Source organism: Rhodococcus sp. FW305-130, assembly GCF_058788335.1.
The window spans coordinates 272546-387601 of the sequence record NZ_JBYTAP010000005.1; the positions used below are offsets into that span (position 1 = coordinate 272546).

A 115056-nucleotide genomic window follows, 5' to 3' on the forward strand; every position below is an offset into this window, starting at 1 on the left:
TCGGTCCGGTTGGTCAACGACACGTCACATCTTCGCTGAAAATGCCCCGACTGCTGATCAGCCGTTGATCAGATCACCAACCACAGGGCACTCACGGCGGCGAGCAGCGTCAGGGGCGTCGTGATGACCCCGAGCAGAGTGAACGTCGCAAGCGTGGGCGGTGCGCCCGCGCTGGTGGCAACTCGTCGCCAGAGCATTGTCGCGAGAGAGCCCACGTAGGTGAGGTTGGGCCCGAGGTTGACGCCGATCAACATCGCGAGCACCAGGCCTGGAGGTGCTCCCGTCCCGAGCGCCGCGATCATCAGCAAGGTTGCCGGCAGGTTATTGACGAGGTTGGACGCGAGCGCAGCGACCACGGCGACGAATAGCAGTGATCCGTAGCTGGTGTCGCCTGGCAGGATCTGCGCAATCCATTCTCCCACCGGCCCGTTCGCGACTCCGGCGACGATGATCCCGAGAACCAGGACGAACGCGCAGAACCAGAGGTCGGCAGCGTAGAGCATCTTGGCGGCGGTCGTACGGTGCCGAGCCAGAGCGATCGCTCCCAGAACACTCGCACCCACCACAGCGATCCAGGCGGGCTCGATCCCGAAGAAACCCGAAACCGCGAAACCGACAAGCGTCAGTCCGATCACCGCCAGCGGCAGACTCGGCGCTGGCGAGGAAGTTTTACTTGCCGGTGGCTCTGTGTTTTCCGAGCGGACGAGTTCGGAACGGAAGAACAGTCGGAAGATCAGATATTCGACAGCGATCGTCACGACCCACGGCAACGCCATCAACGCGGTGAAGTGCAAGAACGTCAAACCTGTTGCAGCAAAAGCGATGAGATTGGTCAGGTTCGACACCGGCAGGAGTGTCGACGCCGAGTTCGACAGGTGCGCACTGGCATACGAATGGGGCCGCGGACTTGCTCCGATGGATCGTGCGGCCGCGATCACTGCGGGTGTCAGAAGTACGACGGTGGCGTCGAGGCTCAGGACCGCCGTGGTCAGGGCAGCCGCGCCGAATACGTAAATCAGCAACCGGTGCGGATCGGCGAGGGATTTTTGCTGCAGGATCTGGCTGACCCAGCGAAAGACGCCGAGAGCGTCCGCGGCATGAGCGAGAACCAGCACGGCAACCAGGAAGACGACGGTGGGTGCCATGCTCGTCAGTTCTTCGCGGGCTTCGTCGAGAGTGACGACACCGGCCAGGAGAACGACGACAGCTGCCGGCCCGGCGATGACGATCTCGGGAAGCCCACGTGGACGCACTATCGCGAAGACGAGGACGACGGCGACGAGCAGGATCGGTAGAAGAGTCACGCGTTGGTGCTCCGTGTCGGGGCGAGCGTCATTTGAGCAGTTTGTAGAGCGTGTTCAGGTTTCGGGTTGTGGTGAACGCCTTGAACTTCGGTTTTCCGGTGTTCCTGCCGAACGCGCTCTTGACGGTGTGCCCCTTCTCGACCTCCCAGTACAGGACTCCGTCGCCGGCCACCACGCGTTCGACCGAGGCATCGAGTTGCGCTGCCGCAGCACTCAATTCCTCGAGGATTTCCGGCTCGGAGGCAACCATCGCGTAAGCATGCCAACCCTCGCGTTCTCGGTCGAACGGGTAGTTGTCCACGATCGCTTGCAGTGTCGGAATGTCGAGGACGAATACCCAAGCCTCGTAGCCGAACTCGCGGGCGAGGGCAGATTCGATCTGTTTCTTCAGCGACGGGATGTCGGTGCTCGGACTGTCGAACAGAACGTTGCCCGAGGCCAGGACGGTTTTCACGCCTTGGAATCCGAGGTCGCCGAAGACTCTCGCGAGGTCCGCCATCTTGATGTTGATGCCGCCCACGTTGATACCGCGTAGCAGGGCCACGTACCGAGTCATAAGGTGACCATAGTGCCGGCCACCGACAGGCGCCCGGTAGCATACGGGGGCGGACGAGTTGGCCGGGCGGCCGCGGCTTCTGGAACCAGCGTGTACCACGCACAGGCCTGGGGCCGAGGAAAGTCCGGACTCCACAGAGCAGGGCGGTTGTTAACGGCAACCCGAGGCAACTCGCGGGACAGTGCCACAGAAAACAGACCGCCTGCCTTTCGAGGCAGGTAAGGGTGAAACGGTGCGGTAAGAGCGCACCAGCACCTCGGGTGACCGGGGTGGCTAGGTAAACCCCGCCCGGAGCAAGGTTGAAGGTCGCATCGCTCGCGGTGCGGCTGCGCAGGTGTTCGAGGGCTGCTCGCCCGAGCCTGCGGGTGAACCGCTCGAGGCACCCGGCGACGGTGTGCCCAGATGGATGGTCGCCACTCGGCACTTCGGTGCCGCAGGACAGGATCCGGCTTACACGCCGACTCGTCCGCCCGCGATCTGCACAGTGAGAAAAGAAGACCCCCACCGGATCGGTGGGGGTCTTCTTTTGTTCGAAAAGCTGTCAGACAGGCTTGATGACCAGCAGCGTAGCCCAGTACGTTGCCGCGTCATGGCCCATGAGCGGGAGGAGGTAATCGTAAAGAATTGCGGACATGCGCACTCCATTTTCTGTTCGTAGCTTGTGTTGGGCATTCAAGCAGAACTCACCGTTCGAATGTCCGGTTCTCACCTGCCAGGCCAAGTAGAAAGAATATCAGTCTCACAGCGATCTACAAGCTTCTATCTCACTCTGATGTCACACTGTGGATATGACTGATGAAGATCGACTCTGGTACTTCGACGTGTCCGACGGTTCCGTCACGCAGGGAAAGGGCGCGTCCTCGTTGACGAGGATGGGGCCGTACCCTGATCGGGACTCTGCCGAGCATGCATTGAAGATCGCTGCCGAACGCAACAAAGCCGCCGATCGGGCAGACGAAGACTGGAACAACTGAGACTTGAAATAACTGAGCCTTGAAACAACTGGGACTCGAACAACTGGGACCGGTACAGCTGCTACACCGGCCCGAACCGATCATGGAGGATGCGTGCCCGCAAGTCGAATGATGGTGCAGGGAATCGACTTCGGAGTGGTTCGGGCGGAGTTCGACTTGCCGGGAGCATTCTCGGCCGCGGCGCAGGCCGAGGCCGAGAATGCCGTGGATCGTTTCGGTGCCGGGCGCGTCGACGAAACGGGTATCGCCTTCGTGACCATCGACCCTCCCGGATCGATGGACCTCGACCAGGCAGTGCACATCGAGAAGACCTCGACCGGGTACGTCGTGCACTACGCGATCGCCGACGTCGCGGCGGTGGTGGCGCCGGGCGGTGCGCTCGACGTCGAAACCCGCAAGCGTGGCCAAACCTTCTATCTCCCGGACGGTTCCGTTCCGCTGCATCCTCGGGCGTTGTCGGAGGGATCGGCGAGTCTGCTGCCGGACGTGGTTCGCCCCGCCGCACTGTGGCGTATCGAGTTGGACGCCGAGGCCGAGCCCACGTCATGGCAGGTGAGACGCGCTCTGGTGAAATCGGTGGCGCGTCTGGATTATTCGACCGTGCAACGTGACGCCGACGCGGGCACCTTGCATCCGTCGATCGCCGCACTACCGGAATTCGGACGATTGCGCAGTGCCTCGGCGGTTGCCAGGGGCGCCATCGAGCTGAAACTGCCCGAGCAGTCCGTGGTTCGGGATCAGCCAGAGGACGAGTCCTCGGCTCGCTGGCGGATCGAGCTCGAGCCACGCACCGAAGCGGACGACTGGAACGCAGAAGTGTCGCTGCTGACCGGGATGTGTGCCGGCCGCATGATGATCGACGCAGGTATCGGGCTGCTTCGCACGCTGCCGCCGGCCGAGGAGTCCGCGGTTCGCACCCTGCGGAGAACTGCAGTGGCGCTGGGTATCACGTGGCCGGAGGGTCGAAGCGTCGGGCAGATTCTTGCCGGACTCGATTCCAACGAGCCGTCGACGATGGCGCTGATGTCGGTTGCGCCGTCGTTGCTGCGCGGCGCAGACTACGCGGCCTTCGACGGCCAGCTACCGGAGTTGACGGTGCATGCGGGGATCGGAGCGCCCTACGCTCATGTGACGGCTCCACTGCGCCGGCTGTCCGATCGCTTCAGCACCGAGGTGTGTCTGGCGATCACAGCTGGTACGCCGGTACCGGAATGGGTGCGCACCGCCCTTCCCGAGTTGCCCGACATCATGAGTGGGTCCGACTCACTGGCGAACAAGGTCGACCGCGCGTGCATCGATCTCACCGAGTCCACGCTGCTCGACGGCCGGGTCGGCGAGGTCTTCGACGCGGTGGTGATGCGCGCCAAGGACGGAAAGCGCTCGGCGGAAGTGTTTGTCCCGTCGGTCGCAGTGATTGCGAAATGCGTCGGAACGCCCGATGACGGTGAGCGCGCAAAGGTGCGACTCACCGCCGTCGATACTGTCAAACGGACGGTGGAATTCACGTTCCCGGCGTAGGGCGCTACCGGTACGAATCGGTGGCTTCCACCAAGTGATGTGCGATGCCGGGCTCCATCGCGGAGTGTCCCGCGTCGTCGACGATCACGAGCTTGGATTCGGGCCACGCCTTGTGCAGCGCCCAGGCGCTGGTGGCGGGGCAGACGACGTCGTAGCGGCCCTGGACGATCGTCCCCGGAATGCCGTGCAGGGCGGAGCTTTTGCGTAGGAGCTGACCCTCGTCGAAGAATCCGCCGTTGACGAAGTAGTGGTTCTCGATACGAGCGAAGGCCAAGGCGAACCTGGTCTCGGAGTTCTGTTCGATCTTGTCCGCCTGTGGGTACAGGTAGCTCGTCGATCCTTCCCAGGCCGACCAGGCGATCGCTGCCCGGGCCGCGACGTCGGGGTCTTCGGAATGGAGCAGTTGGTGATAGACCGCGACGAGGTCTTCGCCGCGCTGCGCCTCGGGTACCGGTTCGAGGAATTTGTCCCAGCGCTCCGGGAAGATGTTTCCCGCGCCGCCGTTGTAGTACCAGTCGATCTCGCTACGACGCAGGAGAAAGATCCCGCGCAGAACCAGTTCCGTGACGCGCGTGGGAAACGTTTCGGCGTAGGCGATGGAAAGCGTGGAACCCCAGGACCCCCCGAATACCATCCACTTGTCGATCGAGAGATGTTCGCGCAGGGCTTCGATGTCGGCCAGCAGCTTGTCCGTGGTGTTCACCGACAGGTCGGCGCCGTCGGCAACGTGCGGGGTGGATCGCCCGCAGCCGCGCTGGTCGAGTAGAACGATGCGATATGCGGCCGGATCGAAGAACTGGCGTACCGCCGGTTGTGCACCGCCACCGGGGCCACCGTGCAAGAACACCACAGGCTTGCCGTCCGGATTTCCGCTGACTTCCCAGTACATGCTCTGGCCGTCACCGACGTCGAGGAAGCCGGTGACAAAGGGTTCGATCGGGGGATAGAGACTCCGCAGAGCCGACGGCGGTGCTGACGTTTCGCTCATCAGAAGCCCACCAGCCCGGAGGCGAGATCGGGAATCTCGAGTGCGGAAATCGCGCCGCCCCGGACGTCCGGGCACGCGGCCGAGGTTGCCGCGTCGATGCTTTCGCGGTTCTGGGCGAGATCGAGCAGGTTGATGCCGTTCTGCGTCGCCCACGTGATGACGATCGTGTTCAGTCCGCCCTTGCCGAGCGTCGGGGTGACGGTCCGCCAGTTCTGCAGCTGCCCTTCCATATCCGAACACAACTGCTGGACCTGAGCGTCGGTGAACGTCGAACCGGACGCGGAGGTTGTTGCCGGCGCCGTCTTGGTGGAACTCGCGGGCGTAGTGCTGCTGGGCGCGGGAGAGTTGGTGGACCCTCCCGCGCATCCGCTCAGCACCGTGACGAGAGCTGCCGCGCCGACTACAGCTGCGGCAGTAGAACTTCGACGGTTACCGATCATTGAACGCACCCCTGGCTGGTTGAGAGACAGGCGGCGTTCGCCGGTCTCGGATCAGAAACTGTGTTCTGCGGCCGGGAAAGCGCCAGTGCGAACTTCTGATGCATAGGCTGCGGCTGCGGAACGCAGTTCGTCACCGACGTTACCGAAACGCTTGACGAACTTGGCTGTCTTACCGCTCGTGTAACCCGCCATGTCCTGCCAGACGAGTACCTGAGCGTCGCATTCGGAACCGGCCCCGATGCCGACGGTGGGGATGGTGAGTTTGCGGCTGACCTGGCCCGCAATCTCGGCCGGAACCATTTCCATGACGACGGAGAACGCCCCGGCTTCCTGGACTGCAATGGCGTCCGCCACAAGCTGCTCGGCCGCGTCGCCGCGACCCTGGACGCGGAATCCGCCGAGCGAGTTCACGCTCTGCGGGGTGAATCCGACGTGAGCCATGACGGGGATGCCGGCCGAGGTGATAGCCGCGATCTGCTTGCTCATCCGCTCGCCGCCCTCGAGTTTGACGGCGTGCGCGAGGCCTTCCTTCATGAACCGTGTCGCAGTCGCAAGGGCCTGCTCGGCGGAACCCTCGTAGGTGCCGAAGGGGAGGTCGGCGACGACGAGTGCGTGCGGGGCGCCGCGAACCACGCCACGCACGAGCGGGAGCAGTTCGTCGACGGTGATCGGCACGGTGGTGTCGTAGCCGTAGACGACGTTGGCGGCAGAGTCGCCGACGAGCAGCACCGGGATGCCTGCGTCTTCGAAGATGCGTGCCGTGGAGTAGTCGTAAGCGGTGAGCATCGACCAGCGTTCGCCGTTCTGCTTCATCTCGGCGAGGTGGTGAATGCGCGTCTTACGCTTCGGTGCATCGGTAGAGCTTGCAGTGGGTACAGAACCATAGAGAGGTGTTTCGGACATCGTTGTCCCTTTCTGGCCTCGAGGCCCTGAGCGTTGATCGCCTTCGGGTCCCCGGGTGTGGGTGATGACGTGTTCAGTCTGCCACCGGACATCGCCGACACGAATAGTTGACGGGGTGCAATGGGTCACATCACCGCGTGCCTGTCAGTTAGGCGCCGAACCGAGGCGAACCGCTGGCTACCGAGGTTTCCTGGCACCATCAATGGCATGTCGAAGTTCGTTCGCCTCTCCGGTGCCCTCGCCGGAAGCGCAGCAGTGCTCGTGTTGGTTGTCGGTTGCACCAGTTCGCAAGGCACGCCCGAATCAGTGGAACCTGCTGGTTCTGCCGCGTCCGCGGTGCCGTCCGGCCTCGAGAAATTCTACGAGCAGTCGCTCGACTGGGGTTCGTGCGACCAATTTGTCGAAGAAGGAACTGCGCCGCTGGGGCGTGGGGTCGACTGCGCCGAGGTGAGCGTTCCCGTCGACTACGCGAATCCGAACGGCGACACCGCGAAGGTGGTGATCTCGCGTTCGAAGGCAACCGGCGACCGCATCGGCTCACTGTTGCTGAACCCCGGCGGGCCGGGTGGGTCCGGGCTGTCGATGGCGACATCGGGTTCGGGCACCGAACTGCAGGAACGTTTCGACATGATCGGCTTCGATCCGCGGGGGATCGGGGCATCGACCCCGCAGGTTCGGTGTTTGACGCCGGAGGAGACCGACGCGGAGCGTGCGGAGGTCAACGTCGACATGACGCCGGAGGGCATCGCTCTCGCCGAGGCGGACAGCAAGGACTACGCCGCCAAGTGCGCTGAGCGGACCGGTACGGAGTTCCTCGCTCATGTCGGTACCTACGAGGTGGTGCGAGATATGGACGTCATTCGGGGCGTTCTCGGCGATCCGAAGATGAACTACCTCGGGTTCTCGTACGGGACCCGGCTCGGATCCACGTACGCGGAAACCTTTCCGCAGAACGTCCGAGCGATGGTTCTCGACGGCGCGCTCGACCCCGAGCAGGATCCGGTCGACGAAGTGGTCTTGCAGGGGCAGGGCTTCCAAGGCGCGTTCGACGCCTTTGTCGCCGACTGTGTCTCGCGAACGGATTGCCCGCTGGGTGATGATCCGGCGCAGGCGCAGGCACGCTTTCAGGCACTCGTCGATCCGTTGATCGAGAAGCCGGCACAGACCACCGATCCGCGCGGGCTGAGTTATTCCGACGCGATCACGGGCGTGCAGCAGGCTCTGTATTCGCCACAGTTGTGGACGCCGCTGCGTGGGGGTCTGTCGAGTCTGGCCGACGGACGCGGCGACTCGCTGCTCAATCTCGCCGACATGTACGAAGGCCGTGAGGACGACGGCAGCTACTCCAACATCAACGACGCGTTCAACGCCATTCGCTGCGTGGACGATCCGGCAACCACCGACCGCGCCGAGGCCGGCGAATCCGACACTCGGTACCGCGAGGCGGCGCCGTTCCTCGACGACGGCCGCGGGACGGGTCAAGCGCCGCTCGACCTGTGCGCGTTCTGGCCCGTTCCGGCTACCGGCAGCCCTCACGCGCTCGACCCCCAGGAGCTCGCCGATGCCGGCCTGCCTCAGTTGGTCGTCGTCTCCACGACGCAGGATCCGGCAACGCCGTATCAGGCCGGAGTGGATCTCGCCAAGCAGTTGGGCGCTGCCCTGATCACGTTCGACGGAACCCAACACACGGTGGTTCTGGACGGAAACTCCTGCGTCGACGATGCCGTCGTCGACTACTTCGTTTACTTGAAGGCGCCGGAAGAGGGTCTGACATGTTAACCGGCGCGACGCCGTACGCTGCGCCTATTCGATGGTGACCAATCACTCTGTTGACCGGGACCACTGATGTAACACAGATTTAACGTGGCTTGCTTAGTCTCGCGTGCATGGATCGCCAAAAAGAATTCGTGCTTCGTACCCTGGAAGAGCGCGACATTCGGTTTGTCCGCTTGTGGTTCACCGATGTTCTCGGGTACCTCAAATCGGTGGCGATCGCCCCCGCCGAACTCGAAGGCGCCTTCGAGGAAGGAATCGGATTCGACGGTTCCGCCATCGAGGGATTCTCACGAGTCTCCGAAGCCGACACCGTCGCTCGGCCCGACGCCTCGACATTCCAGATCCTGCCGTGGGCCCACAAGGACGGTGCGCAACATTCTGCGCGCATGTTCTGCGACATCACGATGCCCGACGGTTCGCCGTCGTGGGCCGATCCGCGCCACGTACTGCGTCGCCAGTTGAGCAAGGCCAGCGACTTGGGCTTCAGCTGCTACGTCCACCCGGAAATCGAGTTCTTCCTTCTGGAGAACGGCCCGATCGACGGCACTCCGCCGATCCCGGCCGACTCGGGCGGATACTTCGACCAGGCCGTGCACGATTCGGCTCCGAATTTCCGCCGCCACGCCATCGACGCACTCGAGTCGATGGGCATCTCGGTCGAGTTCAGCCACCACGAGGCCGCGCCGGGTCAGCAGGAGATCGATCTGCGCTACGCCGACGCACTCTCGATGGCCGACAACGTCATGACGTTCCGATACGTCGTGAAGGAGGTCGCGATCGGTGAAGGCGTCCGGGCGAGCTTCATGCCCAAGCCGTTCAGTGATCAGGCCGGCTCCGCGATGCACACCCACATGAGCCTGTTCGAGGGCGACACGAACGCCTTCCACAATCCTGACGATCCGATGCAGCTCTCCGAGACCGGCAAGGCGTTCATCGCCGGCATCCTCGAGCACGCCAACGAGATCAGTGCGGTCACGAACCAGTGGGTCAACTCGTACAAGCGACTCGTCCACGGGGGAGAGGCACCCACTGCTGCGTCGTGGGGCCCGTCCAACCGATCGGCTCTCATTCGCGTCCCGATGTACACGCCCAACAAGGCGTCCTCGCGCCGCGTCGAGATCCGAAGCCCAGACTCGGCCTGCAACCCGTACCTGACTTTTGCGGTCCTGCTTGCTGCCGGTCTTCGCGGCATCGAGAAGGGCTACACCTTGCCGCCCGAGGCAGAAGACGACGTGTGGTCGTTGACCTCCGCCGAGCGCCGCGCCATGGGTTACAAGGAACTGCCGAGCAACTTGGACAGCGCTCTGCGCGAGATGGAGAAGTCGGAACTGGTGGCCGAAGCACTCGGCGAACACGTCTTCGATTTCTTCCTGCGCAACAAGCGTCGTGAGTGGGAGGAATACCGCAGCCACGTGACGCCGTTCGAGCTCAAGACCTACCTCGGTCTGTGACGGTGAAACCGCCCGCTGCGAGATCAGCAGTTCCAGGACCGGGTCGACTCGGGCTGGTCGAGCCCACCGCTGCCGACGAGTTGCGTCAGCTCGGTTGGGTCGACGCCGAGAGCATCGAACTCTTGTGGTCGCTTTCGCGTGCCGCGAATGCCGACCTCGCTCTGCGCACCCTTGTACGGATCAAGGACGGGCTCGACGACGGGTGGCGCGAACTCGATCAGGCATTGCGCAAGGACAAAAGCCTGCGAGGCCGCTTGTTCGCACTCGTGGGTGCGTCGTCGGCCTTCGGCGATCACCTGGCCGCGGATCCGATCGGCTGGAAACTGCTCGACGGAACCGCTCTGCCGACCAAGGACGAGGCCACCGCAGCGTTGCTCGAGGCCGTGGGCGCCACCCTCGACGAGGGCGCTACCGAAGGCTCGCTGACCTACCGCGCCACCCTGACCGGGCCGGAAGCTGTTGTTGCTCTGCGTAAGAGCTACAAGGACCAGCTGATGCTGCTGGCTGCGGCTGATCTTGCGGCGACCGTCGAGAACGAACCAGTAGTGCCGTATCAGACTGTGGGTCACCAGCTTTCCGATCTCGCGGACGCTGCCCTGACCGCCGCACTGGCGGTGGCTATCGCAACGGTGTGCCCCGAGGGCAGTTGTCCGATCCGGCTCGCCGTGATCGCCATGGGCAAATGTGGTGCGCGCGAGCTGAACTACGTCTCCGACGTCGACGTCGTGTTCGTCGCCGAACCGGCCGATGCGACGGCCAGCCGCGTTGCCGGCGAGATGATGCGTATCGGTACTTCCGCATTCTTCGAGGTCGATGCTGCGCTGCGCCCCGAAGGCAAGCGCGGAGAACTGGTTCGCTCCCTCGAATCCCACATCACGTACTACAAGCGCTGGGCCAAGACCTGGGAGTTCCAGGCACTGCTCAAGGCTCGTCCGATGACCGGCGACATGGAGCTCGGTCGCCAGTACTCCGAGGCGATGAGCCCGATGGTGTGGATCGCCTCCGAGCGCGAGGACTTCGTCCCCGAAGTCCAGGCCATGCGTCGACGCGTCGAGGAAATGGTTCCCCCCGAACTGCGTGAGCGTGAACTCAAACTCGGCCGCGGAAGTTTGCGCGACGTCGAATTTGCCGTCCAACTCCTGCAATTGGTGCACGGGCGCGCCGACAGTTCGTTGCATGTCCAGAGCACGGTCGATGCACTGACCGCATTGGCGGCGGGTGGATACGTCGGCCGCGACGACGCCGCCAACCTGACTGCGTCGTACGAATTCCTGCGCCTGCTCGAGCACCGTCTGCAGTTGCAGAAGCTCAAGCGCACACACACCCTGCCGCCGCCGGACGACGAGGAAGCGCTGCGTTGGCTGGCCCGCGCCGCGCACATGCGGCCAGACGGTCGGCTGGATTCCCTGGGCGTCCTGCGCGCCGAGATCAAGCGGAATTCGCATCGGATTCGCCGCCTGCACGCCAAGTTGTTCTACCGCCCGCTTCTCGAATCGGTGGCGCGGATGGACAAGGAAGCACTGGTCCTGGGACCAGAAGCCGCGGTTCGGCAGTTGGCCGCTCTGGGTTACACGGCACCCGAGCATGCTCTCGGGCATCTGACTGCACTGACGAGTGGCGCTTCACGCAAGGGTCGCATTCAAGCGCTCCTGTTGCCGACTCTGCTCGAATCACTCGCGGACACACCGGATCCCGATGCAGGTCTGCTCGCTTACCGCAGGCTCTCGGACGCGCTCGTCGACCAGACGTGGTTCCTGCGCCTGCTCCGCGACGAGGCTGCGGTGGCCGAGCGTCTGATGACCGTGCTGGGCTCGTCGGCGTACCTACCGGACCTGCTCATCAAGGCTCCCGACGTGATTCGCTTGTTCGCGGATTCGCCGAGTGGACCGCGCCTTGTCGAGCCGAAGCCCGAGGACGTCGCTCGCGGAATACTCACCGCCTCCGGCCGACACAGTGATCCCAATCGTGCTGTTGCCGCGGCCCGCTCGCTGCGGCGACACGAACTTGCGCGCATCGCGTCGGCCGACATCCTCGGCATGCTCGATGTTCCCGCCGTCTGCAAGGCGCTGTCCTCGGTGTGGGCCGCGGTGCTCAATGCATCGCTCTCCGCGGTGATCAAGGCCAGCGTCACCGAACTCGGGACCGAGGCGCCGGCCAGTTTCTCCGTCATCGGCATGGGCCGACTCGGCGGCGGCGAACTCGGCTATGGATCCGATGCGGACGTGCTGTTCGTGTGCGAACCCCGCGAGGGCGTCGACGAGACCGTTGCGGTCAAGTGGGCCAACAGCATTGCCGACAAGGTGCGCAAGCTTCTCGGGGCACCGAGCACGGATCCTCCGCTCGAAGTCGACACCGGATTGCGTCCGGAAGGTCGTAACGGACCGATGGTTCGCACGCTCGAGTCGTACGACGCGTACTACGCGAAGTGGGCTCAGGCGTGGGAGATTCAAGCGCTGCTTCGTGCGCACCCGGTTGCCGGTGATCCTGAACTGGGACTGCGGTTCCTGCACATGATCGACAAGACGCGCTACCCCGAAGGCGGCGTCAGTGACGCGGCGGTGCGCGAGATCCGGCGCATCAAGGCGCGCGTCGATTCCGAAAGGCTTCCTCGCGGAGCCGATCCGGCGACGCACACCAAACTGGGTCGCGGTGGCTTGGCCGACATCGAGTGGACTGTGCAATTGCTGCAGCTGCGCCACGCGGACAAGATCGAGTCGCTGCACAACACATCGACGCTCGAGACTCTCGACGCCATCGGCGCCGCGGAACTGCTCAGCGAAGGCGACGTCGAACTGCTGCGTGACGCCTGGATCACCGCGACGAAGGCACGCAACTGCCTCGTTCTTGTGCGGGGCAAGCCGACGGATCAGCTTCCCGGCCCGGGCCGTGTTCTCGCGGCGGTGGCGCAGGTCGCTGGATACGGCGACGACGCAGGGGAGTTCCTCGACAACTACCTGCGCATCACACGACGGGCAAAAGCTGTGGTGGAGAGGGTCTTCGGCGGGGAGTAGCGTTTTCGCTCAGTCCTGCCGAACCGGCGCGTTCGCGGCGAACTTGCGGACTTCGGCGTCCTGCCACACGTGGGCGGGAACGCCGCCGCCGAGTAGCTCGCGCGCGAGCGCGGGTTGCCCGCCGATCGGTACGTCGCTGCCCGCGATGATCATGTTGCCGTAGCGACGGCCCTTGAGCATCGCGGGATCGGCGATGATCGCCATGTGTTCGAACTGCGCACCGATCGTTGCGGCTTCACTGCGCGCGCCCTGAAGATCCGGGGTGTCGCCGCAGTTGACGATGTAGATACCGCCCGGTGCCAGCACGCGTCGTACGTGGGTGGTGAATTGCGCTGTTGTCAGCGGAGTCGGAGTTGTGTTGCCGGCAAAGACATCTCGAATCACGACGTCTCGGGTGGACTCGGTGAGAGTTTCGGTGACGGCGCGGGCTTCACCTACACGAAAGCGCAGCAGCGGTGCGCGCGGTAGGTCGAACCAATCGCGCACCAGTTCGGCCAGGGCGCCGTCGATTTCGACAACCACCTGACGCGCGTCGGGGTAGGTGGCGGCGAAGTACCTGGCCATTGAGCAGGCTCCGCCGCCGAGATGCAGAACCCGCAGACGCTCGGTCTTGTCACGTTCGGAATCGACCAGATGCGCGATCCACCGCATGTACTCGAAATCGAGCACCGTCGGATCTGCGACGTTCACGTGGGAACTGGGCACTCCGTTGATCTGGATGATCCAGCTGTCGTCGGAGTACTGGTCGCGGACAAGTTCGCACGTCCCGGTATCGATCGGAAAAGTACCGGCGACGGGACCGGACTCGCCTCGCTCGGGAGTACCGCTGCGAGTTCTTGTCTTGCGAGTTCCCTTGGCCACTGTGTTGATACTAGCCGTGCGCGTTTCCGGTAACGCCGAGTACCAAAAAGGCGCACGGACCGGCGGTATTCTCGAGTAGTTTCAGGCACACTCGTAGGTGGAGTGTGATCGGCGACACAAATGCCGGCGCGTTCTTTCGTCGTCCGTGCATCACGAAGAATTTCGAGGAGTGCAGGTGAAGGTCAAGGCAGCGGTAGTCAAGGCGCCAGGTCAGGCATGGGAGATCGAAGAGGTCGAGCTGGGGGACCCGGTCTCGGGTGAGGTACAGGTCCGACTCGCCGCATCGGGGCTGTGCCATTCGGACGAACATTTGCGTACGGGCGCCAGCCCGCTGCCCTTCTACCCGGCCTTGGGCGGGCACGAAGGCGCCGGAGTGGTGACGAAGGTCGGCCCGGGTGTCGCGAGCGTCGAAGAAGGCGACCACGTGGTTCTCGCCTTCATCCCGGCGTGCGGACGTTGTCCGTCTTGCGCGAAGGGTCTGCAGAACATCTGCGACGAGGGAGCCGGCCTGTTGACCGGGCAGGCGATCTCCGACAAGACGTACCGCGTCACCCTCAACGACGAGCCGGTCATCCAGATGTGCCTGCTCGGAACATTTTCGCCGTACGTGACCGTCAACGAGGCGTCGGTGATCAAGATCGAGAAGGACATCCCGCTCGACAAGGCGGCCTTGCTCGGCTGCGGTGTTGCCACCGGTTGGGGATCGGCCACCGCGATCGGTGGAGCCAAGGTCGGTGACACGGTGGTGGTCGTCGGCGTCGGCGGCGTCGGAATCAACTCGGTGCAGGGTGCGGCGTCAGCCGGAGCACGATTTGTGATCGCGATCGATCCCGTCGAGTTCAAGCGCGACAAGGCAAAGGAATTCGGCGCCACACACACGTTTGCCTCCCTCGAGGAAGCGCTACCGGTGATCGGCGAGATCACCTGGGGCAAGATGGCCGACGTCACCGTGATCACCGTGGGCGAGATTCACGGCGACATCATTCAGCCCGCGCTCAGCGCGACGGGCAAGGGCGGGCAGGTCGTGGTCGTCGGAATGGGGCACTACGCGGATTCGCAGGTGACGCTCAGCCTCTTCGAGCTGACCCTTCTACAGAAGCGTTTGCAGGGAGCCATCTTCGGCGGGGTAGGACCACGGTCCCAGATTCCCAAGTTGCTCGATCACTACCGAAGCGGCGCACTCAAACTCGACGAGTTGGTGACCAAGACCTACAAGCTCGAGGAGATCAACGAGGGTTACGCCGACATGCTCGAGGGAAAGAACCTGCGCGGAATGATCGTCTACACGGAGGACGATTACTGATCGTTCCCCCTCTGACTGAAGGGTCCGGCCCGACACCACACTTCGTGGTGTCGGGCCGGAGTTTTCTGCCCCCATGCAGATTTCTGTCGATCGATGAGTCGACTGCCCCCGTTGTGGGCACTCGCAGAGTGAGGAAACCGGGCACCGTGTCCGGACCTCAGTCCACGACTCGACAGAGAAGAGCAGAACATGCCCTACATCACCACTTCCGACGGAACCGAGATCTACTACACCGAGCACGGGGTCGGCCGGCCGATCGTCCTCAGCCACGGGTGGCCGCTGAGTTCTGACGCGTGGCAGGTCGAGATGAAGCTGTTTGCCGACGCCGGATACCGGACCATCGCGCACGATCGTCGAGGGCACGGTCGCTCGTCGAAGACGTACACCGGCAACGACATGGATACATATGCCAAGGACCTGGCTGAGCTGATCGACACGCTCGACCTGAAAGACCTGATCGTGGTGGGCCATTCGACCGGCGGCGGGGAAGTGGTCCGCTACGCGGCGCAGCACGGCAAGGGGCGCGTGGACAAGGTGATCACCGCCGGCGCCGTTCCGCCGATCATGGTCAAGTCGGACGGCAACCCCGAAGGCACACCGATCGAGGTGTTCGACGGCATTCGTGAGGGAGTTCTGCGAGATCGATCGCAGTTCTACAAGGACCTCAGCGAGAGCTTCTACGGCGCGAACCGCGAAGGGGCCGACGTCTCGCAAGGGGCGAAGGACGACTTCTGGCGACAGGGGATGTTGGTCAACCTCGCCGCGGCCTACGACTGCGTCAAGGCATTCTCGGAGACGGATCAGACCTCCGATCTCGAAGCCATCGACGTTCCGTTCCTCATCGCTCAGGGCGACGACGATCAGATCGTGCCGATCGGCGCAGCGGCGGAGAAGGCGATCAAGCTGGTGAAGAAGGGCACGCTGAAGGTGTATCCGGGCGCACCGCACGGAATTTACGGCTCGTATCAGCAGACCCTGGACCGGGACATTCTTGCCTTCATCGAGGACTGACGTCAGCGATTCGGAAGGATAAGAGTCGAACGGATCAAAGGCCATGTCCACACACGTTGCCTCGCTGCGCGATGGTCCCAGTGTCTTCGAGAACGAACTCGGATCGATCTCGCAACTCGACACGAGTTCGTTGCCGATCCTGTCCGGTCTGTCGATCAAACGAATTGTTCTCGGCCCCGGTGCGATCCGCGAACCACAATGGAACGTCAACGCGAACCAGATCGCCTACGTCACCAGCGGAACCGTGCTCGTCTCGATGTTGGGCAATGCCGACGAGTTCGCCAGTTTCGTGGTGCGAACGGGGCAGATGTATCACGTCGAATCCGGCGCGATTTATCACATCGAGAATGTCGGAGAGGAGGAGGCGGAGATCATCGCTGCCCTGCGTACTTCAATCCCGCAGCACTTTTCGTTGCAGAGTAGCGTCAGCGCAATGTCGAACGCGGTGCTCGGCAATACCTACGACCTCGCCGCGTCAGCCTTCGACGTCTTCGGTAGGGCCGATGCGTCCCAGATAGTTCGGCGGGACGGCGCCGCCGTCGTTCCCGATACCGCCGGCTTTCCCAACGCGCATCTCTTCGATCTCGACGGCCAGATCGCGCCCCTCGCATACCCGTACGGACAGGCGAAAGTGGCACGCAAGCAGTATTGGGCGGCGCTGGAGGATCTTTCGATGTACTCGTTGACTATTCGCGAGAGTGGAATGCGTGAGCCACACTGGCATCCCGTCACTGCCGAAATGGGATACGTGCATCGTGGTCACGGGCGGATGACGGTCCTCGATCCGGACGGTTCGCTCGACACCTACCTACTGGAGTCCGGTCAGGTGTATTTCGTTCCGCGTGCCTACCCCCATCACATCGAGGTTCTAGGTGACGAGGACATCAACTTCCTCATCTTCTTCGACCAGCCGACGCCGGGCGACATAGGCTACCGTGCAACGGCTTCCGCGTTCTCGCGCGGCGTTCTCTCGGCCTCGTTCGGTGTTCCGGAACGCGATCTGCCGCAATTTCCTTTCACGCCGGTCGATCCGCTCATTGTCTCGCGCAACAATCCGATCGACCGCCAGCACTGACCGGCAAGGACGCCCATCATGACTGACTCGCTGATCGTGACCGATCACGGTACGACGCTCGACTTCACGTACGAAGATGCTCTGCACTATCACGGGCCGCAGGCGCCGGGAGGGGTGGCGCATGCCTACAAAGTCCTCGAGCGCGCACTCGGTGTGCTCGGCGGGGAAGGCTCCGTCGAGCGTCGCGAGTTGGTCGTCACCACCGCACACGGCGGACCAGGAGTGCGCGACGCGTTCGAGTTGGTCACGCGCGCAGTGACCGAAGGGCGGTACACCGTCGACAGTTCCCTGGCCCGGCCTGAACGAGGAAATACGCTCGCACTGTATGTCTTTCGGGTCGGCTATCGCGGCGCGAGCGCCACGCTGACTGTTCGGGAGGGATTTGTCGTCGACGAGTTGATCACTCTCTCCCGCAAGACTGACCGGACAGCCGAAGACGAGTCACGCCTGACAGTGCTCAAGCAGGAGATGGCGGACCGAGTGATGTCGAGCCCGGCCGAGAGCGTGTACGACGTCGAGATCGGCACGCTCCCCGCCTGACTGACGGCGGCATAGGCGTCGGTGTGCAGAACTCTGGGCTGTCTGGAGTCAGCGGCTGGCGAACATCCTTATCCGCTGGTCGCGACTGCGCTCGAGATGGTTGCGCATGTGGCCACGCGCGGACGATTCGTCCCTGGCGCGGATCGCGTTCAGGATCTCTTGATGTTCCGAATTGAGCAGGTCCGGTTCGCCGTAGTTCGACGGCGGGCCGCTGTCGTAGATTCGCAATTGGGTGGTGAGGCGGATCAGCAGTGAGGTGATCGTGGAATTGTGGGCGGCCTGCCAGAGGGCCTCATGAAACTTGAAGTTCCCGGAACGCACCTCGGTGCCTTCGGTTGCAGTGCAGCAGAACTCGTGTAATCCGTCCAGGCGAGCAAGGTCGAGATCGCTGTGGCGTAGTGCCGCGGCGCCTGCCGCTTCCGATTCGAGAGCTACCCGCGCCGCGTAGATCTCGATGACGTCCTCGGGTGTGCCGGAACGGACACGAAAACCGCGAGCGGCTCGTTCGAGTAGTCCGTCGTGTGCGAGCCAGTTGAGTGCTTCCCGGATCGGGGTGCGGGATGCGCCGTACGATTCGCACAATTGAGTCTCGTGCAGCGGAGCGCCCTGGGGGAACTTGCCTGCCAGGATGTCGGCTCGCAGGCGCAGGTACTGCCGCGAGGTCTGATCGGACCGGCCGAGCGCAGCCTCCGGCACCAGCAGATCGGTGGTGCTCGTATCGGCGTCGAGATCCATGTGTCCCCATTCCTGTGCATGCAAGTAGAGCGCGTTCGATTATGCCATCGACGACGAGTGAGTACTTGCGTATACGCTAGTACTCATTTAGGTTCGTGCTTGTTCGTTTCCGAGGGAGAGGGTCCGAAGTGGCTGGAGAGACCGCGTCGCCGCTGGTGAGTGCCGTTGAACTCGACGCGATGCTGCGTGAGGGAGGCGTCGCCGTGCTCGACGCGACGGTTCATTTTCCTCCCGCGCGATTTGACGGCGACTACCGCCCGGAATCCGGGTACGGCGGCTGGGTCTCCTCGCACATCCAGGGTTCGCGACATGTCGACCTCATGGACGTCTTCTCCGAAAGGGAAGCGGCGCTGCATTTCACACGCCCGTCAACGGAGCAGTTGGTTTCCGATCTCCAATCCAGTGGTATCGAGCCGGGCGCGACAATCGTGATCTACGACCAGGGATCGACCACCTGGGCATCACGGCTCTGGTGGGTGTTTCGCAACGCCGGCATCGAAGCAAGAGTTCTCGACGGTGGCCTCGCCGAATGGACTCGACGCGGCTTCGCGCTCGCGAGCGGTGACGACGTAATCCACACGTCGGCGTCGACGCGTTGGAGCGTGACGGATCTGGGTCTGTGGGTCGATTTACCTCGCGTTGCGTCGCTGTCCAGCGGAGGCGAAGCCGGAACGCTGGTGTGCGCTCTCGCGCCTGAGCAGTACGAGGGAACCGAGAAGACGCGATACTCGCGACGCGGGCACATTCCGTCAAGCGTGAATCTGTCCGCGAAGAGTCTTCTCGGCTCCGACTCCCGGATGCTTCCGGTTGAGGAAGTATTGTCGAAATCTGCCGACGTTCTACCAACCGCCACCGGCCCTGTCGTGATCTATTGCGGTGGTGGAGTTTCGGCGTGTTTGACCGCACTTGCGCTGATCCGCAGCGGCCACGCGGACGTCAAAGTCTACGACGGTTCGTTGGAGGAATGGACTGCAGATCCGGTTTTGCCGATGGTTGTCGGCAGTGAGCCCGGTGGCGCGAATCCGGATGTGCGATGTCCGCGGTCCTGAATCGCCGCAGTCCCCAAATACCTCACGTCCTGAAGGAATTCTCATGTCTGACACTGTCTCTGTCGAAACCGTCGCGTCGGCGATCGACGCACTCCGCGATCAGGTACCGCTCGTCCAGTCGCTGACGAACATCGTTTCGGCGAACTTCTTGACCAATGTTCTGCTCGCTGCCGGCGCAAGCAACGCTCACATCGACAACGTTCATGAAGCGGGTGGGTTCGCTGCCGTTGCCGGGGGAGTGCTCGTCAACCTCGGAACGCCGGACGACGGGACAGCCGAAGCCTTCCTGATTGCCGCAGAAGCGGCCCGAACTGCCGGTACGCCATGGGTTTTGGATCCAGTCGGTGTCGGCGGACTGCCCTGGCGGAGCGGTATCGCTGTGGATCTGCTGCGCTTTCACCCCAGCGCCATCCGCGGGAACGCATCGGAGATCATCGCTCTGGCCGGACTCGGCGGTGACACCCGCGGCGTCGACAGTGCCTCCGACTCCGCCGACGCAGTGCCCGCCGCTCTGTCACTTCTGAAGCATGCGGATGCCGTGTCGGCATCAGGCCCGGTCGACTACATCGTCGGCCGCGATCGTGGCGGCGACGTTCGGGGCATCCGAGTCTCCGGTGGCAGCGCTCTGTTGCCGCGCGTGACCAGTACCGGTTGCTCTCTGGGAGGCCTGGTCGCTGCCTACCTCGCCGTTACGCCGACCGCGCTGGACGGATTGGTTGCCGCGCATACGCATGTTGCCGTGGCATCGGAGATCGCCGAGGAAAATGCCTCAGGTCCTGGTTCTTTCGCGGTCGCGTACCTCGACGCGCTCTACACCGTGAATGCGGACACCATCCGCTCACGTGCCCGAATCGAATCGTTCGACCTGCCGGCCGGAGTGCAGAACTGATGGGCGTCAAGACATTTTGGTATCTCGCCCAGGCCGACGGGGACTACCCGTGGAGCCCCGGTGGGCTGTTCCCCGTGGACGGGGCCAGGCAGATCGAGCTCGCGAAGACCATCGACGACGGCGGATTCGAAGGTGCGCTTGTTGCCACCTGGCCGAACGATCCGTTCATTTCGGCGACGTGGGCGGCAGCGCACACCACGCGCATGAAGTTCCTTGTCGCCGTCTACGCGAACATGACGCCGGCGCGACTGCTGGCGGAGAAGGCATTGACTTTCGACGCCTTCAGCGGTGGCCGACTGTTGATCAACTCGGTCAACGGACGCGAAAACATCCTGACCAAGTACGACATGAACGTGCCCCACGACGAGCGTTACGAGTTGGGGGAGCAGTACTGGGCGGACTTCCGCCGCATCTACGCCGAAGGCACGGAGTCGAACTTTCCCAACACACCACTGCGTATCGATGCGCCCGCTGGGCATCAGGTTCCGCTGTGGGGTACCGGTGATTCGCCTGCAGGCCTGGCGAATTCAGGCAAGGTGCTCGACACCTATCTGGCGATGTTGCGCGAGACTTCGTTCATCGAAGACAAATTCTCTGCCGCACGGGCGGCGGCGGAGGCAGCCGGGCGCGAGTTCACCGACTTCGGTGCGCTGACCGGGGTGATCGTTCGCCCCACCAAGGCGCAGGCGCACGACCGGTTCCGTTCGTTGTTCGAGAAGACGGGCGTCGAGCAGATCGCTCATGTCTTGGACAACGCAGTGCGTCGTCGTACTCAGGGGAAGCAAGACCTCAAGACTTTCACCGCTCGCGACGCACAGCGACAGGGCTGGGCCGACAAGATTGCTTCCGGCCGACTTCCGGAACCGGAGGAGTTGTACGTCGGTGACGGGCTGTACGCGGGTATCACAGCGTGGTCGCCTCTCGACATCTTCGGCACCGGGTCATCGGCGGTGTACTACGTCGGCGATCCCGATTCGATCACGGACTCGGTACGCACGCTTCGCGGCCGAACCGGTTTGACTGCACTGATCCTGGCAGGTTGGCCGCTGATCGAGGAAGCGAAGTGGGTTGCGGAGCATCTTGTTCCGCGATTCGACGAACTCAGCTGACTTCGCGCCGCAAGACAGTGGTACCGAGACCCAAAGTGTCGCGGAGAAATGCTGCGGCAGTGCCGATTTCATCGGCAGTGCAGTCGAGAAGGATCTTGACTTCCACGTCCTTCTTGTCGATGTCGGCAATAACGGCCATGGCAACAACGCCGTTGCCGACGGCAGAGCCTCGGAACAGATCGATCCCGTCGCCGTCCGCGCTGACGGTCCCGTCGAGATAGCCGTAATCGAGCGGATAAATCGCAGCGGGGTAACGCGGGTGTGCCGACCCTCGGGGGCGATCGATCACGACAGTTGACGTGGCAGTCAGGTGATCGAGGGCGGAGAACAGGTCTTCGCTCATCGTTATCGGTGCTCGCGCAGTAGCTGAGTCGGTGTCAGGCCTGTCAGCGCTCGCGTATCGCGCGCGAGGTGGGCTTGGTCGGCGTAGCCGGCGCGACCGGCCAGCGACGACAGCGTGAGATTTGCATCGCGGCTGAGAGTCAACACGTCCTGGATACGTTGCACTTTCTGAATCATTTTGGGGGACAGCCCGATCGACGACGTGATCGAGCGTCGAAAATGACGTTCGGAAACACCGAGGTCTGCGGCGATCTCTCGTATCGGAGGCGAAGGGGAGGAGATGAGCGCGGAGTAACCACGCTCGATTCCGTGGTCGGGTTCCAGTCCGCGCCACAACTGGCCCAGTAGGTGAGCGTCGACTGCCTCGTGGCTAAGGGCGTCGGCAAGTACCCGCGCTTGTCTGGAAGTGAGGATGTCGTCGAAGGCGATCTTCGAATCCTGCACCGCGTCGGCCGCTGTGCCGAGCAGGCTCCGCAGAGCCGGCGGATTGATCCGGATGCCCCACATGGTTGTACCGGCGGCGACCGAAACCAGATCGGCACCGGTTGCGGGTCCGACGAGCCACGACTTTCCGGTGCTGTCGACGATGAAGTCTGCGCAGAGATCGGGAAGAATCCGCTTTGCCTCCGTGGGCGCATGGGGGTCAGTAGTGCTTTTCCACGCGCAACTGAAGAGGCCGGCCGAACCGGTGATCCGAGTCTCGACATAGGTGTGGCCGTTTTGTTCAAGACTCGACGCTACCGTCCGACTACCGTCAAGAGCGAGGGTGTCAGTGCCGGTCATCAGATCATCGTCACACACTCGCCGATCACTTCTCGACCCGAAACAGGAGAAATACCGTGTCCGTCTCTCCGAGACTCGATCTCGTCGGAATCGTCACCAACGATCTCGCGCGTTCCCTCGCGTTCTACCGAACCCTCGGGCTCGACATTCCGGAAACACCCGCTGACGCTCCACACGTGGAGTTCACTTTCGACAGTGGGCTTCGGCTGGCCTGGGACGCGCTGTCCACCATCGCGAGCTTCGATCCTGACTTCGTTGTCGGGGAAGGTCGACACCCCGTCGCTTTGGCCTTCGATTTCGGGACACCCGCTGCAGTCGACGAGGCGTATCAGCGCATCACAGCCGACTTCCCCGGACACAAAGAGCCATTTGATGCCGTGTGGGGCCAGCGTTACGCCGTTCTTCTCGATCCCGACGGCAATACCGTGGATCTCTTTGCCGCGCTCTGATTTCGAACGACGCAGGCCCCGACCGAAATTCGGTCGGGGCCTGCGATTGTCGGTGATCGAGTCGTTGTCAGTTCACCAAGCGTTGAGGGTGTCGAGGATCTGGCCTCGGGCCTTCCACAGTTCCGCGCCCCAGTACGGCCACGAGTGAGTGCCGTTGGCCGGGAAGCTGTACGTTGCCGGAATTCCCAGGGAGTTCATGCGCAGCTGGAATGCCCGTGAGTTCATCAGGGCAAGGGCTTCGAGGCCGATGGCGCTACCGGTATTCACGAAGTCGACGGGACGACGCGGTTGATCGAACTGCCCGGGTAGGCCGCTCGCGGCGGAGATGTACAGAGAGAGCCCAGCCAGCTCGGGTGCAAACACGAAGGGGTCGTTGCGGAGCCAAGCGGGGTTCCATGGCGGTCCCCACATGGCATCGACATTGAAGGACCCTGCGCTGACCATGGCCACGCGGATTGCTTCACGCATGCCTGGAGCTGAGATGTTGAGGTATCCCGAGAGCGATCCGGCGAACTTGAACTGATCGCGGTGATAGGCGGCGAGCGTCAGTGCCGCGCTGCCACCCATGGACAATCCGAGCACACCGTTGTTGGTTCGGGAGACGCCGCGCGATTCCAGATAGGCGGGAAGTTCCTGGGTGAGGAAGGTTTCCCATTTGTACGTGACCGGCTGGCGATTCAAATTGCTGTTCGCATACCAGTCGGAGTAAAAGCTGGACTGCCCGCCGACCGGCATGACCAGTGTGACGTTGTCGCCGCGATACTGCTCGAGAGCGTTGGTCTCGAAACTCCATGCGTTTCGGTCGTCGCGTGCTCGTAGACCGTCGAGAAGATAGAGCGCCGCGTTGCCGCCGCGCGAAGCCCACTGGATCTGAACCTTGATCGGCCCCATCGAGGAGTCGACGAACACTTCCTCGTATCCACCGGCCGGGGCGGTGCGCGCGGGCGCTGCGGTCGCTACTGATCCGCTGATCAGGCCTGCGGTCAGGGGGAGTGCGAGTGCTGTCGCGGCGAGGCCGAGGATCCGACGCTTGATTCGTTTCGAAATGCGGTTTCTCGAAATATCCGGGTTCGAAATATCTGGGTTCTTCGCCAAATCTGTGTGAGCCTCGTGCATGTATTACTCCCGCCCCAAAGGTGCTTGCACACCGAAATCCGACCGAGCCCCCCGAGGCACGGAATTCCTGATGACACTAAGTGGTCTGTATTGACGTCGACGGCTCCGTTACCGTTTCGTTATCAAACTGGTCTGATTCAGGTAGTGCCGTCATGCGTCGTCGACCGGAGGTTGCGCGTCGATTTGCCACCCTCCACGAATCAGGTGTTCACGTACCCGGGCGACGTCCGATTCGTGCGGAATATCGTCGGTGACCTTGGTGATGAGGACGCCGATGTCGATCGGATCGACCGAACCGGGAAAGTCGATCGGATCGACCGGAACCGGAAAGTCGGCGACGAGATCGTCGGCAAGAACGGCGATCTCGTCGTCGGACAGCTGTCGCCGGAGCAGTGCCATCAAAGGGACGTAGTCCTGCTCCGGCACGCCGTTCGGATACCCGGCACGGAGCCAGCCGAGTATCGAAGCCAGAAGTGGTGGAAGACTCAACGAATCGAGCTTCAGTCGTTGTCGAGATCAGCGAGGGGCCACCCGGCGGCGGCCAGGACGGAGGCAACGCGCGCGATGTCCTCGTCCGAGGGAGTCTGGCTCGTGAGATCGGCGATCTGAGCGCTGATCTCGTCGCTAGAGATCACCTGGTCGCTGTTGACGTCGCTCAGTTCTGCGAGTGCAGCGCCGATGGCAATGTCTCGAATTTGCGCGTCCGAGAGCTTGCGTCGTAGCAATGCGACCAGCGGAATGCGGTCCTTGGGCGGTATGCCTTCGGGGTAGCCGGCGCGAAGCCATTCCAGAATGGATTGAGGAAGGGATGGAGTCGGTGCAGTCACGGTGATGTCTTTCCGCTCGTGAGGGCGCACGGGATCAGAAGATCTCGATGCCGAATGTGTGGCTGAGGAAGCCCTGCATGATGAAGAGGATTCCGGTGACGATTGCGATGAGCACTACCGCGAAGCACACCACTGCGCCTGCCACGGCCAACGGACTGCGAGCCGCGACGGCAGTGCTCCCGCCGCCACTGCCACGTTGCCCGGCGTCGAGGGACTTCAGGCCGATTGCGAAGATCGCCGGAAGTCCGGCGCCAAGCAGGAGGCCGACAAGCACGACCTGCCAGAGCGAGTCGACGGTGTTTTCCAAGATATCCATGTCGATTCCCTCTTTCAGGCTTTGACGTCGGTGGTGACGCGGGCGTCCGGACCGGGGACCTCTGCAGGCACCAGGCCGCCGTCCCACTCGGCGTTGACGTTGCTCGGATCGATGGGCTCCTTGCGGGAGCGCAGATACATCCAACCGGCCAATGCGATGAGCACAGCGAAGACGACCAGGACACCGGGCAGGCCGCCGACGGTGTTGGCCAGTCCCCAGCACAGAGCGCCGACGATCGCAGCGGACGGGAGAGTGATCAACCAGGCGACCGCCATGCGTCCGGCGACGCCCCAACGAACCTCGGCGCCCTTGCGTCCCAGACCGGTTCCCATGATGGAACCCGTCGCCACATGGGTGGTCGAGAGTGGAAGACCGAGGTGGCTGGAGGTGAGAATGATGGCAGCAGAAGATGCTTCGGCCGCCATGCCCTGCGGCGCGGCGATCTCGACCAGGCCCTTGCCGAGTGTGCGGATGACTCGCCACCCGCCGAGGTAGGTTCCGGCAGCGATCGCGAGTGCGCAGGTGAGCTTGACCCAGAACGGCATGTCCGCGTCGGCGGAGATGGTTCCATGGGCGACCAAGGCGAGGAAGATGACGCCCATTGTCTTCTGAGCGTCGTTGGTGCCGTGGGCGAGGGAAACGAGTGAAGCCGAACCGATCTGGCCGAGTCGGAAACCCTTGTCCTTGGTTTCCTCACCGACGTTGGAGGTGATGCGGTAGATGAGCCAGGTTCCGGCCGCTGCAACCAAGCCGGCTACGACGGGAGCGAGAACTGCGGGGATGACAACCTTGCTGAGCACGCCGCTCCAGGCGACACCGCTCATTCCGAGGGACGCGATGGCGGCGCCGATCAGGCCGCCGAACAGTGCGTGTGAGGAACTCGAGGGGATGCCGAGCAACCACGTTGCCAGGTTCCAGATGATGCCGCCGACAAGGCCGGCGAAGACGATGGTGAGCAGCGCTTGGCCACCCACATTTCCGAGGTTCACCACGCCCTTGGCCACGGTGGCAGCAACCTCTACCGAGAGGAAAGCTCCGACCAGGTTCAAGGAAGCAGACAGAGCGACTGCCACCTTGGGCTTGAGGGCGCCGGTTGCAATCGACGTGGCCATAGCGTTGCCAGTGTCATGAAAACCGTTGGTGAAGTCGAACCCCAGAGCGGTTACGACGACGACGAGGAGAACGATGAGTTCCGCATTCACGAGAAGTCATGTTCCAACACCTGCGGGCCACAAATCGACCTGAGACGTGGTCGTTCCGCGACATTTCCATCACTCGGCACCTGTTGTTCATCTTCGTCCGGATAATTGTCCGTTTCGAAACGCGCGAGGCATAGAAAGTTCATTCGTGTGCATGGTCGTGGAGTTTGTGGAGGCATACGCCAATTGCCGGACGGACGTATCGGGTTCTGGACTTCCTCGAAATCGGGTAAGGCCAAGCGGCTGCGGAACAACCCACGCGTCACCGTCGTGCCGTGCAACAACCACGGAAAGGTTGCCGACGGCTCTTTGCTGGTTGCCGGGACCGCTCACTTGGTGAGCGGCGGACCTGAATTCGACGAGATCCGCAGCAAAGTGAACGCGAAATACGGTGTGATGGTGCCTATTTCGAAATTCTTCAACACCCTCGGTCACATCGGTAATGGTCCGTTCCCGTATGGCGACACCGGCGTGATCATTTCCGTCGATGCGTAGTCGGGATTGCGCAGCGGAGTAGCCTGAAAGTATGGAACCCACGACCGGGCGCCTCTGCCTGACGGTTCCACGAATCCTCCGTTAAGGAGCCTCGTCATGGCGCACATCAGCACTCTCGACTATGCAATGGAAGCGCCGCAGCGCCATGTCGGGCAACCTTTCCCGTCGCCGACGCGGACTCCGCGGTTCCTGCTTCGTGGTCAAGGCGCCGTCAAGGCATCGGTAGACGGCGCATGGTTCCCATGGACCACCAACGTCACGGCGGAGCTTCACGATCTGATATCCGCACTTTCGCTGAGGTTGGGGCCGATCGCGCGGGTTGCGTTCGACTGGAACACGATCAGCAGCGCGCAGCGTCGTATCGACGAGGTCGACGGACTGGAAGTGCGGGGTCCGTACCCTGGCCAGCCTCACGATTTGATGTATCTCGACGACATCTATGGTCGTCAACTCGTTCTGATGATGATTCCGCCGTACACGGATCCGGACCGTGCGTACGAGATCATGCGGCGGTTGGTTGATCCTGGCCGTAGCGAAACCTATCGGGTGCAGTGAGATCTTTCTGACGTGCGGGGTCGAATCTTTCGATTCCTGAACATGCGTCCAGTTTGTCTGGTTTGATGGTTCTCGTAACCACAATCTCAGGCGCATTCCTTCAGGTCAGCGCTTGGGCGCGGCAGCTTGACTCCCTGCCGTGTCGTCGGTCCGGCATGTCCACCACCCTCCCACTGTGCGTGAGCGCCGGATCGAATGAAGCCCCGCCCTCCCCACGGGGGTGGGGCTTCTACTTTGTTCGGGCTGAGCGGGGTTCGCATCGCCGAATCCGCCGGGTCGTTCGGAAGTTCGGGACGCCCTGGTCCGTAGCATCGCCACTGTGAACATTTCTCTACTCGGTGCGGCGGGGCTTCAGGACTGCGCCGACAGTGGAATGGACTGCATGGACGGATTCGGGGCGTTCGTTCTTCTGTACGGCGGCGGATTCATTCTCGCCTTGATATGGATTTCCCTGTGCCTTGTCGGAACGGCCGATGTGGTTTCCGTGTCCGGGCGAATCGGTGTGTGGCGAGCAGTCGCCTTCTTTTTCGGGATTTGGCTTGTGCCCATCGCCGGGTTGAGTGCATGGCTTGTTTTCCGACGCTCTCGTTAACTCGCGAAAGTGGAGTCGGAGAGGTAGACGCGCTTCCGGAGCCCGGTAACTTGTTGGATCCGAGGCGATTTGAAATGTGGCGAGAGGCTCTTGTCGATGCAGCAGGCGACAACGTCCATCCAGGCCATGCCGGAACTGGTTGGGCCTGGGCCAACTGGCAGTGGGTGGTCGGGACCGCCCGCTACGGCCGAGTGGATCTGCTCGGCATCGACGAACTCGGTTACATGGAACTCGACAAACGAGGCGCCGAGCTGCTTTTTCAGGTGTTGACCGAACGGGAGGAAAAGAACTCCGTCGCCATCGCCTCCAACGCGTCGTTCTCCGGCTGGACGACAACGTTCACCGAACCACGACTTTGCGCCGCCATCGTGGATCGGCTCACCTTGCGGCGGCAACATCATCGAAACCGCCACCGACTCTTACCGACTCGTCCACATCCGAGCTCAGCAATCCGCTTGATACACACAAGGTGGGTCCGGATCACGCCCCCTATCGGACTTGAATGAGACTGACATTTTCACTGAGACCCGCACCTAGCCTTGAAACTATGTGGCATCCTGCCGCTCCAGCCAGTTCAAGATCGCTTGGTTGGTCTCTTCGGGTCTTTCTTGCTGGATCCAGTGACCGCAGTCGAGATTGACTACTTCCACATTGGGCACGAACTCTGTCAGGTTCTCAGCCCTCACGATCGCGTCACGGTTGCCGTAGATCATGAGTGCGGGCTGTTGGATAATCGGGTCCACCTCCGCCAGCAAATGCCAGTTGCGGTCAAGGTTCCTGTACCAGTTCACACTGCCCGTGAATCCTGTCGATTCGAAGGCGGAGACGAAAACGGCCAATTCGCTATCGCTCATCAGAGGCTCACCGAGTGGTGTCTCTGCTCTGGCGAGATCGATCAGCGCCATACCCGGCTGAGGCTCCCTGAGGGGTTCGTTCTTCCGGTACAGGTTGCGGAGGAACCGGAAGGTGTTGTCTTCGAACACCGCGTCCGCGACGCCCGGCAGTCGATTGAAATGGACGAAGTAGAAATCACCGCCGAGCACGGCTTCCATGAACTCAATCCAGGGCTGCTCTCCGCGATCCTGGTAGGGCAGGCTCAGGTTGATCACTTTGTTTACCCGGTCCGGGTGCAACAGGGTAAGGCCCCACACGACAAAGGCACCCCAATCGTGACCGACAAAGGTGGCATCGTCGTAGCCGTAGTGATCGAGAAGTGCGATGAGATCACCCGCCAAATGTTCAATGTCATAGTCCGTCACTTCGGTCGGGCGTGATGAATTGCCGTAGCCGCGTTGGTTCGGGACGATGACGTGGTAGCCCGCCTCGACAAGGGCGGGCACCTGGTGTCGCCAGGAATAGGCGTGCTCTGGCCATCCGTGACACAACACGATGGGTTTCCCGGCATTGTGTCGCCCTGCTTCGAAGACTTCGAGTTCCACGCCGTTGACTTGGATGAGGACGGGCCTGGGGAAGTCGGATGGATTCACGGATGCTCCTTTGAGTTGAGTACCGATCTCGTGTCTGGATCGACCGGTTGCTCCGACGTTAGGGAGCATCGTGGACACATAAAGTCCTAGATCGCTGGCAATCTGAAGAAATGCGGAACGATCCCACAGGCCGAGCACTGCAATTGCTCTCGCTCCTTCAGACCCATCGCTTCTGGCACTGTGCCGAACTTGCCGCACGACTCGATGTCACGCAGCGGACGGTGCGCCGCGACATCGATCGCCTACGCGACCTCGGTTATCCGGTCGATTCCACGTCCGGAAAGTACGGGGGCTACCGACTTGCAACGGGGGCACACGTGCCGCCCCTGATCCTCGACGATGACGAGTCCGTGGCGGTAGCCGTCGGACTGCGCTACGCCGCCGAGGCCGCCATCGGAGGCATCGAAGAAACATCGCTGCGCGCGCTGACCAAGATCGAAGCACTCCTGCCCCATCGACTACGCCGACGTGTGTCGGCACTGCATTCGAGCGTCAGTTCCATGCGGCGGGCAGATGACGACATCGTCGACCCCGAAGCACTCAGTGTGCTCGCTGCGGCATGTCGCGACCACGAGCACGTTCGTTTCGACTACCGGCGAGGTGACGGCGCGAGCAGCAGACGGCTCGTCGAGCCGCACCGCCTTGTCACGGCGGGACGTCTTTGGTACCTCGTAGCATGGGACCACCATCGTGCGGATTGGCGAACATTTCGACTGGACCGGCTCTCGGAGCCCTGGCTGGCAGGCAGTCATTTCACGCCACGCGAGATCCCGGGCGGTGACGCGGCAGCCTTCGTCGCGAGATCAGTCGGCTCGCCACCCCGTCACCACGATGCAAAACTCGCCATCGAAGCTACGTTCGCCGACCTCGAGGGCGTACTCAGATGGATTGACCACACACCGATCGAGGTGGCAGCGGACCGCTGCCTTGTCGAGATCCGCAGCGAAGATCTCGGCAGGCTCGCCATGACGGTTGCGCGCATTGCGCTCACCGCCCCAGTGGTCGTCATCGAACCAACCGAGCTTGCCGACACCGTCAGTCGGCTCGCCCTTCACCTCAGGGTCTCGCCACCATGACAGTCAGAAGAGGATTGTGCGACAGAACCATTCATGTCCAGGTTGCCGCGGGGACGTGTTCCCCGCGCAGGCTTCTCGTCTATCGAGACACGTATCCGTTCCCCTGTGAGCTTGGAGAGTAAGTGACCAATTCGAAATCATCGCCGGCTTCCATCCACCCCCCGACGTGGAAGTTCGACTACCCGATCATCCACGCCGAGACTCGGGAACAGTGGCGAACTTGGCTGACGGACAATCACACGTCAGGCCGAGGTGTGTGGTTGTGCTCCTGGCGCACCACCACCAGCCGACCACGCTGCCCCTACCCTCAGGCCGTTGAGGAAGCCATCTGCTTTGGTTGGATCGATTCCACCAACACCATCCTCGACGAAGAGCGCAATTTGCAACTGTTCACGCCTCGTAGACGCAAGAGTTCCTGGACCCGTCTCAACCGCGAACGCGCAGCTGATATGGAAGCGCGTGGCCTTATGACCGCTGCTGGTCGCGGTGCAATTGCTGCCGCGAAATCCACTGGTTGGTGGACGATTCTCGACCAAGTCGAAGACCTCGAGGAACCATCTGACTTGCAGGCGGCGCTGGACCTGGACCCGCAAGCGCGAAGCAACTGGGACAGTTTTCCGCCCAGCGCCCGCAAACAGATGCTGTGGTGGATAGTCTGTGCCGCTCGAGACGCAACACGGGCAGGTCGAATCGCCCATATCGTCAACAATGCGGCCATCGGCGAACGTGCTCGCGGCTGATCCGCGATTCGACCGCGTCCGGAATGAAGGCCGGTCATCATCTGTCCGAGGGGTTTCCCTCGGACCGAAACAAGTCCACCCGCCCCGCAGAAGCGGGACGGGTGGACTCGGTACTCGCAGGTCTGACTTACGTCAGGATGCGGATCACACGTCGTAGTAGAGCTCGAACTCGTACGGGTGCGGACGCAGGTTGACCGGAGCGATTTCCTGCTCGCGCTTGAGCGAGATCCAGGTCTCGATCAGGTCGGTGGTGAAGACGCCACCCTCGGTCAGGTACTCGTGATCGGCTTCGAGGCGGTTGATGACCGTCTCGAGGCTGGTCGGAGCCTGCGGGATGTTGCGAGCCTCCTCCGGGGGAAGCTCGTAGAGGTCCTTGTCGACCGGAGCCATCGGCTCGATCTTGTTCTTGATGCCGTCCAGGCCGGCCATCATCTGTGCAGCGAAGTTGAGGTACGGGTTACCCGAGGAGTCGGGTGCGCGGAACTCGAGACGCTTTGCCTTCGGGTTGTTGCCCGTGATCGGGATACGGACAGCTGCCGAGCGGTTGCGCTGGCTGTACACGAGGTTGATGGGGGCTTCGTAGCCCGGCACCAGACGGTGGTACGAGTTGATCGTCGGGTTGGTGAAGGCCAACAGCGACGGAGCGTGGTGCAGGATGCCGCCGATGTAGTGGCGAGCCATGTCCGAGAGGCCTGCGTAGCCGGACTCGTCGTGGAAGAGGGGCTTGCCGTCCTTCCACAGGGACTGGTGGACGTGCATGCCCGAGCCGTTGTCACCGAAGAGCGGCTTCGGCATGAAGGTCGCGGACTTGCCGTGCTGCCAGCAGGTGTTCTTGACGATGTACTTGAACAACTGCAGGTCGTCAGCAGCTGCGAGCAGCGTGTTGAACTTGTAGTTGATCTCCTGCTGTCCGCCGGTGCCGACTTCGTGGTGGCCGCGCTCGAGCTCGAAGCCCGCGTTGGTCAGGTTGGTGGAGATTTCGTCGCGCAGGTCCACGTAGTGGTCGTACGGAGCGACGGGGAAGTAGCCACCCTTGGCGCGAACCTTGTAGCCGAGGTTCGGGGAGCCGTCGGCGTTGGTCTCTGCGCCGGTGTTCCAGGAACCGGAGATGGAATCCAGTTCGTAGAAAGCGGAGTTCATGCCGGAGTCGTAGCGAACCGAGTCGAAGATGTAGAACTCGGCCTCGGCGCCGAAGAATGCGGTGTCCGCGATGCCGGTGCTGACCAAGTACTCCTCGGCCTTGCGGGCAACGTTGCGCGGGTCGCGGCTGTAGGACTCACGGGTGAACGGGTCGTGCACGAAGAAGTTGATGTTGAGGGTCTTCGCCTTGCGGAAGGGGTCGATCTGCGCCGTGGTGACGTCGGGAAGCAACATCATGTCGGACTCGTGGATCGACTGGAATCCGCGGACCGAAGATCCGTCGAATGCGAGGCCGTCCTCGAACACGTCCTGGTTGAAAGCAGACGCCGGGATCGAGAAGTGCTGCTGGACGCCGGGCAGGTCGCTGAACCGAATGTCGACGTACTCGATGTTCTCGTCCGCGATGTACTTGATGACCTCTTCGGCCGTGGTGAACGCCACGCTTGTGCTCCTTAAGTCGCTTCAGCCAAGTGATGTCGGTTGAATCCGTCGAGGCAGACGGTAGGGAGCTGGTGTTGCCCGCTCGTCAACCCTTTGTTTCGGCAGTGTTACGCGTCGCAGCATCCTGGGGATTTCCGAAGTCCATGTGACCGGCCACACAGTTAAAACCCGGCAAATCTGGACTACGGTGCTGCGACGCCTATCCTGGACAGCATGGCACGTATCACCGGAACTTGGCTCTCTGGGCCGCAAGCAGCTTTGCCGAAGAGCACGGACGGCCGTGAGCAGTCGTACCGTGGCGAGTTCCTCGGTTTCCCTCAGGAGGGGCCGGGTTCGCTGGTCGGTTCGGGCCGTCGTATCGCCGCACTGTTGGTGGATTGGGTCATGGCCGTGGGAGTGGCCTCGCTCATCACCGGAGACTTCTTCGACGGTATGACCTCGACTGTCACACTGATGGTGTGGTTCGCCGTCGGTGTCGTCACCGTGGCTCTGTTCAACTTCACCCCGGGGCAGTTCGTCCTCGGACTTCAGGTTGCGCGAATCGAAGGCCCGATCCGAGTGGGCTTCGTGCGCGCGTTGGGGCGCCAGGCGCTGCTGGTGTTCGTCATTCCCGCGACCATCACCGACATCGACGGTCGCGGTATGCAGGACCGCGCGACCGGCACTTTGCTCGTGAAGTCGCGCTGACAAAACTTCTCGAGCGAAGAAAGACCCGGGTCCGTATGGGCCCGGGTCTTTCGTTTTGCTGTGGGGGAGTGTCAGCGACGACGAATGGTTCGCTGCATTCCCTTCATCTTCGCGCCTCCGGGCATCGGGCCCTTGGGAAGCGCTGCTCCGCCGCCGCGTGCGCTGAGCGCAGCGAGGCGCCCTTCGATGTTGTCCATGCGCTTGGTGTCGATGTTGCGGGGCAACTTGTTCAAGTAGCGCTGGAGCTGCGAGAGCGGAACCTGGCCCTCGTCGTTGCCGATGATGATGTCGTAGATCGGGGTGTCGCCGATGAGGCGGGCAGTCTTCTTCTTCTCCTGCGCGAGGAGGCCCTTGACGCGTTGCGGCGAACCCTCGGCGACGAGGATGACACCCGGCCGTCCGACGACGCGGTGAACGGCATCGAGCTGGGTGGTGCCGGCGACGGCATTCGTGACGCGCCACGCGCCCTGCATGTTGTCGAGCGCCCACGCAGCGGCACCGGCCTGGCCTTCAGCCTTCTTGTACACCGATTTCTGGACGCGGCGACCGAAGATGATGAAGGCGCCGAGGAGACCGAGAACGATGCCGATCGGCAGCAGGAACCACTGAAGGCCCCAGATGAGACCGACCAGGAAGAAGACCAGAGCAGCACCGACGAGGGTGCCGATCATCAGCGGCAGGAGGAGCTTGTCGTCCTTGCGCTGCATCTGGAATGCCTGCCAGAGCTGAGTTCTACGTTCCTTGGAAGCCTGCTTGCGGGCAGCCTTCGCTGCAGCCTTTGCCTCTTTGGTGGGTTTGCCCTTACCGGATTTGCTGCCGTTCGCCATGTACCCAGGATACGTCCATTGCTGTGCGCCTTTACTAACCGCCCGCGGTTAATAAAGGCGCACAGCAAAAAGTGGATCAGCGATTCAGGCGCGCCATGAGTGAGCTGGCTTCCTGGGAAGCGTCTCCGCCCTCGGTCAGATGACGCTGCGCCTCGGGAAGTTCACGGCCGTGATGTGCCATGGCCTGCGCATACAGGCGGCCGGCGCGGTATGACGAGCGAACCAACGGACCGGCCATGACGCCGGCGAAGCCCATCTCTTCTGCAGCCTTGGAGTGTGCGACGAACTCCTCGGGCTTGACCCACCGCTCGACGGGGTGGTGCCGGGGCGAGGGGCGCAAGTACTGGGTGATGGTGAGGATGTCGCAACCGGCGGCGTGGAGATCCGCCATCGCCTCGGTGACCTCTTCAGGGGTTTCGCCCATACCGAGGATCAGGTTGGACTTGGTGACCAGTCCGTAGTCGCGTGCTGCGGTGATGACGTCGAGGCTGCGCTGGTACCGGAATGCCGGACGGATCCGCTTGAAGATGCGGGGGACGGTCTCGAGGTTGTGTGCGAGTACCTCGGGGCGTGAGGCGAAGACCTCGTCGAGCAGTTCCGGCTTGCCGTTGAAGTCCGGAACCAGGTTCTCGACGCCGGTGCCCGGGTTGAGTTCGTGGATCTTGCGGACGGTCTCGGCGTAGAGCCAGGCGCCGCCGTCGGGGAGGTCGTCGCGGGCGACGCCGGTGATCGTGGAGTACCGAAGCCCCATGGCCTGAACGCTTTCCGCGACGCGACGGGGCTCGTCGCGGTCGAGGGCCTCGGGCTTGCCGGTGTCGATCTGGCAGAAGTCGCAGCGGCGTGTGCACTGCTCGCCGCCGATCAGGAACGTGGCTTCGCGGTCTTCCCAGCACTCGTAGATGTTGGGGCAGCCTGCTTCCTCGCAGACGGTGTGCAAACCTTCACGCTTGACCAGGCCCTTGAGCTCCGTGTACTCGGGGCCCATCTTTGCGCGGGTCTTGATCCAGTTGGGTTTGCGTTCGATGGGCGTCTCCGCGTTTCGGATCTCGAGACGGAGCAGCTTACGTCCTTCTGGGGCGATAGTCACGACAGTGATCCTACGCCCGGTGATTACTGCAACGGGGTTCGGGCGAGCCCGTCAGCTGTACTGAACAGTAGTAAAAGTCGGAGTAGGCGAGGCGCTTTCGAAGGTGACGCGCTCGACGTTCCGTTCGGTGACGGGCATGGTTCCGTCGAGAGCAGCGATCACTGCCTCGGTCACAGCGGGAGTGACTTCGTCCACGGTGACGTCGCGACCGAGTTCATCCGACAGCGTCGTCACCCCGGCGTCACGGATGCCGCAGGGGATGATGTTGTCGAATCCGGTCAGGACCGAATTGCAGTTCAGGGAGAAGCCGTGCAGTGCCACGCCCCGTTGGACGCGCACGCCGATGGCAGAAACCTTGCGCTCGGGCTTCCATTGCCCGTTTGCGAGTTCGGCGGGCAGCCAGACGCCGGAGCGGCCGTCGATGCGCCCGCAGTTCAGGCCGAGGTCCGTGCACACCGTGATCAGTGCTTCCTCGATACGTCGGACATATCGCACCACGTCGATGGGCTCGGCCAGTTTCACGATCGGATATCCGACCAGCTGGCCGGGGCCGTGCCAGGTGATCTTCCCGCCGCGGTCGACGTCGATGACAGGTGTGCCGTCGACGGGACGGTCTTCGGGTTCCGTGCGTCGTCCTGCCGTGTACACCGGCGGGTGTTCGAGGAGCAGTAGCGTGTCCGGTCCGATGTCGTCTGCCCGCGCTGCCGCGAGCTCACGCTGACGGTCCCACGCGGCGTTGTAGTCGATCAAACCGAGTTGCTCGACGGCGATCGGCAGTTTCGAGAACCGGGCGGAAACGTCAGCGCTGCTCATGGACGTAGAGATTACGCCCGACTTCGGAATCATCCGAGTGCGGCCGCCAGCGCTTCGCCGATCGTGTTGTGGCGGAAGGAGAATCCCGCCTTTTCCAAGGCCGCGGGAATGGCGCGCTGGCCACCGAGGATGCCGCTCTTGGCGAATTCTCCGATCAACGCTTCAAGTGCGAACCCGGGAACGATCCAGGGAGCAGGTCGGTGGACCGCGCGGGACATAGCGTCATTGAACTGGGCGTTGGTGACAGGGGCCGGACCGGTCAGGTTGACGGGACCGGAGAGTTCGGAATTCGTGAGCGCGAACTTGATCGCGTCGCACTCGTCCTCGAGTGAGATCCACGGAAAGTACTGGCGACCGTTGCCCAGTCGCCCACCGAGACCGAACGAATAAAGGCGCCGAAGCCGACCGAGCATGCCGCCGTGGGGTGAAATCACGACGCCCGAGCGCAGATTGACCACGCGGGCTCCCGCCTTGCGTGCGGGCTCGGTGGCAATTTCCCAATCGCGACACGTCGTGGCGAGAAAGTCGGTGCCTGCCGGCGAATCCTCGTCGACGATCTTGTCGCCGGTGTCACCGTAGTAGCCGACGGCGCTCGCGTTGGCGAGTACGGGAACCTTCTGACTTGCGACAGCTTCGGCCAGGACATCGGTCGCGACGATGCGGCTGTCACGGATCGCCTGCTTGTAGGAACCCGACCACCGTTTGTCGCCGATGCCGACGCCGCAGAGGTTCACGACGGCGTCAGCGCCTTGCAGGACGGAGAGGTCCAGGCGGTCCTGGTCCGGGTCCCAACGCGATTCGTCGGGTCCAGCGGTCGAGCGTCGCACGAGACGTACGACGTCGTGGTTGTCGGAGCGCAACGATGACACCAAGGCCGTTCCGATCAAACCGGACGAGCCGGCGATGACTACTCGCATTCGGAAAGCCTCCTTCGATTCAGCCTGCTTCGATATCCGACCGTGTATATCCGACCGTACTGAAAAAGCCGGGGCGCCACCTCCTGATGGAGATGACGCCCCGGCCGGCCGAGCAGTTGCTTACAGGCCCAGATCAGCTTCGAACGAGGCTTCTTCCAACCGCTGCTTCACAGTGGTGAGGAATCGGCCGGCGTCGGCGCCGTCGACCAGACGGTGATCGTAGGTCAGCGGCAAGTAGATCATCGAGCGAACGCCGATGGACTCGTTGCCGTTCTCGTCGGTGACCACCATCGGGCGCTTGACGATCGCGCCGGTTCCGAGCATGGCCGCCTGCGGCGGTACCAGGATCGGGGTGTCGAACAGCGCGCCCTGGCTGCCGATGTTGGTGATGGTGAAGGTTCCACCCGAGAGCTCGTCCGGCTTCAGGCCACCCGAGCGTGCACGCTTCGCGATGTCGGCGATGGCGCGAGCCAAACCGGCAAGGCCGAGATCGCCGGCGTTGTGGATGACGGGGGAGAGCAAGCCCTGATCGGTGTCCACTGCGATGCCGAGGTGCTCAGCGTCGTAGTAGGTGATCTGCTTGGCAGCCTCGTCGTAGCTGGCGTTGATGTTCGGGTGCGACTTCAGCGCCTCGACGACTGCCTTGGCGAAGAACGGAAGGAACGTCAGGTTGACGCCTTCGCGCTCGATGAAGCCGGCCTTGGCGCGGGCCCGCAGGGCGACGATCTTGGTGACATCCACCTCGAAGGTCTGCGTGAGCTGAGCGGTGTTCTGCAGCGACTCACGCGTCTTGGTGGCCGTGATCTGCCGAATACGGTTGGCCTTCTGCGTGGTTCCGCGCAGGTGTGCCAGTTCCGGTCGGACGCCTGCGGCTGCGGTGGCGGCCGGTGCGGCCGCGGGTGCTGCAGCAGGAGCAGCGGCGGCGGGAGCCTTCTTGGCCTCCGCAGCGGCGAGCACATCCTGCTTGCGGATGCGGCCGCCGACGCCGGTGCCGGTGACGGTCGCGAGGTCGACGCCGTTGTCCGTGGCGAGCTTGCGCACGAGCGGGGTGACGTACGGGCTGCTGTCGCCGGAAGCTGCGGGTGCGGCCGCCGGTGCGGGAGCTGCAGCAGGCTTCGGAGCGGGTGCGGCTGGTGCGGCAGCAGGCTTGGGTGCCTCGGCCTTGGGTGCTTCGGCCTTCGGTGCTTCAGCCTTGGGTGCTTCAGCCTTGGGTGCCGGCGGAGCGGCCGGTGCTGCGGGAGCGGCCTTGGGTGCCGAAGCCGCGGCGGGTGCGCCGGATCCGACGACGGCCAGCTGGCCACCGATCTCGACGGTGTCGTCTTCCTGCGCATTGATCTCGAGCAGGATTCCGGCGACGGGGGACGGGATTTCGGTGTCGACCTTGTCGGTCGAGACTTCGAGCAGCGCCTCGTCGACGGCAACCTCGTCGCCGACGGCCTTGAGCCAGCGGGTGACGGTGCCTTCGGTGACGGACTCGCCGAGGGCGGGCATCGTCACGGCGGTGCCTTCAGCGGAACCGCCGGAAGCAGCGGGTGCCTCGGCAGCGGGAGTTTCTTCGGCGGGTTCCTCGGCAGCCGGGGCTTCCTCGGCGGGAGCTTCCTCTGCGGCGGGGGCGGGTGCCTCTGCCGCAGGTGCTGCGGCTTCGCCGGCTTCACCGATCTGGGCGAGCTCGCCACCGATTTCCACGGTGTCGTCTTCCTGCGCGACGATCTTGGTCAGGACGCCGGCGACGGGAGACGGAATCTCGGTGTCGACCTTGTCCGTGGAGACTTCGAGCAAGGGTTCGTCGACTTCGACCGTGTCTCCTTCCTGCTTGAGCCACCGTGTGACAGTTCCCTCGGTGACGCTCTCACCTAGGGCTGGCATCTGGACGGAGAAGGCCATGTCTTTTGACTCCTCGACAGTTGTGTTCGGGTTGTTGAATTTTGTCGACTTGTGGTCGTAATGCATTGTGCTCGAGTGGCGCGCGACGTGCGGCTACTTGTAGCTATTTTGCCGATGTCGACGCGCGGGCGCGGCGTCACCGTCGTTCATCTTTCCATTGATACGCCGGGCGTGTCCGATGAGGGGGATGCCGTCCGTTTCGGGTGTGTCGGCTACTGGCGAGTAGGTATGCGTTGGGGGTCCGGCTGTAACGTCGTAAGCGGACCAAACGGTATGTCGTGCGCAGGCACAACGGACATCGCCTGGCAAACTTGACATATCGCCGGGGTGCATCCGCGGCGTCGGTACCGAGGAGGGTACGACCGTGGGACTGTTCGATCGTTTCAAGCGTCCGCCGAGTGCGGCTCAGGCCGCAGCGCAGAGTGATGCGGATCATCTGGCGAATTGGGCGCACTCGCACGAAGGCGTCGAGGCATATGTGGAACCGCAGACGACGGTGACCGAGGTGACCGTTGTCCTCGTCGCGAAGGACGGGGAGTGGACTCGTCGTCGTGTCGGCGGCGAACGTGGTGCCCGCAAATTGGGACAAGACCTGAAGATTCCGGTCTACGACGTCCGAAAAACGGGATATCCGCAGCGTATGCGCGATCACGACGAGCGTAAGCGAATCGAACGCAAGCGGGCCCGAGAGCAGGAATTGCGCGACGGCGCCTGAACTGCTGTGCGCCTTTATTAACCTCCCGCGGTTAATAAAGGCGCACAGCAAGTGGTCAGCCGTTGACCGCGATGTCCTCCAGGACCGAGATCATCGTGCGAACCGGAACGCCGGTGCCGCCCTTGCCGGTGTAACCCCACGGCCCTGACGTGTTGTACGCGGGACCTGCGACGTCGATGTGCGCCCACTGGACACCCTCGGGAACGAATTCCTTGAGGTAGTGAGCGGCGACCAGCATGCCGCCCCAGCGGTGCGGGGTGACATTGGCCATGTCGGCGACCTTGGAGTCGAGATCTCCGCGCAGTTCCTCGGGCAGCGGCATGGCCCAACCGTTCTCGCCGACGCTCTGCGAGATGGAGGCGACGCGGTCACGGAACTCGTCCGTGCCCATGACGCCGGGGGTGCGGTTGCCGAGCGCCACCATCTGCGCACCGGTGAGGGTTGCGGTGTCGATCATGTAGTCGGGGTTGTCCTCACCCGCGCGAACCATCGCGTCGGCCAGGATCAAACGGCCCTCGGCGTCGGTGTTGACGACCTCGATGGTGATTCCGCCGTACTGGGTCAGCACGTCGCCGGGACGTTGGGCGGTCGCGGACGGCATGTTCTCGGCCATCGGAACGTATGCGACGACGTTGACGGGCAGACCGAGCTTGGCGGCAAGCACGACGGTGGAGATGACGGCTGCGGCGCCGCCCATGTCCGAGGTCATGTTCTCCATCCCGGCGGCGGGTTTGATGGAGATTCCGCCGGTGTCGAAGGTGATGCCCTTGCCCACCAGTGCGACCTTGCGGGCTCCACGCTTCTTCGACGCGTATTCGAGGCGGACGAGACGAGGCTGGCGTGACGAGCCCTTGCCGACGCCGATGATTCCGCCGTAGCCACCCTTCTCGAGTGCCTTCTCGTCGAGCACCTGGACGGTGAGCCCGGCCTCGACGCCCAGTGCCTTGGCGCGCGCGGCGAACTCGGCGGGGTAGAGGTGGCTCGGGGGAGTGTTGACGAACTCGCGTGCGGTGGCGACGGCCTCGGCGATCGCTGCCGACCGTGCCAGCGTTGCCTTGGTCTCCTTGGTGCGCGGCGAGGGCACCAGAAGTTCGACGCGGGCCAGTGGCTGCGAATCAGGACCGGGAGCCGTCATGGACGACTTGAATTCGGTGAAGCTGTACGCGCCCAACGCAAATCCCTCGGCGGCTGCGCCGAGATCGAGGATCGAGAGCGTGGTTGCGACGGTGTCGATGCCGGACAGCGAGCGAGCTGCAGCGCCCGCGGACTTGCGGATCTGCTCACTGTCGAGCTTGTCGGCGGAGCCGAGTCCGACGGCGAGGACGCTGGTGACCGACAGCGCGCTCGGTGCCGGGACGCGGGTGAGCTGCTCGGGCTTGCCGGTGGCGCCGACGGCGATGAGGCTGTCGAGGATCTCGGCGAGCACGTCTTCGGCGACGATGCCTTCGCTGAGTGCGATCTCGGGGCCGTCCGGACCCGACGTCAGACCGACGACCAATATCTCTGCGCGCTTGGCGACTGTGCCGGCGAGAACGAGGTCGGGTCCCAACGATCGGGCTGTGCGAGTGCTCAAGGTGTCTCCTGTGAGGTGAGTGTGCGATGCGTCCGGTTCTGGCGGATGCCTGACTCGATGTTAGGCCCTTTGCCGTTTGCGGACGGGCGATCGTCACGGCCGGGTGAGCTCTCGCTGCGGACATGTTTCGATCGGCGAAGTCCGATAGGTTGTGGGCCATGACCGACGAACAACTGTTGCAGGGCCCGATCCACCCCGTCCACGTCGAACTCGGCGCGACGTTCGCGCCGTTCGGGGGATGGCAGATGCCGGTTTCGTACGCTGGCGTCGTGGCCGAACACACCTCTGTGCGTGAGAATGTCGGACTCTTCGACGTCAGTCACCTCGGCAAGGCCGTCGTGCGTGGCGCGGGCGCCGCAGAATTCGTGAACTCCGCACTGACCAACGATCTGAACAAGATCGGGCCGGGTAAGGCTCAGTACACGTTGTGCTGCAACGAGTCCGGTGGTGTCATCGACGACCTCATCGCGTACTACGTCAGCGACGACGAGATCTTCCTCGTCCCGAACGCGGCCAATACCGCGGACGTCGTTGCGGCTCTGGTCGCCCTCGCACCGGACGGAATCACCGTCGAGGATCAGCATCGCGCCTACGGTGTGCTGGCTGTGCAGGGTCCGAAATCGGTGGCGGTTCTGACGGCGCTGGGACTTCCCACCGAGATCGAGTACATGGCGTACGAAGATGCGGAATGGAACGGCGTGCCTGTTCGTGTGTGCCGCAGCGGTTACACCGGTGAGGTCGGCTACGAACTCCTGCCGCGGTGGGAGGACAGCGAGCCGTTGTTCCGTGCGCTTCTCGAGGCAGTGCGCGCCGAGGGTGGGCAGGCCGCCGGACTCGGCGCTCGTGACACTCTTCGTACCGAGATGGGTTATCCGCTGCACGGGCATGAGCTTTCGCTCGAGATTTCTCCGCTCGAAGCGCGCTGCGGATGGGCGATCGGTTGGAAGAAGCCGACATTCTGGGGCAAAGAGACCTTGACCGACGAGAAGGCTGCCGGCCCGGCTCGCAAACTCTGGGGGATCAAGGCTCTCGATCGCGGCGTGCTTCGTGCCGGCCTCGGTGTTCTGCGTGACGGCGAGGCAATCGGCGAGACCACCTCGGGGACGTTTTCGCCTTCGCTCAAAGTGGGAATTGCGTTGGCGCTCCTCGATTCCGGTGCCAATGTCTCGGCCGGCGACGAGATCGAAGTCGACGTCCGTGGTCGTGCTCTTCGGTGCGTCGTGGTGTCTCCTCCGTTCGTGGAGACCAACACCAAGTAGAGAGCTTTTTCACGTTCGATAGGATTGCGCCCATGACAGGTGCCGCCGATTTCGTTCGTGTTCAGAGCTCGTCCCCGAAGTCCGACGCCGAGCGCCGTGACATTTTGGCGGCGCCCGGCTTCGGGCGGCACTTCACCGACCACATGGTCTCGATCGACTACACCGCGGGCAAGGGCTGGCACGACGCCCAGGTGTTGCCGTACGGAAACATCGAGCTCGATCCGGCCGCAATGGTTTTGCATTACGGACAGGCCATCTTCGAGGGCCTCAAGGCATACCGTCAGCCGGGTGGCGAGATCAGCTCGTTCCGCGTCGAGGCCAACGCCGAGCGTTTCGCAGCATCTGCGCGCCGTCTGGCCATGCCGGAGCTCCCGTCGCAGATGTTCATCGATTCCATCACCGAACTGATCGACGTCGATCTCGACTGGGTTCCCGCAGCCGGTGGCGAGGACGCGCTCTACCTCCGTCCGTTCATGTTCTCCACCGAAGCCGGACTCGGTGTCCGTCCCGCCGACGAGTACCGCTACCTGCTGATCGCCTCACCCGCCGGTGCGTACTTCCCGCGCGGCGTCAAGCCGGTCAGTGTGTGGCTGTCCACCGAATACGTTCGCGCGGCCCCCGGCGGTACCGGCGCGGCCAAGTTCGCCGGCAACTACGCCGCTTCGCTCCTCGCCCAGGCGCAAGCCGCCGACGAGGGTTGCGACCAGGTGGTCTGGCTCGACGCCATCGAGCGCACGTACGTCGAGGAAATGGGTGGAATGAACCTGTTCTTCGTCTTCGGCTCCGGCCCCGACGCTCGCCTCGTGACGCCGTCGCTGTCCGGTTCGTTGCTGCCAGGCATCACGCGCAACTCGCTGCTCGCCCTTGCCGCCGATTCCGGTTTCGCCGTCGAGGAGCGCAAGATCAGCACCGACGAATGGCGCACCAAGTGCAAGAGCGGTGAAATCACCGAGGTCTTCGCTTGCGGCACAGCAGCAGTCATCACCCCCGTCGGACGTGTCAAGTCCGCCGAGGGCGAGTTCACCATCGCCGACGGCGAGCCGGGTGAAGTGACGATGGCACTGCGCGACACCCTCACGGGCATTCAGCGCGGCACCTTCGCCGACACCCACGGCTGGATGACCAAGCTTCACTGATCGCTGGTTCGTTCCGCGAGCAACCGCTCGCGGAAGAACTGCAGAATCTCGTCTCGAGCGACGGTGGTGGGCGATCCCGCCTCGTCGACGAGATGAGCCGTCACCACGCTGTGTGGATTGGCAATGACGTGTTCGAAGAACGGTGACGTTGTCGCGTTGGCCGCTTCGTCGGGCAGTACCTTCCCGACGAAGCGCTCGCCCATGGCCTTCGAGTAGGCCGCGAATCGCTGTGCGCGGCAGAACGGGTCACCTTGAAAGCGGTATGCAAGCACCGTGAGGTCGTCGGCTTCGAGTCTCGAGCGCACGGCTTCGAGTTCTTCTGGCCCGCTGTCGGTTTCGTCCGGTCGGTCGAGCGGTAACGACGGTTGGGCGAGAACCGGCGCGATGACCGAGGGTTCGAGCATCATCGACAACGCGAAGTTGCCGGTGAAGCACATCCCGATCACGCCAACGCCAGGACCGCCGCACTCCTCGTGCGCCGAAGCGGCGAGTGCACGCAGCCAACGGACCGCCGGACTCGGTTCGTCGACAGCGAGGGCGCGGAACTCCGCACTGACGCAGGCTCTCTTGAACACCGTCAGCCCCTCGTCCACTGTGGGGACCGCTCCGGCGCGCCCGAACAGTGACGGAACGAAGACAGTGAAACCGGCGTCGCGCACCCAGCGGGCGAATCGCGCTACATGCGGGCTGATGCCCGGCATCTCCGGCATGACGATTACTGCGGGACCGGTGCCGGCCACGTACACGGACTTCGCCACTGCGCCGATGGTGATCGTTCGACGGTCGAAGTCTTCGAGCGGATCGTCTTCGGTCATGTTCCGGTTCGGCACGGTGAGCCCTCTCAGTAGTCGAAACAATTCCTCCGCACAGTCTTTCGGCGCGGGATCAACTACAGAAGAGGGCGGTTCGCCACGTTTTCGGGCTGGCTCGCCACACGCCTTATCCGGTGCCGCCGTTGCGGAATCGCTTTCGGTAGTCGGCCGGGCTGATGCCGACGCGGTCGGTGAACAGGCGACGGAAGGTTCCAGGATCCTGATAGCCGATGTGCCCCAGGATCTTTCCGAGAGACCAGTCGGTCGATTCCAACAACCGTTTCGCTTTTCGGATCCGTGCACGCTGCAGATAACTGCGCGGCGATTCCCCGGTCTCGTCCTTGAACTTCCGAAGCATGGTTCGGGTGCTGAGGTGAAATGCATCCGACAGCAGATCCAAGTCGTAAGGCTCCGCCATCCGTTCGACCAACCAACTTCCGACGTCGTCGGCGAACTGTGTGTGTTTGCCGGGCAGCATCGAGTCGACGATGTAGGGAGATTGACTGGTTCGGTTTTCGGGCGCCAGAGTAATTCTTGCAGTCGTTCGCGCAATCTTGTCGCCGAGATGCTCGCGCACGAGTGCTGTTGCGAGGTCGAGCGCGGCAGTGAACGCCGCAGTGGTGGTGACGCCGTCGTCCTGGACGATCAACGAGTCGGTTCGAACCGTCGCACCGGGGTAACGACTCGCGAGGTCCGCACCGTACAGCCACGACGTCGTACATCGGCGTCCGTCGAGCAGTCCCGCCTCGCCCAGCAGATACGCGCCGACGCAGACCGACGACACCCGAACGCCGCGCGCCTCGCACGCACGGATCAACTCGATTTCTCTGTCCCACAGCGACAAACGCGTCGTAGGGTCTTCGGACGGCACGAGGTCGAACCCCGGCACAACCAGGTGATCGATGTCGTGATACCCCTCCTGCACGCCGAGCGAAAATCCACCTGCCGCAACTACGGGCGTGCCGGACGCTGCGATGACCGATACCTCGAAGGGGTCGGCGGGCGCTCCATCAGCGACCCGATTCGCGATCAGGAGAAGGTCGGTGAAAACGAAGATCTCGGCCGCCAGGCAACCTTCGTACGCAAGAACACCTACTCGCACGACGTCGGATCACAGTCCGAGAGTGAGGCCGACGGCCGTCAGCGTCACAGTGAGTTCGAGCGCGAATCCGAGAACGTCTCCGTTGAGTCCGCCGAATCTACGGACGCAGTGACGCACGCACAGCACACTGATCACCAGCGCCGACGCGGTCACGAGAGGGCCGAGCCACCACCGGTCGGTGGCAAAGGCGGAAGTGGCGATCAGCGGAACCGACCATACGATTGCGGCCCAGAGCGGTTGTGAATCGGCGACGAGCGCACCGAATCCGCTCGGGCTCGACGCGAGAATACCTCGGCGGCAGGCAAAAACGACGGCCACACGACCCGCAGCGACAGATACGAGAACGGCGATCCACTGCGTGGGGGAGTCGGCAACAGCGAGGACGCCGAAGGAGACCGATTGCAGCCCAAGGAAGATGAACAGTGCCGCGACCCCGAACGGTCCGGCACCGCCGCTGTGCATGACCTCGCGGGCGCGCTCCGGTGGACCGTAACAACCCAGTCCGTCGACGGAGTCTGCCAGTCCGTCCACGTGCATCCCGCGTGTCGCGAGAGCGAGCGCACCGACCGTCAGCAAGCCTGCGAGATAGGGATTCAGGCCGATACTGGTTGTGCCCCAGAGCAGAAACGTCGCGGCAATGCCGAGTGCGATCCCGGTGAGCGGAGCTGCCGCGATGGCGCGACGACCGGCAGTTCGGTCGATGTCGGAGGGACCACGAACCGGAAGGACCGTCAGCCACGAGAAGGCCAGAGGCACTCCGGACAGCGGGCCCGCCATGCTCACTCCGCCGTATCGGTCTTGGTCAGGTCGATCGACTCCGGTTCGTCGGCAGGTGCGCTGCCCTGAGTGCTGACACCGGCTTCGGAGAATGTCGCCATCTTGCCCAGGATTGCCACTGCGCCCTGAAGAATCGGGAGCGCTGTGACTGCACCTGAACCTTCGCCGAGACGCATGTCGAACTCGACGATCGGGTCGAGACCCATTCGGGTCAATGCGATGGTGTGGGCGGGTTCGGTGGAGCGGTGTCCGGCGACCCACCATTCACGTGCGCCGAAAGCCAGTTCGTCGGCAACCATGGCGGCTGCGGTGACCACTACGCCGTCGAGGATCACCGGCGTACGACGCGAAGCTGCCTGGGCCAGAAAGCCGGCCATCGCGGCGAGGTCGGCACCCGAAGACGTGCGCAGCAGCGCGACTGTGTCGCGAACGTGCGGACGGGCGCGACGGAGAGCGTCGCGAATCGCTGCGGTCTTGCGGATCCACCCGGCGTCGTCGATACCGGTACCTCGACCCACGACCGCGACGGGTTCACTATCCGTCAGGGCTGCGATGAGTACGGTTGCGGGCGTCGTGTTGCCGATGCCCATGTCGCCGGCGATGAGAAGATCTGCGCCCCCGTCGATTTCCTCGTCCGCGATCGCTCGGCCGGCGGCGATGGCCTGAAGGGTTTCCTCGTTCGACATGGCGTCTTCGCGGTCGATGGACCCGGAAGACCTGCGCACCTTGTGGTTCGAGACGGACGGATCGGTATCGCCGTCCACTGCGATGTCGACGACGCGTACCGTGGCGCCGGCAACCTCGGCGAGGACGTTGACTGCCGCGCCGCCCCCGAGGAAGTTGGCGACCATCTGTGCGGTCACTTCCGGCGGATAGGCGGAGACGCCGTTGCGGGCGATTCCGTGATCACCCGCGAAGACGACGACGCGAGGCCGAGCGAAAGCGTGTGGGGGACAAACTCCTTGGCAGGCTGATGCCCAGTCGGCGAGAGTCTCCAGTCGGCCCAGCGAACCTGCCGGCTTGGTCAGATCACGCTGACGCGCATCGGCCTGCGCACGCACCTCGCGGTCGGGCGGGGTGACGGGTTCGAAGTCGGCGCTACTGACTGGCGCGACGTCAGGGTTGGCATCTGGATTCGCCCCTGAAATGGCCCCTGGATTGGCCTCGGTACTCACATCGTGCCTTCCGGTTGTGCAGCAGTATCTTTCAAGATGAGCGGTAACCCTGCAACCACTAGTACGACACGATCGCACACCGCGGCGATACGAGCGTTGAGAGTGCCGATCTCGTCGCGGAACAGTCGTCCCGACCGTGTCTCGGGGATGACGGCCAAACCCACTTCGGGGCTTACCAGCACCAGGTGTCCGCGATAGTTCTCGACACTGGCGACCAGGCTGTCCGCAGCGGGAGTGACGGTGCCGCGCGGAGCGTCCCAGGCGCCTTGCCGATCGAGTTCCGTGGTCAGCCACGTTCCCAGATCGTCGACCAACGTCGCTGTGTGTGAATCGCTTTCGAGTTGCGCCGCGAGGTCACCGGCAGCTGCGGTTTCGACAGTCGACCAATGGGAAGGCCGTCTGTTGCGGTGCTGGTCGATCCGGCTTTCCCAGTCTGCGTCGGAGACATCACGTCTGGCTGTCGCCAGGTACCGGATCGGTGCCGAACTTTCGGGTAAGTGGCCTGCACAAACCAAATCCTCGGCGTGCGCGGACTTACCAGACCGCGCGCCGCCGAGGACCAAAGTTCTATACGTGTTCGTCACGCTCAGATTGCGTCGCCCGGCCCCACACGAGGCTTCGGTGCGCGCAGCTTACGGATCTGCGACGCGCGAACGAACGCGTACCAGCCGAGCTTGAATCCGCCGTCGGTGCTGTCGGGGAAGCGCTCGGCGACGCGGTTGTTGATCATGCGACCGAGCCAGATGCCTTCACCGACCATGAAGAGCATCATCACGAGCATTGCCAGCGTGACGATCTGCTGGAGCGCAGGCGTGACGAACATCGTCATGATGAGGATCAATGCGAGCGGCATGAACAGCCCGACGAGGTTGCGGCGAGCGTCGATGAAATCACGGACGTAGGCGCGAACCGGTCCCTTGTCGCGGGGGAGCAGGTACTTGTCCTCGCCGGCGAGCATGCGGGCGCGGCGGTCTGCCGACGATGCGCGACGCTCGGCGGCTTCGGCCTTGCGGTCCTCCTTGGAGCCGCGGGTCGCCTTACGGCGGGCGCGGGCTTCCTTCGCGGTCAGCGGGGCAGGGGCAACGGGGCCACGCCTCTTCGCCTCGGCGTCACGACGCTTGGGTGTGGGGCGGCCCTTGCCCACCTGCTCGATGGGCGCCTCTTCGGAGGCCGAGGATGCCTCAGTGCCCTCGACGTCACGTTTGTCGGAGTTGTCTGAGTCACCGCGGCGTAGCAATTTCACACCTCCAGGCTATTGGATAAGTGCACGGTCTGGGAAACCGACCTCGGTCTTTCTGAAAAACCCGATCGCCCGAGGCACTGAAACGCGCGAGATCGTGAAACATCGGGGTCATTCGGGACTCTTAGACTTCGGCTATGCGGGTAATAGTTGCTCCAGATTCGTTTGGTGAGACGTTGACGGCCGTCGAGGCGGCTGAGTCCATTTCTGCCGGTTGGCGACGTGGCCGACCCGAAGACGACGTCGTCACCGCGCCACAATCCGACGGTGGGCCGGGTTTCGTCGACGTCTTGGCCACGGCTGGGGGCGACATCCGGACCGCACGGGTGCCCGGGCCACTGACCGCGGGCGTCGACGCCGCGTGGCTGTTGGATTCGGACACGGCGTACCTCGAGTCCGCCGAGGCTGTCGGGCTCGGTCTGCTCGGAGGTCCGCCGACACGGGACAGCGCACTCGCCGCGCACAGTCGCGGTGTCGGAGAACTGATCGCTGTCGCGCTCGAGGCAGGCGTGAAGACGATTGTCGTCGGACTCGGTGGGAGTTGCTGCACCGACGGGGGACGTGGGCTGGTGGAGGCGCTGGGCGGCTTGGAGGCTGCAAGGGCGGCTACGGCGGGCATTGCGTTGGTCGCGGCCACCGACGTCGAACACGTACTTCTCGGCGAGCACGGTGCGGCCGCGGTGTTCGGCCCGCAAAAGGGCGCCGACGCCGATGCCGTAGCTGTCCTCGAAGCGAGAAACGCGAGATGGGCCGAACAGTTGGAGTCCGCCACCGGAAAACGAGTGTCGGATTTTCCGGGTGCCGGCGCCGCGGGTGGTATCGGTGCTGCGCTGTTCGCCCTCGGTGCACAGCGGCGATCGGGGGCCGACGTCGTTGCCGATCGCACCGGCCAGGCGGCGCTATTGGCTTCCGCTGACCTGGTGATCACGGGTGAAGGCAAGTTCGACCACCAATCTCTGCGCGGCAAACTCGTCACGACGCTTGCTTCGGCCGGGGCGGCGCACGGAGTTCCGACGCTCGTCTTTGCCGGTCAGGTGACGCTCGACGCGGCGGACTTTGCGTCCACCTCGATAGTCGCGACAAAATCGGTGACGGAGTTCGCCGGGTCGGTGGAACGTGCGATGGAGGAAGCGTCGGCGTGTCTCGAGGGACTCGCCGAACACACGGCACGGGAGTGGAACATCTGGCGCGGCGCCCGGAGCTGAGGATCCACAAGCGTCGACGCGCCGTTGCCGTGTCGGGAAGACCGGATAGGATGAAGACGAATCGCACCCGGTAAGGACTGGCGGGAATAAGTCGGCAGCGGCGTACCGTTGAAGCGTTCACGGGTTGGTACGAACATTAGGGAGAGCCCATGACTGTGCAGAACGAGACCGCCACCCACGGCGTCAAGATGACCGAGGCCGCATCCGCCAAGGCGAAGGCACTCTTCGATCAGGAGGGTCGCGACGACCTCGCGCTGCGTATCGCAGTGCAGCCCGGCGGCTGTGCCGGACTGAAGTACCAGCTGTTCTTCGACGACCGCACGCTCGACGGTGACCTCACCGTCGACTTCAACGGCGTCAACCTGGTTGTCGACCGGATGAGCGCGCCGTACGTCGAAGGTGCGTCCATCGACTTCCTCGACACCATCGAGCAGCAGGGCTTCTCGATCGACAACCCCAATGCAACAGGCTCCTGCGCCTGCGGTGACTCGTTCAACTGAGTCTGTCGATCACAACTCAATTCACAAACAACTGACGCGGAACCGACATTCGGTTTCGCGTCAGTTGTTTGTGGTGACTCGCCTCCAGACGGTTCCGATCTCACGGCTCGGGCGCCGATACCGGCGCTACGGGCGGTAACGTGAACTTTTGCTCCACTTTCATTCTTGTACTCACTTCGCTGAAAGGCCACGATCCGTGACTATTGCGGTAACCGGTTCCATCGCCACCGACCACTTGATGCGCTTCCCCGGCCGCTTCGCCGATCAGCTCCTCGCCGATCAGCTCGCCCACGTTTCGCTGAGTTTCCTGGTGGACGATCTCGTGATTCGCCGCGGTGGTGTCGGCGGCAACATCGCTTACGCCATGGGCGTGCTCGGTGGGTCCCCGCTACTCGTCGGCGCAGTCGGTGCCGACTTCGCCGAGTACCGCACGTGGCTCGAGGACAACGGCGTCGACTGCAGTGCGGTCCGTATCTCGGACAAGGCACATACGGCGCGTTTCGTGTGCACCACCGACGAGGACATGGCGCAGATCGCGTCGTTCTACCCCGGTGCGATGAGCGAGGCCCGCGAGATCGAACTCGCGGCAGTGGCCAAGACTGCGGGCGCAGTCGAACTGGTGCTGATCGGCGCCAACGACCCCGAGGCCATGGTTCGCCATACCGACGAATGCCGTCTGCTCGGAATCCCGTTCGCAGCGGATCCGTCGCAGCAGCTTGCTCGCCTGTCCGGTGACGAGGCCAAGGCGCTCATCCACGGTGCGAAGTACTTGTTCACCAACGAGTACGAGTGGGGTCTGCTTCAGCAGAAGACTGGTCTGAGCGAGGAAGAGATCCGCGCGCAGGTCGGCATCCGTGTCACCACCCTCGGCTCCAAGGGTGTGGAAATTGTTGACGCCGAAGGTAATTGGGTGCGCGTCGACGTAGTGCCCGAGACCGGCAAGGTGGATCCGACGGGCGTTGGCGACGGTTTCCGCGCCGGGTTCCTGCTCGCACACGGCGCTGGCCTGAGCTTCGAGCGCGCCGCACAGCTGGGATCTTTGGTCGCTGTGCTGATCCTCGAGACCGTGGGAACGCAGGAGTGGGTGTTCAATCGCGACGAGGCTCTCAAGCGCCTTACCGACGCTTACGGAAGTGCGGCAGCGGACGAGATCGCGACGATCCTGCCGAAGTAGGACTCCGCCCCGTGAGTGGTTGAGGAGTCCGGAGACTCCCTGACCACTCACGGGGCCGAAGGCCTAGATGTTGACCGGGTACACCGGTTCCTGGATCTGCGGCACGATGCGCTTCTCCACGAAGATCCCGTGCCAGACCATGAACGTCAGCACGGTCCACAGGCGTCGGCTGTGGTCGGACACGCCCTCGCGGTGATCGTTGAGCATCTTCACGACGGCCTGCTTGTCGAAGATGTGGTCGGTACCCGACTCCTCGATCTGCAGATGTGCCCAGTCGAAGAGTTCGGTGCCGCGCAGCCAATGGCGCAGGGGAACCGGGAATCCGAGCTTCGCACGGTGCAGAACATGGTGCGGCACAATGCCTTCCAGGGCCTGACGCAGTGCGTACTTGGTTGTGTCCTTCGTGATCTTCTGATCGAGCGGCACGCGTGACGCTACGTCGAAGACCTCGGGATCGAGGAACGGCACACGCAGTTCCAGCGAGTTGGCCATCGTCATCTTGTCGGCCTTGACGAGGATGTCGCCGCGCAGCCAGGTGAACAGGTCGAGATGCTGCATCCGGGCAACCGGATCCCAGTCCCGTGACTGCGCGTAGATCGGCGCGGTGACGTCCTGGTGAGTCCACTCGGGGCGGAAATCGCGAAGGACGGCGCGGAGCTGAGCGTCGTTGAAGCTACGAGCATTGCCGTAGTAGCGCTCCTCGAGGGTCAACGAACCGCGATTGAGCAGACTCTTGCCGCGAGTACCGTCCGGGATGCGTTCGGACAACTTGCCCGCAGCCCGACGCAATCCCTTGGGGAGGTACTCGAAAGGCCTGAGCGACAACGGCTCACGGTAAATCGTGTAACCGCCGAACAGCTCGTCGGCACCCTCGCCGGACAGCACGACCTTGACGTGCTTGCGGGCTTCCTTGGCGATGAACCACAGCGGAATCAATGCCGGATCGGCTACCGGGTCGTCGAGGTACCAGACGATCTCGGGAATGGCAGCGGCGAACTCGGCGGGGGAGACCACCTTGACGACGTGCTTCGCGCCGATCGCCGCGGCAGATTCTGCAGCGACGTCGACCTCGGAATAGCCCTCACGTTCGAAACCGGTCGTGAAGGTGATCAGGTTGGGGTTGTGGCGCATCGCCAGTGCCGCGATCGCCGTGGAGTCGATACCGCCGGACAGGAACGAACCGACGGTGACGTCGGCGCGCATGTGTTTGGCGACCGAATCCTCGAGTGCCTCGGCGATTTCCTGGTAGCGCGCCTTCTCGGTGCCAGGTGCAAAAGGCTTGGCCGGGAACTTCGGCGTGAAGTACCGCGTGAACGTGGGTTCCTCGCCCGGACGCACCCGAGCGAAGCTGCCCGACTCCAGGCGTCGGATCTCCTTGTGCAGTGTTTCCGGCTCCGGGACGTACTGCAGAACGGTGTAGTGCTCGATGGCGCGCGGATCCAGCTCGGTACCGATGCCGATCAGATCGGTGAGTTCGAGCAGGCTCTTCTTCTCACTGCCGAACGCGGTGCCGCCGGCGCCGGTAGCAATGAACAGCGGCTTGATCCCGAACGGATCGCGCGCGATGAACAGCTCGCGTGTGTCGGTGTCCCAGATCGCGAAGGCGAACATTCCGCGTAGGCGCCGGACCGCATCCTCACCCCAGTAGTGGAATGCAGCGACGATGGCCTCGGAGTCGCCCTCGGTGAAGAACTTGGCGTCGTGGTCCTTGACCAGTTCGGCGCGGATCTCCAGGTAGTTGTAGATCTCGCCGTTGAACGTGAGCGCATAACGCTCCGGGTTCTCCGGCGGGCCCCAACGCAGCGGCTGGTGGGAATGAGCGATGTCGATGATCGCCAGGCGGTTGAACCCGAAGACGAGGTGGTCGTCGTTCCACGTCCCGTGTTCGTCCGGCCCGCGGTGACGAAGGCAATGCATCGCCTGGTCGACCCGCGAGACGGCGTCCTCGCTGGTTCCGCCAGATGTCAGTAGCCCGAGCAGTCCACACACAGCGTCCGGTTCCTCGATTCAGAATTTTTGTAGAGAAGGCTCCCGGACACGAGTGTCGGGGAGAGGTCAACGAACTCTTGTCGAAAGTATGCCGCAGATCGACGTCCCTGCCGATCGCGGCGGAACGAATCGACGTGATGTGCGTCGCCGAAACGACCTGAGCCGTTCCTGAGCAGCACCTGAGAGAGCTGTGTGACGTCCGCCGCGACACGGGCGAGGACCCGAGGATGGATAGCGCCCGGCTTTGGTCTACGCTGCGTAGTAATTGGGCCTTCCCTCCGGGCATGCCCTAGTTGAATTTTGTGGCGATCAGGAAGGCGTGAACGTGGCGCAAGGTCGGATCCTTCGGCGAGCGGGGCTGGCAGTATCTCTGGGCATTGCTGCCTTGCTGCTGTCGGGTTGCTCCATCGACAACGAAGTGCTTCGTTTCGGGTGGCCTTCGGGCATTACCCCGGAGGCGACGCGCATGCGTGAGCTGTGGACGTGGTCGGTTGTAGCCGCCCTCGTCATGGGTGTGCTGGTGTGGGGACTGGTCTTCTGGGCCGTCATCTTCCACCGCAAGAAGAAGGACTCGCCGGAATTCCCGCGTCAGACGGCATACAACGTGCCTCTCGAACTCGGTTACACGGCAGTTCCCTTCGTCATCATCGCGGTTCTCTTCTACTTCACCGTCATCGTCCAGAACCATGTTCTGGACAAGACGGACAACCCTGACGTCGTCGTAGACGTCACGGCATTCCAGTGGAACTGGAAGTTCGGCTACCGCTCCATCGAGTTCGGTGACGGCAGTGCCAAGTACAACGGCATCGACGTCGAAGCCGAAGAGGCCGCCAAGGCCGAGGGCTCCACTGTCAACGATCACGGCGAAGAAGTTCCCGGCCCGATCCACGGCAACAGCACCGAGGACCTGAGCTACCTGCACTACGACAAGATCGAGACTGTCGGCTCCAGCCAGGAGATCCCGATCCTCGTTCTGCCCACCGGCAAGCGGATCCAGTTCGAACTCGCTTCCTCGGACGTCATCCACGCTTTCTGGGTGCCTGAGTTCCTGTTCAAGCGCGACGTTCTCCCGAACCCCAAGGAGAACCACTCGGACAACATCTTCCAGATCAGTGAGATCGAGAAGGAAGGCGCGTTCGTCGGGCGTTGTGCAGAAATGTGTGGCACGTTCCACGCGATGATGAACTTCGAGGTTCGTGCGGTTTCGCCCGAGGACTTCGCCAAGTACATCGAACTGCGCAAGGGTGACGCGGAGGGCAAGGGTGGTCTGACGACCGCCGAGGCCCTGCAGGCAATCGGTCAGTCGCCGGTGGCTACGTCGACCACGCCGTTCAACACCGACCGCGAGTACCGTCAGGCAACCGTCGCCACTGCAGGCAACTGAGCCGGCCAGCCTCTTCACTGAACAAGGACAAGTGCTGATATGAAGATCGAAGCCAAGCTCTTCGAGATCCTGACGATGTTCTTCATTCTCGTCGCGATCATCTACGGAGTGTTCACCGCTCTGTCACGCACAGGTATCGAGTGGGCCGGACTGACGGCCATCGTCCTGTCTGCAGGTCTGACGCTCATCGTGGGTACCTACTTCCGCTTCGTTGCCCGTCGTCTGGACACCCGTCCCGAGGACTACGACGACGCTGAAATCTCGGATGGTGCAGGAGAACTGGGCTTCTTCAGCCCGGGTAGCTTCTGGCCGATCCTGCTTGCCGCCGCCGCTGCACTCGCGGCAGTGTCGCTGGCGTACTTCCAGCCGTGGCTCATCGCAGTCGCAGTTGTCTGTGTGCTCGCCGCAGCCGCAGGCCTGGTGTTCGAGTACTACACCGGACCTGAGAAGCACTAGTTTCACCCGCACTCGAACAGAGGCGCCGCACCCACCCGGGTACGGCGCCTCTGTTGTCGTATCGATGAGTTGCGGTACGAGGGCGCCGAGTACCCAACCGCTCTTTGTCAATCGTGGAGCGAGTATTCGAGGTCGTAGCGGTGCAGACCGTCGACGACCTCGAGCTCGAGAGTGCCTGAGATGCCCTTCAGCTCGCCGGTTCCGGACCCCGGCACGATCTCGTACAGAAGCCTCTGCGTTCCGTTGATCATCTGACCGAACTGCTGAAGGGCGAACGATCCCACAGCTTCGTCGACCTGCCCGGTGACAAACTCCAAAGCGACGTAGCCCGCTTCACCGGTTGTCGGATCGCCCGCGGACAGCATGAGTCCGGTCGATGTTCCTTCGATGCCGCCGATGAACGTCTTGTCGAACTCGAAGCGCCCGACGCGTCCGGAGAGCTCAGGATCGGCGGGGCGGAGATCGATCTCGAAGGTGCCGCGTGCATGGGATGTCATGGTCCGAGTATCTCACCAGGCGGCCACGCCTCGAGGGGACTACCGAGAACGTGCAACACTCCGTAGATGATCCTCGAACATGCCGTCCTGCAGGTCGATCCGTCGCAGTCAGCGCGATTCGAGGCCGCGTTCGATGTGGCCCGAACCATCATCTCCGAGGTCCCCGGATTCATCAGGCTGCGACTCTCGCACTGCCTGGAATCGCCGGAGCGGTATCTCTTGCTCGTCGAGTGGGAAGACGTGGAGTCACACACCATCGGGTTCCGTCAGTCCACGGGATACGAGAAGTGGAGAGAACTTCTCCACCACTTCTACGAGCCGTTCCCGACGGTGGAGCACTATTCAACTGTGCTTGAGGTCTAGCCAGGCGTCGTGCCCGCTGTTGTCGGCGCTCAGACGTCGAACCGGGGGAGTGGTGACCCACTGGAGGTTGTCATGCTGAATCGATAGGAGAACGAGTGAGGCCCCGAACCGGAATCCGGTTCGGGGCCTCACTGGTCAACTGTCGTCCTTAGTGGAGTTCTCCACTGGAACCATCGGACTTGCCGTTGGTTCGGTTCTGGTAGTCCAGAAGGATCTGAAGCTGCTCGTGCTCAGCTTCGTGATGAGCGGCTTCGAGAGCCTCGCTCTCCTCGACTGGGTCAGCGGTGATCAGGCTACCGCTACCGGGCTTGCCGGCGAGGCCGAGCTTGTTCATCTTCTTCGGGACAGCAGCACCCTGGTACTCGAGCGGGATCGGGTGTCCGTGCTCGTCGACGGGGCCGAGCGGCTGGTGGATCTCGATGTACTGGCCGTTCGGCATCCGCTTGATGATGCCGGTCTCGATGCCGTGTTCGAGGACTGCACGGTCACTGCGCTGCAGGCCGATGCAGAACCGGTACGTCACGAAGTACGCGATGGGCGGAAGGATGACCATGCCGATACGGCCGATCCACGTCATTGCGTTCAGCGAGATGTGCAGGTGGTACGCGATGATGTCGTTGATGCAGGAGATCGTGAGCACCAGGTAGAACGCGATGGACATCGCACCGATAGCGGTACGGACCGGCACGTCGCGCGGGCGCTGCAGGATGTTGTGGTGAGCGTCGTCTCCGGTGAGACGCTTTTCGATCCACGGGTACGCGATCAACAGTGCGAAGACGAGGCCCATGATCAGGGCGACGGCGAACACAGCGGGGATCGTGTAGCGGCCGAACAGGTAGATCTCCCACGCCGGCCACAGTCGAGCAAGGCCGTCCGTCCACATCATGTAGATATCGGGCTGGGAACCTGCCGAGACCTGTGACGGGTTGTACGGACCGATGTTCCACACGGGGTTGATCTGGAACAGACCACCGAGCAGTGCGAGCACGCCGAAGGTCATGGCGAAGAACGCGCCACCCTTCATTGCGAAGACCGGGAGGATGCGGACGCCGACTACGTTCTGTTCCGTACGGCCGGGGCCGGGGAACTGCGTGTGCTTCTGGTACCAGACCAACGCGAGGTGGCCGGCGATCAGAGCCAGGATGATGCCCGGGAACAGCAGCACGTGAGCGACGTAGAGACGCGGGATGATGAGGTCGCCGGGGAAGTCGCCGTCGAAGATCAGCCAGTGCATCCAGGTACCGACGATCGGGATACTCATCGTGATACCACCGAAGGCGGCGCGGAGGCCGGTGCCCGAGAGCAGGTCGTCGGGGATGGTGTAACCGAAGAAGCCTTCGAACATCGCCAGGATGAGCAGCAGGCAGCCGATGACCCAGTTCGCTTCACGCGGACGACGGAATGCGCCGGTGAAGAAGATGCGAGCGAGGTGAACGATGATCGATGCCGCGAACATCAGTGCAGCCCAGTGGTGAATCTGGCGAACGAAGAGACCGCCGCGCACCTCGAAGGAGATGTTCAGGGTCGTCTCGTAGGCGCGAGACATCGTGACACCGCGAAGCGGCTGGTACGCGCCCTGGTAGACGACGTGTGCCATCGACGGATCGAAGAACAGTGTCAGGAACACACCGGAGATCAGCAGGATCACGAAGCTGTAGAGCGCGATCTCGCCGAGCATGAAGGACCAGTGCGTCGGGAAGACCTTGTTGATCTGCCGGCGCATGCCTGCGGCGAGGTGGTAGCGGGAGTCCATAGCCTCCGCTTGTCCAGCCGCTGCCGCGCTGATCTTGGACGGTTTGGTTGTTGTTGTGGTCACGGTCGACGCTCCCAAAATGCCGGGCCGAGTGCTTCGATGAAGTCACCGTCGGCGACCAGGAAGCCCTCTTCGTTCACTGTAATAGGCAACTGCGGAAGTGCGCGAGCAGCGGGACCGAAGATCGGCTTGCCGTAGGTCAGTGCGTCGAACTGCGACTGGTGGCAGGGGCACAGAATACGGTTGCTCTGCTGTTCGTAGAGCGAGGTGGGGCAACCCAGGTGGGTGCAGATCTTCGAGTACGCGAAGTAATCGCCGTAGTTGAAGCTCTCCTGGCCCTTGCGCTTGGTGACACGCGCGGTGTCTTCCGTGCGGAGGCGGATGAGCATCACCGAGTTACGAATGCCGCGCAGTGCTGCGAGCAGAGCGTGCTCGTCGCCACGGTCGGACTCGCGGAACGGGAAGACCGTTTCCATAGAACCGGCATCGAGATCTTCCGGGCGAACGAGGACGATGTCCTCGGGACGGCCGGTGTCACGACGCAGGTAGATGGTCTCGCCCGGGTAGTTCGGGGTCCAGCCGGACACCCACAGGGGTGAGTCGTCGCCCTTGGCCCACGGGTTCTTGATGAGTCCGCCGAGAGGCATGACCATCATGACGCCGAGTGCGCCACCGCCGAACATCAAGCTGCGCTTGATGGCCTTTCGGCGGGGGAGGGTGGACGTATCGAGGGTGTCGCCGAGCTCGGCGACGATCGTGCGACGATCGACCTCGGTGGATCCACCGTCGTGGCGGTCCTGGATCGAGACCTCTTCGGGGATGAACTTCTTGGTGAACTGAACGGCACCGATGCCGACGCCGAGGATCGCCAGACCCATGGTCAAGCCGATCAGCGGGGTGTACAGGCTGTACTTGCCGTAGTTCTCGTCACCGGCACCTGCATACTCCCAGGGCCAGAACAGGTAGATCGCGATGAATGCGATCGCCGAAACGCCGGCGAGGCCGAACCAGAAGGCGACGTTGCGCTCGGCGCGCTTTTCCGCCCTGGTGCCCTTTACCGACCAACGATCACGGCGGTAGACGACATCGACGCCATCGAGATTGGTACCCAGCTTGACCAGGTCGTCGCGTGACATCGCGTCGAGCTCTTCATCTGTGTACTTCTTAGGCGTATCGCCGCCATGCTGGCCAGCGTCGCTCATGACCTTGCTCCGATCCACAATGCTGCACCGACGACAGCGATGATTCCGACGGCCCACATGGCGAGACCCTCAGAGGCCGGACCGAGGCCACCGAGCCCGTACCCACCGGGGTCCTTCGACTCGCCCGACGACTTGACGTAGGCGATGATGTCCTTCTTCTCCTCGATCGTCAGCTGACGATCCGAGAACTTCGGCATGTTCTGGGGGCCGGTAACCATGGCAGCGTAGATCTGCTGCTCGCTGGCCGGATCCAGGACCGGGGCGTACTTGCCCGAGGACAGTGCGCCACCGCGGCCGGTGAAGTTGTGGCACGACGCGCAGTTGAGCCGGAAGAGCTCACTGCCGCGTCCGATGTCGCCACCGCGCAGCGAGGACTGGGCGATTTCGCCGTTCTCGTCGCGGATGAGCGTCGGGCCGCCGCCGTTGGCCTGGATGAAAGCGCCGAGGGCGTCGGTCTGCGCAGCATCGAACTTGGGGTCCTTGCGTGCAGCCTGGGCCTCGTTGCGAGCTGCGGGCATACGACCAGAGGAGACCTGGAAGTACACGGCTGCTTCGCCGACGCCGATGAGGCTGGGACCGCGGTCCTGCACGCCCTGCAAGTTCGCGCCGTGGCACGTGATGCATGACGTGTCGTAGAGCTGCTTGCCTTCACGAATCAGGGCTGCTGAATCGTCGCTGGCGGTCGCAACCTGCGGAGCTGGTGTCAACGCCGAAGCGAGGAAACCTGCGCTGATCAATCCCATCATCAATACGAGCGCGCCGGTAACGCGCCGGCGGATTTTCCGCTGGCGACGCGACTTCGCGGCATTCGCTGAGTTATCGGATGCGGGAGGGGGGGATGAACTCATCTGTATCCCTTTGGTATGTCGGGACGGAACTGGACGTCAGGGGCTGCCTGGGGCGTACAGCTGATTAACGGATGAAATAAATCGTGGCAAACAGCGCGATCCACACGATGTCGACAAAGTGCCAGTAGTACGAAACAACGATCGCGGCGGTGGCCTGGGCGGGCGTGAACTTGCTGACCCGGGTTCGTGCGATCAAGAAGACGAAGGCGATGAGACCGCCGATGACGTGCAGACCGTGGAAGCCGGTGGTCATGTAGAACACCGAGCCGTACACGCTGCTCGAAATCGTGGTGCCCTCGTGCACAAGGTGGTAGTACTCGTAACCCTGGCCGGAGACGAAGAACGCCCCCATGATCAAGGTGATGGTGTACCAGCGACGAAGTCCGAAGACGTCGCCACGCTCAGCCGCGAAGACACCCATCTGGCAGGTGAACGAAGATGCGATAAGCACCAAGGTCACCGGCACGGCCAGATACAGGTTCAATTCGGTTGGCTCCGGCGGCCAATTTCCGTTCGCCTGAGCTCGTGCCACGAAGTACATGGCAAAGAGCCCTGCGAAGAACATGAGCTCACTTGACAACCACACGATGGTGCCAACGCTGACCATATTCGGCCGGTTCAGCGAGTGCACGCGTTGGGTGATTGCCGATCCTGAAGTCCCTACTGCGCTCGTCACAGACAGAAGTATGACGCTTCGTCGTAAGAGACGACCACTCGGGTCCACCATCGGCGCGTCGCTCGGCTCGAGTTCGCGGGATCGGGCGGCGAACGCGCTGGTGGCGTGGTCGGAATATGCTGGCGCGATGGCAGCTACACACAAGAGTAGACCGTGGTTCCTGAGAATTTTCGGCACGAAGATTCCGACGCCGCTCGACGCGGGGCGGTCGGATCTGGTCGTCGTTGCCGAGGGCTTCGACGACGCCGAGGCGAGTTCGACCGCTCTCGAACGTGCCGGCTCCACCGAGCCGGAGTTTCGGGCGGAGTCCGAAGTGGTTCTGCGGCACCATCTCGACCTGCCGGACGACTCGGTTGCCGATGCCGAGAACATCGTCGCTCAGGACGGATATGTGCGAGGCGCGAGTCGGCCCGAGGACGTGACTCAGGCGGTCGAGAATTCGGTTCGCGTCATCTTCGAGCGTGTCCAAATCCTTGACGCCCTGCATTGCTCCCAGGAGCGATCACGAATGGCCGGTCTGGCGCAGCGACTCGGTGGTTCCGTCGCCGGGTGGGACGCGCTCCAGCCCCCGATTCTTGCGGAGGCGACGCCCAAACGCGGTCGCCGAAAGACCTGAGCGGCCCTATTCGGTTTCCTTGCTACCTCACTGACTAGGCTGCGAGGGTCATCGGCAGCACAAAATGGCAGCACGAAACGACAGCACGAAACGACAGCTCGAAATCCAGCCCACATGAACGACAAGGGGACCAAGGCACTATGGCCGGCACCGACGCATCCAACGCCGTGAACGTCGATTCGAGTGCAGTGGTGCGGTCGTGGCCGATGATTCTCGGTCTGCTCACGGACGGCAGTGATCTGTCGGAAGCCGACAGTCGGTGGGCGATGGGCGAGATCATGTCGGACAATGCCACTTCCGCTCAGATCGCCGCTTTCGGCGTCGGGCTGAAGATGAAGGGCGAAACCCCCGCGGAGTTGGAAGGGCTCGCCGGCGCGATGCTCGAACACTCCCGGCGCGTGCCGGTCGATTCCGACGTGGTCGACATCGTCGGCACGGGTGGCGACCGCTCCAACACGGTCAACATCTCGACGATGGCCTCGATCGTGGTTGCCGCGTCCGGTGTGCGAGTTGTCAAGCACGGCAACCGCGCTGCTTCGTCCAAGAGCGGTGGCGCAGACGTGCTCGAGGCGCTCGGCGTTCGCATCAACCTCGGCCCGGAGCAGGTTGCGAGGTGCGTCGAAGAGGTCGGCATCGGCTTTTGTTTCGCGCCGGTCTTCCATCCCGCACTGCGCTTTGCGGCGGTGCCTCGCAAGGAAATCGGCATCCCGACGGCATTCAACGTGCTCGGTCCACTGACCAATCCGGCTCGTCCGCGTGCCGGGCTGATCGGGTGCGCATTTCCGAAGCTGATCTCGGTCGTCGCGGGAGTCCTTGCGCAGCGCGGTAATTCGGCGTTGGTGGTGCGTGGAGACGACGGACTCGACGAACTGACCACATCGACGACTTCGACGGTTCACATCGTCGGCGGTGGAAGTGTGCGAACTGTCACGCTGGATCCGCGCGACCTCGGAATCGACCGCGTTCCTCTCGAAGAGTTGCGCGGAGGAGACGCCGAATTCAACGCCACCGTCGCCCGAACGCTGCTTTCCGGACAGAAGGGGCCGGTCCGGGACGCGGTCTTGCTGAACGCGGGAGCGGCCATCGCGGCGTTCAACGGTGTCGGTGACGATCTCGAGGGTGCGATCTCCGCCGGGATGACTGCAGCCGCTGCCGCGATCGACAGCGGCGCCGGCGCTGAACTGCTTCACAAGTGGGCGGCACTCACCGCCGAACTGGCCGACCAAGCCTGATCGACGAGCTACTCGCCCAGCGAGAAACCGGCCTCGACGTCTGCGCTGGAGAATGACTGGAAGGCGATGTGTGTGGCGGTTCGGAGAACGCCGGGCACCTTGTTGATTCCTCCGGTGACCACGTCGGCGATCTGGGCGTGGTCACGTACCTTCACGATGGCGATCAAGTCGACGTCACCTGCGCACGAGTAGACCTCCGTCACTCCGGACAGGTCGGCGACGGCCTGCGCGGTTTCCGGGATCCGAGCGGACTCGGCGTGAATCATGACGATGGCGTTGATCATTTCTCTCCTCGATTTCCCGGTGGGTTGTGATGACCCGGTGGTTTCGATCGAGCTTAGGGGTGCCGCTCCGTCGTTACGTCATCGATGTTCGGATTCGGTACCGGCCCGCGCGAGTCGGCACCAGGCTTCCCACTTGCCGGCGCCGCCCGCAGGTTCGACGTAGCCGGATGTCGCCGACACGATTCGGACACCGTCCGATGCGAGCCACCGTGCGATCAGGCCCAGTTCTTCGGGTGACGCGCCGCGGAACGGTGCGTCGTCCGGTAGGACGGTTTCGGCTGCCGCGGTGATGGCGTCGACGACGGGCATCGGGTGAGTTCCACGTCTGGCGAGCCCGGCGGACGCGAGACGTCCGGAACGGATCACCGACAGCTCCCAGCCGCCGTCCCCGGTGGGACGGGCGAGAATCAGTTGTTCGATCGCCGCGACTGCTGCAAGTCGCTGAGTGCGCCGCACTGCGGTAGAGACTGCGACCGTTCGGTCACGCAGACGAGCAGCATTCTCGAACAACGCGTGTTCGGACAGCTCGTCTATTCGCGCCTGCATTTGTTGGAGGGGAGCGTCGTTGGTTCCCCGGAAGAATCCACGCACAGTCTCAGGGGCGGCCGCGTAGTCCTGCGCAGTGAGTTCCGGTGCCCAGGAGGCGGGACACGCCCCCAGTTCGCGAGCGGGGCAGTCAGGGCCGTGAACGGCGCCGCGCCCGAGACGTTTGGTGCACGTGCGTAGGCGGCTGAACTCTGCGACGGTGTCGGCGACTTCTACTGCGTCGCCGCGAGAGGTGAACGGGCCGATCGAATCGGCCGTAGGCGTGCGAACCACGGACAGTCTGGGAAACGCCTCGTCGGTGAGAGTGATCCACCATCCTCTTTTGGGGAATTTGGAGCGACGGTTGTACGGGGGTGCATGCGCGCTCAGTAGTCGTAGTTCACGCACCCCTGCCTCGAGCGCATGGGCGCACTCGACATGGTCGACGCGGGTGGCGAGCGCGACCATTTCCTTCATCCTGCCGCGGGTCTCCGAACCGGTGAAGTAGTTGCGGACGCGGCGTCGAAGGTCGGTAGCAGTTCCTATATAGAGGGCTTCGTCCGAAGGGCCTCGGAAAAGGTAGACACCCGGGCTTCGCGGCAGGTTTGCGGCGAAGGACCGTTTGGCCCGCTGATGTGAGGAAATGTTGGGCAGGTAGTCGACGAGTTCGCTGTAACTGTGGACGCCTTGGTTCCCGACTCTGTCGATCAACCCGTGTAGGACGTCGACGGTCGCACGCGCGTCGTCGAGCGCGCGGTGCGTCGGTTGGGTGGTCACCTGGAAGAGATGGGCGAGTGCGGAGAGTTTGACCGAAGGCGCCTCGTCGCGGGTGAGCACGCGCCTGGCGAGCTTCACAGTGCACAGCACACGGAACGCCGGCCACGGGCGTGCGCTGCGTGACGCCGCTGCTTTCAGGAAGCCGATGTCGAAGGGCGCGTTGTGTGCCACCAGCACCGCGCCCTCGGCGAATTCGAGAAAAGCGGGTAGGACACGTTCGATGGGAGGTGCGCCGATCAGCATGGCGGTGGTGATTCCGGTCAGTTCGACGATGTACGGCGGAATCGATCGGCCGGGATCGACGAGTGTTGCCATTTCACCGAGCACTTCGCCACCGCGGATCTTGACGGCGCCGATCTCGGTGATGGAGTCCTGGTCGGCGCTTCCACCTGTGGTCTCGAGGTCGACGACGACGAACGTCGTTTCGCTCAGCGGTGTGTCCAGCTCGTCGAAGCTCAGTTGCCGCCCGACGTCGAACTTCTCCCCGTCGGAGAACGGGGACGGAGACGGAAATTCTCGGGCCGAGGCGGGACTCACACCGCAGACAGTAGAAGGACCCCCCGACACGAATTCGAGATTGCATACGCGGAACCCGGCTCACTCCGACTTCCATTGGGAAAGCAACGGATTGACCCCCGACAAAAGTACGAGAGACGAGGATCACACTTGCGGTGGGAACTCGCGAATGCGGACTCCTACCTACTTACCGGTAGGGCGATTCGTGAGGGTGTTGCTACGGCGATCAGTCGCCGAAACCGCCTGATTGATCGAAACGGGTTCTAGTTTCAAGTAATCGGCGTTGAACTGCATGGAAGATCGGATTGTCGGGTTTGGTGACCCTTGCCAGTGGGTAGGAAGCGCAGGTTTGCGGGCCAGGTGAGCCTCGCCGAACAGACCTGTTGTTATCTCTTCGTGACCCGTCCGGCGTATCGCGGGCGCGGCAGCATGATTTCCGGCGAATCGGGCGCGATTGTCACGAAGCGGTCGACATCGTCGCGATCATTTCGTAACCTTCCTGAGACCTAACGAAGTCTTGCCGGACCAAACAGGACCGGCATCGTCAGGAACCGCCTAATCGGGATCTCCGCGAGGAACCCGAACCGGGAACCCAAGTTTCCACTGGGGTGAATCCCGCCTGGGGTGCAGCACGCATGATCGCTGCGGACCACGCGGGTAGGGCTGATCTTCCCAGCCCGAACCCGTCAGCTAACTCGGTCGGCGGATGAATGGAAGAAATGGAGCACCCCTTAAGTGGCGTCACAGAGTTTCAAGCGTTCAGCGCAGTTGGCAGTAGCCGGCGCGCTCGCAGTCGGAGCATTTGCCGCAACCGCTGCACCTGCCTCGGCAGACCCCATCACCATCCCCGGCGTCGGCACCTTCGAGGTTCCGGGCGTTTCTATTCCTCAGTTGCCGGTCATCCCGGGCATCACCGACATCGCACCGGCCGCTCCGGCCGCTCCCATCTCCAGTGTTGGTGAGCAGGCAGTTCGCGCCGCAGAGAGCAAGCTGGGCTCCCCGTACGTGTACGGCGCATCGGGCCCGGACGCATTCGACTGCTCCGGTCTGGTCCAGTGGGCATACAAGCAGGCTGGTCTGAACCTGCCTCGCACGAGCTACGACCAGGCCGCAGCCGGCGTTGCCGTTTCACAGTCCGATCTTCAGGTCGGCGACGTGATCTCCTTCTACGGCGGATCGCACTCGGGCATCTACGCCGGCAACGGCAATGTCATCCACGCGTCGACCGCTGGTCAGCCCGTGAAGCTCGCACCGGTGTCCTCGATGCCGTACGACGGTGCTCGCCGTTACTGATTTCTGAACACGCTCGACGGCTGTCTCCGGTAGACGGTCGGAACGATCCGCCGCTGCAAGGCGGCGGAGCTCGGGGGAGCTCCGGATCTTCGAATGTGGGCCTCGAATCTTTGATTCGAGGCCCACATTTTCGTTTCGCGACAATTCGCCCGGTACTTCACCCCGACACGCCTACCGGCGAGTAGACACAAACGTATGCCGTTCCGTAACCTTATCGAGACATTGCGCGGCCGAGACAGGTACTGTGGATAGTTGACAGCCAGCTAACAGATCGTCGACCGGTCCCGGTCGACGTCGCTTCACCGAGACGGAGAGTTGCATTCCGTGGTTTCATCGAAAAACAACAGTCGAGTACGCGCCGCATTGGCAGTGGGAGTGCTGGCGTTCGGACTCGTCGCAGGGCCTTCGATGCAGGCCGGTGCCGACCCCGTCATCACCAACCCCACCGAGGCGCTCGACAAGCTCGGTGAACTCTCCCGGGTATCCGAGCAGACCAACGAAGCGCTGCACAACGCACAGATCGACCTCGACGCGAAGCTGGCGGTCGCGAATGATGCGGACGCGCGTTCGGCAGCCGATCAGGGTCTTCTCGACGCGGCTTCGGCACGTGTCGCCGAGTTCGCTCCGGCGGTAAACCGTATTGCCACAGCGAATTACCAGGGTGCGCGGACCAATCGCCTCTTTGCGTTGATGGTGAGCGACTCGCCGCAGCAGTTGCTCGATCAGATGTCCGCGCTGGACGTGATTTCCAACGACGCGGCAGTGCAGGTCTCACAGTTCAACCAAGCCACTGCCGAAGCGCGTGCCGCCTCGGAAGCATCGAAGCGTTCGGCCGAAGAAGCGCGGACCGCCGCCGATCAAGCCCGCGCACTCAGTGACGATTTGCAGCGCAAGCAGAGTGAACTGCAGACGCAGATCGCCGACGTGACCAAAGCTTTCCAGAGCCTCACCGACGACGAGCGTAACCAACTGAGCGGTACGCCATTCCCGCCGGACGTCGATCTCAGCAAAATTCTAGCTAACTTGACGCCTGGTTCGGGTGCTGCTGCTCTGCAGGCAGGCCTCACGCGGATCGGTGACCCGTATGTCTGGGGCGCGACCGGCCCGAACGAGTTCGACTGCTCAGGTCTGGTCGTATGGGCCTACAAGCAAATTGGGAAGACTCTGCCGCGTTCGAGCCAAGCGCAGGCGCAGGGCGGTGTACCGGTGTCGAGGGACCAACTACAGCCCGGTGACGTCGTGACTTTCTACAGCGACAACTCGCATGTCGGTATCTACGCCGGCGACGGAAACATTCTGCATGCGTCGACGTTCGGCGTACCGGTGAAGGTTCAGTCGATGGCAGGCATGGAGTTCTCCACTGCGCGTCGTTACTGACGGCTTGCTGCGCCCGAGCGGCGTGTGGCCAGCCGCCGTGAAGCGTCGAGTCGAGTTCTCCTACACTCGGCACCGTGCCGACTGAACCGATGACGACGCCCGACGTCGGCGCAGATCGACCACGCCGTTGGGAGTATCCAGCCCTCGTGGCGCTCGGCGTTGCCGTGGTGCTCGTTCTAGGGTTGACGATCTTCCTGACGAACAGGTCCGATTCCGACGAAAATGCGGCCAGTGAGCAGGACGCCGACCGCACCGCGCAGGTACAAGCATTTCTCGATGCATGGGCTGCGGCGCAGATGTCCGACGATCCGTCGGGGCTGGCGAAGTTCGTCGACAGTGCCGCGGCACCCGGTGTGCTCGAAGCGGAAGTTCGACGAGCCACCGCTGCGGGAGCGCTCGACTTTGCCGACTGGGGATACGAGATTCCCAGCGGCGGCCTGACACCGGCGCCGCGAACCGGTGCACCGGACGGAGACGTCGAGGTCTGGAATGCACAGGTTCTGTTGCGATACGCCCTCGACGGCGTTGACGCATTGCCCACTCGCAAGGCAGTGTCCATGACGCTCGCGAAACGCGGCGATCAGTGGTCGGTTCTTGCGGACGGGTCGATCGTCGGACTGGACGGAGCCCGAACGGCGGGCGAATCCTGGAACGGCCCTTGGGACTTCGGCCCGCTGGCCGTCGCCGAAAATACCGCGGGCAATGCACTCGTGATCGGTCACCCGGGTCAGCAGGCGTTCGTCGACGCTTTGGCGGCCGATGTGGACTCAGCCATCGAGAACACGACGCAGTTGTGGGGGCCGTGGTGGTCCGAGCGCGCGGTGCTCATGGTGGCGGGGTCCGCGGAGGAGTTCACCGCACTGGTCGGCTCCCATCACGACGGCGCTTCGATTGCCGCAGTGTCGGTCGCGGATGCAACGGCGGACGGGTCTTCCGACGTGAGCGGCCAGCGGGTGGTCTTCTCACCTGCCGCGGCTTCGAGGCTGACCGACATCACCAGGCGAACGGTGTTGCGCCACGAGCTCATGCACATAGCCGCCCGATCGAAAACCCGTGACGGGTCGCCGATGTGGGTGTTGGAAGGGTTCGCCGAATACGCGGGAAATCGTGGATCCTCGCGGGCCTGGGGTGAGATCGCGCCGACTCTGGCAGCAGCGGTCCGCTCCGGCGATACTCCGACAGAGTTTCCGGACGACACACAGTTCGGCGGTGTCCCGGTCGTGAGTTCACTGGCGTACGAATCGGCGTGGTCTATCAACGCGTATATCGCTGATCGATTCGGCGAGGCGAAGCTGACCGACCTCTTTCGCGCCCTCGCCTCCGGAAAGATGACGGCCGAAGACCTCGACTCGCGGATCCGAGCGGTCCTCGGCGTCGGAACCGAGGAACTGCGAGTCGGCTGGGTCGACTGGACCAACAGCCATCTGGGCTGAGCAGTTCGCGGCTGGGTCAGTTGCAGCGGCGAGGTGAGCTTCGCAAGTCTCGAAGCACTGCGTGCCCTTGTCACGACTCCAAGCACAGCGTGCCCTACGGTGGACGGATGCGCCGGACCCTCTTGGTGACCAACGATTTTCCTCCTCGCCCCGGAGGTATCCAGTCTTATCTCCACACGTTTGCCGGGCACCTGCCGGCGGACAAGTTGGTGGTGTACGCACCGCGGTGGCGGGGCGACTCGCACAAGAAGTTCGATGCGGCACAGCCTTTCGAGGTCGTTCGGCACCCGACGACACTGATGCTGCCGTCGCCCTTTGTCGCTCGTCGGGCCGCGAAGCTGGTCAAGAAGCACGACTGTGAGTCGGTGTGGTTCGGTGCGGCAGCGCCCTTGGCGTTGTTGGCGCCGGTTGTTCGACGCGCCGGAGCGAGCCGAGTGATCGCGAGTACTCACGGCCACGAGGTCGGGTGGTCGATGATTCCCGGTGCGCGGCAGTCGTTGCGTGTTATCGGCGATCACACGGATGCGGTGACGTTTGTCAGCAAATACACCCGTGGACGGTTCTCGGCGGCTTTCGGCCCGCAAGCGGCGCTCGAGCACCTTCCGTCCGGAGTGGACACGTCGGTGTTCCACCCGGACTCGGTCGCCCGCGCAGAACTGCGCAAGCGATACGGGCTGGGGGAGCGGCCCACGATCCTGTGCCTGTCGCGGCTCGTGCCACGCAAGGGGCAGGACATGCTCATCAAGGCGCTGCCGACCATTCGCAAGAGCGTCGACGGGGCGGTACTGGTGATAGTCGGCGGTGGACCGTACGAGGACCACCTCCGTCAATTGACACGTAAGACCGGGATGGACGATCACGTCGTCTTCACCGGCACGGTGCCCGCCGCAGAGTTGGCGGCTCACCACACGATTGCCGACGTGTTTGCCATGCCGTGTCGCACGCGAGGCGCGGGATTGGATGTCGAAGGACTGGGAATCGTCTACCTCGAGGCCTCGGCGACCGGCGTTCCGGTCATCGCCGGCCGCAGTGGTGGCGCTCCGGAAACCGTGCAGCAGAACAAGACCGGGCTCGTGGTCGACGGCACCTCTGTTCGCGACGTCGCCGAATCCGTGATCGAGGTGCTGTCCGATCGTGATCGAGCGGCCGCGATGGGAGCCGCCGGCCGGGCGTGGGTTGCCGAAGACTGGAAGTGGGACACGCTCGCTTCGAAGCTGCGTAATCTGCTCGGCTGAGCCACCGGGACTCGAACGCAAACGGCCCGCACCGAATTCGGTGCGGGCCGTTCGTTGCGGCTGCGAGAAGCTGCTTGCCGAAAACCTACTTGGCGTAGATCTTTTCGATGTCGGCGGCAAAGCTCTCGTGCACGACGTTGCGCTTGAGCTTCATCGTGGGCGTGAGTTCGCCTGTGTCCTCGGAGAAGTCGACCGGAAGAATGCGGAACTTCTTGATCGCCTCGGCGTGTGAGACGAGCTTGTTGGCCTCGTCGATGGCGTCCTGGATTTCACCGACCAGTTCGCCGTCCGAAACCAGGTCGGCAGCTGTGGTTCCCGCGGCCTTGTTGTTGCGCTCGTTCCAGGCGGGAAGTGCCTCGGCGTCGATGGTGATGAGAGCGCCGATGAAAGGCTTCTGGTCGCCGACCACGATGGCCTGGCTGATCAGGGGGTGTGCGCGAAGGGAATCTTCGAGCTGAGCGGGGGAGACGTTCTTGCCGCCTGCCGTGACGATGATTTCCTTCTTGCGACCGGTGATCGTGATGTAGCCGTCCTTGTCGACGGTGCCCAGGTCTCCGGTGTGGAACCAGCCGTTCTCGATCGACTCGGCGGTCGCCTTCTCGTTGCGCCAGTAGCCGGTGAAGACCACCGGTCCCGAGAGGAGGATTTCGCCGTCTTCGGCAATGCGAACGGAGTTGCCGGCCAACGGCTTTCCGACAGAGCCGACCTTCTGTGCGCCGATGGTGTTGACGGCGAACGCTGCGGTGGTCTCGGTCAGTCCGTAGCCCTCGTAGATCGTGACGCCGATACCGCGGAAGAAGTGGCCGAGTCGAGCGCCCAGGGGTGCACCACCGGAAATGGCCAGCTGGCACTGTCCACCGAGTGCAGCGCGCAGCTTCGAGTACACGAGCTTGTCGAAGAGGGCGTGCTTGGCCTTGAGAACGATGCCCGCGCCGCCCTTGTCCTGAGCCTCGCTCCACGCGACCGCGGTGTCTGCGGCCGCGTCGAAGATCTTGCCCTTGCCGTCACCGTGCGCCTTGGCGCGTGCGCTGTTGTAGACCTTCTCGAATACGCGCGGCACCGAGAGGATGAAGTCGGGCTTGAACTCGCCGAACGTCGGAACGAGGTTCGGGATGTCGCTCGTGTGTCCAAGCGCTGCACCGGCATCGAACGACGCGATGCTGACTGCGCGAGCGAGAACGTGCGCGAGCGGCAAGAACATCAGGGTGCGAACGCCGGGAGTCTTGAGCAGCGTCCCGAGGTTGGAGTCGAGGATGCCCTTCGACTCCGCAATGAGGTTGGAGTGCGTCAGCTGGCAGCCCTTGGGTCGGCCAGTGGTGCCCGAGGTGTAGATCAGGGTCGCGGGATCGGAGGCCTTCAGTGCAGCGACGCGGGCGTGGACGTCCTCGTCGGAGATGTCGGCGCCCAGTGCGGTCAATTCCTCGACGACACCCTTACCGCCCGCCGCGGCATCGATCTGGTAGACCGTGCGCAGCGCGGGTGCGGCTGCAGCGACGTCCTTCACGGTCGCGGCGTGCGTGTCGTTCTCGACGATGAGGTCGATTGCTTCTGAGTCCTCGAGAATCCAACGAACCTGCTCGGCTGCGGAGGTTTCGTAGATCGGAACCGTCACGCCACCGGCTGCCCAGATGGCGTAGTCGACGAGCGGCCATTCGAAACGCGTCGCCGACATGAGGCCGACGCGGTCGCCCTGCTTGACGCCGATCGCGATGAGGCCCTTGGCGACTGCAGTCACCTGGGCGGCGAAATCGCCTGCAGTGACATCGACCCATGCATTTCCGACTTTGCGCTTGTAGACAACCGCCGCCGGCTTCGTCTTCGCGAAGGCGAAGACCGAGTCGACCGCGGAGGCATCCTCGGGAATGGTGAACGTCTGGGGTGCGCTGAACTCAGGCACGAAATACCTCCGACACTGCGAAATACTGACGAGTAGGGTTTTCGTCTCCTACTGTAGTCGCATGTCCGACGCAGTTGTGGCCAGGCTTACAGTCTGTCCGGTATGTAGTGGTGCGACACCCCCCGACGCTTCGCCGACGCGATATGTGAAGCTACTTCGGTGAGCAGCATTCAGGTCGCAGACCAGACTTTCATCGCCGCCCCGCCCGAGCGGGTCGCCGAACTGTTGTCCTCGCGCGCGCGGTGGCGTCGCTGGTTCAGTGATCTTGCGCTCGAAGTCCGGGAAGATCGCGGTCCCGCAGGATTCCGTTGGGGAGTGTCCGGTCAGCTGGTCGGCACCATGGAGGTGTGGCTCGAACCGGTCATGGACGGGACGATCGCGCACTACTTCCTGCACTGTGAACCGGTCGGCGTATCACCGTCGGATCTGGCGAACCTCGACCTCGCCGGGATGAACCGAGAGCGTCGGGTCGACGGCAAGGTCATGTCCTTCCAGCTCAAGCGCGAACTCGAAGCGGGACGTGCCGCCGGGGTAGCACCGGACTGATAATCGAAGTAGTGCTCGTTGTGCAGGTTCTGGACTTTTGACGAAGGAAGGTAGCGCAGTCGTATGGCCGAGAAGACCAAGGGGTTGATCAGCATCGACGCCCCTGCCGACGCCGTGATGGACGTCATCGCCGATTTCGCGCAGTACCCCGAATGGGTGGCCGCGGCGAAGTCCGTCGAGGTGACGGCGCCGGGGCAGGGCGGCCGCGCGGACCGAGTGCGTTTTGTCCTCGACGCGGGGATGGTGAAGGACACCTACGAACTGCAGTATTCGTGGGCGCCGGACGGTATGGCGGTGAGCTGGGAGCTGATCTCGGGTGAGATCCAGAAGTCCCAATTCGGTTCGTACACACTCGAGCCCGGCCCGAACGGCACCACCTCTGTCACCTACGAGTTGACGGTCGACCTGACGATCCCGATGATCGGTCTCTTCAAGCGCAAGGCCGAGAAGATCATTACCGACACAGCTCTGAAAGAACTGAAGAAGCGAGTCGAGGGCTGAGTGCCGGAGCAACGATCTCGCGTCCAACTGTTCGTCGGTAAAGGCGGAGCAGGCACGACGACGCTTGCCTCGGCGACGGCTGTGTCGGCTGCGTCCGACGGGGCACGAGTGCTTTTGGTGTCGATCGATCAGGCAGGTTCTCTCGCGGATGTCGTGGGCGTGCCGGCGCTGCGAACGACTACACCTCTCACCGAGCGCCTCGACGTCCGGCAACTCGACACTTCCGAGCTCCTCGAGGAAAAGTTCCGAGGACTGTCGGGATTGATCGATGCTGCAGGAAATTTCGGAGCGGGAGATCACGAACACGGTTCGTCGTTCGAAGGGTTGGAACCGGAAGAGTTGACGGGATCCCTGGGGATCCAAGACATACTCGGACTCTCCGAGATCGTCGATATCTCGAGCAGCGGTGACTACGACCTCGTGATCGTGGACTGTCCGGCCGCAGCCGAAGCGCTGCGGATCCTCGGGTCGCCGTCGATGGTGTCGGAGTATCTCGAGCGATTGTGGCCGCGGCACAGGCGGATGGTCGCCGTGACAGGCTCGGACATGCGAGTGTTGCTACTCGTGTCCGTCATCGAACGCGTGCTCGCGTCGGTGGATCGAATCGCCGTTCACCTCTCGGATCGGGAGAACACCAGCGTGCGCGTTGTGACGTCGGCCGATGGCGTGTCGGCCGCGGCGACTCGCCGGACGCTGTCCGGTCTGGCTCTGGCCGGATTGCGAGTCGACGGGATTATGGTCAACAACATTGTCCCGCAGTTCAACTCGTCGGCCGGGAAGGGTGTCGACGATTCGCCGGCGGCACAATGGCTCGCTTCGATCAGGGCGTCACAGGCACTCGTCGTCGACGAATTGCGTGGATCGACTGATGGAATGTCCGTCACAACGGTCGAGCGCGCCTGCGCCGAACCGGTAGGGTTGGCGGCTCTGGGCGAGATCGCGGCCACGTTCGAGGGTGGAACGGGCACGGATTCGGACACCGTCGACACAATCGACGCTGTCGACACCGCGGACAACATCGTGGTGTCGTTGGAGTCGGGGGCCGGAGTCGATTCGGTGTACGTGATGCGGATGTACCTTCCGCTCGTGGATCCGTCGTCGTTGTCGTTGGGCCGGGTGGAGGACGATGTGCTGGTGGGAGCAGACGGCGTACGACGCAGAGTTCGTTTGGCGTCGGTGCTGCGTCGTTGTGTCGTGAACGGGGCGGAGTTGGACGGCAGTTACCTGATCATCCGGTTCAGCCCGGATCCCGCGGTGTGGCCAGTATGAGCGAAGAGCACGAGCGCCTCGTCGCGGAATTTCGCGCGCTGGCGGATACCGTTCTGACGCGCCTGGAACCGGTCTTGCAAAAGGCTGCAGCAGCGACGGCCGACGTTGCGGGTGACTCGGCGTCAGCGGACACGCAGCCGGTGTTCACTGGCTGCAGTTGGTGCCCGGTGTGCGCTCTCGCTGCACTGGTTCGCGGTGAGCACCACGAACTACTGGCGTTTCTCGCGGGTCACGCAGCCGCGTTCCTCGCATTGCTTCGCGAGATTCTCGACGAGTTTCTCGGGGGGCCGTCCGGCCCGGATCGCGGACCGGACACCGGAGCGACGACGCCAGGTGCCGAGCGAACTCGAACGGCGGCATTTGTCCCGATCAACGTGACGGTCAAGGACTGACTTAGTACCCCGGGTAGAGCTGACGGCCCGAGATGAGCACAATCGACACAATGGTCACCGACGCACGAGGCACCGATACAGGGTGCGCACTCCAGCGGGCGCCGCTCGCGCGGGAATTGGCGCGATGAGCGCGCGCCGCTTGAAAGCGGTCTCCGACTCCACCATGGACGACATCTTGACGGTCGGCATCGACGTCGGCGGAACGAGCATCAGGGCCTCCGTCGTGGACGTCGACGGACAAGTGCTCGAGATGATTCAAGCCCCGACCCCGCAGTCCGCACGCGCTCTCGAAGACGGCCTCGATCGCGTCGTACGCGAACTGGTCACCCGGCACGAGGTATCTGCCGTGGGGTTGGCGGTCGCCGGTTTCATCACCTCCGATCGAAGCTCGGTTCGGTTCGCGCCGCACTTGCCCTGGGTGGACGCGCCGGTGGGCAGTGACTTGAGCAAGCGGCTCGGATTGCCGGTCGTTCTCGAGCACGACGCCAATGCAGCGGCGTTCGCGGAGCACCGATTCGGCGCGGCCGCAGGTGGCCGCAATGTCGTGATGGTGGCAATCGGGACCGGAATCGGCGGCGCGCTGCTGATCAACGGTGAGCTGTACCGGGGCAGTCACGGCGTCGCCCCCGAACTCGGCCACATCCAGGTCGTGCCAGGCGGGCGTCAGTGTGCGTGTGGCAAGCGTGGGTGTTGGGAGCGCTATTGCAGCGGAACGGCGCTCGTGGACACGGCAATCGAACTGCTGGCCGCCGACCCGGCTGCGTCGACGGTTCTGGCGCGCGAAGTAGCGGTGGATCCGGGTTCCCTCACCGGTCGCCGGATCGCCAACGCCGCGCAGGACGGTGACCCACTCGCTCTGGCAACCATTGCCGAGTTCACCCGTTGGCTGGCCGTCGGATTGGCGATGGTCGGGGACGTCTACGATCCCGATCTGGTCGTGATCGCAGGCGGCGTCGCGAGTTCTGCCCCACTGTTTCTCGACGACGCCCGTGAGCAGTACGCGACATTGTTGACCGGCGCGAAGCACCGCCCGCTGGCACGAATCCGTTCGGCTCAACTCGGCGAAGCTGCGGGCATGGTGGGCGCCGCCGCATTGGCGCGTTCGGTCGTGCCTCAGGATCTCGGTGGGGTCGACGGCGCTGGAACCACGTCTGCCGGACTGTGATCGGGTCGATCCTCCAGGGGCGTGTGTAGCGGGGGTTACCGGTCGGCAGTAAGGTCGTACTCAGCGAAATTCAGCTGTGAATGGGAGGGACGCCGTGTGGTATTGGCTCTTCAAGTATGTGTTGCTGGGGCCGATTCTCTGGCTGCTCGGGCGTCCGACGGTCAAAGGTCACGAGAACATTCCGACTGACGGCGCGGCCATTCTGGCCAGCAATCACCAGGCGGTTCTGGACTCGTTCTACCTTCCGCTTCGCGTCAACCGCCGTATCACCTTCCTTGCCAAGAGCGAGTACTTCACCGGTTCCGGCCTGAAGGGCGCCTTCCAGAAGTGGTTCTTCACCGCGGTCGGACAGGTCCCCATCGACCGAACCGGCGCGGACGCGGCGCAGGATGCGCTCAACGCCGGTCTCAAGGTTCTCGGTTCGGGCAGTCTGCTGGGTATCTACCCCGAAGGAACGCGTTCGCCTGACGGTCGTCTCTACAAGGGCAAGACCGGAATGGCGCGCCTCGCGCTCGAATCGGGCGTCAAGGTGATCCCGGTTGCGATGGTCGGTACCGACAAGATGAATCCGATCGGCTCACGGATGTGGCGCCCCGCGAAGGTCACCGTGATCGTCGGTGAACCCATCGATTTCTCTCGCTTTGAAGGCATGGGCGGAAACCGCTTCGTCGAGCGGGCTGTGACCGACGAAGTGATGTACAAGCTGATGAAACTCTCCGGTCAGGAGTACGTGGACATCTACGCGGCGAGCCTCAAGAACCAGGCGCCCACGAAACCCGAAGCTGCCGTCGATGTTCCGGCGGAAGGCGGCGAGTCGGTTGTTGATCTCGTGGTCTCGGCCGAGTCGAAGGAGTCCGCGAAGACCGACAAGGATTCGCTCCCGGACGCACAGGCCAGCTAGAGATTTCCCACACCTGCCGCACGCGCATTGGCTCCAGAGCCTGCGCGTGCGGCATAGTTTTCGGACGTGCGCTACTTCTACGACTGTGAATTCATCGAAGACGGTCGAACCATCGATCTCGTGTCCATCGGCGTTGTCTGCGAGGACGGCCGAGAGTATTACGCGGTCTCGACGGAGTTCGATCCCGCCCGTGCCGGTAGTTGGGTGCGCAAGAACGTGCTGCCGAAGTTGCCGCAGCCTTCGTCGCCGCTGTGGAAATCACGCGAGAAGATCCGCGACGATCTTCTGAAATTCTTCGTTCCGCGGCCGATGGTCGTTCCGGAGCTCTGGGCGTGGGTAGCCGCATACGACCACGTCGCGCTGTGCCAGTTGTGGGGCGATATGACCGAACTACCGCAGTCGATGCCGCGGTACACCCGCGAACTCCGACAGTTCTGGGAAGACAACGGCAGTCCTGCCCTCCCGTCAGCGCCCGCCGACGCACACGACGCACTTGCCGACGCCAGGCACAACCTCGTGAAGTTCGACGCGATTTCGGCAGCACGTTCACTTCGCTGACTCAGGTTTCGGTGCGCGAGAAGTGTCCCGATTGGGCTGCGATCGAGAGCCTGTGTGACGCGCCGACGGGCGAGCGAATATCCTGTAGAGGTGAACTGGACTGTCGACGTGCCGATCGACCGCTTGCCCGAACTCCCGCCGCTGCCTGCCGGACTGCGTAAGCAGCTCGACGAGGCACTTGCGAAGCCCGCTGCTCAGCAGCCCTCGTGGCCCGCTGACCAGGCGGCCGCCATGCGGACTGTGCTCGAGAGCGTGCCTCCCATCACGGTGGCCAGCGAGGTCGAGGCGCTGCAAGAGCGTCTCGCGCAGGTCGCGCGTGGTGAAGCATTCCTGCTCCAGGGCGGTGACTGCGCCGAGACATTTGCGGACAACACCGAGCCGCACATCAAGGGAAACATTCGCACGTTGCTGCAGATGGCCGTCGTGCTCACCTACGGTTCCTCGATGCCGGTCGTCAAGGTTGCTCGCATCGCCGGCCAGTACGCCAAGCCGCGTTCTGCCGACATCGACTCGCTGGGGCTCAAGTCGTACCGCGGCGACATGATCAATTCGCTCGTCGCCGACGAGGCAGTCCGTGCGCACGATCCTTCGCGTCTGGTGCGCGCATACGCCAACGCCAGCGCCGCGATGAACCTGGTTCGCGCGCTCACCGGCGCCGGTATGGCCGATTTGCACAAGGTGCACGACTGGAACCGCGAGTTCGTCGCAGCTTCGCCGGCGGGCGCACGCTACGAGCAACTGGCAGCCGAGATCGACCGCGGCCTGCAGTTCATGAACGCGTGTGGCGTCACCGATCCGAGCCTGCACCAGGCACAGATCTTTGCCAGCCACGAGGCCCTGGTTCTGGACTACGAGCGCGCGATGCTGCGTCTCGACAACGACAGCGACCACCCCAAGCTCTACGACCTGTCGGCCCACTTCCTCTGGATCGGTGACCGCACCCGTCAGCTCGACGGCGCGCACATCGCCTTCGCCGAGTTGGTCTCCAACCCGATCGGCCTCAAGATCGGTCCGAGCACCACGCCGGAAATGGCGGTGGAATATGTCGAGCGTCTCGACCCCACCAACAAGCCGGGTCGACTGACTCTGATCTCGCGCATGGGCAACGGCAAGGTCCGCGACCTGCTGCCGGCGATCATCGAGAAGGTCCAGGCCACCGGCCACCAGGTCATCTGGCAGTGCGATCCGATGCACGGCAACACCCACGAAGCCTCCACCGGGTACAAGACGCGCCACTTCGATCGCATCGTCGACGAGGTTCAGGGCTTCTTCGAGGTCCATAACGGCCTCGGCACGCATCCGGGTGGTATCCACGTCGAGCTGACCGGTGAGAACGTCACCGAGTGCCTCGGCGGCGCACAGGACATCTCCGACCTCGATCTCGGTGGTCGCTACGAGACGGCGTGCGACCCCCGATTGAACACCCAACAGTCGTTGGAGCTCGCGTTCCTCGTGGCCGAGATGCTGCGAGGCTGAAACCCTGCTTCGCCGAAGCTGATTCGCACCGGCACTGATTTTCGGCAAACGCCCTCACCCGCTCGCGCAGGTGGGGGCGTTCGCTATGTCATGAATCGTGTGACGAATCGGCGCTGCCAGGGCATTTCGACGGCGCGAGGTGAGTAGCGTGCGCGAACGTACGCGGTGGCGTCCTTACTCGGCACTCCGTCCATAATGGCAAGAGCGGCCAAAGCTGTTCCGGTGCGGCCGAATCCGCCACCGCACGCGATCTCGACTCTTTCGGTTTCCGAACGCACCCACACTTCGTGCAAGGCGCTGCGCAGCGCGTCGGGATCGCTCGGCAACCAGAAATCTCGCCAGCGGACCCACACCGAATTCCACTCGGTGGCGGGAGGTTCTTTACCGGTCAGGTAGACACCGAAGGTGGGGAGAGGCCCGGAAGGAAGTGGATTGCGGAGTCCTCGACCCCGAATCGATCTCCCCGACGGCAAGTCGAGTATCCCTATGCTCTCGGGTTCCCACGTGGCCATGAATTCAGACTAGGCCGAAGCGGACTGTCAGGGAATTGCGACGACGCTGATGTCGGTGCCCTTGGCAACGAGGTCGTTCTTGACGCTCTGGCTGATGATGACCGAGCTGTCGTTCTGGGTGAGCTGACGCACGGTGATCTCGAGGCCGAGGCGGCCGAGTTCTTCGCGTGCTGAGGAGACGGAGCGGCCGATCAGCGAGGGAACCTTGACGGAGTCGGAGATGAGGAGAACAACGGAGGTGCCGGCGTTGACGGAGGACCCGACTGCGGGATCTGTGCCGATCACGCTACCGCCCTCGACGGCGTCGTCGAACGTTGTTCTGGTGGTGCTGACGGAGATACCTACCTTGTCGAGGGCGGCGCGCGCAGCGTTCTCGGACATGCCCTTCACATCGGGAATGTCAACGGGCGGTGACCCTTTGGACGTGATGACCTTGACCGAGGAGCCCACGGCAACCTCGGTTCCCGGCGCCGGGTCGAGCGCCGCCACGCCGCCGATCGGGATCTTGGAGCTGAATGTGTCCCCGCCGTCGACCGCGACGAGAGTACGGTCGGCGAGTTGTGCGCCCAGGGCCGAGACGTCGCCGCCGGCCGGAATGGGCGGAACAGTCGGACGCCCGAGCGAAGTCAGCAGCGCGACGGTCGAGCCTTTGGTAACCCTGGAGCCGGAGGCCGGGTCTGTCCCGATCACCGTGTCGATGGGTTGGGCGTCGGAGTACTGACCCTGGACCTCGGGGGAGAGCCCGGCGTCCTGCAGAGCGGTGACCGCAGTGTCCTTGGTCAGCCCGTCGATCGAGGGAACAGCTGTATAGCGGCCCGAGCCCATCCACCATCCGCCGAAGCCCAACGCAAGCGCGAGGACCGCGATGACGAGCAGCCAGATCAGGGTGGCTCGTCGAGACTTGCGTCGTGCTTCGACAAAATGAGCGTGCGGATCGTCAGGTCCCAGTTGGTCGTCGCCGAAATCGGAACCGTCGTCGAAATCCGAGTCGCCGTCGACCGTCGCCGGACGAGCAGTTTGTGCGGTGACCGCGCGAGTGTGCTGAATGCCGCCGGGGGGAGGAGAGCCCGTGCCGAGCGCCGTAGTGGCTGCCGCAGCCGGGGCCACGCCGGACGCCAATACCGTCGTGGCACCAGGGTTCGGGCGCGCAGCAGAGTTCGGGTGTACATCCGTCGGGGGCGCAGGCGCCGGTTGTGGCCGAGCCGGGGCAACCTGCGCGCTCTGGTGCTGGGCGCTTCGACGCGGAGCCGGAACGCGGTATGACGGAAGTTCCAGTTGTTCGCTCACACTGCGAAGTGCAGCTGCCATCTCACCAGCGTCGGCGAAACGATGTGCCGGCTCGCGGTGAGTGGCTTCGGCAACCAGGCGATCGAACTGTGCCGGTACACCGGGGATGCGTGAACCGGGGCGCGGGACATCGTCGTGGATGCGTTGGTAGGCGATGGAGAGTGACGTATCACCGGTGAACGGTGTTGTACCGGTGAGAAGTTCGAACATCAACACGCCGGTCGAGTAGACGTCGCTTCGAGTGTCGGCAATTCCTGACGTCACCTGTTCCGGCGACAGATAGGCTGCGGTGCCGAGGATCACGCTGTTGGAGGTGGTGGTTGCTGCCGCGGCTGCACGCACCAATCCGAAGTCGGCGATCTTCACTTCGCCGGTGTCCGAGATCAAGATGTTCTCGGGTTTGACGTCACGGTGAACCAGTCCCGCTCGATGCGCCACCGCCAACGCGTCCAGGACAGGTGCCACGACTGCAGCGACGGCGTGAGGCGGCATCGGTCCGCGCTCACGAAGGAGTTCGCGCAAAGTTCCACCGTCGACGAGTTCCATCACGAGGAACACGTGATTGCGATCGCTGCCCTGGTCGTAGACGGCCACAAGGGACGGATGCTTGAGTCTGGCCACGGCCCGGGCCTCGAACTCGAAACGAGTCAGGAACGCTGGATCGCCGGCAAATTGCGGGTCCATCACCTTGATAGCGACAGGTCGATCCAACCGTGTATCGAGGCCTCGATACACGGTCGACATACCGCCGCGCGCGATCGGTGCGTCCACTCGATAGCGGCGCTCGAGCATTTCGCCGATCAACCCTCGACCTCCGTAATGACTATTCCTCCGTGCTTGCGATCTGTGTGGTTGCGATCTGTGTGGTTGTGCTCTGGGCGGTAGCTGTCAGCATGTAAGTAGTGGCCCCCGCCGTACGGGCGCCGATTCGCGGTCACCACGAAATCCCGGTTCACGAAATCCCGGTTCACGAAATCCCGGTTACTGATACGCCGCATCCCGTCCATCGTAGCCAGCGATACCGACGCGGAAGTCTCGAGAACGTCACAGAGCGCTGTGACCCAAGCGGAGCGGCGGTTTCGAGCACTGCACCGGGCGGTACACAGCGGGCTCGCCGGACCGGATAAACTTCTCGCGGTGAGCGCGATTCCTTATTGTGATGATGTCCTGGATTCTTCGGTTTCCCTGTTCCAGCTGGTGGATGTGGCGAAGAACGTCGGGTTGCCGGTGAGCAAGGTTCACCAGTTGCTTCGCGATCACAAGATCATCGCAGTCAAGCGGCATGGCGTTCTCGGTGTCCCCGAAGTGTTCTTCGGTGAGGACGGCCAGATCGTCAAGTGGTTGCCCGGTCTGCTGGCGGTGCTGCACGACGGCGGCTACACCGATATCGAAATCCTCCGCTGGTTGTTCCTGGCCGACGATTCCCTGCCGGGGCGCCCGGTGGACGCACTGCATGGTGATCTCGCGCGTGAGGTCATCCGCCGCGCACAGGCCATGGCTTTCTGAGATGCCGGCCTTCTGACAACTCACCTCATGCGGTTTTTCGCCGCGTAGGTTGCCGACCGGACCAGACCCGGCGCAGCGACTCGAAGTCGCGTGCGTCCGGGAACGGACACTCGTCGATGCAGTATCCGGAAGTCGGCGCGCTCGACCTGGTCGAGAATTGCTCCGTACAACACGAAAGCCGTGCGGATCGACGGCTGGACCCGCCGATCGAGCATCGGGATGCCGGATTCGGCGGACCGATACCGCCCCCGCGTCACGGCAATGAAGTGTGCCAGCGCGCGCTTGACCCGAACGTCCACCGTTCCGGTTCTGCGCCCGTGCTCGAGCATCTCGATGTCGACCCCGAATGCGGCGAACTCGCCCGCCGGGAGGTACAGACGTCCCCGGTCGAGGTCTTCACCGACGTCGCGGATGAAGTTGGTCAGCTGAAACGCCTCACCGAGATTCGACGCGGGCACTACAGCTTCCTGCTGCGGAACGCTCACTCCGAGAATCGGGAGCATCTGCAAACCGATGACGACGGCGGAGCCGTACATGTACTCGGCAAGCTCGTCCATCGTGTTGTAGACGGGTCGAAACTTCGCGGTGTCGGGGGCGTCCATCCGCATGGACTCGAAGAAGGCGTCGAAGTATGCACGCGGAATGTCGAACGTCTTCACAGCATCGGCGAAGGCAGGGAGTACGCGTGTCAGGTCGAGGGGAACCGTCGACGGCAAGCCACCTGTCGCAGTGGGGTTGTCGAGTGCGGTGACGGCTGCACGTTCGACGTCGGCGAGCACCGTGCCTCGTTCATGCGGACCCGAGGGTTCGTCCACGACGTCGTCGACGACGCGAGCAAATGCGTAGAGGGCGTGAACTGCGCGGCGTCGAGGCTCGGGCAGCAACCGAGCGGCCAGAAAGTACGTTCGGCCGTGTTCCCTCGTCACGTCCTCGCAGAATTCATAGGACGCAGACAATGCGTTCATGACACGCGGATCACGCAGATTCTGACGTCGAGGGCGCCGAGGCGGCTGACGTCATTTCGATCGGTTTCTCGTGTTTGCGTCCACGAAGTCTGAGTGGATCTTCCGTCTGCAAGGACATAGCCGCGATCACGGCAGCGACGATGGCCAGAGCCACATGCGGGAAGGTGTAGAGGCCGATCGATCCGTCAGGCTGGAACACCAGCATCAGCCAGGTGGACAGCCCGGTCAGTACGGCGAGAGTCGTCGGCGACATTGCGAAACCGGCCGCTACTGCCAGCGGCCAGGAGTAGTACCAGGGGAGTGCTGCGGGGGACAGAACGACGATGGCGACCATCACGATCACGATGCCCATGACGGCGTCGCGCTCGGTCTTGCGGTAGCGCCACCACACGACGGCGATGATCGCGATCAACACAACCGCCGAGATGGTCCGGGAGACTTCGAGGATGTCGTTGAAATGGTCACCGGCGAACCAGGAGGTGGCCATGGTTCCGATGTGCGCCACGATCGTGGGCAGCGAGAGCCAGTTGATGATCTTTGCCGAACCCGAGAGTGCCGTCGTCCAGCCGAGGCCGACTCCGGCGATCAGTGAGGTGGATCCGAGTACCGCCACGAATACCGCGAAACCTGCACCGGCCGTTTTGACGAACGATCGGATCGGTGACGCCGGTTCTCGCCCGGCCGCGGCCGCGTCCTCCCGCTCGTGGATCATCCAGATCCAGACGATGAAGGGAAGTGCGACGCCCGCGGTTGCCTTGATCGCGACGGCGAGTGCGATCAGCCCGATTCCGAACAGGTGCTTGCGTTCGAGAGCGAGCGCAATGCCCGCGGCCATGAGGCCGACCATGAGCATCTCGTTGTGAACGCCGCCGATCAGGTGGATCAGGACGAGGGGATTGAGTACTGCGAGCCACAGGGCGATCGAGGTGTTTCCGCCGAGCTTCGTCGCGAGATGGGGAACGGCCCACATCATCAGGGCGAGTCCGGGCAGCATCGTGATCCGCAACAGCATCGTGCCGGCGATGACGTTCTCACCGGTCAGCCGAACGATGGCGTCGGCGAGGAGAAGGTGTACCGGGCCGTACGGGGTAGTTGTCGTCGTCCACACGTTGGAGACGTTGTCGAGCAGGATTCCCGGATTGACGACGGGGCCGACGGCATACGGGTCGAAGCCGTTGCGTAACAAGGCGCCCTGTGCCAGGTAGGAGTAGGCGTCACGGCTGAACATGGGCACCGCGAACAGCAGCGGAAACGTCCAGACCGGGACGACGTAGCGCAGGCCGCGCAACGAGACGTCACCGCGCAGAGTCGAGCGGCCCAGTCGAACCCAGGCAGCGATCATGCACAGGACACCGATCCAGACGATGGCCGCCGACAGAATCGATCCGTGTCCGAAACGGAGCCAGGACAGATGCATCGACTCGAGCAGCGGATCTTGGCGCCGGACGCTACCGGCACCGAATCCGCCGAACGTGATCATGACTGCGCCGAAGAAACCGAGCAGTGCACTGTGACCTTCGGGAGTCCGAAGGAAATTGGCGGCCCTTAGGTGCCACGGTCTTTCAGTGGCTGCGGCAGAGGACGTCATCGGTGCAGGTTCCTCCCCCGAGGAGATCGGTGTCGATCGGCGCATGCAGCGCCCGAGTCGGTGAATCGTGGATGAATGGTCGGTTACGAGGGGCTAGTTTAGTTGCTCGCACGAGTGCCCACCGCGCTGGCTCGCTCGCGTGTACCGGTAATACGTTCGGCGGCGAGCCGGCCGGACAGCAGAACGGTCGGTACTCCCACCCCCGGAACGGTTCCCGATCCGGCGAGAACGACGTTGTCGAAGCCGCGGGCGAGGTTCTTGCGTCGGAACGGCCCCGTCTGGGTGAAGGTGTGTGCCGCCGCGAACGGGCTACCCGCGGCCATGCCCTTCTCGAGCCAGGTCTGCGGGGTGTCGACGTGATCGATATCGAACCCCTCGACCAGTCCCGTATAGCCACGTTCTTGCAGCGTGAGGATGATTTCACGCACGTAGGCCGGGCCGAGAACTGCCCAGTCGAGCGGCGCACTGTCCAGATTCGGGCACGGCGCGAGGACTGACAGCGGTTCACGGATCCGGCCGTCTCGCGAGAAGGCCAGGCTCGGGTCGGTCTGCGCCGGTCGGGTGACGAGCAGTGACGGATCACTCATCAATTGCCCGCGGCCGCGGCGTGCCGTGATCTCGGCGAAGGTGCGCTTCCACGCCTCGCCGAAGTCGATCATGTGGTGTCGCTGCGCGGGCCATCCGTCGGCGACGGCTGAAGAAACAGTGCCGTGAATCACGACCGCGGACGGCGATGTACGCACCGGTCGCGGGCGCAATCGCGTATGCGGGCGCAAGAGGGAGTCCGTGACGGCCATGTCGGGGGTGAGGACTGCGACGTCACAGTCGAAGCTCTCACCGTCGCGTGTGTGTACGGCACGCACGCGACGGTCGCTCACCTCGAGTCGTTCGACCGTGCGGCCGAGATGCAGAATTCCGCCGGCTTCGGTGAAAGCGTCGGCCATCGACTCGGCGATCGTGCGCATCCCGCCCTCGGGAAAGTAGACGCCCAGTGAGGTGTCCATGTGAGCGATCGCCCCGTACACCGCGAGGGCTCGAGACGGAGCAACTCCCGCATACAGCGCTTGGAAAGTGAAGATCCGCCGGAGGCGAGGGTCGCGGATCTTGCGATCCACCTGCCCGCCCAGTTTCCCGAATCCTCCCAGTGCGACGAGTCGGCTCAGATCCTTGACTGCGCCACGCGAATTGACCAGTCCGAGGGGAGAATCGAAGTCGGCGTCCATGAAGCGGTCGAATTCCGCGTCGAAGATGCGGTTCAGCCATCGCCGCAACGCACGGTATCGCTGCGCTTCTTCCGGCCCGCAGACACGAGAGACTTCGGCAGCCATGTCTTCGGGGTCGGCGTGAACATCGAGAGCGGTGCCGTCTGCGAATCGCGCGTGGTACGTCGGATCGAGCTTGTGCACAACGAATTTGGGGTTTGTCGAGTCGGGGTCGGCGCCGACGGCCGCAAGAGCGTCTTCGACGAGTTCGGGCATCGTGAGCACCGTTGCGCCGTTGTCGATGCTGTAGTCACTGCCCTGGTAGACACCGACTCGCCCGCCGACCGAGCCGTTGCTTTCGAGGATCGTGACGTCGCGGCCGGCGCTACGCAGATACAACCCCGCAGACAGTCCGGCAAGTCCCGCGCCGACGATCACGACTCGATCGGTCGGCGAGCTGACGGTTCGAGTGCGGTGCACGTCGGCCACGGTCAGTAGCTTCGCTTCGTGGCCGCGATCGCCATATCGGTCAGGCGAGCCTTGGACTCTGCCGTTGCCGTGCTCGAGTCGAGGGCGTTCGCAGCTGCCTCGACGAGGGTGTCGATCTGCGTTTCGACGTCGGTGACGGCGCCAAGATCGGTGATCACCTGACGCAGAGTGTCGACTTCGTTGTCGGTCAACTGGGTGCCGATTCCGTTGCGGAGCAGTTCTGCTGCCGCCGGATCTGCGGCGTCGGCGCGGGCAAGCGCCATCGCGAACAGGACAGTCCGCTTACCGGCGATGAGATCGTCGCCCGACGGTTTGCCCGTGACGGACGGATCTCCGAAGACACCGAGCAGGTCGTCGCGAAGTTGGAAGGCAATCCCGATGTCGGTGCCGAACGTCCGGTAGGCATCGATCAACTCGGCGTCTGCACCGAACAGTGCGGCGCCGAGGTGCAGTGGGCGTTCGATCGTGTACGCGGCGGTTTTGTAACGGTTGACCCGCATGGCTGCCTCGACGGTCTCGTCTCCGCGGGCTTCGTTGCTGATGTCGAGGAATTGGCCACCGAGCACCTCGGTGCGCATTGCCGACCAGACCGGGCTCACTCGTGCGGCCGCGTCGGGGCTGATCCCGGATTCTCGGATCATGTCGTCAGCCCAGGCCAAGGCCAGGTCGCCGAGGAGAATGGCGACGGCCTCGCCGAAGTGCGCGGAGTCGCCGCTCCACTCCTCGCCTCGGTGCTGGTCCTCGAATTCGACGTGAACGGTCGGGAAGCCGCGCCTGGTCGTTGATGCGTCGATGATGTCGTCGTGGACGAGCGCGCAGGCCTGCACCAGTTCGAGGGCCGCGCATGCACGAATCACCGCCTCCGCGTCGCTCCCGTTCGGGTCGCCTCCGGCGCCGAGCCATCCCGTCCAGGCGAACGAGGGCCGGACGCGCTTTCCTCCGCGCAGGACGAAGGCTTCGAGGGTGCTGACGGCTTTCTCGTATCCACCGCCGATATTCGAGACGAGTTCGCGGCGTGAATCGAAGAAGTCGCGGAGCGCTCCTTCGAACATGCCTGGCAGTTCGAGTGAGGTCGGATGCGGTGCGGTGTTGGTCGAACTCTGTCCAACGCGCGCGGTTCCTGCGGACAGGGTGGCCTCCAAGATCGGTATTGTTCTCGCGCCGGAGGGTTACACGGAAGCGAGCTTGGGGCCCAGCTTAGTGGGGGTTGGAATCAACGGCGGTTCGGGCCGTGAACTGCGTGATCCTGACATTCGGGATACGCAGTCCTGGGCGATGAGCTTGTTTGCAGCTGGAAAACATATGCTTGACCGGTGACATTCGATCCAGTCAGGGGCCGCTCCAGCGAGGGGTGGGCCACCCGAACACCGTCGATCGTCGATCGGATCGCTTCCTCGACAGGTAGCCGTATTCCGTTCTCGGTCGAGTTTTCGCCGCCGCGCGACGCTGACGCCGAAGCACGCCTGTGGCGTGCGGTGCGTACCTTCGAGCGGCTCGGACCGGCGTTCGTCTCGATGACTTACGGCGCAGGTGGCTCGACGCGCGATCGTACGGTGCGCGTCACCGGCGAACTGGCCGAGGAGACGACCCTGCTGCCGGTTGCTCACCTGACTGCTGTTTCGCACAGCACCGAAGAACTTCGCGCCATGGTCGGTGCATACGCCGACCGTGGCATCAGCAACATCCTCGTGTTGCGCGGCGATCCGCCCGGCGATCCGCTCGGCGAGTGGAAGAAGCATCCCGAAGGCGTCGAGTACGCCGAGGAACTCGTGCGGATGGTCCGTGACCTGGGCGACTTCCACGTCGGTGTCGCGTCGTTCCCCGAGGGGCATTACCGCGCTCCGGACTTGGCGTACGACACGAAGTACCTGGTGTCGAAGTTGCGTGCCGGCGCCGAGTACTCGATCACGCAGATGTTTTTCGACGTGGAGGACTACCTGCGTCTCCGTGACCGCGTGAGTGCATACGACGCAGAACAGGGCGCCAAGCCGATCATCCCGGAGATCATGCCGGTGACGTCGCTGCGCTCGGTGAGGCGCATGCTCGAGCTGTCGGGCTCGTCGTTGCCTCCCGCCCTCGAACGCCGATTCGACGCCGCGGCCGGAAGCGGTCCGGAAGAGAACCGTGCAGCGGTCCGCGAACTCGGCATCGATCTGGCCACCGAGATGGGAGAGCGGTTGATCGCCGAAGGCGCTCCGTGCCTGCACTTCATCACGTTGAATTTCGCGCGCGCCACCAGTGAGGTCCTCGAGCGACTCGGTCTCACCCCCGACACCTCTGTCGGGACAGCACAAGCCGTCTGATCCCGGTTGCCCCGCTCGACACTTATCGAGGGGGCAATCGTCAGGCGCTACTTCGTGGTGTTTTTCGGATTCCTGTTGTCAGCTTGCTTGCTGCCAGGTGATTTCGTGACAGGCGTCTTCATGGCCGGTGCTTTCGCGGCGGGCGCGCGCTTGATCGGTGCTCGATTGCGCGCCATCCAGGCCATTGCACCGACGATAATCGCGACACCGAGCGCCAGTCCGGCCATGATTCCTGCCCACCCGGCGAAGCTTCGGGTGCTGGGGTCCGCGTAGTTGACCTCGGCGCGCATTGTCGACACCTCGCCGGCGGGCAAAGTCCACGAAACCCGGGAATCGCCGTCTCGTGTTCCGTTGGTCGTGCCGACCCGTGCCGGGAAGGCGATGCTGACCTGGACGTCGGCGCCCTGAGTCGGAACCGTCTTCAGGTCTGCCTTGCCGTCGAGCGTGACGGTGTCCCCGGATCGCTTGAGGGTGATCTGGAACGACCCGGATCCCTCGGCATACATCGAGCCCAGTTGGGCGACGTCACCGAAGGACAAGTCGCTGAAGAACGCCTGGCTGCCGACGTATCCGTCCTTCTTGTATTCCTGAACCCGTATCTTGTCCTCCAGCGAGGAAGGCGGGGTCAGCTGCGGACCCTTGTCCGCCTCGTTCGCCGGAATAGCGGCAGCTACCACCTGTCCGGTCACACGATCGTTCGCGGACACTCCCATCGACACCTGCACGCGGATGCACCCGGCAAGCAAGGGAACAAGCATGAGGGCGAGCGCGGCAACCGTCAGGAAACGTTTCCGACTGGTCGGCTTGGCGGCGGGATCGGTGGACTGTTGCACAGTGGTCATCGTGCCAGCCGTGGCGTAGCCAGTCATCGAGGCGGGGGCGTGTCGGCGGGTGAAGTTCGGTGGGTGACCTTCACGACCTGCTCGAACGACGCATCCACTGACTCGCTTTACCCCGGCGGCTGTCGGACAGTGCGATTCGAGCCGCACTGCGACCACTGGCTCCGGACACACCACCACCGGGATGCGTCGATGCTCCGGTCAGATACAACCCGTCTGCTCCCGGAACGCGATGGCCGGACAGTTCGGGAAGCGGTCGCCACAACATCATCTGATCGAGTGACATCTCGACGTGCATGACATTTCCGCCGATCATCCCCAATTCCGACTCGATGTCGCGGGGAGTCTGAATGAAGCGGTCGAGGACGGAATCGGCGAATCCGGGTGCAAAAGCCTCCATCTCGCCGACGATCCGGTCGGCCTCGGCCTCGGCGACCGACGCCCAATCGCGATGTCCGCTGAGACGATACGGCTGCCACTGCGACCACAGTGTCACCTGATGCCGCCCGGCCGGGGCGATCGTGGGATCGATTCCGCTGAAACTCATTCCGAGAACCGCAGGGCGAGGAGGCAGTTCCCCCGCCAGTGCTGCGCCGTGTGCAGTGCGCAAGTGGGCGCGATCGGAAACGAGTAATTGCAATCCCGAGGTACTTTCCCGTGTCGTGGCGTCGCCGCGGTAGGACGGGAGCGCAGATGTTGCCAGTCGCAATACAGCGCCGATGCCGGGGCCGACCCTGATCTTCCGCCGCCAGTGATCGAGCGTGGTTCGGTCGAATCCTCCGGTGCCCAGGAGATCGAGTGTCGTGAGGATGTGGCAACCCGCGATTACCTTGCGAGCGTGAACTTCTCGACCGCTCTCGGTTGTGACGGTCCAGTGGTTCGAGTTCCGGCGGATCGACGTCACGCCGTCACCGAGCGCGACGGTGGCGCCGTCGACAGCCATCCGGGAGGCCAACGCAGCACTCAGTGCGCCGCTCCCTCCGACTGCTCGCCCGGGCGGTAGGACGTGCATGAGGGCCGCGAAGCCGACCATCGGAGCGGTTCCCGGTTCCGACATCGGAGGCCCGGACTGGGCGCCGAACCACGCCAACGCTGCCTTGAGCGCCTCACTGTCGAAATACTCGTCCAGCAGTGCGTCGCCAGGCGCGAGGAACTGCCGCGACAGTTCGCTGTTGCCGCGCGCTGTGGCCAGTCCTCCGAACGCACCGATCAGGTTCGATCCGGTGGGCGGTGTGGAAAATGCCTTCATCACGTGTCGGCTGCGCTCCGACCAGACCGCGAAGAACTGCCGGTACGCGTCGGCGTCCTTTGTCCCGCAAGCTCGTTCGATGGACCGGCAGGTTGCATCGAGATCGCGATGAAACACGATGCCCGGCCCGTCGGTGCCAGGGGCGGGCGGAGCGAACGCCCACGGGTCACAGTCGATGTAGCGAAGGCCGTGCGCGCCGAGTCCGAGTTCCTCGATGATGCCACTGTGTCGGATCATGAGGTGCGCAGACGACCCCCGGTCCACCTTGTATCCGGGAAATCGCTCGACGGTCGAGACGGCACCGCCGAGAACCGTGTCCTTCTCCAGAACCTCGACCGACCAACCCTCACGTGCGAGATACGCGGCCGAAACGAGCGCGTTGTGTCCGGAACCGACGACGACGGCGTCGAGAAATGCGCTCACAGCGGCAGTCCACGGCCGAGGACTGCAAATGGCCGGTTGTCGCCGGCAAAACGAAATCTGCGGAGCACGTCGCGAAAGCCGAGGCGGCGGTACAGCCGCCAGGCTCGGTTGTCCTCGTCGAACACCTCAGGTGTCGACAACAGAACGCTGCGTTCGGTTCGATCGACGAGGAGGTGGCGCAAGAGTGATTCGCCCAATCGGTGACCTTGACCGTTCGGATGCACGTGGAGTTCGGTGAGTTCGAAGTAGTCGCTCAGAATCGCGTCGATCTCGCTTTGAGGGCGACCCGAGCGCCGAAGCCCGTGCAGTACCTGTTGATGCCACCACTGGTCCGGGCTCCCGCGATACCCGTAAGCGATCCCCACCAGCGGCAGATTTTCGTGTGACGGTTCCTGGGGAACCGCCAATGCGCCGACGGCTTTCCAGCCAGGCCGGTTCGCGTGCTCCTGCCACATCGGTGCGCGATGGAACTCGGTTCCTCGCGGATAGTCCATCGCAGTGACGTACACGGCCAGTGCCTCGTGGAGTCGACTCGCGAATTCTTCACGATCGAGGTCGACCGTATGTGGTGTCCAGGCGATCTGCGGGTCGACCGGTCTCACCTCTTCTCTTGACGGCGTGTCGGTGGGTGCAGTTATATTGAATAGGTCGAACAGATGTTCGATGTGGGTGATCCGGAGATGCCCGAAGGGAAGCGGGCATCTCCGGCCCACCTGGCCTTGGATCCTTACGGTGCAGGAGGTGCCCCGATGTCCGAGCATGTAAAGCCTGATCGTGTGAAGTGCCAACGAACTCTTCCGGCCGAGTTGTCGAGCCCGTCGGATGCCGCAATCTCGCGATTGCCGATATCGGCGAGGCGGTCCTTCGGTGCGACGGACGCCAGCCACCGCAGTGCGCAAGTGGGAAAGTCCGGTGTGGCGTGGGGGCTCCTCCGGAAGGCGGATGCGCTTCTCGAGGAAGCGATTGGGGCGGGCGATCCTGCCGACCGGTTCCGGTGTGCCTATCTGGCAGCACTACGTGGTGCCGGGGCAGTGTTGGCCGCAGCTCCTGCCGGTGCCGGGTCGAAGCGCAAGCGAAGCGGAAACGCGTGGGTTCTGATGGACGCCGCAGCGCCCGCGTTCGGAGCGTGGTCGAAGTTCTTCGCGGGGTGGTCCGCTGCGCGTGCGGCCGTGGAAACCGGTGTGTCGATCGTGATCACGGACTCCGATTCCGATGCATTCTTCGCCGAGGTCGGTCGTTTTCTCACGGCGGTCGAAGATTTCATCGGTCAGGACGCGTCCGAGCATTTGCGAGCGTCGTGAACAAATGGTCCGTGTTGGCAGTTGTTTCCGGGGAATTTCCTGGTCCGCACAGGCAAATGGAGCCGAATCGGGGCCCTTCGGCACGAATACGTACGCTTGTGGCGGAACTCGTACCCGGAGTTGGTGGTCCGAGACCTAAACTGCTCGTATTATGAAAACAGGTAATCGTCCAACTTGATTACCCGCCGCCCCACACCGTGGGGTGGTTGCCAAACTTCCAGTGCCGGGGGAGGTACCGTGCCACTCTCCGAGCACGAGCAGCGCATGCTCGATCAGATCGAGAGCGCTCTCTATGCCGAAGACCCCAAGTTCGCCTCCAATGTGAGGGGCGGCCGTATGCGGGCGCCGTCGAGTAGACGGCGGTTCCAAGCAGCGGCTCTATTCGTGCTGGGTCTGGTCCTGCTGATCGCGGGGGTTGCCCTCCCGCTCAAGCCGGGCGGTTTTCCGATCATCAGCCTGTTCGGTTTCTTGTTCATGTTCGGCGCAGGGGTCTTGTTCCTCTGGGGTGGTGGACGCAAGTCCGCAGCAGCAGCCGAACCCGCTTCCGAAGGTGGCAATCATCCCTCCGGTCCGCCGGGTAGGGGTAGTGCCGGTGGATCCGGGCGGGGACGCGGCCGCAAGTCCGGCGGCGGATTCTCGTCGCGGATGGAAGATCGATTCAAACGCAGGTTCGAGCAGGACTAGCTCTCCCGCCCTCCTTCGGGCGTACTTCGAGAGTGGTGCAGTTCGGACATGACGCCCTCTGTAGGGCACGGACGACCACACGTGTGCCGGCAATCCATCGAAGTGAATCAGTGACGCGCGAGCGAATCACTCGCCACCCACGGTCGCCCCTAGGCAAGCCCGCGGGCTTCCTCCACTTCGCTCCACTCGGCCCTCCACTTTCCTCCACCCTGGTCGAACTGCAACGCACGACCAGACCTCGTCCCGCTCACGTCTATTCGAAAACCGCGCTTGTACTGCGATTTTGCTAGGGGGAGCGACAAATCGTGGCGTGAAGGGTCGATATGACGGCGGTGTGGGCCGGGACACGGTTGCAAATTTCCCCCACGTATCCCCACCTGCGCTGACCTGCTATTTATCAGCAAATGATGCTGAATAGGGACCATGTGCTCCTTGTTTGTGGGGGAAAGTGGGGTACTGTGGGTTCGGGCGGAGAGCTGAAGCACGATCCGCTCGATAGGGAGGGTTTCAGCGCAAGCTCGCAGGAGGTGTCGAGTGTTCCTCGGTACCTTCACGCCGAAGCTCGACGACAAAGGTCGGCTCACGTTGCCGGCAAAGTTCCGAGACGAACTGGCAGGAGGATTGATGATCACCAAGAGTCAAGATCACAGCCTCGCCATCTACCCCCGGGACGAGTTCGTCAAGCTTGCTCGAAAGGCAGCGGCAGCTCCACGCAATGATCCGGCAGCTCGGGCGTATGTACGTGCCCTGGCCGCCGGTACAGATGAACAGCACGCCGATGCCCAGGGGCGAATCACCCTCTCGGCTGATCATCGGCGTTACGCAAACCTGTCCAAGGAATGCGTAGTGACCGGCTCCGTCGATTACCTCGAGATCTGGGATCTAGCAGCCTGGGAGAGGTATCTCGGAGACAACGAAGAGGACTATTCGCAGGCAACAGGCGAATCTCTCAGCGAGATCGTCTAGGCGAAGAGCCCCCGGCGAATGCCGCGAGGCCTCTGCCCGGAAAGACCCTGACGCACTTCCCCAGCGCCAGGTTCTCCTTCGGGCAGGGACCTCGAAGCATTCGCCTTCTCGAACAGTCATCGCCTTCTCGGAAAGTCAGCACCTTTTCGAAAAGTCATCGGAAATCATGAAAGTAGGAGCCGGAGCAATCATGGTGGATCACGAGGTGAACGAACCCTCGGATGCCGATGGCTTCGCGCACGTCCCCGTACTTCTGCATCGTGCCGACGATCTTCTCGGCCCTGCCATCACCGCCGTCGGTGACGGTGGCGAAGGCGCATACATGATCGATGCGACGTTGGGGCTCGGTGGCCACTCCGAATTCTTCCTCGGCAAGTACCCGGGCCTTCACCTCATCGGTCTCGATCGCGACACCAACGCACTCCGCATCGCTTCCGAGCGTCTGGCGCCATTCGCGGGCCGAACCACGTTCGTGCACACCACGTATGACGGGATCGAAGACGCGCTCGAACAGGCAGGTCTGCCGTCGACGGAGTCGGTTCACGCGATCCTCTTCGATCTGGGTGTGTCGTCGATGCAGTTGGACGAAGCCGACCGAGGTTTTGCGTACTCGATCGACGCCCCTCTCGACATGCGGATGGATCAGACGGTCGGGCTGACCGCGGCAGAGGTCCTGAACACCTACAGTCACGGTGACCTTGCTCGCATTCTGAGCACGTACGGCGAAGAGCGGTTCGCCGGAAAGATTGCGTCCGAGATCCTTCGGCAGCGTGAGCGTGAACCATTCACCACCAGTGCAGCTCTGGTCGAGTTGCTGTACCGAACAATCCCGGCGGCCACGCGGCGTACGGGTGGACACCCGGCCAAGCGCACCTTCCAAGCGCTGCGGATCGAAGTCAATGCCGAGTTGGATTCGCTTCGTGCGGCCGTTCCTGCCGGGCTCGATGCACTGGCAGTCGGTGGGCGAGTGGTGTTCATGTCCTACCAGTCGCTCGAGGATCGAGTTGTGAAGGCGGAGTTGGTTCCCCGCTCGAAGTCCACCAGTCCTGAAGGTCTACCGGTCGAGTTGCCGGGTATGGGGCCGGAGTTCCGCATTCTCACCCGTGGCGCAGAACGTGCGTCTGAGCAGGAAATCGAAGAGAACCCACGATCAGCTCCGGTGCGTTTGCGTGCCGCAGAACGCATTTCCAGGAGGCGGGCATGAGTCGTCAGGGTAAATCCGGTGCAGCGCAACGCGCATACGACAAGCGCACCGCACGGGCGGCAGGCCGGAGCGGAACTGCCGCTGCTGTCGGCCCGTCGATCTCTCCTCGGGCGATGCTCAAGGGACGGGTACCGTTCGTGGCCTCCGTTATCGGACTTCTGTCCATCGGTCTCGCGGTGACTCTGCTGCTGACCACTCGCGCTGCCGAGGATTCGTACCAACTCAGTGATGCACGTGCATACAACCAGTCTTTGGTCGAGCAGAAAGCAGCGCTCGAACGTGACTTCCAGTCGCGTAACTCGGCTCCGGAGTTGGCAAATCAGGCAAGCGCTCTCGGTATGGTCCCCGCCAAGGACCCTGCACGTCTGGTAGTTCATCCGGATGGTTCGGTCGAGGTCGTCGGAACGCCGACTCCCGCGACTGCCGGCGCGATGCCGCCGCTCGATGCGCCCACATCGGTGCCCGCACCGACCGCGACACCGCCGCGCACCACAACGCCGGTTGTTCCTGGAGCCACGCCGAGCGTTCCGAATAACACGCGAAACCTCGCGCAGAGTGAACAATTGGTTCCTGTGATCCCCACGACGACAGCACCCGCCACCACGACGGCGGTGCCTGCTCCGCCTGAGGAACGTCGGTGAGTCAGAACTCCCGTAACAACCCCGGTCGGCGTCCGCGCCGCTCGGCCACTGCCTCATTTCCGTTTCGTCAGCGAGTCGGTCGTATCACCATGTGTGGTGCGCTCGCCGTTGCGGCATTGCAGCTCTTGTGGATTCAGGGAATCGATGCGCCGAGCCTGGCTGCGGAATCTGCGAATCAACGAACCACGACGCAGGTCGATCCGGCCGTACGCGGCTCGATAACCGATCGCAACGGAAACCCCCTCGCGTTCACCATGGAAGCCAAGGCGCTGACTTTTCAGCCGGTGCGAGTACGCAAAGAACTCGAGGAAGCGCGCGCCAAGAGCATCGAGCAGGGCGCCGAGGGTGACAAGCAGGCGCCGGAAGTCAGCGATCGCCTCGCCGAGATCGCCGCCGGGATCCACGCCAAGCTCGGCGATACCGTTCCGGAAAAAGATCTGCTTCAGAAGATGAACAGCAACGAGACTTTCACGTACCTCGCCCGCAGCGTGGATCCGGCGGTTGCTGCCGAGATCTCGGACAAGTTCCGGGAGGTCGGCCTCGAGCGACAGGACATCCGCGAGTACCCCGGTGGCTCTCTGGCGGCGAATCTCGTCGGTGCGACCGGCTGGGACGGGCACGGTTTGCTCGGCCTCGAAGATTCGATGGACTCCACGCTCGCCGGAACCGATGGATCCGAAACGTACGACCGCGGTTCCGACGGCGCTGTGATCCCTGGTAGCTGGCGTGACAAGCAACCGGCCGTCAACGGTTCGGGTGTCGAGCTGACCATCGATTCGGACCTCCAGTTCTACGTTCAGCAGCAGGTCCAGATCGCCAAGGACAAGTCGGGCGCCAAGAACGCTTCGGTTGTGGTCATGGACTCCAAGACGGGACAGGTGTTGGCCATGTCCAACGACAGCACCTTCAACCCCGCGATCGGCATCGACAAGAACGCGCCGACAGCCGAAATGGGCAATCCGTCGGTCAGTACGCCGTTCGAGCCCGGATCGGTGAACAAGATCGTCACCGCAGCAGCGGCCATCGAGGACGGTAAGACAACTCCGGACGAAGTTCTGCAAGTCCCGGGCAGCATCACGATGTCCGGTGCCACAGTCAAGGATGCGTGGGATCACGGTGTGGCCCCGTATACCTCTACCGGTGTGTTCGGAAAGTCCTCGAACGTCGGCACCTTGATGCTCGCTCAGCGAGTGGGCGAGGATCGCTACGCAGACATGCTGAACAGGTTCGGCCTCGGACAACGCACAGACGTCGGACTTCCCGGCGAGAGCGCGGGCAGCGTCCCGAGTCGCGATCAGTGGTCCGGCGGAACCTTCGCGAACTTGCCGATCGGGCAGGGTCTTTCGATGACAACCTTGCAGATGACCGGGATGTACCAGGCCATTGCCAACGACGGTGTGCGAATTCCTCCGCGAATCGTGAAGTCGACTGTCGATTCTTCCGGCACTCGGACCGAGACGCCGCAGCCCGAGGGTGTCGAGGTGGTCAGCGCCCAGACAGCGTCGACGGTTCGGGACATGTTCCGATCGGTCACTCAGGAAGACACCGGCAACCAACGAGGAACCGGTGTTGCCGCGGGCGTCGAGGGATACCAGGTCAGCGGAAAGACCGGCACCGCGCAGCAGGTGGATCCCGCGTGCAAGTGCTACTCCAACTCCAACTACTGGATCACCTTCGCGGGAATCGCGCCCGCGGACAACCCCCGATTCGTGATCGGAATCATGCTCGACGCACCGGTTCGCGGTGTGGACGGCGGCGGCGGTCAATCGGCAGCACCGTTGTTCCACAACATCGCGTCGTGGATGCTGCAGCGTGACAGCGTTCCGATGTCGCCGGACCCCGGTCGCAAGTTGGTGTTGCAGGCGGACTGATTGCGGTGTGTCGGTTTCGACAGGGTCTTCGGGTGAATCCCGGACACGGTAATCTCAAACGTCGCAGTAACCTCATTCATCGCAGTACGCCGAACTTTGCTTGCGCTGCGACCGCCATAGAACAACGACCGCGATAGAACAACGACAATTGCCAGGAGTCGAGTGACAGTGCCGAATCGTTTGCAATCGTCGAACTCGGACGGCGCTCCCGGGACGCGTCCGACACAACCGGTTGCTACCGCGATCACGGCGCTCTCCGAACTGTCCGGAGCTCGCCTCGAATGGGTCGGGCAACCGGGATCACAGTCGTCGGAGGTCGTCGTCAAGGGCGTCGACCTGCGTGCGCAGGGAATCGTGGCCGATGACCTCTTCGCCGCTCTGCCCGGTGCCAGGACGCACGGCGCTCAGTTCGCCGTCGACGCTCTGGGGCGCGGTGCGACCGCGATCTTGACCGACGAGGCCGGCCTCGAATTGATCGAGGCCGCCGGCAAGGCGCCCGACCGGTCCGTCCCGGTTCTCGTTCATCCGAACCCGCGGGATGTGCTCGGTGAGATCTCAGCGGAGATCTACGGCCGGCCATCGGAGAAGATGCAGGTCGTCGGCATTACCGGCACATCCGGCAAGACGACGACGTCGTACTTGCTCGAAGCGGCGATTGCCGGAGCCGGCCGCAAGCCCGGTCTGGTTGGCACCATCGAGACTCGGATCGACGGCCGCCGAGTACCCAGCGCTCTGACCACGCCGGAAGCTCCGCAACTCCATGCTCTGTTCGCCGTGATGGCAGAGCAGGGGATCGATACCGTCGTCATGGAGGTGTCCAGTCACGCGCTGGCTCTCGGACGCGTCGACGGCATCCGCTTCGACATCGGCGCGTTCACCAATCTTTCGCAGGACCACCTGGATTTCCATCGGGACTTCGAGGAGTACTTCCAGGCCAAGGCTCGACTGTTCGATCCCGAGTCGACGGTGCGAGCCGAGCATGCCGTCGTCTGCGTCGACGACGTATGGGGTCGACGGATGGCTGAGTTGGCCGCGACCGACGAGAGCGATGCGGTGACCACGGTCTCGACCTCGACGGCCGAGGCCGAGTGGAAGGTCGGCGCCGTCCAGGTTGCCGAGGACGGCTCGCAGACCTTCGAGTTGGTCGGACCGGACGGACAATCGTGGCCCGTCTCGCTTCGCCTCCCCGGTCGATACAACGTGGCCAACGCAGCCTTGGCACTGACTGTCAGCTTCGCGGCCGGACTCGATCCGGACGCTGCTGTTCGAGCACTCGGAACGGTGGATGTCCCCGGACGGGTCCAGCGGATCGACCGTGGGCAGAGCTTCCTGGCAGTCGTCGACTACGCCCACAAACCGGCAGCGCTCGAAGCCGTGATCGCCACCCTGCGCAATCAGGTTCCCGGCCGAGTGGCTGTGGTCGTCGGTGCGGGCGGTGACCGCGACGCCGGCAAACGCACCCTCATGGGCGAAGCTGGTGCGAGGGGCGCAGACCTGCTGGTCGTCACCGACGACAACCCGCGCACCGAGGATCCCGCGAAAATTCGCGCTTCGGTTATGCAAGGCGCCATCGACGTTCCCGAATCCGAACGCGGCGAGATTCGCGAAGTGGGGGACAGGGCGCTCGCGATCGAGCAAGCAGTCCGGTGGGCGCAGCCAGGCGACGTAGTACTGGTGGCAGGCAAAGGCCACGAAGTGGGTCAAGAAATCGACGGGGTCAAACACCCATTCGACGACCGCGAGGTGTTGGGCGAAATGATCGGCCGATTCGCGATCAACACAGCACATGGAGGCAAGCAATGATCCCGATGACGCTCTCTCGGATCGCCGAGATCGTCGGAGGAACCCTGCATGACGTCGACGATCCGTCGACTCAGGTGACAGGAACCGTCGAATTCGATTCGCGCAAGGCTGGTCCAGGTGGACTGTTTCTCGCACTCCCCGGCGCACGCGTCGACGGTCACGACCATGCGGAAGCGGCGGTGGCCGCCGGTGCGGTGGCGGTGCTAGCAGCGCGGCCGGTCGGGGTTCCGGCGATAGTTGTCCCGTCGGTACCGAACGACGGTCCGAGCGCTGTGATGTTGCTCGAACATGACACAGACGGATCCGGGGCTGCCGTCTTGCATGCCCTCGGCCTCCTGGCCAGGGCCGTGGTCGACGAACTGGCAGCAGAGGGGTCGGCTTCGGGGGGCGGGCTGACGCTGGTCGGTGTCACTGGTTCGGCAGGCAAGACCTCGACCAAGGACCTGATTGCGGCGCTGCTTCGCGAACGCGGTGAGGTGGTCGCCCCACCAGGCTCGTTCAACAACGAACTGGGTTTGCCGTGGACTGTGCTCCGCGCCGACGAGAAGACCCGCTTCCTGGTCCTCGAGATGTCGGCCCGCGGGGTCGGTCACGTCGGCGAACTGACCAAGATCGCGCCGCCGAAGATCGGCGTCGTTCTCAATGTCGGCACCGCCCATCTCGGTGAATTCGGTTCGCGTGAAGCGATCGCGGTCGCCAAAGGTGAACTGGTGGAAGCACTCCCGTCGGCAGCCGACGGTGGAGTTGCGGTCCTCAACGCCGACGACCGCATGGTCGCCGCAATGGCGAGTCGAACCAAGGCCCGGATCGTATTCGTCGGTCAGTCCGAAGACTGCGACGTTCGGGCGACCGACGTGGTTGTCGACGACCAGGCCCGGGCTTCCTTCACGCTGAACTGTTCACAGGGTTCTGCGCGTATTCGCCTGGCCGTTCACGGCGAACATCACGTGAGCAACGCTCTTGCCGCGGCGGCCGTCGCACTCGAGAACGGCCTCGCGGTTGCAGACATTGCGCGTGTCCTCGAGGGCACGAAGGCAGCGTCCGCGAGGCGGATGGAAGTCACCGAGCGCGCCGACGGCGTCACCGTCGTCAACGACAGTTACAACGCCAATCCCGATTCCATGCGCGCTGCGCTCAAAGCGTTGGTGTCCATGGCGCGATCGGATCGGCACTTCGGGCGCCGTAGCTGGGCTGTGCTCGGTGAGATGGGTGAACTCGGGCCGGAATCGGTCGTCGAGCATGACGCGATCGGTCGCTTGGCCGTCAGACTCGATGTCAGCAAGTTGATCGTCGTCGGAACGGGCCGCACCTCGCGTGCGATGCATCAAGGTGCGGTGATGGAGGGGTCGTGGGGTGACGAGTCCGTCGTCGTGCCAGACGCAGCTGCGGCAATCGCCATTCTCGAAGCGGAACTCGAACCGGGCGATCTCGTCCTGGTGAAGGCGTCCAAGTCGGTTGAACTGTGGACGGTCGCCGAAGCGATTCTGGTCGCAACGCCCAGCGACAACACCGGTGACGCGAACACCGATGGCGAGAACGGCGGGGATTCGCAGTGATCCAGATTCTTCTCGCCGCAGGCATCGCGCTGGCGGTCTCCATCATGCTCACGCCGATCCTGATCAAGGCGTTCTCGAAACAAGGTTTCGGGCAGGAGATCCGAACCGAAGGTCCAGCCAGTCACCAGGCCAAGCGCGGCACTCCCACGATGGGCGGCGTCGCGATCCTGACCGGAATCTGGGCCGGCTATCTCGGCTCACACCTCATCGGTCTCGGCATGGACAACGCGGAGGGACCGTCGGCGTCCGGCCTACTCGTGCTCGGTCTGACCACCGCGCTCGGTGGAGTCGGTTTCCTCGACGACTTCATCAAGATCCGCAAGCAGCGCAATCTGGGACTGAACAAGACAGCGAAGCTGGTCGGCCAGTTCGTCGCTGCCATTGCCTTCGGAATCTTGGCCCTTCAGTTCCGCGGTGACGACGGGCTGACTCCGGGCAGTGTTCATCTGTCGTACGTCCGCGACATCGCCACCGTCTCACTCGGTTCCGTGGTCTTCATCGCCTTTTGCTACCTACTGGTCAGCGCCTGGTCCAATGCCGTCAACCTGACCGACGGCCTCGACGGATTGGCCGCCGGAGCGATGAGTTTCGTTCTCGGCGCCTACGTCATCATCACGTTCTGGCAGTTCCGCTACTCGTGCGAGACGAATCCCGGTAAGGGTTGCTACGACGTACGAGACCCGCTCGATCTCGCGGTGCTCTGCGCGGCCGGCGCCGGCGCGTGCATCGGTTTCCTCTGGTGGAATGCCGCACCCGCCAAGATCTTCATGGGCGACACCGGTTCTCTTGCCCTCGGCGGCATGCTCGCCGGATTGTCGATCACCACAAGCACGGAACTGTTGATGGTGGTCATCGGTGCACTGTTCGTCGCGGAGGCCGCGTCGGTGGTGATCCAGGTAGCGGTGTTCCGGTCCAGCCGACGGCGGGTCTTCCGAATGGCGCCGTTCCATCACCACTTCGAACTCGCCGGGTGGGCTGAAACCACGGTCATCATCAGATTCTGGTTGCTGGCGGCTATTGCGTCGGCTATCGGATTGGCACTCTTCTACAGCGAATACCTCGCAGCGCTCGGAGGCTGAAAACCATGACCAGCTCAGCGGATTCCGAGAACGACCTGTCCTGGCTCCGCGGTACGCGAGTGCTGGTCGCCGGAGGGCGGGTGTCCGGTCAAGCGACCATCGAACCTCTCGTCGCGCTCGGCGCTGTCGTGACGGTCGCCGATTCGACCCTCGACTTCGCGCAGCGCTGCGCCGAACTCGGCGCGGACATGGTGACCACCACCTCGATCGAGGATGCCCCGGATTCGATCACCGAGTACGGGCTCGTCGTCACCAGTCCGGGCTTTCGGCCGGACGCACCGATCCTTGCAGCGGCCGCCGGTCACGGGATTCCCATCTGGGGAGACGTCGAGTTCTCGTGGCGCGTCGACCACAGCGGGCACTTCGGCGGACCCCGTAAATGGCTCGTCGTGACGGGGACGAACGGAAAGACCACGACGACGTCGATGCTGGCCTCGATTCTCGACGCCGCCGGAGTTGTCGGCCGAGCCTGCGGGAACATCGGGCTTCCGATACTCGAGGCACTCGCCGAGACGTCGCCGCGCGTGGAGTACCTCGCTGTCGAACTGTCGTCTTTCCAATTGCACTGGGCACCCTCGGTGCGTCCGGATGCCGGCGTGGTCCTCAATGTCGCCGAGGATCACCTCGACTGGCACGGCGGAATGAGCGCGTACGCCGAGGCCAAGTCGCGGGCGCTGAGTGGAAAGGTCGCGGTGGTCGGCCTCGATGACGCAATCGCTTCCGAACTGGGAACTCGCGCAACTGCAGACATTGTCACCGGGTTCAGATTGGGTGAACCGGGCGAAGGAGAACTGGGTGTCGAAGCGGGGCACCTCGTGGACAACGCTTTCGGCGATCACGTCCGCTTGGCCGAAGCAGCTTCCATAGATCCGGCCGGCCCGGCAGGCGTCATGGACGCGCTGGCCGCTGCCGCTTTGGCGCGGGCACTCGGATTCGAGGCCGACGTCGTCGAACGCGGTCTGGCCGCACACAAGGTCGGCCCACACCGAGGGGCCCTGGTCGGTCGTGTCGGGTCCGTTGTGTACATCGACGATTCCAAGGCCACCAATCCGCACGCAGCCAGGCCGTCGATACTCGCGCACGACCGCGTCGTCTGGGTTGCAGGCGGTCTACTCAAGGGCGCAAGCGTCGAGCAGTTGGTGAGCGAAGTGGGGCCGAGACTGTCCGGCGCCGTTCTTCTCGGCCGTGACGCCGGTGTGATCGAGGACGCGCTGGCGCGACACGCGCCCGATGTTCCCGTGGTGCACGTGCTGTCGGGGGACGATGAAGTGGTGAGCGAAAACAGCAGCAACTCGACTCTCACCATCCGGCTGCCGTCGGGTGCCGACGCGGATGCCGTCATGGCCGCAGTGGTCGTCGAAGCTGCCGAGTTGGCGTCCCCCGGTGATGCAGTTGTACTTGCCCCGGCCGCCGCGTCCTTGGACATGTTCGCCAGCTACGGACATCGTGGCGACAGTTTCGCCGCCGCCGTAGCCGCATTACCCGATCCGTTCACGGATTCGCCTGGCCAAGCCGGGAACTTGCTATGACCAAGGGTCCCAAGACCCGGATCGGTGCCTGGTTGGCGCGGCCGTTGGCGTCGTTCCACCTGGTGGTGACGATTGCCACGATGTTGACTGTCTTGGGGCTCGTGATGGTTCTGTCGGCGTCGAGCGTCGAGCAGTACGTGTCCGGTGGCTCGGCATATTCGTTGTTCACCCAGCAGTTGATCTTCGCGATTCTCGGGGCGGTGCTCTTCTACGTCGCGCTGCGGATCCCGGCGAGAGTGCTCCGGCAGTATTCGTTTCCGCTGTTCGTCGTCGTGCTGATCATGCTGGTACTCGTCCTGATTCCGGGAATCGGCACCGAAGCGCAGGGTGCGCGTCGCTGGTTCAACGTCGGTGGATTCTCGGTGCAACCATCGGAAATCATGAAGGTCGCCTTGGCGATCTGGGGCGCGCATCTGTTGGCCTCGAGGCGTCCGGACGACCGATCCGTGAAGTCGATCCTGATTCCGCTCGTGCCCGCTGCGATGCTGGTCTTCGCCTTGGTCGTCGCGCAGCCGAACCTCAGTACGACCATCGCACTGGGAATCATCGTCGGGGCCTTGCTGTGGTTCGGTGGGCTTCCACTGAAACTCTTCGGCTCGATCGCGCTGACAGGCGTTGTCGGCGCCGCTGTCCTGGCCATGACGGCGGGTTATCGATCCGACCGAGTCCAGGCCTTCTTCAACAAGAGCGATGACCTGCAGGGCAACAACTATCAGGCCAAGCAGGCTTTGTATTCGCTCGCTGACGGCGGCGTTTTCGGTCGCGGACTCGGGCAGAGCGTCGCCAAATGGAACTACCTACCGAACGCTCACAACGACTTCATCTTCGCGATCATCGGTGAAGAGCTGGGATTTGTCGGCTGCGCAGTGGTGATCGGTTTGTTCGCTGTATTCGTGTACACGGGATTGCGGATCGCAGCCCGCAGCATCGATCCGTTCTGGCGGCTTCTGTCGGCCACCGCAACTACCTGGATCGTCGGCCAGGCGATGATCAACATCGGTTACGTCATCGGACTGCTGCCGGTGACCGGACTCCAGTTGCCCTTGGTCTCCGCCGGTGGTTCGTCCTTGGCGATCACGCTGTTCATGTTCGGGGTCATCGCCAATGCAGCGCGCCACGAGCCAGAAGCAGTTGCCGCTCTGAACTCCGGGCAGGACGGCAAGATCTCGAAGTTGCTCAGACTGCCCAAGCCGGTGCTGTACCACCCGCCGTCAGGGGGCCGGCCTATCCGTCGACCGAAGCCCGCACGACAGATCGAACCGGCACGCGGACGCGACGGCCGGCGCGCGATCGAGACGGGCGATCGACGCAAGCGGGCAGATCAAGGCGCTCGCCCTTCCTCGGATTCCAACCGAGGTGCGGCCGCTGGGTCACGGAAGCGCACCGCGGGAGGGCAGAATGGTCAGCGTCGGCAGGCGCCGACACGTAGGGCACAAGATCCACGAGAAGTTCGAGAGCGAGGAATTCGTAGGTGAGCGGCAACAAATCGGCTCTGTCGGTAGTGGTGGCAGGGGGAGGCACGGCTGGTCACATCGAACCCGCACTTGCGGTCGCGGACGCGGTCAAGGCCGCTCAGCCCGACACCAGGATCACCGCACTCGGGACAGCACGTGGTCTCGAAACCACCTTGGTGCCTGCCCGCGGGTACACACTCGAGCTCATTCCGCCGGTTCCGCTTCCTCGTAAGCCCACGATGGATCTGGTGAAATTGCCGACACGCATCCTCGCCTCGGTGCGCAAGACCCGTGAGGTACTCGATTCCGTCGACGCCGACGTGATCGTCGGTTTCGGTGGTTACGTCGCGCTTCCGGCGTATCTTGCCGCACGTGGCGGTGTTCTTCGGCGCCGCCGCAAGATTCCGATCGTCATCCACGAGGCGAACGCCAGTGCCGGTATCGCGAACAAGATCGGTGCTCGCCTGGCGACGCGGGTGCTTGCTGCTGTTCCGGGTTCCGGAGTGAAGAACCGCGGCGATCAGGACGCCGAGATCGTCGGCATCCCGGTTCGCGCGTCGATCGCCAATTTCGATCGAGCGGGACTCCGCTCGCAAGCTCGCGAGTACTTCGGACTGCCTCAGGACGGTCCCGTTCTGCTCGTCTTCGGCGGATCGCAAGGCGCGAAGTCGCTCAACGACGCGGTGTCCGGAGCAGCGGAAGAACTGGCGAAGGCCGGGATCTCGGTCCTTCACGCACACGGACCCAAGAACTCCCTCGAGGTCACGCAGTACTCGCAGACGGCACCGTATGTGGCTGTTCCTTATCTTTCGCGGATGGATCTCGCGTATGCCGCAGCCGACGCGACGATCTGTCGTTCGGGCGCGATGACGGTCGCCGAGGTCTCGGCGGTCGGACTACCGGCCGTTTACGTTCCGCTGCCGCACGGCAACGGTGAACAGGAACTCAACGCGAAACCCGTTGTCGCAGCGGGCGGCGCGATCATCGTCTCCGACAACGAGCTCACGCCGACGTTCGTCGCCGGCACCGTCGTCCCGATGCTGAGCGACAGCGTGCGTCTCGACAAGATGAGCAGTGGCGCTGCCAATGTCGGGCACCGCACGGCGGCAACAGAGATCGCACGGATCGTGCTCGACATCGCGGCAAAGGAAAACGCCGTCCAGGAAAATGCAAGGGGAAACCGATGACCGCGCTGCCCGCCCACCTCGAGCGAGTACACATGGTCGGAATCGGCGGTGCCGGTATGTCCGGCATCGCTCGAATTCTGCTTTCCCGCGGGGGCCTTGTCTCGGGTTCGGACGCCAAGGAGAGCCGAGGAGTCCTGGCGCTTCGTGCACGCGGGGCACAGGTCCGGATCGGCCACGACGCCGATGCTCTCGACCTGCTGCCAGGTGGACCGACCGTCGTCGTCACGACGCACGCAGCTATCCCGAAGGACAACCCGGAACTCGTCGAGGCCGCTCGCCGCGGAATCCCGGTGATTCTTCGGCCGGCTGTCCTTGCATCACTCATGCAGGGCAATCGCACGTTCCTGGTTTCGGGAACACACGGCAAGACGTCGACGACCTCGATGCTCGTGGTCGCCCTGCAGCACTGCGGTTTCGACCCCTCGTTTGCCGTTGGCGGCGAACTCAACGAGGCGGGCACGAATGCCCATCACGGCAGCGGTGACGTTTTTGTCGCCGAGGCGGACGAGAGCGACGGGTCGCTGCTTCAGTACGACCCCAACGTGATCGTCGTGACCAACATCGAGGCCGATCACCTCGACTACTTCGGCAGCGTCGAAGCGTATGTGAAGGTGTTCGACGATTTTGTCGACAAGCTACGTCCGGGTGGACTCTTGATTGCTTGCCTCGACGATCCGGGATCTGCGGATCTCGCGAAGCGAATCGTGGCCTCGGGTCGTTCGGACATCCGTGTGCTCGGTTACGGATCAGCGGATGCGCAGGAAGTAGAAGCGGGCACTGCCTTCGAGCCTGTCGACGGCGTCGAGGTCGGAGTCCGACTACTGGGCTTCCATGCACACGACGTCGGGGGAGTCCTGCAGTTCCAACTGGCCGGTGAGAGCGCCGCGCGAACCGTGCGGATGGCAGTGCCGGGTCGGCACATGGCGCTCAACGCACTTGCCGCCCTGCTGGCCGCCCGTGATGCGGGCGCCGAGACCGAGGAGATCGTCGAGGGGCTCGCCGGATTCGGTGGCGTCCACCGCCGCTTCCAGTTCACCGGCCGCGAGCGTGGTGTCCGGGTGTTCGACGACTACGCCCACCATCCGACCGAAGTTCGCGCGGTTCTCGGCGCGGCCGCGGATCTGGTTCGACCGGAAGATGATTCGTCGTCGACCAATTCGGCAGCCGGACGTGTGATCGTGGTCTTCCAACCTCACCTCTATTCGCGCACAGCGGCATTTGCCGTGGAGTTCGCGCAGGCACTGGACTTGGCCGACGAGGTAGTGGTTCTCGATGTCTACGGTGCTCGCGAAGAGCCGATGCCGGGAGTCAGCGGTGCGCTTGTCGCTCAATCGGTCACCAAACCTGTTCACTATCAACCCGATCTGTCGCAGGCACCGAAGCAGGTGGCGGCGTTGGCTCACCCCGGCGACATCGTCATCACGATGGGCGCCGGTGACGTGACCATGCTCGGCAAACAGATCCTCGATGCTTTGCGTTCGGCGCCGCATCCCGCGCCGCGATGACACCCGACGCACGAAGTCGTCGCGGGCGTCGAGATCCTCAGGCCAGGCGAGCCACCAGTACGCGTCGGCGCAGTACTCGCACCGAATCGCGATATTCGACGCGGTCGACGGAGCCGGCTCCCGAACCCACGCCGACTCGTAAGTGGTTCAAGCGACCGCTGATCGTGGCACCGCTGGCAATCGTGCTGGTGGTGGGAATTGCGCTGACGGCCTGGTTGTCTCCGGTGCTCTCGGTCCGGGGCACCGAAGTTCTCGGTGCGACGACGGTCAGTGAGGAACAGATCCTTTCGCTCCTGGCAGTACCGACCGGTCAGCCGTTGATGCGGGTCGACACCGGCGCCGCCGCCGCACGTGTAGCGACGATTCCGAAGGTGGCCTCCGCCCGAGTTCAGCGGATGTATCCGTCGACCATTCGCGTCACCGTCACCGAACGGGTACCGGTTGTCTTCGTCGACTCACCCGAGGGGGCACACCTGCTGGACGAGAAGGGTGTCGACTTCGAGATGGGAGTCCCGCCGCCGGGGGTTCCGCGTCTGGTGACACCGACGCCTGGATGGAACGACGAGCCGACGCTTGCCGCGCTCGAGGTGTTGTCGGTGTTGCCGCCGGATCTGAGATTTCAGGTGGGAGAGGTTGCCGCTCGGTCGATTTCGAGTGTCACGCTGACTCTGCTCGACGGTCGCGTCGTAAACTGGGGCGGTGTCGAGCACTCGGATCGTAAGGCTGCCGTGACGCTTCCTCTGTTGACTCAACCGGGGCAGACGTACGACGTGTCCAGTCCTGATCTTCCGACGGTCCGATAGCGCACGGTGCACCCGTGCGCCGGTGCGTGGCAAATACTTCGGTGTGTCTCGGCGCGCCTAATGGCGGAACGCGACGACGGTGCATAGCGTTTCGTTTCAGATCGAATACTTGACATAACTCTAACCCTGTGGTTGAGGTTTAGAGTTTATCTCGAACACCAGCAGTAACAAATACACCAGCAGTGACAAATACAGCAGCAGTAAAAAGACAGCAGCACTGACAAACAGCGTGAAACACGACACGGAAGGCGAGAGCCGATGACGCCCCCGCACAACTACCTCGCCGTAATCAAGGTCGTCGGCATCGGCGGCGGCGGCGTGAACGCAGTCAACCGCATGATCGAACAGGGACTCAAGGGAGTCGAGTTCATCGCGGTCAACACGGACGCGCAAGCCCTTCTGATGAGTGACGCCGACGTCAAGCTCGACGTCGGTCGTGAATTGACCCGTGGCCTCGGCGCCGGTGCTGACCCTGAAGTGGGTCGCAAGGCAGCCGAAGATCACAAGGACGAGATCGAAGAGGTCATCAAGGGCGCCGACATGGTGTTCGTGACCGCAGGCGAGGGTGGTGGCACCGGAACCGGTGGTGCCCCTGTCGTGGCAAGCATCGCCCGGAAGCTGGGCGCACTCACCGTCGGCGTCGTGACTCGGCCGTTCTCCTTCGAGGGCAAGCGTCGTGGGGGACAGGCGGATACCGGAATCCAGGCGCTCCGCGAGTCCTGCGACACGCTGATCGTCATTCCCAACGATCGCCTGCTCCAGTTGGGTGACGCGGCCGTCAGCCTCATGGACGCCTTCCGCAGCGCCGACGAGGTTCTCCTCAACGGTGTCCAGGGCATCACCGACCTCATCACCACCCCGGGTCTGATCAACGTCGACTTCGCGGACGTCAAGGGTGTCATGTCCGGTGCAGGCAGTGCGTTGATGGGCATCGGATCCTCACGTGGTGAGGGACGCGCGATCAAGGCGGCGGAATCTGCGATCAATTCGCCTCTCCTCGAAGCATCGATGGAAGGCGCCCGCGGCGTGCTCCTGTCGATCGCCGGTGGTAGCGATCTGGGTCTGTTCGAGATCAACGAGGCGGCTTCGCTGGTGCAGGAAGCCGCGCACATCGACGCCAACATCATCTTCGGAACGGTCATCGACGATTCACTCGGTGACGAGGTTCGTGTGACGGTCATCGCTGCGGGATTCGACGGAGGAGCTCCGGCTCGTCGTCCCGTGGAGTCGACCGCACAGGGACGTGGAGCTATCGGCGCCGGGCGCGCGGGTGAGGTCGGCCGGTCACCGGTGGCCGCCGAACCTGCTGGCGAGCAGCCGATTTCCGCAGCGCGCGAGACGACGGGCTCGGGTAGCTTGCCTCCGATCGGTGGCCCACGCCATGCGCCGGTCCAGGAAGACGAGGGCGACGACGACGTCGATGTGCCTGTCTTCATGCGTCGCTGACGCAGGGCTACAAACAGTTTCGAGAACAGGGTGCCCGGAATTTCTGGGTACCCTGTTCTTGACTGGATGTCCGGTCACGTCTGAGCCGGACGACAACTTTCGACGTTTGTGAGCACACTTATCTTGAGTACCGAGAAGTCGACCACCCGCACCCGCATTCGCCGCGTCGTGACCAGCCGAGCCGGTGGTGTTTCCGCGTCGCCGTACGAGTCGTTCAATCTCGGCGATCACGTCGGAGACGATCCGGCAGCCGTCGAGGCGAATCGCCGTCGTCTGGCACGCGAAATAGGCGTCGAGCCTGACCATCTCGTGTGGATGGAACAGATCCACTCGCGCAACGTCACTGTCGTGACGGAACCGACCGACGAAGTGATTCCCGTGACGGACGCTCTGGTCACCACCGTTCCCGGCCTGGCGCTCGCCACCCTCAGCGCAGACTGTGTTCCCGTTCTGCTCTCCGACGAGGAGGCCGGTGTGATCGCGGCAGTTCATGCCGGACGGATCGGTGCCCGCATCGGTATCGTCCCGCGTGTCCTCGCGGAGATGGTGCGACAGGGCGCGGACGTCTCACGTATCGGTGCCTTCCTCGGCCCGGCAGCGAGCGGACGCCAGTACGAGGTTCCCGCCGCGATGCGTGCGGACGTGGAAAAGCACTTGCCGGGCAGCGCAACTCGCACCGAGAAGGGCACGCCGGGACTCGATCTGCGTGCGGGACTGCGTAAGCAGTTGCTCGCCGCGGGTGTGTCCGGTGTTGCCGAGGACCCGCGGTGCACGATCGAGGATCGCGCGTTGTTCAGTCATCGCCGAGAATCTCTGACCGGGCGTCAAGCTGCAGTGATCTGGATGGAAGCGCCCGCAGCGCAGGAAACCGTCTAGGCAGAAATGCGCCAGACGGATATGCGGCTGACAGAAATATCGACGGCACTCGACTCGGTGCGTGCGCGGCTGGCGGCCGCCTGCCTTGCCGCCGGTCGTGAAGTTTCCGACGTAGCACTGCTGCCTGTTACCAAATTCTTTCCGGCGTCCGACGCCCGAATCCTGTACGAACTGGGTTGCCGTGAATTCGGTGAGTCTCGTGAGCAGGAAGCAGTGGAGAAGGTCGCGGACTTCGACGGCGCTGCACAGAGCGGCGCGATCGACGATCCGGTTCGTTGGCACATGATCGGGCAGTTGCAGCGCAACAAAGCGCGTTCGGTAGCGAAGTGGGCCTACACAATTCACTCGGTGGACAGTGCACGACTGGCCGATGCACTCGATCGGGCGGCGCTCGGAGCTTTGTCCGACGGGGAGCGTAAAGCGCCGCTGCGGGTGCTCATCCAGGTAAGTCTCGACGGAGACCCTGCGCGTGGCGGAGTTCCGACGGGAGAGCTAACTCCTCTCGCCGAGCGGATCGAATCAGCCGAAGGTCTCGAATTTGCGGGACTGATGGCCGTCCCGCCACTTGGATCAGATCCGGACGAGCAGTTCGAAATCCTCCGCAGGGCACATCTTTTGATTCTCGAATCGCATCCCCGGGCAACCGAACTCTCGGCTGGCATGACCGGTGATCTGGAGGCCGCAGTGCGCCACGGATCAACGTGCGTGCGTGTCGGAACCGCACTGCTCGGCTCACGACCAGTAATCTCGAGGTGATCGCTCAGGTGATCGCCCAACCCGTCCACACCGCTGCGACCGGTCGCAGTCGGATTGATTCCGCCGCGCCAAGGAAGGTCGATCAATGAGCAACCTGCATAAGTTCAAGGCTTACTTCGGCATGGTTCCCCTCGATGACTACGAGGACGAATACGTGGAGGAGCCCGATCAGGCTCGCCGCGCACCCCGTCGTAGTCACGACGGCTATGCCGAGCGCGACGACCGCGAGTTCGTCGAACCTGCCTTCTCGAAGGCGAGCTACGCGCCCAGTCGTCGTGACGAAGAGGACGCGGAGTTCGATCGCTACGATTCCCGGCCCCGCGTCGACACCGTTCCCAGCCGCAGTAGCCGCCCGGCGATGGCGCCGCGTCCGGCAAGCCGTGGAAACCTCGCGGTCGACGCCCGTGCAGAGCGGCCCGAAGCGCGACGTGCGCCTGTTGTCGATGACGGCGGCCCGCTCGCCAAGATCACGACACTGCGTCCGCAGAGCTACGCAGAGGCCCGCACCATCGGTGAGCGGTTCCGCGACGGCACCCCCGTCATCATGGATCTGGTCGACATGAGCAACGCCGACGCGAAGCGTCTGGTCGATTTCGCGGCCGGCCTGGCGTTCGCATTGCGTGGTTCTTTCGACAAGGTAGCCACCAAAGTGTTTCTTCTCTCACCGGCTGACATCGACGTTTCCGCTGAGGAACGCCGTCGTATCGCGGAGACGGGTTTCTACAGCCAGAAATGATGGTCTCGACCGCAGTCCGGCCCCTGAGCAGGGGTGACGTGAGCACATTCGAACGGCGGCCCGTCTCGGCGGACGCCGCATTCGGACCCATCGCCGGCCGTTACAAGACGGACTCGATGCGGGCCGGTTCCGGAATTGCTGCGGTGTGTCTGTTTTGGACACACCGCAGAAGTCAGGCAGAGTGAGGGTGTGGACGCGCTTCTCTCTGTGATCTATCTGGTGCTGGTTGTCTTCTGGCTGTTGCTGATCGGCAGAGTGATCGTCGAGTTCGTTCGTTCGTTTGCCAGAGATTGGCGACCGACCGGATTGGTCGCAGTCATTCTCGAAACCATTTTTACGATCACCGATCCTCCGGTGAAACTGCTCCGCAGGTTGATCCCCCCGATCAACCTCGGTGGAGTTCGCTTGGATCTATCCATCATGGTCTTGCTTTTCATCGTCATCATCCTGATGTCGGTTGTTCGCTGAGCGCAGTCCGAGTGAGTGGTATGCCAGAATGGAAGCCATAACTCATCCGGTGGTTCGCCACTACGTAGACTGTGTTGCAACTGAATGCTTGCTAGACCGCCAAATGACGCGTGAAGGGATCCTTCCATGCCGCAACTGACTCCAGCTGACGTGCACAACGTTGCGTTCAGCAAGCCGCCTATCGGCAAGCGTGGCTACAACGAGGACGAGGTCGACGCATTCCTCGACCTCGTCGAGCAGGCGCTGTCGCAGCTCATCGAAGAGAATGCGGACCTGCGCCAGCGCGTAGGTGAGCTGGATCAGGAGCTCGCGGCTGCCAAGAAGTCGCCGGCACCTGCTCCGCAGGCAGCACCCGTCGCAGCGCAGCCCAAGCCGGAGCCCGCTCGGGTCGTCGAACCGCCCAAGCCTGCACCCGTTGCAGCTCCGGTTCCCGCCGCCGCTGCCGTTGCAGCGCCGCAGAGTGGCGACACCCACATGCAGGCCGCGAAGGTCCTCGGACTGGCTCAGGAGATGGCGGATCGCCTCACCAACGATGCCAAGACCGAATCCGAGCAGCTGCTCGGCAGTGCTCGCACCAACTCCGAGCAGCTCATGAGCGAGGCTCGCAGCAAGGCCGACGGCATGATCGCGGATGCGCGCAACAAGTCGGAGGCAATGCTGACCGACGCTCAGACTCGCTCCGAGACCCAGCTTCGCCAGGCTCAGGAGAAGGCAGATGCTCTCAAGGCAGACGCCGAGAAGAAGCACACCGAAATCATGGCGACCATCAACCAGCAGCGTTCGGTCCTCGAGGGCCGTATCGAGCAGCTCAAGACGTTCGAACGTGAGTACCGGGTGCGCCTGAAGTCCTACCTGGAATCGCAGCTCGAAGAGCTCGAACAGCGTGGCTCGGCCGTTCCGGTCGACGGTGGACAGGATTCCTACAGCCCGTCCTTCGCCAAGGGAAACAGCTGACCGAGAGCGCCCCGTCGGCTCAGCTATCGGACCGGACAAAGGTTGATACGTGCTGGTCGTGACGTTGGTTCTCGCGGGAGTTGGCTTCGCTCTCCTGATCGTTGCCCTGACCACAGGGTCGCTGATCTGGGCGTGGGCATGTATCGCGATTTGTGTAGCAGGTGCCGTCCTCCTGCTGGTCAGTGCGCTGACCAGCAGGAAGGCGGTTCCTTCGTTGGATGACCCGGTATCGGGCAGCGGCGTGTCGTCGTCTTATGGTCGAGTCGAGAGTTCCTCGGATTCCTCGTCCGATGATGCAGCTACTGCAAACGACGACAATCAGGGAAACCACGGCGGGTCGCCGGGTGCCCCCGACAAGACCTAGGGCGAGTTCCGACAAGGTCCAGGACGAGTATTAGACTGTCCAACACGAATACCAGGCTGTGATCCGGCAATCACCGGGGAGCTTTCGGAAGAACGGTTGTCGACGCTTTCGTACGTGTCGAGGACCCAGTAGAACCGAACGGGTGAGCCCGTCACAGCTCGATCGAGTGGCAGCTCGAGATCCGGTGTGAAAGCACGGATCTGCGGGGTGCAAACGGGGTGGTACCGCGGTGTCGGCGCACAAGCGTCACGTCGTCCCCGTGCCGAGTTCCGACTGGCACGAGGAGATCGCCATGGCGAGTAACGGGTATCCCAAAGTCGACTACGGTGTCCCCGCCGACACCGGAGTCAAGTTCCCCGAACTGGAACAGAAAGTCCTGAAACAGTGGGACGACGACGACACCTTCCGTGCGTCG

At 63.4% G+C, this 115056-nt stretch carries 113 protein-coding genes, 1 other RNA gene, 1 pseudogene and 1 riboswitch (2 of these 116 only partly in view); of the genes and pseudogenes, 69 read left to right on the top strand and 46 right to left on the bottom strand.

Features of this window, described 5'->3' with window-relative positions; genetic code table 11:
* On the top strand, positions 1 to 39 hold the 3' portion of the coding sequence (locus tag AC3WQS_RS17455) for a bifunctional RNase H/acid phosphatase (RefSeq protein WP_019748954.1). 1086 nt of this gene lie to the left of the window's left edge; 39 of the gene's 1125 nt are visible here — the last part of the coding sequence; its start codon lies beyond the left edge, outside the window; it ends in the stop codon at positions 37 to 39.
* Positions 40 to 68: 29 nt separating this feature from the next.
* Here AC3WQS_RS17455 and AC3WQS_RS17460 read toward each other — a convergent pair whose 3' ends face one another.
* Both AC3WQS_RS17460 and AC3WQS_RS17465 read right to left on the bottom strand, forming a co-directional pair.
* On the bottom strand, positions 69 to 1304 hold the full coding sequence (locus AC3WQS_RS17460; RefSeq protein ID WP_492711482.1) for an SLC13 family permease: 1236 nt from the start codon (positions 1302 to 1304) through the stop codon (positions 69 to 71).
* A 28-nt stretch (positions 1305 to 1332) separates the two neighbouring features.
* Complete coding sequence (locus tag AC3WQS_RS17465; RefSeq protein WP_492711481.1) at positions 1333 to 1860, bottom strand: DUF1697 domain-containing protein; 528 nt, start codon at positions 1858 to 1860, stop codon at positions 1333 to 1335.
* Positions 1861 to 1914: 54 nt separating this feature from the next.
* On the opposite strand from AC3WQS_RS17465, the gene rnpB reads away from it, so the two are divergent.
* From rnpB to AC3WQS_RS17480, 3 genes are all read left to right on the top strand, one after another.
* Positions 1915 to 2329, top strand: an RNA gene (gene rnpB, locus AC3WQS_RS17470) — RNase P RNA component class A.
* A 319-nt stretch (positions 2330 to 2648) separates the two neighbouring features.
* Positions 2649 to 2834, top strand: a complete 186-nt coding sequence (locus tag AC3WQS_RS17475) for a hypothetical protein (RefSeq protein WP_007735457.1) — start codon at positions 2649 to 2651, stop codon at positions 2832 to 2834.
* A 108-nt stretch (positions 2835 to 2942) separates the two neighbouring features.
* Complete coding sequence (locus AC3WQS_RS17480; RefSeq protein WP_492711540.1) at positions 2943 to 4352, top strand: RNB domain-containing ribonuclease; 1410 nt, start codon at positions 2943 to 2945, stop codon at positions 4350 to 4352.
* A 4-nt stretch (positions 4353 to 4356) separates the two neighbouring features.
* Here the strand turns inward: AC3WQS_RS17480 and pip are convergent, their stop codons facing one another.
* From pip to panB, 3 genes are read right to left on the bottom strand one after another with little or no spacing between them, the layout of a single operon-like run.
* Positions 4357 to 5340 (bottom strand): prolyl aminopeptidase, encoded by a 984-nt coding sequence (gene pip / locus AC3WQS_RS17485; protein WP_019748949.1) that lies wholly within the window; start codon positions 5338 to 5340, stop codon positions 4357 to 4359.
* On the bottom strand, positions 5340 to 5780 hold the full coding sequence (locus tag AC3WQS_RS17490) for a hypothetical protein (RefSeq protein WP_020969914.1): 441 nt from the start codon (positions 5778 to 5780) through the stop codon (positions 5340 to 5342). The genes pip and AC3WQS_RS17490 overlap by 1 nt, the downstream gene beginning before the upstream one ends.
* A 51-nt stretch (positions 5781 to 5831) precedes the next feature.
* Positions 5832 to 6683 (bottom strand): 3-methyl-2-oxobutanoate hydroxymethyltransferase, encoded by an 852-nt coding sequence (panB, locus tag AC3WQS_RS17495; protein WP_003941624.1) that lies wholly within the window; start codon positions 6681 to 6683, stop codon positions 5832 to 5834.
* Between the two features lie 207 nt (positions 6684 to 6890).
* Here panB and AC3WQS_RS17500 point away from each other — a divergent pair, with 207 nt between their 5' ends.
* From AC3WQS_RS17500 to AC3WQS_RS17510, 3 genes are all read left to right on the top strand, one after another.
* The gene (locus AC3WQS_RS17500; RefSeq protein WP_492711480.1) at positions 6891 to 8462 is read left to right on the top strand and encodes an alpha/beta hydrolase; all 1572 of its coding nucleotides are present in this window, start codon (positions 6891 to 6893) and stop codon (positions 8460 to 8462) included.
* Positions 8463 to 8569: 107 nt separating this feature from the next.
* Positions 8570 to 9910: a glutamine synthetase family protein gene (locus AC3WQS_RS17505; RefSeq protein ID WP_003941637.1), complete on the top strand. Its 1341-nt coding sequence runs from the start codon at positions 8570 to 8572 to the stop codon at positions 9908 to 9910.
* Positions 9907 to 12921 (top strand): bifunctional [glutamine synthetase] adenylyltransferase/[glutamine synthetase]-adenylyl-L-tyrosine phosphorylase, encoded by a 3015-nt coding sequence (locus AC3WQS_RS17510; protein ID WP_019748946.1) that lies wholly within the window; start codon positions 9907 to 9909, stop codon positions 12919 to 12921. Before AC3WQS_RS17505 ends, AC3WQS_RS17510 begins: the two co-directional genes overlap by 4 nt.
* 9 nt (positions 12922 to 12930) lie before the next feature.
* Here AC3WQS_RS17510 and AC3WQS_RS17515 read toward each other — a convergent pair whose 3' ends face one another.
* Positions 12931 to 13791, bottom strand: a complete 861-nt coding sequence (locus AC3WQS_RS17515) for a spermidine synthase (protein ID WP_492711538.1) — start codon at positions 13789 to 13791, stop codon at positions 12931 to 12933.
* Positions 13792 to 13957: 166 nt separating this feature from the next.
* On the opposite strand from AC3WQS_RS17515, the gene AC3WQS_RS17520 reads away from it, so the two are divergent.
* The 4 genes from AC3WQS_RS17520 (at position 13958) to AC3WQS_RS17535 (ending at position 17711) form a co-directional block, all read left to right on the top strand.
* On the top strand, positions 13958 to 15085 hold the full coding sequence (locus AC3WQS_RS17520; protein WP_020908136.1) for an NDMA-dependent alcohol dehydrogenase: 1128 nt from the start codon (positions 13958 to 13960) through the stop codon (positions 15083 to 15085).
* A gap of 189 nt (positions 15086 to 15274) precedes the next feature.
* On the top strand, positions 15275 to 16096 hold the full coding sequence (locus AC3WQS_RS17525; protein WP_019748943.1) for an alpha/beta fold hydrolase: 822 nt from the start codon (positions 15275 to 15277) through the stop codon (positions 16094 to 16096).
* Between the two features lie 43 nt (positions 16097 to 16139).
* Complete coding sequence (locus tag AC3WQS_RS17530) at positions 16140 to 17171, top strand: cupin domain-containing protein (protein ID WP_492711478.1); 1032 nt, start codon at positions 16140 to 16142, stop codon at positions 17169 to 17171.
* 18 nt (positions 17172 to 17189) lie between these two features.
* Positions 17190 to 17711, top strand: a complete 522-nt coding sequence (locus AC3WQS_RS17535; RefSeq protein ID WP_070797528.1) for a hypothetical protein — start codon at positions 17190 to 17192, stop codon at positions 17709 to 17711.
* 48 nt (positions 17712 to 17759) lie between these two features.
* Here AC3WQS_RS17535 and AC3WQS_RS17540 read toward each other — a convergent pair whose 3' ends face one another.
* Positions 17760 to 18446 (bottom strand): GntR family transcriptional regulator, encoded by a 687-nt coding sequence (locus AC3WQS_RS17540; protein ID WP_020969908.1) that lies wholly within the window; start codon positions 18444 to 18446, stop codon positions 17760 to 17762.
* A gap of 128 nt (positions 18447 to 18574) precedes the next feature.
* Here AC3WQS_RS17540 and AC3WQS_RS17545 point away from each other — a divergent pair, with 128 nt between their 5' ends.
* The 3 genes from AC3WQS_RS17545 to AC3WQS_RS17555 are packed head-to-tail and all read left to right on the top strand — an operon-like array spanning position 18575 to position 21493.
* Complete coding sequence (locus AC3WQS_RS17545; RefSeq protein ID WP_492711476.1) at positions 18575 to 19495, top strand: sulfurtransferase; 921 nt, start codon at positions 18575 to 18577, stop codon at positions 19493 to 19495.
* 43 nt (positions 19496 to 19538) lie between these two features.
* The gene (gene thiM, locus AC3WQS_RS17550) at positions 19539 to 20384 is read left to right on the top strand and encodes a hydroxyethylthiazole kinase (RefSeq protein WP_092763398.1); all 846 of its coding nucleotides are present in this window, start codon (positions 19539 to 19541) and stop codon (positions 20382 to 20384) included.
* Positions 20384 to 21493, top strand: coding sequence for an LLM class flavin-dependent oxidoreductase (locus AC3WQS_RS17555; RefSeq protein WP_492711475.1), 1110 nt, complete (start codon positions 20384 to 20386; stop codon positions 21491 to 21493). Before thiM ends, AC3WQS_RS17555 begins: the two co-directional genes overlap by 1 nt.
* On the opposite strand, the gene AC3WQS_RS17560 is transcribed toward AC3WQS_RS17555, so the two are convergent.
* Both AC3WQS_RS17560 and AC3WQS_RS17565 read right to left on the bottom strand, forming a co-directional pair.
* A complete protein-coding gene (locus AC3WQS_RS17560) occupies positions 21486 to 21836 on the bottom strand; it encodes an inorganic pyrophosphatase (RefSeq protein ID WP_047887987.1) in 351 nt (116 codons plus the stop codon). The genes AC3WQS_RS17555 and AC3WQS_RS17560 overlap by 8 nt on opposite strands.
* Positions 21837 to 21838: 2 nt before the next feature.
* Positions 21839 to 22618, bottom strand: coding sequence for a helix-turn-helix domain-containing protein (locus AC3WQS_RS17565; protein WP_492711473.1), 780 nt, complete (start codon positions 22616 to 22618; stop codon positions 21839 to 21841).
* 56 nt (positions 22619 to 22674) lie between these two features.
* On the opposite strand from AC3WQS_RS17565, the gene AC3WQS_RS17570 reads away from it, so the two are divergent.
* Positions 22675 to 23067: a VOC family protein gene (locus AC3WQS_RS17570; RefSeq protein WP_019748934.1), complete on the top strand. Its 393-nt coding sequence runs from the start codon at positions 22675 to 22677 to the stop codon at positions 23065 to 23067.
* A 72-nt stretch (positions 23068 to 23139) separates the two neighbouring features.
* Here the strand turns inward: AC3WQS_RS17570 and AC3WQS_RS17575 are convergent, their stop codons facing one another.
* The 5 genes from AC3WQS_RS17575 to AC3WQS_RS17595 form a co-directional block, all read right to left on the bottom strand.
* Positions 23140 to 24183 (bottom strand): alpha/beta hydrolase, encoded by a 1044-nt coding sequence (locus tag AC3WQS_RS17575; protein WP_019748933.1) that lies wholly within the window; start codon positions 24181 to 24183, stop codon positions 23140 to 23142.
* A gap of 150 nt (positions 24184 to 24333) precedes the next feature.
* Positions 24334 to 24672, bottom strand: a complete 339-nt coding sequence (locus AC3WQS_RS17580) for a DUF3349 domain-containing protein (RefSeq protein ID WP_019748932.1) — start codon at positions 24670 to 24672, stop codon at positions 24334 to 24336.
* Between the two features lie 11 nt (positions 24673 to 24683).
* Positions 24684 to 25010 carry a DUF3349 domain-containing protein gene (locus tag AC3WQS_RS17585; protein WP_020908123.1) on the bottom strand — a complete coding sequence of 109 codons (327 nt, stop codon included), beginning with the start codon at positions 25008 to 25010 and terminating at the stop codon, positions 24684 to 24686.
* A gap of 34 nt (positions 25011 to 25044) precedes the next feature.
* Positions 25045 to 25326 carry a hypothetical protein gene (locus AC3WQS_RS17590; protein WP_021344617.1) on the bottom strand — a complete coding sequence of 94 codons (282 nt, stop codon included), beginning with the start codon at positions 25324 to 25326 and terminating at the stop codon, positions 25045 to 25047.
* A 14-nt stretch (positions 25327 to 25340) separates the two neighbouring features.
* The gene (locus AC3WQS_RS17595; RefSeq protein ID WP_047887988.1) at positions 25341 to 26528 is read right to left on the bottom strand and encodes an inorganic phosphate transporter; all 1188 of its coding nucleotides are present in this window, start codon (positions 26526 to 26528) and stop codon (positions 25341 to 25343) included.
* 183 nt (positions 26529 to 26711) lie between these two features.
* Here AC3WQS_RS17595 and AC3WQS_RS17600 point away from each other — a divergent pair, with 183 nt between their 5' ends.
* The 4 genes and pseudogenes from AC3WQS_RS17600 to AC3WQS_RS17615 all read left to right on the top strand — a co-directional run.
* Positions 26712 to 27020, top strand: coding sequence for a PNPOx family protein (locus AC3WQS_RS17600; RefSeq protein ID WP_019748929.1), 309 nt, complete (start codon positions 26712 to 26714; stop codon positions 27018 to 27020).
* A gap of 96 nt (positions 27021 to 27116) precedes the next feature.
* The gene (locus AC3WQS_RS17605; RefSeq protein ID WP_003941615.1) at positions 27117 to 27575 is read left to right on the top strand and encodes a DUF5994 family protein; all 459 of its coding nucleotides are present in this window, start codon (positions 27117 to 27119) and stop codon (positions 27573 to 27575) included.
* Positions 27576 to 27894: 319 nt separating this feature from the next.
* A complete protein-coding gene (locus AC3WQS_RS17610; protein WP_223257792.1) occupies positions 27895 to 28167 on the top strand; it encodes a hypothetical protein in 273 nt (90 codons plus the stop codon).
* A 176-nt stretch (positions 28168 to 28343) separates the two neighbouring features.
* A pseudogene (locus tag AC3WQS_RS17615) lies at positions 28344 to 28626 on the top strand (ATP-binding protein); the annotation flags it as partial.
* 86 nt (positions 28627 to 28712) lie between these two features.
* Here the strand turns inward: AC3WQS_RS17615 and AC3WQS_RS17620 are convergent.
* Positions 28713 to 29654 carry an alpha/beta fold hydrolase gene (locus AC3WQS_RS17620; protein WP_047888019.1) on the bottom strand — a complete coding sequence of 314 codons (942 nt, stop codon included), beginning with the start codon at positions 29652 to 29654 and terminating at the stop codon, positions 28713 to 28715.
* A gap of 110 nt (positions 29655 to 29764) precedes the next feature.
* Between AC3WQS_RS17620 and AC3WQS_RS17625 the strand changes: the two genes are divergently transcribed.
* Both AC3WQS_RS17625 and AC3WQS_RS17630 read left to right on the top strand, forming a co-directional pair.
* Complete coding sequence (locus tag AC3WQS_RS17625; protein WP_269577810.1) at positions 29765 to 30730, top strand: helix-turn-helix transcriptional regulator; 966 nt, start codon at positions 29765 to 29767, stop codon at positions 30728 to 30730.
* 122 nt (positions 30731 to 30852) lie between these two features.
* Positions 30853 to 31470 (top strand): YdeI/OmpD-associated family protein, encoded by a 618-nt coding sequence (locus tag AC3WQS_RS17630; protein WP_080910093.1) that lies wholly within the window; start codon positions 30853 to 30855, stop codon positions 31468 to 31470.
* Between the two features lie 144 nt (positions 31471 to 31614).
* On the opposite strand, the gene glnA is transcribed toward AC3WQS_RS17630, so the two are convergent.
* Positions 31615 to 33051, bottom strand: coding sequence for a type I glutamate--ammonia ligase (gene glnA, locus AC3WQS_RS17635; RefSeq protein WP_003941609.1), 1437 nt, complete (start codon positions 33049 to 33051; stop codon positions 31615 to 31617).
* A gap of 213 nt (positions 33052 to 33264) precedes the next feature.
* Between glnA and AC3WQS_RS17640 the strand changes: the two genes are divergently transcribed.
* Positions 33265 to 33738, top strand: coding sequence for an RDD family protein (locus tag AC3WQS_RS17640; RefSeq protein ID WP_019748923.1), 474 nt, complete (start codon positions 33265 to 33267; stop codon positions 33736 to 33738).
* Positions 33739 to 33809: 71 nt separating this feature from the next.
* Here the strand turns inward: AC3WQS_RS17640 and AC3WQS_RS17645 are convergent, their stop codons facing one another.
* The 5 genes from AC3WQS_RS17645 to sucB form a co-directional block, all read right to left on the bottom strand.
* Positions 33810 to 34565: a DUF4191 domain-containing protein gene (locus AC3WQS_RS17645; protein ID WP_003941625.1), complete on the bottom strand. Its 756-nt coding sequence runs from the start codon at positions 34563 to 34565 to the stop codon at positions 33810 to 33812.
* Positions 34566 to 34641: 76 nt separating this feature from the next.
* Positions 34642 to 35652: a lipoyl synthase gene (lipA, locus tag AC3WQS_RS17650; RefSeq protein ID WP_003941610.1), complete on the bottom strand. Its 1011-nt coding sequence runs from the start codon at positions 35650 to 35652 to the stop codon at positions 34642 to 34644.
* 51 nt (positions 35653 to 35703) lie between these two features.
* Positions 35704 to 36465, bottom strand: coding sequence for a lipoyl(octanoyl) transferase LipB (gene lipB, locus AC3WQS_RS17655; protein WP_020969894.1), 762 nt, complete (start codon positions 36463 to 36465; stop codon positions 35704 to 35706).
* A 29-nt stretch (positions 36466 to 36494) separates the two neighbouring features.
* Complete coding sequence (locus AC3WQS_RS17660; RefSeq protein WP_020908116.1) at positions 36495 to 37382, bottom strand: TIGR01777 family oxidoreductase; 888 nt, start codon at positions 37380 to 37382, stop codon at positions 36495 to 36497.
* A 120-nt stretch (positions 37383 to 37502) separates the two neighbouring features.
* Positions 37503 to 39266, bottom strand: a complete 1764-nt coding sequence (gene sucB / locus AC3WQS_RS17665) for a 2-oxoglutarate dehydrogenase, E2 component, dihydrolipoamide succinyltransferase (protein ID WP_492711467.1) — start codon at positions 39264 to 39266, stop codon at positions 37503 to 37505.
* A gap of 364 nt (positions 39267 to 39630) precedes the next feature.
* Between sucB and AC3WQS_RS17670 the strand changes: the two genes are divergently transcribed.
* Positions 39631 to 39981: a hypothetical protein gene (locus tag AC3WQS_RS17670; protein WP_003941713.1), complete on the top strand. Its 351-nt coding sequence runs from the start codon at positions 39631 to 39633 to the stop codon at positions 39979 to 39981.
* Positions 39982 to 40036: 55 nt separating this feature from the next.
* On the opposite strand, the gene AC3WQS_RS17675 is transcribed toward AC3WQS_RS17670, so the two are convergent.
* Positions 40037 to 41554, bottom strand: coding sequence for a leucyl aminopeptidase (locus AC3WQS_RS17675; RefSeq protein WP_020908114.1), 1518 nt, complete (start codon positions 41552 to 41554; stop codon positions 40037 to 40039).
* A 158-nt stretch (positions 41555 to 41712) separates the two neighbouring features.
* Here AC3WQS_RS17675 and gcvT point away from each other — a divergent pair, with 158 nt between their 5' ends.
* A complete protein-coding gene (gcvT, locus tag AC3WQS_RS17680; protein WP_003941726.1) occupies positions 41713 to 42813 on the top strand; it encodes a glycine cleavage system aminomethyltransferase GcvT in 1101 nt (366 codons plus the stop codon).
* A gap of 32 nt (positions 42814 to 42845) precedes the next feature.
* Positions 42846 to 43949 (top strand): branched-chain amino acid aminotransferase, encoded by a 1104-nt coding sequence (locus AC3WQS_RS17685; RefSeq protein WP_003941766.1) that lies wholly within the window; start codon positions 42846 to 42848, stop codon positions 43947 to 43949.
* On the opposite strand, the gene AC3WQS_RS17690 is transcribed toward AC3WQS_RS17685, so the two are convergent.
* The 6 genes from AC3WQS_RS17690 to AC3WQS_RS17715 all read right to left on the bottom strand — a co-directional run bounded on the left by AC3WQS_RS17690 (position 43943) and on the right by AC3WQS_RS17715 (position 49058).
* A complete protein-coding gene (locus AC3WQS_RS17690; protein ID WP_492711464.1) occupies positions 43943 to 44764 on the bottom strand; it encodes a dienelactone hydrolase family protein in 822 nt (273 codons plus the stop codon). The two genes, AC3WQS_RS17685 and AC3WQS_RS17690, sit on opposite strands and share 7 nt — an antisense overlap.
* 124 nt (positions 44765 to 44888) lie before the next feature.
* Positions 44889 to 45863, bottom strand: coding sequence for a GlxA family transcriptional regulator (locus tag AC3WQS_RS17695; RefSeq protein WP_492711462.1), 975 nt, complete (start codon positions 45861 to 45863; stop codon positions 44889 to 44891).
* A 9-nt stretch (positions 45864 to 45872) separates the two neighbouring features.
* Positions 45873 to 46640 carry an adenosylcobinamide-GDP ribazoletransferase gene (locus tag AC3WQS_RS17700; protein ID WP_020908111.1) on the bottom strand — a complete coding sequence of 256 codons (768 nt, stop codon included), beginning with the start codon at positions 46638 to 46640 and terminating at the stop codon, positions 45873 to 45875.
* Positions 46641 to 46642: 2 nt separating this feature from the next.
* On the bottom strand, positions 46643 to 47788 hold the full coding sequence (cobT, locus tag AC3WQS_RS17705) for a nicotinate-nucleotide--dimethylbenzimidazole phosphoribosyltransferase (protein WP_264614586.1): 1146 nt from the start codon (positions 47786 to 47788) through the stop codon (positions 46643 to 46645).
* Positions 47789 to 47811: 23 nt separating this feature from the next.
* Positions 47812 to 48399, bottom strand: coding sequence for a bifunctional adenosylcobinamide kinase/adenosylcobinamide-phosphate guanylyltransferase (gene cobU / locus AC3WQS_RS17710; protein WP_020969887.1), 588 nt, complete (start codon positions 48397 to 48399; stop codon positions 47812 to 47814).
* A 2-nt stretch (positions 48400 to 48401) separates the two neighbouring features.
* Entirely contained in the window at positions 48402 to 49058 is a 657-nt protein-coding gene (locus AC3WQS_RS17715; protein WP_007730051.1) for a DUF3043 domain-containing protein, read from the bottom strand.
* A gap of 134 nt (positions 49059 to 49192) precedes the next feature.
* Here AC3WQS_RS17715 and AC3WQS_RS17720 point away from each other — a divergent pair, with 134 nt between their 5' ends.
* From AC3WQS_RS17720 to AC3WQS_RS17730, 3 genes are all read left to right on the top strand, one after another.
* The gene (locus AC3WQS_RS17720; RefSeq protein WP_047887996.1) at positions 49193 to 50260 is read left to right on the top strand and encodes a glycerate kinase family protein; all 1068 of its coding nucleotides are present in this window, start codon (positions 49193 to 49195) and stop codon (positions 50258 to 50260) included.
* Between the two features lie 149 nt (positions 50261 to 50409).
* Positions 50410 to 50760, top strand: coding sequence for a HesB/IscA family protein (locus AC3WQS_RS17725; protein WP_007730053.1), 351 nt, complete (start codon positions 50410 to 50412; stop codon positions 50758 to 50760).
* A gap of 196 nt (positions 50761 to 50956) precedes the next feature.
* On the top strand, positions 50957 to 51934 hold the full coding sequence (locus tag AC3WQS_RS17730; protein ID WP_003941700.1) for a carbohydrate kinase family protein: 978 nt from the start codon (positions 50957 to 50959) through the stop codon (positions 51932 to 51934).
* Between the two features lie 63 nt (positions 51935 to 51997).
* Here AC3WQS_RS17730 and asnB read toward each other — a convergent pair whose 3' ends face one another.
* Positions 51998 to 53923: an asparagine synthase (glutamine-hydrolyzing) gene (gene asnB / locus AC3WQS_RS17735; RefSeq protein ID WP_492711460.1), complete on the bottom strand. Its 1926-nt coding sequence runs from the start codon at positions 53921 to 53923 to the stop codon at positions 51998 to 52000.
* Between the two features lie 319 nt (positions 53924 to 54242).
* On the opposite strand from asnB, the gene ctaC reads away from it, so the two are divergent.
* A complete protein-coding gene (gene ctaC, locus AC3WQS_RS17740; protein ID WP_019748910.1) occupies positions 54243 to 55307 on the top strand; it encodes an aa3-type cytochrome oxidase subunit II in 1065 nt (354 codons plus the stop codon).
* Between the two features lie 39 nt (positions 55308 to 55346).
* Positions 55347 to 55763, top strand: coding sequence for a cytochrome c oxidase subunit 4 (locus AC3WQS_RS17745; RefSeq protein WP_003941723.1), 417 nt, complete (start codon positions 55347 to 55349; stop codon positions 55761 to 55763).
* A 107-nt stretch (positions 55764 to 55870) separates the two neighbouring features.
* Here AC3WQS_RS17745 and AC3WQS_RS17750 read toward each other — a convergent pair whose 3' ends face one another.
* The gene (locus AC3WQS_RS17750) at positions 55871 to 56260 is read right to left on the bottom strand and encodes a DUF3224 domain-containing protein (RefSeq protein ID WP_492711458.1); all 390 of its coding nucleotides are present in this window, start codon (positions 56258 to 56260) and stop codon (positions 55871 to 55873) included.
* A 66-nt stretch (positions 56261 to 56326) separates the two neighbouring features.
* Here AC3WQS_RS17750 and AC3WQS_RS17755 point away from each other — a divergent pair, with 66 nt between their 5' ends.
* Positions 56327 to 56623, top strand: coding sequence for an antibiotic biosynthesis monooxygenase family protein (locus tag AC3WQS_RS17755; protein ID WP_020908105.1), 297 nt, complete (start codon positions 56327 to 56329; stop codon positions 56621 to 56623).
* A gap of 148 nt (positions 56624 to 56771) precedes the next feature.
* Here the strand turns inward: AC3WQS_RS17755 and qcrB are convergent, their stop codons facing one another.
* The 4 genes from qcrB to ctaE all read right to left on the bottom strand — a co-directional run bounded on the left by qcrB (position 56772) and on the right by ctaE (position 61102).
* A complete protein-coding gene (gene qcrB / locus AC3WQS_RS17760) occupies positions 56772 to 58376 on the bottom strand; it encodes a cytochrome bc1 complex cytochrome b subunit (protein WP_044480654.1) in 1605 nt (534 codons plus the stop codon).
* A 59-nt stretch (positions 58377 to 58435) separates the two neighbouring features.
* On the bottom strand, positions 58436 to 59578 hold the full coding sequence (gene qcrA / locus AC3WQS_RS17765) for a cytochrome bc1 complex Rieske iron-sulfur subunit (RefSeq protein WP_020908103.1): 1143 nt from the start codon (positions 59576 to 59578) through the stop codon (positions 58436 to 58438).
* Positions 59575 to 60426, bottom strand: coding sequence for a cytochrome bc1 complex diheme cytochrome c subunit (gene qcrC / locus AC3WQS_RS17770; RefSeq protein WP_020908102.1), 852 nt, complete (start codon positions 60424 to 60426; stop codon positions 59575 to 59577). The genes qcrA and qcrC overlap by 4 nt, the downstream gene beginning before the upstream one ends.
* A gap of 64 nt (positions 60427 to 60490) precedes the next feature.
* Entirely contained in the window at positions 60491 to 61102 is a 612-nt protein-coding gene (ctaE, locus tag AC3WQS_RS17775) for an aa3-type cytochrome oxidase subunit III (protein ID WP_020908101.1), read from the bottom strand.
* A gap of 127 nt (positions 61103 to 61229) precedes the next feature.
* Here ctaE and AC3WQS_RS17780 point away from each other — a divergent pair, with 127 nt between their 5' ends.
* Positions 61230 to 61718, top strand: a complete 489-nt coding sequence (locus AC3WQS_RS17780; RefSeq protein ID WP_492711456.1) for a hypothetical protein — start codon at positions 61230 to 61232, stop codon at positions 61716 to 61718.
* A gap of 140 nt (positions 61719 to 61858) precedes the next feature.
* On the top strand, positions 61859 to 62950 hold the full coding sequence (trpD, locus tag AC3WQS_RS17785; RefSeq protein WP_020908099.1) for an anthranilate phosphoribosyltransferase: 1092 nt from the start codon (positions 61859 to 61861) through the stop codon (positions 62948 to 62950).
* 8 nt (positions 62951 to 62958) lie between these two features.
* Here the strand turns inward: trpD and AC3WQS_RS17790 are convergent, their stop codons facing one another.
* Together AC3WQS_RS17790 and AC3WQS_RS17795 are read right to left on the bottom strand one after the other, a co-directional pair.
* Positions 62959 to 63234: an Lrp/AsnC family transcriptional regulator gene (locus tag AC3WQS_RS17790; RefSeq protein WP_003941677.1), complete on the bottom strand. Its 276-nt coding sequence runs from the start codon at positions 63232 to 63234 to the stop codon at positions 62959 to 62961.
* A 78-nt stretch (positions 63235 to 63312) separates the two neighbouring features.
* Positions 63313 to 65073: a DEDD exonuclease domain-containing protein gene (locus tag AC3WQS_RS17795; protein ID WP_182261442.1), complete on the bottom strand. Its 1761-nt coding sequence runs from the start codon at positions 65071 to 65073 to the stop codon at positions 63313 to 63315.
* A gap of 521 nt (positions 65074 to 65594) precedes the next feature.
* Positions 65595 to 65773: riboswitch (cyclic di-AMP (ydaO/yuaA leader) on the top strand.
* 14 nt (positions 65774 to 65787) lie between these two features.
* Between AC3WQS_RS17795 and AC3WQS_RS17800 the strand changes: the two genes are divergently transcribed.
* From AC3WQS_RS17800 to AC3WQS_RS17815, 4 genes are all read left to right on the top strand, one after another.
* The gene (locus AC3WQS_RS17800) at positions 65788 to 66345 is read left to right on the top strand and encodes a C40 family peptidase (protein ID WP_019748904.1); all 558 of its coding nucleotides are present in this window, start codon (positions 65788 to 65790) and stop codon (positions 66343 to 66345) included.
* A gap of 324 nt (positions 66346 to 66669) precedes the next feature.
* On the top strand, positions 66670 to 67722 hold the full coding sequence (locus AC3WQS_RS17805) for a C40 family peptidase (protein ID WP_492711453.1): 1053 nt from the start codon (positions 66670 to 66672) through the stop codon (positions 67720 to 67722).
* Positions 67723 to 67796: 74 nt separating this feature from the next.
* Positions 67797 to 69155, top strand: coding sequence for a hypothetical protein (locus AC3WQS_RS17810; protein WP_492711452.1), 1359 nt, complete (start codon positions 67797 to 67799; stop codon positions 69153 to 69155).
* Between the two features lie 107 nt (positions 69156 to 69262).
* Positions 69263 to 70390, top strand: coding sequence for a glycosyltransferase family 4 protein (locus tag AC3WQS_RS17815; RefSeq protein ID WP_021334103.1), 1128 nt, complete (start codon positions 69263 to 69265; stop codon positions 70388 to 70390).
* Positions 70391 to 70475: 85 nt separating this feature from the next.
* Here the strand turns inward: AC3WQS_RS17815 and AC3WQS_RS17820 are convergent, their stop codons facing one another.
* Positions 70476 to 72287, bottom strand: coding sequence for an AMP-dependent synthetase/ligase (locus tag AC3WQS_RS17820; RefSeq protein WP_047887999.1), 1812 nt, complete (start codon positions 72285 to 72287; stop codon positions 70476 to 70478).
* 159 nt (positions 72288 to 72446) lie between these two features.
* Between AC3WQS_RS17820 and AC3WQS_RS17825 the strand changes: the two genes are divergently transcribed.
* From AC3WQS_RS17825 to AC3WQS_RS17860, 8 genes are all read left to right on the top strand, one after another.
* On the top strand, positions 72447 to 72833 hold the full coding sequence (locus AC3WQS_RS17825; RefSeq protein WP_047888000.1) for an SRPBCC family protein: 387 nt from the start codon (positions 72447 to 72449) through the stop codon (positions 72831 to 72833).
* A 63-nt stretch (positions 72834 to 72896) separates the two neighbouring features.
* Positions 72897 to 73334, top strand: a complete 438-nt coding sequence (locus AC3WQS_RS17830) for an SRPBCC family protein (RefSeq protein WP_019748898.1) — start codon at positions 72897 to 72899, stop codon at positions 73332 to 73334.
* Positions 73335 to 74603 (top strand): ArsA family ATPase, encoded by a 1269-nt coding sequence (locus AC3WQS_RS17835; RefSeq protein WP_021344584.1) that lies wholly within the window; start codon positions 73335 to 73337, stop codon positions 74601 to 74603.
* On the top strand, positions 74600 to 74995 hold the full coding sequence (locus AC3WQS_RS17840; RefSeq protein WP_047888001.1) for a hypothetical protein: 396 nt from the start codon (positions 74600 to 74602) through the stop codon (positions 74993 to 74995). The genes AC3WQS_RS17835 and AC3WQS_RS17840 overlap by 4 nt, the downstream gene beginning before the upstream one ends.
* A 124-nt stretch (positions 74996 to 75119) precedes the next feature.
* A complete protein-coding gene (locus tag AC3WQS_RS17845; RefSeq protein WP_020969875.1) occupies positions 75120 to 76160 on the top strand; it encodes an ROK family protein in 1041 nt (346 codons plus the stop codon).
* Between the two features lie 94 nt (positions 76161 to 76254).
* Entirely contained in the window at positions 76255 to 77061 is an 807-nt protein-coding gene (locus tag AC3WQS_RS17850; RefSeq protein WP_020969874.1) for a lysophospholipid acyltransferase family protein, read from the top strand.
* Positions 77062 to 77127: 66 nt separating this feature from the next.
* Positions 77128 to 77619, top strand: coding sequence for a polyadenylate-specific 3'-exoribonuclease AS (locus tag AC3WQS_RS17855; RefSeq protein ID WP_003941683.1), 492 nt, complete (start codon positions 77128 to 77130; stop codon positions 77617 to 77619).
* Positions 77620 to 77709: 90 nt separating this feature from the next.
* On the top strand, positions 77710 to 79095 hold the full coding sequence (locus AC3WQS_RS17860; protein WP_007730070.1) for a class II 3-deoxy-7-phosphoheptulonate synthase: 1386 nt from the start codon (positions 77710 to 77712) through the stop codon (positions 79093 to 79095).
* A gap of 83 nt (positions 79096 to 79178) precedes the next feature.
* Here AC3WQS_RS17860 and AC3WQS_RS17865 read toward each other — a convergent pair whose 3' ends face one another.
* Entirely contained in the window at positions 79179 to 79607 is a 429-nt protein-coding gene (locus AC3WQS_RS17865) for a protein-tyrosine phosphatase family protein (protein WP_047888002.1), read from the bottom strand.
* Positions 79608 to 79634: 27 nt separating this feature from the next.
* A complete protein-coding gene (gene pknB / locus AC3WQS_RS17870; protein ID WP_024487850.1) occupies positions 79635 to 81698 on the bottom strand; it encodes a Stk1 family PASTA domain-containing Ser/Thr kinase in 2064 nt (687 codons plus the stop codon).
* A gap of 333 nt (positions 81699 to 82031) precedes the next feature.
* Here pknB and AC3WQS_RS17875 point away from each other — a divergent pair, with 333 nt between their 5' ends.
* Positions 82032 to 82400, top strand: coding sequence for an Rv2175c family DNA-binding protein (locus AC3WQS_RS17875; protein WP_020969869.1), 369 nt, complete (start codon positions 82032 to 82034; stop codon positions 82398 to 82400).
* Positions 82401 to 82420: 20 nt separating this feature from the next.
* On the opposite strand, the gene AC3WQS_RS17880 is transcribed toward AC3WQS_RS17875, so the two are convergent.
* The 4 genes from AC3WQS_RS17880 to AC3WQS_RS17895 all read right to left on the bottom strand — a co-directional run bounded on the left by AC3WQS_RS17880 (position 82421) and on the right by AC3WQS_RS17895 (position 87786).
* A complete protein-coding gene (locus AC3WQS_RS17880; RefSeq protein WP_264612954.1) occupies positions 82421 to 83365 on the bottom strand; it encodes a phytoene/squalene synthase family protein in 945 nt (314 codons plus the stop codon).
* 10 nt (positions 83366 to 83375) lie between these two features.
* The gene (locus AC3WQS_RS17885) at positions 83376 to 84953 is read right to left on the bottom strand and encodes an alpha-(1->6)-mannopyranosyltransferase A (protein ID WP_020969867.1); all 1578 of its coding nucleotides are present in this window, start codon (positions 84951 to 84953) and stop codon (positions 83376 to 83378) included.
* Between the two features lie 98 nt (positions 84954 to 85051).
* Positions 85052 to 86644, bottom strand: a complete 1593-nt coding sequence (crtI, locus tag AC3WQS_RS17890; RefSeq protein WP_264612953.1) for a phytoene desaturase family protein — start codon at positions 86642 to 86644, stop codon at positions 85052 to 85054.
* 2 nt (positions 86645 to 86646) lie between these two features.
* Entirely contained in the window at positions 86647 to 87786 is a 1140-nt protein-coding gene (locus tag AC3WQS_RS17895) for a polyprenyl synthetase family protein (RefSeq protein WP_021344573.1), read from the bottom strand.
* Positions 87787 to 87957: 171 nt separating this feature from the next.
* Between AC3WQS_RS17895 and AC3WQS_RS17900 the strand changes: the two genes are divergently transcribed.
* On the top strand, positions 87958 to 88947 hold the full coding sequence (locus tag AC3WQS_RS17900; protein WP_020908084.1) for a methylenetetrahydrofolate reductase: 990 nt from the start codon (positions 87958 to 87960) through the stop codon (positions 88945 to 88947).
* Positions 88948 to 88994: 47 nt separating this feature from the next.
* Here the strand turns inward: AC3WQS_RS17900 and AC3WQS_RS17905 are convergent, their stop codons facing one another.
* From AC3WQS_RS17905 to AC3WQS_RS17915, 3 genes are all read right to left on the bottom strand, one after another.
* Positions 88995 to 89789, bottom strand: coding sequence for an LppM family (lipo)protein (locus tag AC3WQS_RS17905; protein ID WP_225989382.1), 795 nt, complete (start codon positions 89787 to 89789; stop codon positions 88995 to 88997).
* A gap of 70 nt (positions 89790 to 89859) precedes the next feature.
* On the bottom strand, positions 89860 to 91458 hold the full coding sequence (locus tag AC3WQS_RS17910) for a phytoene desaturase family protein (RefSeq protein ID WP_243617324.1): 1599 nt from the start codon (positions 91456 to 91458) through the stop codon (positions 89860 to 89862).
* Positions 91455 to 92060: a GNAT family N-acetyltransferase gene (locus tag AC3WQS_RS17915; RefSeq protein ID WP_046378704.1), complete on the bottom strand. Its 606-nt coding sequence runs from the start codon at positions 92058 to 92060 to the stop codon at positions 91455 to 91457. The genes AC3WQS_RS17910 and AC3WQS_RS17915 overlap by 4 nt, the downstream gene beginning before the upstream one ends.
* Positions 92061 to 92207: 147 nt before the next feature.
* On the opposite strand from AC3WQS_RS17915, the gene AC3WQS_RS17920 reads away from it, so the two are divergent.
* From AC3WQS_RS17920 to ileS, 22 genes are all read left to right on the top strand, one after another.
* The gene (locus tag AC3WQS_RS17920; protein WP_264612952.1) at positions 92208 to 92759 is read left to right on the top strand and encodes an SAV_6107 family HEPN domain-containing protein; all 552 of its coding nucleotides are present in this window, start codon (positions 92208 to 92210) and stop codon (positions 92757 to 92759) included.
* A 237-nt stretch (positions 92760 to 92996) separates the two neighbouring features.
* On the top strand, positions 92997 to 93443 hold the full coding sequence (locus tag AC3WQS_RS17925) for an SCO2097 family morphological protein (protein ID WP_019748880.1): 447 nt from the start codon (positions 92997 to 92999) through the stop codon (positions 93441 to 93443).
* A 534-nt stretch (positions 93444 to 93977) separates the two neighbouring features.
* Positions 93978 to 94409, top strand: a complete 432-nt coding sequence (gene mraZ / locus AC3WQS_RS17930; protein ID WP_003941779.1) for a division/cell wall cluster transcriptional repressor MraZ — start codon at positions 93978 to 93980, stop codon at positions 94407 to 94409.
* A gap of 190 nt (positions 94410 to 94599) precedes the next feature.
* A complete protein-coding gene (gene rsmH, locus AC3WQS_RS17935; protein WP_029255554.1) occupies positions 94600 to 95613 on the top strand; it encodes a 16S rRNA (cytosine(1402)-N(4))-methyltransferase RsmH in 1014 nt (337 codons plus the stop codon).
* Positions 95610 to 96254, top strand: coding sequence for a cell division protein FtsL (gene ftsL, locus AC3WQS_RS17940; protein WP_264612951.1), 645 nt, complete (start codon positions 95610 to 95612; stop codon positions 96252 to 96254). Before rsmH ends, ftsL begins: the two co-directional genes overlap by 4 nt.
* Positions 96251 to 98125 (top strand): peptidoglycan D,D-transpeptidase FtsI family protein, encoded by a 1875-nt coding sequence (locus tag AC3WQS_RS17945; RefSeq protein WP_020908076.1) that lies wholly within the window; start codon positions 96251 to 96253, stop codon positions 98123 to 98125. Before ftsL ends, AC3WQS_RS17945 begins: the two co-directional genes overlap by 4 nt.
* A 168-nt stretch (positions 98126 to 98293) precedes the next feature.
* The gene (locus AC3WQS_RS17950; protein WP_264614585.1) at positions 98294 to 99928 is read left to right on the top strand and encodes a UDP-N-acetylmuramoyl-L-alanyl-D-glutamate--2,6-diaminopimelate ligase; all 1635 of its coding nucleotides are present in this window, start codon (positions 98294 to 98296) and stop codon (positions 99926 to 99928) included.
* Positions 99925 to 101484 (top strand): UDP-N-acetylmuramoyl-tripeptide--D-alanyl-D-alanine ligase, encoded by a 1560-nt coding sequence (locus AC3WQS_RS17955; protein ID WP_492711446.1) that lies wholly within the window; start codon positions 99925 to 99927, stop codon positions 101482 to 101484. Before AC3WQS_RS17950 ends, AC3WQS_RS17955 begins: the two co-directional genes overlap by 4 nt.
* The gene (gene mraY / locus AC3WQS_RS17960; protein ID WP_003941699.1) at positions 101481 to 102563 is read left to right on the top strand and encodes a phospho-N-acetylmuramoyl-pentapeptide-transferase; all 1083 of its coding nucleotides are present in this window, start codon (positions 101481 to 101483) and stop codon (positions 102561 to 102563) included. The genes AC3WQS_RS17955 and mraY overlap by 4 nt, the downstream gene beginning before the upstream one ends.
* A 5-nt stretch (positions 102564 to 102568) precedes the next feature.
* Positions 102569 to 104092 (top strand): UDP-N-acetylmuramoyl-L-alanine--D-glutamate ligase, encoded by a 1524-nt coding sequence (gene murD, locus AC3WQS_RS17965; protein ID WP_047890080.1) that lies wholly within the window; start codon positions 102569 to 102571, stop codon positions 104090 to 104092.
* The gene (gene ftsW, locus AC3WQS_RS17970) at positions 104089 to 105567 is read left to right on the top strand and encodes a putative lipid II flippase FtsW (RefSeq protein ID WP_019748873.1); all 1479 of its coding nucleotides are present in this window, start codon (positions 104089 to 104091) and stop codon (positions 105565 to 105567) included. The genes murD and ftsW overlap by 4 nt, the downstream gene beginning before the upstream one ends.
* Positions 105564 to 106733, top strand: coding sequence for an undecaprenyldiphospho-muramoylpentapeptide beta-N-acetylglucosaminyltransferase (gene murG, locus AC3WQS_RS17975; protein WP_046378701.1), 1170 nt, complete (start codon positions 105564 to 105566; stop codon positions 106731 to 106733). The genes ftsW and murG overlap by 4 nt, the downstream gene beginning before the upstream one ends.
* Positions 106730 to 108238, top strand: coding sequence for a UDP-N-acetylmuramate--L-alanine ligase (murC, locus tag AC3WQS_RS17980; RefSeq protein ID WP_019748871.1), 1509 nt, complete (start codon positions 106730 to 106732; stop codon positions 108236 to 108238). Before murG ends, murC begins: the two co-directional genes overlap by 4 nt.
* Positions 108235 to 109041, top strand: a complete 807-nt coding sequence (locus tag AC3WQS_RS17985) for a cell division protein FtsQ/DivIB (protein ID WP_019748870.1) — start codon at positions 108235 to 108237, stop codon at positions 109039 to 109041. The genes murC and AC3WQS_RS17985 overlap by 4 nt, the downstream gene beginning before the upstream one ends.
* 258 nt (positions 109042 to 109299) lie before the next feature.
* A complete protein-coding gene (gene ftsZ / locus AC3WQS_RS17990; RefSeq protein WP_003941788.1) occupies positions 109300 to 110487 on the top strand; it encodes a cell division protein FtsZ in 1188 nt (395 codons plus the stop codon).
* A gap of 108 nt (positions 110488 to 110595) precedes the next feature.
* Positions 110596 to 111363, top strand: coding sequence for a peptidoglycan editing factor PgeF (gene pgeF, locus AC3WQS_RS17995; protein ID WP_047890079.1), 768 nt, complete (start codon positions 110596 to 110598; stop codon positions 111361 to 111363).
* Positions 111364 to 111369: 6 nt separating this feature from the next.
* Positions 111370 to 112119 (top strand): YggS family pyridoxal phosphate-dependent enzyme, encoded by a 750-nt coding sequence (locus tag AC3WQS_RS18000; RefSeq protein ID WP_047890078.1) that lies wholly within the window; start codon positions 111370 to 111372, stop codon positions 112117 to 112119.
* A gap of 85 nt (positions 112120 to 112204) precedes the next feature.
* The gene (locus AC3WQS_RS18005) at positions 112205 to 112855 is read left to right on the top strand and encodes a cell division protein SepF (protein ID WP_003941752.1); all 651 of its coding nucleotides are present in this window, start codon (positions 112205 to 112207) and stop codon (positions 112853 to 112855) included.
* A gap of 189 nt (positions 112856 to 113044) precedes the next feature.
* Complete coding sequence (locus AC3WQS_RS18010; RefSeq protein WP_003941780.1) at positions 113045 to 113323, top strand: YggT family protein; 279 nt, start codon at positions 113045 to 113047, stop codon at positions 113321 to 113323.
* 126 nt (positions 113324 to 113449) lie between these two features.
* Positions 113450 to 114277 carry a DivIVA-like cell division protein Wag31 gene (wag31, locus tag AC3WQS_RS18015; RefSeq protein ID WP_047890077.1) on the top strand — a complete coding sequence of 276 codons (828 nt, stop codon included), beginning with the start codon at positions 113450 to 113452 and terminating at the stop codon, positions 114275 to 114277.
* 49 nt (positions 114278 to 114326) lie between these two features.
* Positions 114327 to 114641, top strand: a complete 315-nt coding sequence (locus tag AC3WQS_RS18020; RefSeq protein WP_047890076.1) for a hypothetical protein — start codon at positions 114327 to 114329, stop codon at positions 114639 to 114641.
* A gap of 292 nt (positions 114642 to 114933) precedes the next feature.
* Positions 114934 to 115056: the start of an isoleucine--tRNA ligase gene (gene ileS / locus AC3WQS_RS18025; protein WP_020969853.1), read on the top strand. It continues 2991 nt past the right edge of the window; 123 of the gene's 3114 nt are visible here — the first part of the coding sequence; the start codon lies at positions 114934 to 114936; its stop codon lies beyond the right edge, outside the window.

Bases quoted from the DNA above. Each gene is read 5' to 3' on its own strand.
- AC3WQS_RS17465 (WP_492711481.1), bottom strand. From the start codon at position 1,860: ATGACTCGGTACGTGGCCCTGCTACGCGGTATCAACGTGGGCGGCATC.
- AC3WQS_RS17475 (WP_007735457.1), top strand. From the start codon at position 2,649: ATGACTGATGAAGATCGACTCTGGTACTTCGACGTGTCCGACGGTTCC.
- AC3WQS_RS17480 (WP_492711540.1), top strand. From the start codon at position 2,943: ATGATGGTGCAGGGAATCGACTTCGGAGTGGTTCGGGCGGAGTTCGAC.
- pip (WP_019748949.1), bottom strand. From the start codon at position 5,340: ATGAGCGAAACGTCAGCACCGCCGTCGGCTCTGCGGAGTCTCTATCCC.
- AC3WQS_RS17490 (WP_020969914.1), bottom strand. From the start codon at position 5,780: ATGATCGGTAACCGTCGAAGTTCTACTGCCGCAGCTGTAGTCGGCGCG.
- panB (WP_003941624.1), bottom strand. From the start codon at position 6,683: ATGTCCGAAACACCTCTCTATGGTTCTGTACCCACTGCAAGCTCTACC.
- AC3WQS_RS17500 (WP_492711480.1), top strand. From the start codon at position 6,891: ATGTCGAAGTTCGTTCGCCTCTCCGGTGCCCTCGCCGGAAGCGCAGCA.
- AC3WQS_RS17505 (WP_003941637.1), top strand. From the start codon at position 8,570: ATGGATCGCCAAAAAGAATTCGTGCTTCGTACCCTGGAAGAGCGCGAC.
- AC3WQS_RS17525 (WP_019748943.1), top strand. From the start codon at position 15,275: ATGCCCTACATCACCACTTCCGACGGAACCGAGATCTACTACACCGAG.
- AC3WQS_RS17530 (WP_492711478.1), top strand. From the start codon at position 16,140: ATGTCCACACACGTTGCCTCGCTGCGCGATGGTCCCAGTGTCTTCGAG.
- AC3WQS_RS17535 (WP_070797528.1), top strand. From the start codon at position 17,190: ATGACTGACTCGCTGATCGTGACCGATCACGGTACGACGCTCGACTTC.
- AC3WQS_RS17540 (WP_020969908.1), bottom strand. From the start codon at position 18,446: ATGGATCTCGACGCCGATACGAGCACCACCGATCTGCTGGTGCCGGAG.
- thiM (WP_092763398.1), top strand. From the start codon at position 19,539: ATGTCTGACACTGTCTCTGTCGAAACCGTCGCGTCGGCGATCGACGCA.
- AC3WQS_RS17555 (WP_492711475.1), top strand. From the start codon at position 20,384: ATGGGCGTCAAGACATTTTGGTATCTCGCCCAGGCCGACGGGGACTAC.
- AC3WQS_RS17560 (WP_047887987.1), bottom strand. From the start codon at position 21,836: ATGAGCGAAGACCTGTTCTCCGCCCTCGATCACCTGACTGCCACGTCA.
- AC3WQS_RS17565 (WP_492711473.1), bottom strand. From the start codon at position 22,618: ATGACCGGCACTGACACCCTCGCTCTTGACGGTAGTCGGACGGTAGCG.
- AC3WQS_RS17575 (WP_019748933.1), bottom strand. From the start codon at position 24,183: ATGCACGAGGCTCACACAGATTTGGCGAAGAACCCAGATATTTCGAAC.
- AC3WQS_RS17590 (WP_021344617.1), bottom strand. From the start codon at position 25,326: ATGGATATCTTGGAAAACACCGTCGACTCGCTCTGGCAGGTCGTGCTT.
- AC3WQS_RS17605 (WP_003941615.1), top strand. From the start codon at position 27,117: ATGGCGCACATCAGCACTCTCGACTATGCAATGGAAGCGCCGCAGCGC.
- AC3WQS_RS17625 (WP_269577810.1), top strand. From the start codon at position 29,765: ATGCGGAACGATCCCACAGGCCGAGCACTGCAATTGCTCTCGCTCCTT.
- AC3WQS_RS17640 (WP_019748923.1), top strand. From the start codon at position 33,265: ATGGCACGTATCACCGGAACTTGGCTCTCTGGGCCGCAAGCAGCTTTG.
- AC3WQS_RS17645 (WP_003941625.1), bottom strand. From the start codon at position 34,565: ATGGCGAACGGCAGCAAATCCGGTAAGGGCAAACCCACCAAAGAGGCA.
- lipB (WP_020969894.1), bottom strand. From the start codon at position 36,465: ATGAGCAGCGCTGACGTTTCCGCCCGGTTCTCGAAACTGCCGATCGCC.
- AC3WQS_RS17660 (WP_020908116.1), bottom strand. From the start codon at position 37,382: ATGCGAGTAGTCATCGCCGGCTCGTCCGGTTTGATCGGAACGGCCTTG.
- sucB (WP_492711467.1), bottom strand. From the start codon at position 39,266: ATGGCCTTCTCCGTCCAGATGCCAGCCCTAGGTGAGAGCGTCACCGAG.
- gcvT (WP_003941726.1), top strand. From the start codon at position 41,713: ATGACCGACGAACAACTGTTGCAGGGCCCGATCCACCCCGTCCACGTC.
- AC3WQS_RS17685 (WP_003941766.1), top strand. From the start codon at position 42,846: ATGACAGGTGCCGCCGATTTCGTTCGTGTTCAGAGCTCGTCCCCGAAG.
- AC3WQS_RS17690 (WP_492711464.1), bottom strand. From the start codon at position 44,764: ATGACCGAAGACGATCCGCTCGAAGACTTCGACCGTCGAACGATCACC.
- AC3WQS_RS17700 (WP_020908111.1), bottom strand. From the start codon at position 46,640: ATGGCGGGCCCGCTGTCCGGAGTGCCTCTGGCCTTCTCGTGGCTGACG.
- AC3WQS_RS17720 (WP_047887996.1), top strand. From the start codon at position 49,193: ATGCGGGTAATAGTTGCTCCAGATTCGTTTGGTGAGACGTTGACGGCC.
- AC3WQS_RS17725 (WP_007730053.1), top strand. From the start codon at position 50,410: ATGACTGTGCAGAACGAGACCGCCACCCACGGCGTCAAGATGACCGAG.
- AC3WQS_RS17745 (WP_003941723.1), top strand. From the start codon at position 55,347: ATGAAGATCGAAGCCAAGCTCTTCGAGATCCTGACGATGTTCTTCATT.
- AC3WQS_RS17750 (WP_492711458.1), bottom strand. From the start codon at position 56,260: ATGACATCCCATGCACGCGGCACCTTCGAGATCGATCTCCGCCCCGCC.
- AC3WQS_RS17755 (WP_020908105.1), top strand. From the start codon at position 56,327: ATGATCCTCGAACATGCCGTCCTGCAGGTCGATCCGTCGCAGTCAGCG.
- qcrB (WP_044480654.1), bottom strand. From the start codon at position 58,376: ATGGACTCCCGCTACCACCTCGCCGCAGGCATGCGCCGGCAGATCAAC.
- qcrA (WP_020908103.1), bottom strand. From the start codon at position 59,578: ATGAGCGACGCTGGCCAGCATGGCGGCGATACGCCTAAGAAGTACACA.
- qcrC (WP_020908102.1), bottom strand. From the start codon at position 60,426: ATGAGTTCATCCCCCCCTCCCGCATCCGATAACTCAGCGAATGCCGCG.
- AC3WQS_RS17780 (WP_492711456.1), top strand. From the start codon at position 61,230: ATGGCAGCTACACACAAGAGTAGACCGTGGTTCCTGAGAATTTTCGGC.
- trpD (WP_020908099.1), top strand. From the start codon at position 61,859: ATGGCCGGCACCGACGCATCCAACGCCGTGAACGTCGATTCGAGTGCA.
- AC3WQS_RS17790 (WP_003941677.1), bottom strand. From the start codon at position 63,234: ATGATCAACGCCATCGTCATGATTCACGCCGAGTCCGCTCGGATCCCG.
- AC3WQS_RS17815 (WP_021334103.1), top strand. From the start codon at position 69,263: ATGCGCCGGACCCTCTTGGTGACCAACGATTTTCCTCCTCGCCCCGGA.
- AC3WQS_RS17830 (WP_019748898.1), top strand. From the start codon at position 72,897: ATGGCCGAGAAGACCAAGGGGTTGATCAGCATCGACGCCCCTGCCGAC.
- AC3WQS_RS17840 (WP_047888001.1), top strand. From the start codon at position 74,600: ATGAGCGAAGAGCACGAGCGCCTCGTCGCGGAATTTCGCGCGCTGGCG.
- AC3WQS_RS17845 (WP_020969875.1), top strand. From the start codon at position 75,120: ATGAGCGCGCGCCGCTTGAAAGCGGTCTCCGACTCCACCATGGACGAC.
- AC3WQS_RS17865 (WP_047888002.1), bottom strand. From the start codon at position 79,607: ATGGCCACGTGGGAACCCGAGAGCATAGGGATACTCGACTTGCCGTCG.
- AC3WQS_RS17880 (WP_264612954.1), bottom strand. From the start codon at position 83,365: ATGAACGCATTGTCTGCGTCCTATGAATTCTGCGAGGACGTGACGAGG.
- AC3WQS_RS17885 (WP_020969867.1), bottom strand. From the start codon at position 84,953: ATGACGTCCTCTGCCGCAGCCACTGAAAGACCGTGGCACCTAAGGGCC.
- AC3WQS_RS17905 (WP_225989382.1), bottom strand. From the start codon at position 89,789: ATGACCACTGTGCAACAGTCCACCGATCCCGCCGCCAAGCCGACCAGT.
- AC3WQS_RS17920 (WP_264612952.1), top strand. From the start codon at position 92,208: ATGTCCGAGCATGTAAAGCCTGATCGTGTGAAGTGCCAACGAACTCTT.
- rsmH (WP_029255554.1), top strand. From the start codon at position 94,600: ATGGTGGATCACGAGGTGAACGAACCCTCGGATGCCGATGGCTTCGCG.
- ftsL (WP_264612951.1), top strand. From the start codon at position 95,610: ATGAGTCGTCAGGGTAAATCCGGTGCAGCGCAACGCGCATACGACAAG.
- AC3WQS_RS17955 (WP_492711446.1), top strand. From the start codon at position 99,925: ATGATCCCGATGACGCTCTCTCGGATCGCCGAGATCGTCGGAGGAACC.
- murD (WP_047890080.1), top strand. From the start codon at position 102,569: ATGACCAGCTCAGCGGATTCCGAGAACGACCTGTCCTGGCTCCGCGGT.
- ftsW (WP_019748873.1), top strand. From the start codon at position 104,089: ATGACCAAGGGTCCCAAGACCCGGATCGGTGCCTGGTTGGCGCGGCCG.
- murC (WP_019748871.1), top strand. From the start codon at position 106,730: ATGACCGCGCTGCCCGCCCACCTCGAGCGAGTACACATGGTCGGAATC.
- AC3WQS_RS17985 (WP_019748870.1), top strand. From the start codon at position 108,235: ATGACACCCGACGCACGAAGTCGTCGCGGGCGTCGAGATCCTCAGGCC.
- ftsZ (WP_003941788.1), top strand. From the start codon at position 109,300: ATGACGCCCCCGCACAACTACCTCGCCGTAATCAAGGTCGTCGGCATC.
- AC3WQS_RS18000 (WP_047890078.1), top strand. From the start codon at position 111,370: ATGCGCCAGACGGATATGCGGCTGACAGAAATATCGACGGCACTCGAC.
- AC3WQS_RS18005 (WP_003941752.1), top strand. From the start codon at position 112,205: ATGAGCAACCTGCATAAGTTCAAGGCTTACTTCGGCATGGTTCCCCTC.
- wag31 (WP_047890077.1), top strand. From the start codon at position 113,450: ATGCCGCAACTGACTCCAGCTGACGTGCACAACGTTGCGTTCAGCAAG.